Below are 86,887 nucleotides of genomic sequence, written 5' to 3'. Positions count from 1 at the left end.
CATGATTATGGACGGTTGATTCAACAAAATCAACGCGAGAAAAAGGCCTCCGGAGAGGCCCTGGCTGTCGATATGGGGATTCCCATATCGCTTGTATGGCAGTTACACCAAATCTGGCAATTTGAAGCCTGCCATGTCTTCCGCCCGGATTGGAGGCGATAGGCAGTCAGCAAACACCAGGGTGCCATCGAGCAAAATCACGAAACCCCACCCCATAAACAGGTTGGCACTACACCAGTCAGCCTTTAGGGGCACATCTGGCATCTTGTCTGGAAAGACTGGGTAATGCTCAGCCAGCCACTCCATTGCGTCGCTGCGATTGAGAGTATATTTGTCGTACATCATGCCTCCTGCTGCGGCGCTGCTGGCAGCGATTTAATCCAAGCGGCTGCCAGAAGACGACTCCACGCATCCTTAGAATCCTCAGCGCCGTAATCAATAATCGAGTCGAATTCGTCTAGAATGGCTATCGTAGGTTCAACCGGCACCGCAACCAAACCATCCGGAATCACCGGAGAGTTGCCAGCCTCATAAGCAATACGCAACCAGTGGAAAAACACCTCCGTCATCACGCATCCACATTCGACGTCAATGGTGCCTGTCTGCTGAGAAAGCCACTGCTCGAATGGCAACTTGTAAGCCGTCGTTACAGGTTCGGCACCATGAAGCATGGCGGCGCGAACTGTCTTAGCGATGCGTTCGCGTAGTTGCTGCGTGCCGTAATACTCGACGGCGATATCGCGCAACTCATTTACCAGGTCACGAATTTGATGGTCTTTCATTGCTACCGGTGCTGGGGGAGCGGCGAATAGCTCTGTACCAACAGCAGGTTTGCGAGGCACACCGTTATCTGCGTACCAACAAACCCCAACAGTCTCAACCTTCGCCACCGGCTCGGCACCTTTCTCCGCTTCGAGCGATGCCAGCGCCAGCTTCATCGCAGCAAGCGCCATAGCCGCATCTTCGTTTACTACTCCTGTCACAGCATCGCGCTCTTCTTCAAGCTCCGCGATTGTCTTCAGGAGCCATTCTTTGGTTAATTCAGCCATATCCCTAATTCCCCTTGATGCTGACTTTGACGCCAACCTTACGAATCTCATCGGCGCATCTGTTCACGATACTCCGGTGAAACTCACAAAAAATTTTCGCCGACTGCGGCCCTAATGGGTGAACATCGTGCGCACTCGGAAGTACAACCTCACGCCCCTCCAGTTCAGCGATGCGCTTCTCTGCGGCATGGTATCGTTTCATCCATTCAACACCAGATGTCGCAGCTTTATCTGCGCCTACAGATTCAGCCTCTGCCAGCTTTTCCAGCCTGAGGATTTGCCTCTCTGCGGATTCAAGGGCGTCGAGCGTCACTTCCAGGATGTCGCGCATTTGCTCGGCATTCCCGTGACTTGCTTCGTCGTAACGCTCCCATAGGCGTGAAAACTTCGATTCGTATTGCGCCTGTTTGTTGATGTTGCTCATTGGGCTGCCTCCTGGCGAAGTTTGGCGGCGAACTCGTTAGCCACCGTTGAATATGGATGCTCACCGCCACCAGCAACCTTCAGGCTGGAAGCAAACATCTCGACACCCTGCGACCGCACTTCAGCAAGGAAGGTGTCGGTAGCTGGTATTTTTGGTCGCTTGCAGCAAAGTATTTCAAATGCTGCCATCATCCCCTGCTCCGGCACATCCTCGTGGTACTCATAGAAGGCATCAAGAGCCTCCATCATCGCCGCACCGCTCGGTTGTGGGCGGTATTCCCGCAGCCCCGCATTCTCCGCAGCCAGCGCCGCGCACTTGGCTTCGAGTTCGGCGACATGGAATCGTGCATCAACATCGTTGTTTTCTGCGGATTTGAGTTTTGCATCCAGACCTTCACGGCTCGCCTGCCATGATTGCCAGAGCTGTTTAGTAAACTGGCTTTTATATTCCCCTCTAAACAAGTCAAAACGGTCTTTTTTGAATGGGAAGTTAGAATCAACCCATGCTTCAAACGCTTCTCTGCTGCTCATACCCCTACCCTCCCCCAAACCATCAAAATTCGTTTCATCGCCGGACTGTTGCGGCACTCCTGGCAGATCACGTTCGTGTCCGTCCGCTGAATTAACTTCGACTTGCCCTGCTTCATGCCCGGTATCGTGTCAGGGGCAAAGCGCATGCCGTAACTGGTCAGGCTGTACAGGCGCTGGCCGTATTTTCCTTCGCAGCTGATCAGCCCGTCTGCCAGCAGCGTGCTAATCGTCCCGGATATCTTTTTGGTGTCCATGCCGATAAACGCTGCCAGTTTGGCGTTGTTCAGGCCCGGGTTGTTGCGCAGGGCTGCCAGCACCTGCTCACGGATTGTTATGGTCATTGCCTACCCTCCGGATCCCATATTCACGAACGATTGCGAGCGAGATTACGGCTATTTCCCAACTCGATTTGTAAAGTGCTTTTCGCTTTTCATCGGTATCAACGCGCTCTATCCAGGCTGCATCCCCTTTCGAATACTGGTTGATAACGACATAGTCATCGCTGCATGCTTTCACGCTGCCCCCTTGGAACGGTAAGAATCCCAGGTGAATGACAGCGTGCACCCGCCGCCATCGCTCATGCGGTCAATAACGCGCTCACTCACGAACGCCGCCAGTTCTTCTTTGGTCTGGTTGCTGATCAGGATGGTCGGCTTCATCCGCTCGTACCGGGTGTTGATGATTTCGAACATGATCAGCTTCTCGGCTTCGCTGCCGAACTGGACGCCGACCTCGTCGATGATCAGCAGGTCCGGGGTGGTGAAGTGCGAAATCACGTCGTTCTCGCAGCGCGTCGCTGTTTTCGACCACGTTGATTTGAACTCACGGGCAATCTTCAGCGCGGTGGTGAAAATTACCGGGCTCTGGTGGTTCTCAATGACATAACGGGCGATCGCCAGGGCGAGGTGGTTTTTACCGGTTCCCGGCTTGCCGCACATCACCAGCCCTCCACCCTGCTTCAGGCGCTCGGGCCACTTTGCGGCATAAGCCTGGCAAACACGCAGCGCGCGCTCTGACTCTTTGCCAACCGGCTGGTAGTTTTCCAGCGTGCACGTAACAAAGCGCTCAGGGATTTCGAGCTGGCGAAGCAGGCGATCGATGTTCTGCTGGCGCGTGCGGTCTTCCCAGCGCTTTTTCTCGGCATACAGGAAGGTCAACTCATCGCGCAGGCAGCCCGGGCAGCGAGTCGGCGGTGACGGTAGTTTTATCAGGCTGCTGGTAAGAACGCGTTTACGCTGTTCGTACTCGCCATGCTTCTCGCACAGCACTGTTTCGCAGACGGTCTCGCAGTTAGGAAGTTGCTCTGGAGCCCTTCCGAGAACCTCCAGCATTTTTTCGATAGCGTCGATTTTTTCGAGCAGTTCCATAATCAGTCCCTCGCCCATGCAGGAATTTCAGTCTGGCCATAGTCCTTGCCAGCGAAGTTCTCAGATACGCGTGACGGAGTACGGGAAGGCTGCTTGGCGCCCTTAGGCTCAAACAATCCCTGCCAGCCGTTCGCAATGCTCTGGTTGATGATTTCTTCAGGCTGATATCCGCTGCACTTGCAACGCTCGAGCAGGTTGATGGCCTGGGTAACCGTCTGCTGAGACTTGATCGGTTTCTTCAGGTCGCGACGATAATCGACCCATGACTTCCAGACTGAAACTGACAGCCATTCAGGAAGCTCAACGCCAGCCGGATCGAACGAAGCCGGTTTGGGGGATTTAGGGGGTTTATTAATATTGTCTTTATTGTCTTTTGTATGTTTGTCTTTTGTGTTTCCACCCTGGCTGAAAATGTCATTCCCACACGGTGTAAAACTTTCCTTCCCTGACGGTTGAAATGTTTCCATCACGGCAGAAATGTTTTCAACCGCTTGTGAAACCTGGATGTCGAACATCTCTCCGCGTATCATCTGTGCCTTGAGATTTTCGTGAATTACTGGTTCCATTGCGCCAGCATGAAGGCTGAAAGGAGACACGAAGAAAACCTTAGGGTTCTTGCCGTCAAAGTAGTGTCGAACCTCTTTCAGTCTCTCTTCAGACTTTCTGGTGGTAAAGCCTATCTTTACAGGCCCGCATTCACTTTCAGCAAAAACATAAATATACCCGGCCTTGTTTTTTGTAGCCCCGTATTCACGCCTGCGCTCTGGCTTACTTATCTGCCATTCTGAAATCATCTTGTTTATGCCGACATGACGACCGGACTGTGTCAAAACTGACTTGCGGATTAGCTCGTTTTTCGCTGTTGAGCAGCGAGTGGCGGCCAGGCCGGTCATGGCAGATAACTGATCATTACTGACCCAATCCGCCTTTTTGTTGAAACCGTATGTTTTGCGCATTACTGCCATGAAGACCAGCAGCTGATGCTGAGACAATCCAGCCAGCATGACAGCCTCCAGAAGTTCATTGGCGATGCGCGTATAGCCATCATCAAGATCTGCCACGCGCGGCTCCTTAGGTGCCACGTCAGGCACAGGGAAATTGATTACTTCGGCAGTGTTTGCCATAATTGCTCCTGTGAATTGATCCAGTTAATTCCACCTGAAAGCCGTTGGTGTTCCAGCACCTCGGCTTTCGCCCTTTCTGCGTTCATGCTTCAAAATCTCCCTTCACTCCATCCCGGTTAGAAATCAGGATGGCCAGCAGCAGCGACATGTTCGGTACCAGGTTCTCCCGCCACCGGCTGACTGTGGATTTGTTGATGCCAGCCACTTCGGCTATCCGGGCGGTACCCAGATCAGCGATTTGACGCTGCACCCAACTCTCAATTCGTCGTGCCTCCGCTTTGTTGCGTGTAATTGATTTTTCCATTTGTGATAATTCCTGTGATTTATGGTTAGGGCCGCCTGTCAGGCGGCATGTGAATCTTGTTTAATTCGGTCAGGATTAGCTGCTTGACGGAGCCATTCAGCCGTAAACTGCCCCCTTGATGCGTCAGCCAAAAGCTGCGAATAGTTGGTTTTCTCTGTGTACTCAGTACGAGGCAGCGCCGCGTTCTTCACCCACTTGTGAATAGCAACATTCGATAGGCCACACAGGCGCGCAGCAGCGGTTTGACCACCTACAGCTTCGATTGCAAATTGCATTGGGTTCATAGTGTTTTCCGTTAACTATATTAACTACGGGTTAAGGTTATATCTTAACTGACAGTTATGTCAACTCTAATCGATAATTAACGAATGGTTAAAAAAGACGATTTAAAAGAAGAATTTTCTAAGAGACTTCGCGCTGCATTGCTTGATGCTGGCGTGGGTGGTCGTGGGCAGGCGGGCAGGATCAGAGAGGCTATGAAGTCCCAAGGGATTGCTGTATCTGAGCCAGGGATCTGGAAGTGGCTTAACGCATCAGCAATACCAGACCAAACCAATATCCTAGCCCTTAGCCGTTGGCTTGGGGTTAGGCCTGACTGGCTGGAATATGGAAGAAATGAGCCTGAACCTGAGATCCTTAGGGAATCATCCATCCCGCCAGAGTCTGAGTGGGGAACTGTCGACGCTTGGGACAAAAATACCCCCCTACCTGACGATGAGGTGGAAGTACCGTTTCTGAAGGATATCGAGTTTGCGTGTGGTGATGGACGAGTACACGATGAGGATCACAACGGTTTTAAATTGCGCTTTTCAAAAGCAACGCTCCGTCGAGTTGGAGCCAATAGTGATGGTTCTGGAGTGCTTTGCTTTCCCGCTTCTGGTGACAGCATGGAGCCCGTTATTCCCGACGGCGCAACGGTAGCAGTAGATACAGGCAACAAGCGGATTATTGACGGCGAACTCTACGCCATCAACCAGGGAGATCTGAAGCGCATCAAGCAACTTTATCGCAAACCAGGCGGAAAAATTCTAATCAGAAGCATTAATCGTGATTATGACGACGAAGAGGCCGATGAGGCAGATGTCGAGATAATCGGTTTTGTGTTCTGGTACTCGGTATTGCGATATCGCCGATAATTTTAGTGGCCTGATGAGGTGTTTGGGTGATGAGAGAATATCTGATAGTAGGCGTGGTTACTTTGCTCTCGGTTGTTGCGATCGTGCTTATGGTGGCCTGATGAGACTTTTGGATAGAGACGAAGCTGCGGCTGGTGTGATAGTGATCATCATTCTCAGTGATTGATGAAAATCATCATAAAGTTTGTGTTCATTCTACCGATTTTATGTATATTCATAATGTGCGCGCGATATAGAGATGTTTCCAGTCAAAGTCAATTAATACATTGCTAAATCGTGCTTATTGAGCGGAAATCGTCCAATTCGCATTGAAAAACGGTTGGAGAGATCCTATATAAGGAGTATAGTTAGTGACCCAAAACGTACTGCCAATCAATCAGCGCCTCCACGATCAGGCTGTTGATGAGTTCAATCGCCTGCATGGAACAATGATTGGCGAAATTAGCGCAATGTTGAAAACCGCTAAAGTGGCACCTCTGGTAGACCTTCGCAAGAAGGATCCAACGTTTTCAAATGTTGTCGCAGAATTGAGAATGTTCCGAGATGTGTGTTGTGCCCTTGCGCCGCACTTTCTCGTGGACAAAACTGGCGAAATCGCTGACATCGACAAGTTACTAACACTGGCTAATGACCTGGCTCAAGCCATCGACGCTGATGACCCTGACGCACTATGCGCAGCTATAGCAGCCCTTGATGTAGAGCCTTATATTTAATGAGGGGATCAAAATGACTAAAGAGTTTGACTATGCTACCGTAAGTAAGCTTTTGGCTGAAATGCGCGGATGTGTAGAGCGCGTTCAAAATCTACGCCGCGACTTTGAAGCTCGAATCAGTCATTCACAAAAAGCTGCCTGATTTTTAAATCAGATTTGTAAAGACCCGGCCACCGAGCCGGGTTTTTTATTGCCCACCCATAAAGCTATCCGCCATTCTGCCGATAACTATTCAGCCTGAAGCTGATAACAATAACTATCGCAACACTACCTGCCCGCCCGTGCGGGCTTTTTTATTGCCCTTTCCGCACTATCTCAGCTGCATCCCTGTTCACACCCTTACCTATCACGTTTCCCGTTTCCTTCCGGTACCGTTCCAGCTTGTCGATGATGTTTTGCTGGGTCATGGGTAAATCAGCCAGTGACAATTCCATCACCGCCCGCCCCATGGCGTGAACCATCATGTTCACTCTTTCTTCATCCAAATCCATCTCACCACTCCTTTTTGATGTTTTTTGCAGCATATCACGTACCGAGTAAATTCATAACCAAACTAAATTAACCAAAAAATCATAACCTTATTAACCAACACAAAAATAATTAACCATTGGTTATTGACTGAAAATAACCACTAGTTAATAATCAACCCATCGAAACGAAACATCGACAGCTGAGCGAAGTTAGCCAGCGGCGAAGTTGAGATTCGGTCAGTCGAACGGCGCGACAGTAAACCATGCGTCGGACGCCCGGCGGGCTCAGGGAGAGCGGCAATGGTGCGTATCTGGAATGTTTTGGGATTGGGTGAATGCGCAGGCTGATGCGCTACGGTGCGAAAGCGTAAAGACGGCATAGCCGACACCATGAGATTGAGTGAGAACTCAGCAAGCCGGAGATCAGCACCGGCCATCCAATCACCAAAGCATTTCGAAAGTTCCTGGCTAGCCGCTGCCACCCTTTTCGACGCGGCGCACCGTATCGGAGGAGTTATGTAACAGGTAACAGTGACGACTGAAAACCAACATTTAGCCCCGGATTATGCCGGGGCACTTCGTGGAATGTTTTGGGGTGAGTGCAGAAGCAAACCTTCTCGGCGAAGGCGCTTGGCAATGAGTACGCGACCGGAGTTAGTCGCCCGGCTGTGCTCACCACCAAAACATTTCTCCCGCATCAGCGGGTAACGACAGAGGGTAATAGTATGGATGAGAAGGCAAACAAAATACTCGTTGAGCTTCTACAGAAGGCGAGTGACGGGATTGATTCAGCGGTGGCATTCAGTCAGGCGCAGATACCAGACGTTGTGCACCAGTTGCTGGTTTGGAATGCTGTTAGTTCTGCATTGTTTCAGGTCTTTGCCATCATTTTCATCATTTTATTTGCGTGGTCATCACTAAAGGCGGCGCACAAGGTTGCTCATGGTCCGCTCGATGAATTCGGCGACGCCATGTGTGTATTTTGGATTATTGGTGGTGGAATCGCCTCACTGGTTATGTTCATTGGCTTCTGGTTTAACTTCGACTGGCTGAAAATCTGGCTGGCTCCGAAGTTATATCTCCTCGAATACGCAGCCTCACTCATCAAGTAACCCGCTCCGGCGGGTTTTTTATCGGCCATACATAGGCAGATTTTCGAGTCTGCCCATTTATGACAATCGGCGGCTATCCACCGCCCATTGAAACACTGAATAAATGCGTTGAAGTCTTGTATTAACCGTTCCGTTCGCCGCGATAAGGCCAAGAGGATTTATGACCATTAAAAATGGCGGTCCGGCATTTCCGGTCGCAGGTAGTGAGCACAATTATCCTATTGAGGGAATGACGCTGCGCGACTACTTCGCTGCAAAAGCATTGTCTGGCTGGCTGGCAAGTTATCCGGAGTCGTGCACTCACCCTATTGTTGCAGGCAATGCCGATGAAGTTGCGAAGCACTCATACATGCTTGCCGACGCAATGCTCCGCGCCCGGGAGGCCTCATGACAGTCACCCACAACAGCAAGCAGTACACCGCCAAAAAGCTCAACGATAACGAGTGGCAGCTGACGTCGGTATCGAACCCGCGTGAAAAGATGACGCTTAACCGCTGGCAGATGCACGTTTCTGGCCTACTGGCTCAGGTGGAGGGTAAAAAATGATGTCGCACTACGGCACCACCCCGCTCATTCGTCAGTGCGTCACTCCTGGCATGATGGCAATGCATGAAGGCCGCACCTATCGAGTCTCAGCAGTCATTCAAGAGCGCAAATGGGTGTACCTGCACACCGATGCAGAAATCATCCGCCTCAGTGACTGCGTGATTGACGTACTTCTGGACGGTCACGGCAACCCTCTTACCCATTAAGGACTTTGTCATGGAAACTAAATTTCTTTCTGACGGCCGTAAGGTCGTTGTCGTTGGTGCGCTGAATAATCAGGAAACGATCGTCCAGGAAGTGTTTGTCACGCAGCAGGGTGATGAAATCCCTGGTGGCGAGCGTTTTGTGGTAAAGAGCCTACATGACCAGCCAGTTGAAACATGGTCTTCTCGTGAAAAAGCAAAACAAGAAAAAGCCCTTGCTGATGCGAAGTTGAAAATTGAGAAGATCAACTCGGAAATTAGCAACCTACAGAACACATTAAGCTTCTGGAGAGAAATGGTTAAGCAGGTCAAAGCGTTCTCAGAACATATCAATGCTGCTGACCTGGACCATTTCGCAGATGTAATGACCGGGCAGGTTAAATTTGCCATTCGTCGTGATTACGGTGTGCCGTCCATAGAAAGATATGAAGATTTTATGTCTTCAATTGACAACTACTATGGGCGTAAAAACTTTGAAGGCATCAAGTGCCTATCACTTTTAGGTAGCACAAATGGAGATGTCGCTTTACGAGTAAATCGCTATTCAGATGGCAGTGGAGGAAGCGATACAGTTGAGTTCTACAAGACCATTGAAGAAGCCAGGCAGTGTGTTAAGCGCATTGCCATGGAAAAACTCAATGGTAACGGCCTGAGCATTGATGATGTCAAAAAGTGCCGCAATATGGGTATTGTTTTCAGCAGGGATGAGTTACAAAAAATCAAAGAACGTCTCTTCTCTGCATCGGAAAAGAATCTTGCCCACTACCAGGAGAACTTCGATAAGCAAGTTGCTCAGATAAATGATGGCAAGCTGGCTATAGAGAAAATGCTTAACGAAGCAATCAACTAACCATATACGCATTTTCAGATTACCCGGCAAATAACCCTTAACTAATTCAATTGCTGCCTGTCACCAGAGGGCGGCATCTGCACATCCAAATTTCAGGAGAAACCATGAGCGAAGTAACGGACTTAACTGTCATCGAAATCAAGCCGGAGCAGGCGCCAGTGCTTTACGTAGCTGGCGGCCTTGATGCTTACCTTGAGCAAATCCGCCAGGCAGTAAACGAAGTGCCGGACCTGTCCACGAAGAAAGGTCGTGACCGTGTCGCCTCTCTGGCGGCGCAGGTGTCCCGCAGCAAGACGGCAATTGAAAAGCCGGGCCGTGAGTACCTGAAGCGCCTGAAAGAGGCTGTGCGCCCGGCTGAGGCCGAAATTAAGCGTTTCGTTGATGCCTGTGACGAGCTGCGCGATGCCACCCGCCGCCCACTCACCGAATGGGAAGCCGAGCAGGAACGCATTAAGGCTGAAGAAGCCATGAACGCGCTGCACGCTGAAGCGCTGGTGATGAACGAGAGCATCGATCTACAGCGGGCTATTCAGTTCGAAGCAGACCACGAAATGGCTCTGTTGATGAACAAGGATTTCGACCGTGACCGCGAAGAGCAGCGCCGCCAGGCGGAACAGGCTCAACGTGAGCACGAAGAACGCATTAAGCGAGAAGCGGCAGAACAAGCCCGCCGCGATGCCGAAGCGAAGCACAAAGCGGAGATTGAAGCCGCAGCGCGTCGCGAAGCTGAAGAGAAAGCCCGTGCTGAGCTGGCAGAACGCCAGCGCATCGAGGCTGAACAGCGTGCGGCACGCGAGAAACAGGAAGCGGAAGCGCGTGCTCGCCGCGAAAAAGAAGAAGCCGTAGCCGCGGAGCGCCGCCGCCTGGAAGAGGCAGAAGCCGCACGTCTGGCCGAAGAACAGCGTAAAGCGGAAGAAGAAGCGCGTCGCGCCGCGGACAAAGAGCACCTCCGCACCATCAACCGTCGCGTCATCGCAGACCTGATCGCTCAGGGTATCCCCGAAGAATTCGCGCAGAAAGCAATGCTGGCTATCGCTGGCGGAAAAGTGCAGGACGCGCACATCAAATATTGAGGCAGCCATGAACGCATACCTCACTTACGACCGAATCGAAGATCGGCGTTGGGTTGAGCAGCAGCTCACCGACGAGAAAGAGAAGTGGATCGACGACCGGGCGCAGAAAATCATCGACATGATGCCAAAAGAGCCGTCCGGCCTCTTCCACTTCACTGTCCCGATTGACTCCAGTCCATACGAAGGGCTTCGCAGCGATAAAGCTGGCGAGGCCTACAACGATTTCATTTCGGCAGTTGCTTACGCCCAGGCGGAATACGACTGGGAACACCGTACCGGCTGCCCGTTTTAATTTTTGAGGGATTTAACAATGAGTACTGCACTTTCCACCATGGCCGGGAAACTGGCCGCACGCCTCGGCATGGATGCCGGTACAGACCTGATGAATACGCTGAAGAATACAGCGTTCAAAGGTGGCAACGTCACGGACGAGCAGTTTACAGCCCTGTTGATCGTCGCCAACCAGTACGGCCTGAACCCATGGACAAAAGAGATTTATGCCTTCCCAGATAAAGGAGGGATTGTCCCGGTCGTCGGCGTTGATGGATGGGCTCGCATTATCAACGAGCATCCTCAGTTTGACGGCATGGAGTTCTCTTACGACAAAGAAGAAGGCGCGTGCACCTGCAAGATTTACCGCAAGGACCGAAAGCACCCGACAATCGTTACCGAGTACATGGGCGAGTGCAAACGCAACACTCAGCCATGGCAGTCCCACCCTACCCGCATGCTTCGCCACAAGACGCTTATCCAATGCGCACGCCTGGCCTTTGGTTTCGCTGGCATCTTCGACCAGGACGAGGCAGAGCGAGTGATTGAAGGAACAACGGCAGAGGTTCATGCGGGTCATGAATCAGATAGCCGTCGCCCGGATCTGATCGCAAAAGGTGAGTCCGCCGCGCGCCTTGGAACAGTCAAGTATCAGGAGTTCTGGGTGGCGCTGAGCGCTGAAGAGAAGCAGGTTATCGGCGCAGTTGAGAAGCGACGCATGTACGACATGAGTCTCGCTGTCGACAACGCCGAACCTGTCAATGTCGCAGAGACGGAGGCTGAATGATGGAGCAACGCACCCCTGAATGGTTTGCTGCGCGCTGCGGCAAGGTCACAGCCAGTCGCCTGGCTGATGTCATGGCCAGGACTAAGTCGGGCTACTCCACCAGCCGCCAGAACTACATGGCCGAGCTGATTTGCCAACGGCTGACCGGGAAGCTGGAGGAAGGGTTTTCGAATGCCGCGATGATGCGCGGCACTGAACTTGAGCCAGTGGCGCGCGAAATGTACGCGCTGAATGAGTTCGATGCGGCAATCACTGAAATTGGACTCATCGATCACCCAACCATACCCGGATTCGCAGCCAGCCCGGACGGACTTGTCAACGACGACGGGCTTATCGAAATCAAATGCCCCAACACCTGGACCCATCTTGAAACGCTGAAAACTGGCGAGCCAAAGCGCCAGTACATGCTGCAAATGCATGCGCAGATGATGTGCACCGGGCGGAAATGGTGTGATTTCGTTAGTTTCGATGATCGCCTGCCGCCTGACCTCGCCTATTTCAAGAAGCGCATTCATTTCGATGAAGAGCTGGCGCGCGAAATCGAGTCTGAGGTTAAGAGCTTCATTGCAGATCTGGAATCTGAAATTCAGAAAATCACAGAGCGTGCAGCATGAAACGCACACCCTTCTACCGCAGGCCCGGGCGAACCGGGCAATTCTCCGGCCTCCGTGAGCGCGTTATCTGGATGATTCAGACGCGCGGCCGCCCGGTCACCGGCAGCGAAATCGCCGAGAAGTTTGGCGTAACGCTCATCGAGTTTAACCGGGTGGCCAATGGCATTACCCGCGGCTCCGGGCAGATAGCGAAGATAGTTGAATCGGAGAAATGGCTCAATGAGGACGGCATCTGTGACCGGACATTTAGCCTCGTGACGAAACCGAAGGTTGTAACGCCGCAAGGTAAATCGCGGCTGTTCACCCGACGCGCCATAGAGCAATCGCAGGAAGGCAGACGGCAGGAGTGCATTGAACGTGCCGCCCGCCGTCGCCGCCTGATTGCCGCAGGCCTCTACATCGACGAAATGGAGTCCATCCTATGACTCACGCTCACGACGACATCAGGGTTGGCACACTATGCCTTCCCTTCATTGGTAAAGGTTGGCTAATGCCATGGGGTGAAGCGGTCAGCAATCCATTAAAGGCGCAGCGGCTCGCTGAGGAATATCGGGAAAGGCAGGGGGCGGCATGAGCAAAGGTACCATTATCTGCCTGTGCGATATCACTGGCGTCATGTCTGAACCATGGGTTGAAGCCGGTTACCGTGCGGTATTGGTTGACCCGCAGCATCCAGAGACTTCGATCGACGGTCCTGTTGAGCGCATATCGTCAACCATCCTTGAGGCAATGCCGCGGCTATCTCAAATCATCCGCTCTGAGAACGTCACCATGGTCATGGGCTTTCCGCCATGCACTGAGGTTGCGGTCTCTGGTTCCCGGTGGTTCGAGGCTAAACGAGCAAAAGACCCTCACTTTCAAGCCAAGGCCGCGCTGGTCGCCGAGCAATGCAGGATGACTGGCTTGGCGGCCGGCTGCCCGTGGGCATTCGAAAACCCGGTGAGCGTGTTCAGTAGCATCTTCGGTTCGTCCGATTACACGTTCCATCCGTACCAGTTCACTGGGCTGTGCGCGAATGATAACTATACGAAGCAGACCTGCCTCTGGATGGGTAACGGCTTCAAGGCGCCCGCAGAGAATATGCACCCGATGGTGGAAGCTGCTATCGACGCCGTGAAGCTGGCCTGCGGCCGGATGGTGTCGAAGAAGAAGGCGGTCGGTTCCCTATCTGGAACATCTTTCGCAGGATTGGTAACTGACTGGTATCCGGACAACCGCATTCACGAATGCCCACCCAGTGACGAACGCGCCAACATTCGAAGCGCAACTCCTCTTGGCTTTGCGAAAGCGGTTTTTCTTTCGAACGCACCTCACCTCAAAGATAAACGGGAGGCCGCATGACGCCAGAAACTGACAACGCCAGTATCATGGCGCTAATCGCCAGGTCGCTATCGCGGCCTTTTTTATTGCTGGCGTTCACCTTCAACCGAATTAACCGACAGTTCATGGAGCATTGACCATGGCCGACATCATCGACACCGCAGCAGAGAAAGAAGAGCTTCAGCGTAACGCTGCACTCTCCGCTCACCGAGTAAACCGCAACGCCGTATCAGCTGAGCACTGTGAAGAATGCGACGAACCAATTCCCGAGCCGCGACGCGCTGCCGTTCCCGGCTGCAAGACGTGCGCAGAGTGCCAGGGTGTTATCGAATTGAGGAATAAGCAGAGGGGGATGTGATGCCAGATATCACTCGTGAGGAGGTAGAAAAACTGCTTTCTTACAATCCGGAAACTGGTGAGTTTAGATGGAAGATCAAATGGGGAAATCAGTCTGCCGGAAATTTAGCAGGAAATACTGACAGGCTTGGGTATCTCACCATCCAGGTGCACAGGAAGCTTATTAAGGCCCACCGAATCGCATTTCTTCTCATGACTGGAAGTTGGCCGAAAAGTTACATAGACCACATAAACAGAAACCCTCGAGACAACAGATTCTGCAATTTGCGCGAAGTAACCCCACTCCAAAACACCATGAATCGTTCCGTCGCATCAAACAACACATCCGGTGTCGCAGGAGTTTCTTATGAGGAGAGAAGAGGAAAGTGGCGAGCCCACATAAAGGTGAACGGAAAAATGAAAAGCCTCGGATATTTTAAGCAAAAAGAAGATGCGATAGCGGCCAGAAAAAAAGGTGAAGAAACTCACTTCGGCGAATTTTCAGCACGATAAATACAGATCGCTGCGCGCCCAGCGTGCGGCATGAGGAGAGATTATGCGCATCACTATGACGGTTAACTCAACACTGGATATTGAGAGCTCAATTGCCGCGCTGCGCAAGTTCATCAGTGAGAAGAAGCCGGGTGATGGGACGAGCGATGTGTGGGGGATCGGCATTACAGATGGCACCTACTTTTCAGTAGGCGTAAAGCCAAACGGAAATTACACCGTTAAGCAACAAGAATGAAAAGGAGTAGATCATGAAGAAAAACTCAGCGGCACGCCGGCTGCTTGGGATGAACCATTGGCGCAGCAACACTCAGCTTATGCAGTTCGTGTCGTGGCATGTTGCAGCCAAAACGGGAAAACCGGCCCCTGGATGGATTGCTGTGCGAACGCGTAGCTCTGACTTTTGCTATTTCACTGAATGACGCAACTGATAGCCAGTTATGAGCTGGCTATTGGGTGCGAATGCACTGCCACGTTATCCCCCTTTCAGCCCTCCATTGCGAGGGCATTTTTTTGCCTGGAGAACGCAGTGGAACAATACAGCATCACTCTCAATCAGGCCTGCGCAATGCTGGGCATATCCAGACCAACAGCTGCGAACTGGATCCGCACCGGCAGACTGCAGGCAACCCGCAAAGACCCATCCAAACCAAAATCCCCTTACCTCACTACCCGACAGGCCTGCATTGCGGCGCTCAAGTCACCGCTGCATACTGTCCAGGTGAGCGCGGGCGATGGCATACGAGAGGAATTAATATGTCACTCTTTCGCAGAGGTGAAACCTGGTACGCCAGCTTCACATTGCCGGACGGCAAAAGATTTAAGCAGTCTCTTGGGACAAAGGACAAAAGGCAGGCCACGGAACTCCATGACAAGCTAAAGGCCGAAGCCTGGCGGGTGAGCAAGCTCTGTGAGGTTCCTGACATGATATTTGAGGATGCCTGTGTCAGGTGGCTTGAGGAGAAGGCGCACAAGAAGTCGCTGGATGATGATAAGAGCCGGATCGGATTCTGGCTCCAGCACTTTGCCGGCATGCAACTGAAGGACATCACTGAATCGCGGATCTACGCCGCCATACAGAAGATGACCAACCGCAGGCATGAGGAAAACTGGAAGCTGATGAACGCTGCGCAAACGAAGAAAGGCAAGGAAACGCCTGACTACGTTCCGCGCCCGGCATCGGTGGCGACAAAGGCCACACACCTTTCATTTATCAAGGCGCTTCTCCGTGCGGCAGAACGTGAATGGAAGATGCTGGATAAGGCCCCTATCGTCAAGGTTCCCCAGCCAAAGAATAAGCGTATCCGTTGGCTGGAGCCGCACGAGGCTAAAAGGCTGATTGATGAATGCCCGGAGCCGCTAAAGTCTGTTGTCGAGTTTGCGCTGGCTACAGGACTTCGTCGGTCGAACATCATCAATCTGGAGTGGCAGCAGATTGACATGCAGCGCCGGGTGGCATGGATACACCCGGAGCAGAGCAAATCGAATCAGGCCATTGGCGTGGCACTGAATGATACTGCATGTCGCGTGCTGAAAAGACAAATAGGAAGTCACCACAAATGGGTGTTCGTCTATAAGGAGAGCTGCACTAAGCCGGACGGAACGAAAGCGCCAGCTGTGAGGAAAATGCGGTATGACGCCAACACCGCCTGGCGGGCAGCATTAAAGCGAGCTGGTATTGAGGATTTCAGATTTCACGATCTGAGACACACCTGGGCAAGTTGGTTAGTTCAGGCCGGAGTACCGATATCTGTACTGCAGGAAATGGGCGGGTGGGAGTCTATCGAAATGGTACGCCGGTATGCACACCTGGCACCAAATCATCTGACCGAACATGCCAAGCAAATCGACTCAATTTTTGGCGATTGTGTCCCAAATCTGTCCCATATGGAAAACAAGGAGGGTACGAATAACACGTAACTGATTGAATTTTCTGGTGCCGATAATAGGAGTCGAACCTACGACCTTCGCATTACGAATGCGCTGCTCTACCAACTGAGCTATATCGGCCCTGAGAGGCCGGTTACGAATGTAACCACGGGGCAAAAGGTTAGATCTATCCGGGTGATGCGTCAATGCCCTTTTGAATCAAACGGCTATTTTTGCATCACCCGTGATTATTTACGCACGAATCGAATCGTCGCCGAAGCCGATCCACTTATACGTGGTCAGCGCTTCCAGCCCCATCGGACCGCGCGCGTGCAGTTTCTGCGTGCTGACCGCCACCTCCGCGCCAAGGCCGAACTGGCCGCCGTCGGTGAAGCGCGTTGAGGCATTGACGTATACCGCTGAGGAATCCACTTCGTTCACGAAGCGATCGGCATTGCGCAGCGTACGCGTCAGGATAGCGTCGGAATGCTGCGTGCCATGCTCACGGATGTGCGCAATCGCGTCGTCGAGATCGGTAACGATTTTCACGTTCAGATCCAGAGACAGAAACTCATCGTCGTACTGCTCCGCTTTTACGGGCACGACTTTCGCCGGGCCATCCTGAAGCAGTGCCAGCGCGCTGGCGTCAGCATGCAGCGTTACGCCGCTCTCTGCCATCTGTTTGCTCAGGGCCGGCAGGAAGGTATTCGCGATACCCTGATGCACCAGCAGCGTTTCCACCGTGTTACAGGTGCTTGGGCGCTGGGTTTTCGCATTCACGATAATCTTCAGCGCCGGTTCAATCTCAGCGCTGTCGTCCACCACGATATGACACACGCCAATACCGCCGGTGATCACCGGGATCGTCGACTGCTCACGGCACAGCTTGTGCAGGCCCGCGCCACCGCGTGGGATCAGCATGTCGATGTACTTGTCCATGCGCAGCATTTCATTGACCAGCGCGCGGTCAGGGCTCTCTATCGCCTGCACGGCGCCCGCAGGTAAGCCACACTCTTCCAGCGCCTGCTGAATAACTTTTACCGTCGCGGCATTGGTGCGCCAGGTCTCTTTCCCACCACGCAGAATAGCGGCGTTACCGGTTTTCAGGCACAGGGAGGCGACATCCACCGTTACGTTTGGACGGGCTTCATAAATCACACCGATGACGCCGAGCGGCACGCGGCGACGCTCAAGACGTAAACCGCTGTCGAGCAGTCCACCGTCGATCACCTGCCCGACCGGGTCAGCCAGATTGCAGACCTGGCGAACATCGTCGGCGATACCTTTCAGGCGTGCCGGGGTCAGGGCCAGACGGTCGAGCATCGCTTCGCTCAACCCGTTACGACGCGCTTCCAGCAGATCCTGTTCGTTAGCGAGCAAAATCTCCTGGGACTGGGATTCCAGATAATCAGCGATTTTTTCCAGCACGCGGTTTTTCTCGCGGCTGGAAAGGAGCGCCAGTTTGTAAGAGGCGGCCTTCGCGGCGGCACCCATTTGTTCCAGCATGTTCTGGCTCCTTAACGAATAATCATGTCATCGCGATGCACGGCAACCGGGCCATATTCATAGCCCAGAATGGCGTCGATCTGCTGCGAGTGTTGACCCGCGATGCGGCGCAGGGCATCGCTGTTATAGCGGCTTACGCCGTGGGCGATGTCGCGACCTTCGAGGTTACGGATACGGATCACTTCACCACGGGAGAAGTTGCCTGTCACGCTTTTAATTCCTTTAGGAAGCAATGAACTTCCTCGTTCCAGAATCGCGGCGGTTGCCCCTTCATCAACAACAAGCTCGCCCGCAGGCGGCGCACCAAATATCCAGCGCTTACGGTTTTCCAGCGGGGATTCCTGGGCGTGGAAGCGGGTACCGACGGAGATGCCTTCCATCACGTCACCAATCACCCCAGGGCGGCTACCCGCCGCAATGATGGTGTCGATACCGGCGCGGCATGCCACGTCAGCCGCCTGCAGCTTGGTTCCCATGCCGCCCGTACCCAGGCCGGATACGCTGTCGCCGGCAATAGCGCGCAGCGCATCGTCGATACCGTGAACGTCGGTAATCAGCTCGGCTTCCGGGTTGGAGCGCGGGTCGGCGGTAAACAGCCCCTGCTGGTCGGTCAGAAGCAGTAGTTTATCCGCACCGGCCAGAATCGCCGCCAGCGCAGAGAGGTTATCGTTATCACCCACTTTGATTTCAGCGGTGGCAACGGCATCGTTTTCGTTAATAACGGGAACGATATTGTTGTCCAGCAGCGCACGCAGGGTATCGCGGGCGTTCAGGAAGCGCTCTCTGTCTTCCATATCCGCACGCGTCAGCAGCATCTGCCCGACGTGGATGCCATAAATAGAGAACAGCTGTTCCCAGAGTTGAATGAGTCGGCTTTGTCCCACGGCGGCCAGCAGCTGTTTGGAGGCGATCGTCGCGGGGAGTTCGGGGTAACCCAGGTGTTCACGCCCGGCGGCAATCGCCCCGGAGGTCACAATCACAATACGATGCCCTGCGGCATGTAACTGAGCGCACTGACGTACAAGCTCAACAATGTGGGCGCGATTTAGGCGGCGCGATCCGCCTGTTAACACACTGGTACCGAGTTTTACCACCAGCGTCTGGCTGTCACTCATGATTCTCTGCCGTTCAACGATAAGGGAAAGTAATGTCGAACGAACGTTTTAACAGGAGTCAGCCCGGTTGCCAACTGCCTTAGCACATCGCGAAACACTTTGTTGCGCGGGATCAGGAAGCGTAGCGGTGAAAATTGACACTTTTATTACCGAAATAATAAATCACAGTTTTTTAAAATTATTCTTAGTTTGTCATAAAAGTTTCATTGCAGAGCGATAAAACCCTTCCTGTTTTTTCACGGGACTTAAGCCGACGCTTATCGTCCAGCGAATTTTTTAGCGCGTTTATAAGACAGGATCGAAAATGAAAAAGAGCACTCTGGCATTAGTGGTTATGGGCGTAGCGGCTTGTGCATCAGTTCACGCCGCTGAAGTTTATAATAAGAACGGTAATAAACTGGATGTGTACGGTAAAGTAAAAGCCATGCACTACATCAGTGATGATGATTCTAAAGACGGTGACCAGACGTACGTTCGTTTCGGTTTTAAAGGCGAAACACAGATTAACGATCAGCTGACGGGCTACGGCCGTTGGGAATCCGAATTTGCGGGTAACAAAGCCGAGAGCGACTCCTCTCAGAAAACGCGTCTGGCGTTTGCCGGTCTGAAACTGAAAGACTTCGGTTCTCTGGATTACGGTCGTAACCTGGGCGCACTGTATGACGTGGAAGCCTGGACCGATATGTTCCCGGAATTCGGCGGCGACTCTTCTGCCCAGACCGATAACTTCATGACCAAGCGTGCTACCGGTCTTGCCACCTACCGCAACACCGACTTCTTCGGCGTGGTTGACGGCCTGGACATGACGCTGCAATACCAGGGTAAAAACGAAAACCGTGACGCCAAGAAACAGAACGGTGACGGTTTCGGTACTTCTCTGACCTATGACTTCGGTGGCAGCGATTTCGCGGTGAGCGGCGCATACACCAACTCTGACCGTACCAACGCTCAGAACCTGCTGACGCGTGGCGAAGGCAAAAAAGCCGAAGCTTGGGCAACCGGCCTGAAATATGACGCGAACGATATCTACCTGGCGGCAATGTACTCTGAAACCCGCAATATGACCCCAATTTCAGGTGGCTTCGCCAATAAAGCCCAGAACATCGAACTGGTTGCACAATATCAGTTTGATTTCGGTCTGCGTCCGTCCCTGGGTTATGTCCAGTCTAAAGGCAAAGATATCGAAGGTATCGGTGACGAAGATCTGGTGAAATACATCGATGTCGGCGCGACATATTATTTCAACAAAAATATGTCCGCGTTTGTTGATTATAAAATCAACCAGATTGATGACGATAATAAACTGGGTGTGAGCAGCGACGATATCGTTGCCCTGGGGATGACCTACCAGTTCTGATAATGCAGACATAAAAAAACCGGCTTGATGCCGGTTTTTTTATCGGGGTTTAATGCGGTCTGGTGCCCTCAACCCGGCCCTCTCCCACAGGGAGAGGGAGAAGAGCATCAGGCCGTCAGTTTCGCCGCTTCACTGGAAAAATCATCCGCGGGCTCAAGCTTCAGGTCCAGCGTGGCCAGCAAATCTCGCGCCTTGTCGTGGAACTCTTTGAGCGTATATTCCAGGCGATCTATCACTTCCTGATCTTTAATGGTGGTAGCCTGCCAGTTGCCGTCTTTATTAAACAGGCCAAACTGGTAGCTATAGGTAAAACGTTTCTCTTCTGCTTCCATTTCCATCCACCAGCCCCAGAATTCACGTTTTTCGGGTGCAGGCTTCACGTTGACGCATACAGCCAGGCAGTCGAAAAAAAAGCGATTCTCTTCACACTGCTCTTCTCGAATATACGGGCCAAGAGCCATGAACTTCTTAATCAATCTACTTTTCGGGTGTCCACTCGGTAACGTCATTGCGATCTCCTTTTGTGAAGCCACTGTTTTACCAAACCAGCGAAATTTAGCAATCTATTAACACAATCTCTGCGCGATCCAGCGCGTAATCTCTTTCAACGCTTTGTCGAAATTCTGATAGACCGGGCTGAACGGCACCTCAAGCAATTTGCCATCCGCAGATGACGACGTGATTAAACGCGACTCTTCTTCCGGGCTGAACGGATCGTTCTTCCAGAACCCCGAAAGCATCGGCGTCGGGCAGCGGCGGCCCAGCAGGCCCTGCGTTTTTAACGAGTAGCGATTAAGCTCAACGCGCAGCGCTTCGTCTGATGCATCATGCATACCCAGTCGGCTGGCCAGCACGTCGAGGTACATCTCCGGCACGCTGCCCTGGCGGGCGGGGTCGCTGAGCAGAGCGTGAACCACCGGGCCAAGACAGGCCACGGCTTTCAGACGAGAAGATTCAAGGTAGGCCAGACGCACCGCAACGTTCGCGCCAAAACGGAAGCCAAATGCCGCCACGCGGGTGTGGTCGACCCAGGGAATATTTTCCAGCGCTTTTAGCGCATGCTGGTGCAGCAGGCTGGAATCCTGAGTCAGTTTCCATTTGGATGAAAAACCAATAGAGGGCATATCCAGCGTCAGCATCGCGATCCCTTTTGGTGCGAAGTAACGCTCATACAGGCTGTAATAGTCGATCTGCAACGAATCCAGCCCCCCGCACATCAGCACGGTCGGGAACGGACCTTCACCTTCCGGCATATGCAGGAACCCGGTAACGGATGACCCACCCGGAATGGTAAACTCGAGCTCACGCATCTGGCCCGGCAAGCGTTGAGCCGCCTCTTCATAGGCGCGATTGGCCAGCGCCTGCGCCTGCTCGGCCAGTTCGTCGCCTTTTAAGTGAGGATAGGCGGCAATGGCGTAGAGATTGGCCGCATGCAGCCAGTGCTTGCCGCTGAGCATGGCATCCTCTTCCTGGCTGGCTTTTTGCTGCCAGAGCATCGCCTGTTTAGACCATTCGTAGATCCAGTTTCCACCGCGGTAGCCCACCACCGTATCGTAGAGTTCACTGTCGGTCCGTTCGGCTTCACTCATCACGATGCGCGCCTGTACATCGAGAATTTCACGAGGGTCAATACCGCGCCAGATCCACATCAGGCGGTTAATCATGCGGTACCAGTGGGGGACGTTTTTACCGTCTAACGCGGACTGGACGGCAGGCTGGGTACCCGGGTTAAAACGGCGCACCAGCGTTGAGGTTTCAGGGTGCTTGAAACGGGGTTTGAAGAGCGTCTCGGTGAGATTGGCCTGCGTCATTGCGTTGCCTCCATGGATACGTCATATAGAGACTATTGTAACGCGCGTCAGACTAAAAAAAACAACGCCCGGCATCACCGGGCGTTAAAATAATTGCGGTCTGGAATTAACGACCTGAGATTGGCGGTACGAACACCACGCCCATATCCCATGGCTGTTCAATCCAGGTATCCTGAGGAATATCAATCACGTAATCGTCAACCAGAGGGCGACCCGCCGGTTTCGCGAAGATAGTGACGAAATGCGCTTTCGGGTACATTTCGCGGATGGCCACCGCAGTACCACCGGTATCCACCAGGTCATCAATAACGATGAAACCTTCGCCGTCGCCTTCCGCGCGTTTCAGCACTTTCAGCTCGCGCTGGTTGTCATGGTCATAGCTGGAGATGCAAACGGTATCGACATGACGAATACCCAGCTCACGTGCCAGCAGCGCCCCCGGTACCAGGCCGCCACGGCTGACGGCAATAATGCCTTTCCACTGTTCGGAAGGCATCAGACGCGCAGCCAGTTTGCGTGCGTGGATCTGCAACATGTCCCAGGTGACGACGTATTTTTCGCTCATGTGAAGTGTCCCAGCCTGTTTATATACGGCTTAAAAAAATGAGGGTGAACCAGGTTGCGCGAGATTATAGAGATCTGACGCACTAAAAACCAGTGTTTAGCGCCCTCTGCCTGAGTTTTTACATGCTTTATGCTACCAGCCAGCAGAGAAAGTGGTATTCTCAGTTTCATCTCGCAAGCCTGACTTGTGGTGACTATTAACCTGCTAACCCTGTGACCTGCAACCCTGTTTGCAGAGCATCGACAAGGAGACTTATCGTGTCTGAACTGTCTCAACTATCTCCGCAGCCGCTGTGGGATATTTTTGCCAAAATCTGCTCCATTCCACACCCGTCCTACCATGAAGAACAGCTTGCCGAACATATTATGGGTTGGGCGAAGGAAAAAGGTCTGCACGCTGAACGCGACCAGGTTGGCAACATTCTGATCCGCAAACCTGCTACCGCAGGCATGGAAAACCGTAAACCGGTTGTGCTGCAGGCGCACCTGGACATGGTGCCACAGAAGAACAACGACACCGTTCACGACTTCACTAAAGATCCTATTCAGCCTTACATCGACGGCGACTGGGTGAAAGCGCGCGGCACCACCCTGGGTGCAGATAACGGAATCGGTATGGCCTCCGCGCTGGCAGTGCTGGCTGACGACAGCGTTCAGCACGGTCCACTGGAAGTGCTGCTGACCATGACCGAAGAAGCGGGCATGGATGGGGCGTTTGGTCTTCAGCCGAACTGGCTACAGGCGGATATTCTGATCAACACCGACTCCGAAGAAGAAGGCGAGATCTACATGGGCTGTGCGGGCGGGATTGATTTCATCTCTACCCTGCCGCTGTCACGCGAAGCGATTCCTGCCGGTTTCCAGACCTTTAAGCTGACGCTGAAAGGGCTGAAAGGCGGCCACTCCGGCGGTGATATTCACCTGGGTCTGGGCAACGCCAACAAACTGCTGGCGCGCTTCCTGGCAGGCCACGCGGCTGAGCTGGATCTGCGTCTGGTGGATTTCAACGGCGGTACGCTGCGTAACGCGATCCCGCGTGAAGCCTTCGCGACTGTCGCTGTACCGGCCGCAAAAGCGGACGAGCTGAAAAAACTCTCCAGCGTTTACCTGGATATCCTGAAAAACGAACTGTCCGCGAAAGAGAAAAACCTGACCGTGGTGCTGGAATCCGTCTCAACGGATAAAGCCGCGCTGACCGCACAGTCTCGTGACACCTTCGTTCAGTTGCTGAACGCGACGCCAAACGGCGTGATCCGCAACTCCGACGTGGCGAAAGGCGTGGTGGAAACCTCACTGAACGTGGGCGTAGTAACCATGAGCGACGACAGCGCAGAAATCATCTGCCTGATCCGTTCCCTTATCGACAGCGGTAAAGAGTATGTGGTGAGCATGCTGGAATCTCTGGGTACGCTGGCCGGTGCAAAAACCTCCGCCAAAGGCAGCTACCCGGGCTGGCAGCCGGACGCAAGCTCGCCGGTGATGGCGCTGGTGCGTGAAACTTACCAGCGTCTGTTCAACAGCACGCCGAACATTCAGGTGATCCACGCGGGTCTGGAATGTGGTCTGTTCAAAAAACCGTATCCAGACATGGACATGGTTTCTATCGGGCCAACCATTACCGGGCCGCACTCGCCGGATGAGCAGGTTCATATCGAAAGCGTGGGTCATTACTGGACCCTGCTGACTGAACTGCTGAAAGCGATTCCTGCTAAGTAATACCTTCATCCCAGCCCTCTCCCAAAGGGAGAGGGTGAACAACGTCGCACCACCGGTTTTTTTTACAGGCCCAATACCAGCTGTCGCTCTAACTGCGGATCCAGCAACGTGACGTGCAACCCCACCAGCCTGACACCGCGCCCTGCCCGCCGCTCATCCCAGGCCTTTTTCGCCGTCGCAATGAGATCGTCTTTATTCAGACGCGGCCAGACGTGTTCCTGCGTAGTCTGCTGAAAGTCATTGAATTTCAGCTTGATGCCCTGTCGTGCAATAAGCAGGTCCGGCTTCACCTTGATTAAGCGACGTTCCAGCTCCGGGTAGAGCTGTTCTGTGATAATAAACTCGCATTCGGACCAGTCATGAATATCTTCACTGAGGGTTCGCTCAACGCCGACGGATTTCCGTAACCGTTCGCTGTTCACATCGCGATCGTCAATCCCCTGGCTGCGCTCCCACAGCACGCGGCCAAACTTCCCAAAGCGTTTGAGCAGCATGGCCAGGTCGCTGCGCTGCACATCTTCGCAGGTGCGTAATCCCATACTTTCCAGCTTTGCGGCAGAGACTTTTCCCACCCCGGGAATTTTGCCAAGCGGCAGCGTTTTTAAAAACGCAGGCACCTCTTCCGGGGTAATAACGTACTGGCCGTTGGGCTTATTTAAATCGGAGGCAATTTTGGCGAGGAATTTTACGGGGGCCACGCCCGCCGATGCTGTCAGATTGAGCTCGTTGAAAATTGTCTGACGGATCTCCTGCGCCATCAGCGTGGCGGAGCCGTGACAGTGCACGCTGTCGGTAACATCCAGATAGGCCTCGTCCAGCGACAGCGGCTCTATCAGGGAGGTATAACGGGAGAAGATTTCACGGATATGGTTTGAGGCTTCTTTGTATGCCTCAAACCGACCGGGTAAAAGCGTGAGATGAGGGCAGAGCTTCAGCGCCATCGCCGTCGGCATGGCGCTGCGCACGCCATATTTGCGCGCAGGATAGTTAGCGGTGCTGATGACCCCCCGCTGAACGCGGCTGCCGCCTATCGCAATGGGGATATCCCGCAGCGCCGGGTTGTCACGCATCTCCACTGCGGCAAAAAAGCAGTCCATATCAACATGGATTATTTTGCGCATAGTAAGCCCTCACTCATCACTGGATAAGTATACAGTAAATAAATGAGGGTTGAGAAGTGGATATAAGAACGCCGGGTGGCGGCTTCGCCTTACCCGACCTACCAGACTAAATAATGCGCTGCTGTTCGCGGGCCATCCGTTTTTTACGCGCATCGCACGGTTCCGGGCAGTCGCACACCTTTTCCATCCCAATGGAAGTAATGCCGCCGCAGCTGCCCTGAAGGCTTTTCCGCTTAACGATCCAGCCTAACGCCATGCCGAAAATGACTAGCACGAAAACCACGAAGGTAGCCAGAAAGGTCAGCATCATCAGCCTCCAAAGTCATCGAGCAGGATGTTCTCATCTTCCACACCGAGATCTTTCAGCATCTTAATCACGGCAGCATTCATCATCGGCGGCCCACACATATAGAACTCGCAGTCTTCCGGTGCCGGATGCTGTTTAAGGTAGTTTTCATACAGCACGTTATGGATGAACCCGGTATAGCCCGTCCAGTTATCTTCCGGCTGTGGATCGGAGAGCGCCACATGGAAGGTAAAGTTCGGATTTTCACGCGCCAGCTGTTCAAACTCATCGTCATAGAACATTTCGCGCAGGGAGCGCGCACCGTACCAGAAGCTGATCTTACGCTGGCTGCCCAGTCGTTTGAGCTGGTCAAAGATGTGCGAGCGCATCGGGGCCATACCGGCACCGCCGCCGATAAACACCATTTCCGCGTCGGTATCTTTGGCAAAAAACTCTCCGAACGGGCCGGAGATCGTTACCTTATCGCCCGGCTTCAGGGACCAGATGTACGACGACATGACGCCCGGCGGGGCATCCGGCACGTTCGGCGGTGGCGTGGCAATACGCACGTTGAGCATGATAATGCCCTTCTCTTCCGGGTAGTTGGCCATTGAGTAGGCACGCAGCGTCGGCTCTTTCACCTCCGACACAAAGCGGAAAAGATTAAATTTGTCCCAGTCGGCGCGATACGCCTGCGGAACGTCAAAGTCCGCATACGCCACGGTGTGCGCCGGACATTCAATCTGAATGTATCCCCCGGCGCGGAACGGGACATCTTCCCCTTCCGGCACCCGCAGCTTCAGCTCTTTAATAAAGGTGGCTTTGTTATCATTAGAGATAACCTCGCACTCCCATTTTTTGACGCCGAAAATTTCCTCCGGCAGCTCAATCTTCATGTTCTGACGCACCGCGACCTGGCAGGCCAGACGGCAGCCCTCTTTTGCCTCACGTTTGGTGATATGCGCCAGCTCGGTTGGCAGGATATCGCCGCCGCCCTCTTTTACCGTCACGCGGCACTGCCCGCAGGAGCCGCCGCCGCCGCACGCTGAGGAGACAAAAATGCCGTTACCCGAGAGCGTATTGAGCAGCTTATCCCCCGCCGGGGTGCGGATCTGATTCTGCGGCTCGTCGTTAATATCAATCACTACGTCGCCGGAATTCACCAGCTTCGCACGCGCCGCCAGAATAAGCCCTGACAGCACCAGTACAATCAGCGTGAACATCACCACGCCAAGTATTATTTCCATCTGTTAGCCCTTATAGCTGCACACCGGAGAAGGACATAAAGCCCAGCGCCATCAGCCCGGTGGTGATAAAGGTGATCCCTAAGCCACGCAGCCCTGCAGGCACGTTGGCATATTTCATTTTTTCGCGGATCCCCGCCATGGTGACAATCGCCAGCATCCAGCCGATGCCGGAACCGAAGCCGTACACCACGGACTCACTGAAGTTGTAATCACGCTGAACCATAAACGAAACGCCGCCGAAGATGGCGCAGTTCACCGCGATCAGCGGCAGGAAGATCCCCAGCGCGTTGTAGAGTGACGGGAAGTACTTATCGAGGATCATCTCCAGGATTTGCACCAGCGCGGCAATCACACCAATAAAGGTGATGAAGTTCAGGAAGCTGAGATCAACGCCCTCTACCAGCGCGCCGTCCCGCAGCACGAAGTTATACACCAGGTTGTTGATCGGCACCGATAAGCCGAGCACCACGGTGACCGCCACGCCCAGCCCAAATGCCGTCGACACTTTTTTGGACACCGCAAGGAACGTACACATGCCGAGGAAAAACGCGAGCGCCATGTTTTCAACAAACACCGCCCGCACAAACAAACTCAGGTAATGAGCCATCGTCGGTTACTCCTTTTCCTGCTGTTCTGGTCTCAACGTACGAATCAGCCAGATCAACAAACCGATAATGAAAAATGCGCTAGGGGCCAGCAGGAACAGGCCGTTTGGCAGATACCAGCCGCCGTTTTGCACCGTCTCCAGCACCGTGATGCCAAATAATTTACCGCTGCCAATAAGCTCACGCAGGAACCCCACGGTCAGCAGGATCACACCATAGCCGAGGCCGTTGCCGATACCGTCCATAAAGCTCGCCAGCGGCGGCATTTTCATGGCGTAGGCTTCCGCACGCCCCATCACGATACAGTTGGTGATGATAAGCCCGACAAACACCGAGAGCTGTTTCGAGGTTTCATAGGCGAAGGCGCGCAGCAGCTGATCGACCACGATCACCAGCGAGGCGATGATTGCCATCTGCACGATGATCCTCACGCTGTTGGGAATGTGGTGGCGGATCATGGAGATAAACATGCTGGAAAACGCGGTTACCAGCGTTACCGCCAGCGTCATCACCACCGCCGTTTCCAGCTTGGTCGTTACTGCCAGGGCTGAACAGACGCCCAGCACCTGCAGCGTTATCGGGTTATTGGCGAGCAGTGGGCCAATGAGAACCTTTTTGACTTCTTTCAGTTCACCGGTATCAGCCATTGTTCAGCGCTCCTTCACGTACGTTTTTCAGGAAAGGCCCAAAGCCCAACTCGCCCATCCAGAAATCAAAACTGTGCTGCACGCCTTTTGAGGTGAGCGTGGCGCCGGACAGCCCGTCTACCGCGTAGTCGTCACCGGGACGTGCCGCCCCTTTCATCACTTTCAGCGCGGGCAGCCCGTTGTCATCAAGCACTTTCTTGCCGATAAACTGTGCCCGCCAGTTCGGGTTTTCCACTTCGCCACCCAGACCCGGCGTTTCCCCCTGGTCGTAGTACGTGATGCCTTTTACGGTGCGACCATCCGTATCCAGGGCCACAAAGGCATACATCATTGACCACAGGCCGTTACCGTAGACAGGAAGCACCACTTCCTGAACGCGTTTTTGGGCATCACGAACGAGATAAATTTCAGCAAGATTGCTGCGACGCTTAATGCCAGCCGGATCCTGTGACGCGTCCAGCGTCAGGCTCATCTGCGGATCTTTCAGCGCCAGCGCCTGGTTATACTTCGCCGGGTCTTTATCCAGCAGTTGTCCGGTTTTTAAATCCACCAGACGCGGCGAGATACGCTCCGCAAAGACCGCCGAGACGTCGTCTGCACTCATCCCTTCCTGCATCAGCCCGGCAACGGCCAGGATATTGCGCTGTTTATCCAGCGCACGTTGCGCCTGCTGCAGGGATTTTAACCCCACGGCAGAGCCGGCCACGACAATCGAACAGACCAGACAGAGCACCAGCACCACCAGCAGCGTTTTGCTGATGCTGTCGTTATTTTTAACCTCAGCCACGCGCTTTCCTCCGCTTAATGTTGGCCCGCACCACCAGGTAATCGAAGAGTGGCGCAAACAGATTGGCAAACAGAATGGCCAGCATCATCCCTTCCGGGTACGCCGGGTTAACCACGCGGATCAAGACACACATCGCGCCAATGAGTACGCCATAGCTCCATTTACCTTTGTCCGTAAACGAGGCAGAGACAGGATCGGTTGCCATAAACATCATGCCGAACGCGAAGCCACCCAGTACCAGATGCCAGTACCAGGGCATGGAGAACATCGGGTTGGTGGTCGAACCGATAACATTGAACATCGTGGCGGTCAGCGCCATGCCGATCATCACGCCAGCCACAATTCGCCAGGAGGCCACGCGTCCAAACAGGATGATCGCCCCGCCAATCAAAATCATCAGCGTGGAGACTTCCCCGATGGAGCCCGGTATGTTGCCAATAAAGGCGTCAAACCAGGTGACAGGCTGGCCTGTGGCGTTGTTGACCAGCGTTTCGCCGCCGTGTGCCGCCCACTGTGAAAGCGGCGTCGCGCCGGAAAAACCGTCGGCCGCTGTCCATACCAGGTCACCCGAAATTTGGGCCGGATACGCAAAGAACAGAAACGCTCGCCCCGCCAGTGCCGGGTTGAGGAAGTTACGCCCGGTGCCGCCGAAGATCTCTTTGGCAATCACCACGCCGAAACTGATGCCCAGCGCCGCCTGCCAGAGTGGTAAGGTGGGTGGGACAATCAGGGCAAACAGAATGGAGGTCACGAAGAAGCCTTCGTTGATCTCATGTTTACGAATAATGGCGAACAGCACTTCCCAGAAGCCGCCCACGATAAAGACCGTGAGGTAAATCGGCAGGAAGAACACCGCCCCCAGCGTCATCATGCTCACCCAGCCTGCGTCTGGCGCAAAGCTCACACCCAACGACTGGGCCAGACGGTAGTGCCAGTCTGACTGGAGCACCTGCGCCAGCTGCTGTGCATCATACATATGGTGCAGCGCCGGAATGGTCTGCAGACCGACGTTGTACATCCCCCAGAACATCGCCGGGAAAACCGCAAACCAGACCAGGATCATCATCCGCTTAAGGTCGATGGCGTCACGAACGTGCGCCGCCCCTTTCGTCACCAGCCCCGGCGTATAGAAAATGGTCGCCGTTGCTTCATACAGCGGGTAGTACTTTTTGAGCTTCCCTTCGGTAAAGTGCGGCTCAATTTTTTCAAAGAGGTGTTTTAAGCCCATCGGTTATCCTTCCTGCTCAATGCGGGTTAACACCTCGCGCAATACGGGTCCATATTCGTATTTTCCCGGACAGACATAGGTACAGAGCGCCAGATCTTCTTCGTCAAGCTCAAGACAGCCCAGCGCCTGCGCGCTGTCGGTATCGCCAGCGAGCAGATCGCGCAGCAGCATGGTTGGCAGAATATCCAGCGGCATGACGCGCTCGTAGTTGCCAATCGGGACCATGGCGCGCTCGCCACCGTGCGTAGTGGTCGAGAAGTTAAACAGCCTGTTACGCAGGAAGTGACCTAACGTGGTACGGGTAACGGAATATTTTTCCGCACCGGGCAGTACCCAGCCGAACAGCTCTTTGTCTCGACCTTCCTGCACAATGCTCACCTGCAAATGGAAACGTCCCAGATACGCGTGCGCATCAACAGCATGGCGGCCGCTGAGCACCGAACCGGAAATCAGGCGGTTTTCGCCCTCTTTGATTTCACCCACCAGCAGTTCATTGATGTCTGCGCCCAGCAGGGTTTTCACCAGACGAGGATGCTTAGCCTGCGGCCCGCCAATCGCAATGACGCGTTCCGCACTCAGTTCACCGGTGGTGAAGAGCTTACCGATGGCAATAACATCCTGATAGTTAAGATGCCAGACCTGTTTTGTCAGGCTTACCGGCTCAAGGAAGTGGATGTGCGTCCCGACCAGCCCCGCCGGATGCGGACCCGCAAACGTATTAAACGTAACCTGCCCCTGCGGATGGCCGCCGAGCTTACCGCCGCCGGCCTGGCAAACGTGGACTTTCCCCGACGTCAGGCGGGTTAAAAGGGTCAGTCCGGCATCAAAGGCTGTACGCTGCGCCAGAATAACCGGTTGTGGATCCACGCTGAGCGGGTTGGTGTCCATTGCCGTCACGAAAATCGCGGCCGGCTCCGTACCCGGAACAGGGGATTTGCTGAAAGGACGCGTACGAAGCGCGGTCCATAAACCGGACGCCAGAAGCTGAGCCTGAACAACGTCGCGGCTTAGCGAGGCGAGATCTGCGGTGTCGTAATGGGCGAATTCACACTGCTCATCGCCTTCAATGCGGATAACCACCGACTGCAGAACGCGCCGTTCGCCACGGTTGATCGCCACTACGGTACCGCTCGCGGGTGCGGTGAACATCACGCCGGGATTTTTTTTGTCCTCAAAGAGTGCCTGGCCTTTGATAACGCGATCGCCTTCCTCTACCCGCATTGAAGGACGCATTCCCAGGTAGTCGTCGCCCACAATGGCGACATGACGGACACTTGCGCCTGTCGAAACGTGCTGCTCTGGCACGCCTGCAATCGGCAGATCAAGTCCTTTTTTGATTTTAAACATGTGGTTAGCAGGTTTCCATGAACAACAATCCAGTGGGCGCGAAGTGTAACATTTTCCCCTTCTCGCGGGCAGGTAATCCGCCGTTACGCGCGCCAAATTGCGAGCTAATACGCAAAGTTCCTGGAGTCAACGCGATTTCGATGGTTTATAAAGTAAAACAAATTTGTAAACTCACCGCCCGGCTCTTGCGAAAATCTCTGGCGGTGCTAATGTGAGCGCTCCTAACAGAATAATCTGATTTCGGGTCTCTTTTGCCGTCCTGGCAAGTTGGTCATGGTTTTATCAAGGAACTAGTAGTATGCGTAAAATCGCATTGTTCATTGCGATGCTTCTGATTCCGTGCATGTCGTTTGCCGGGCTGCTCAGCAGTAACAGCTCAACGACGCCGATCAGCAAAGAATATAAACAGCAGTTAATGGGATCGCCGGTTTATATTCAGATCTTCAAGGAAGAACGCACTCTCGATCTGTTTGTAAAAATGGGTGAGACATATCAGCTGCTTGATAGCTACAAAATATGTAACTACTCCGGTGGATTAGGGCCAAAACAGCGTCAGGGCGATTTCAAAAGTCCGGAAGGGTTTTACAACGTTCAGCGTAGCCAGCTCAAACCGGACAGCCGCTTCTATAAAGCCATCAACATCGGTTTCCCGAATGCCTTTGACCGTGCGCACGGTTATGAAGGTAAATACCTGATGATCCACGGTGCCTGCGTCTCTATCGGCTGCTACGCGATGACCGATTCCGGCATTGATGAGATTTTCCAGTTTGTCACCGGGGCGCTGGTCTTTGGTCAGCCTAACGTTCAGGTCAGCATCTATCCGTTCCGCATGACCGATGCCAACATGGCGCGTCACAAGTACTCTTACTACGCGGATTTCTGGAAACAGCTGAAACCAGGCTATGACTACTTCGAGCAGACGCACAAGCCGCCTGTTGTCTCGGTGGTGGATGGCCGTTACGTGGTCAGCAAGCCGCTGAGCCACGAAGTTGTCCATCCACAGCTGGCGTCAAATTACACGGTCCCCGAGACAAAATAGTACCCACTCGCCTGGCATAATCTTTTGCCAGGTTTCGTTGCCCGTCAGCGGCTGCGTTGCAATGACAGTGACCACATCGTTCGGTGTGGTCTCTTTCTGAAAGTCTATCTCCACATCCTGATCGAGTAGCGTTGCAACGCCAAACGGCGCACGACGGGTGATCCAGAACAGGTTCGTCGAGCAGAACGCCATCACATAGCGCCCGTCAGAGAGCAGCATATTAAACACGCCTTTTTCGCGCAGCTCAGTGGCCAGCGTCGCGATGTATTTAAATACCGCCGCCATGTTTCCCGGGGTTCGCGGATAGCGCTCCGTCAGCTTATGCAGCAGCCAGCAAAAGGCTTTTTCGCTGTCGGTTTCGCCTACCGGGCGGAAATTGCCCGTCTCCAGCGACTTATAGCCCGTGAGTTGCCCATTGTGCGCGTAGGTCCAGTTACGGCCCCACAGTTCACGGGTAAACGGATGCGTATTTTCCAGCGCCACTTCGCCGCGGTTTGCCTGGCGAATATGGGCAATCACCGAGCGCGACTTGATGGGATAGTCCTGCACCAGTTTGGCAATCGGTGAGTTAAAGCTGGGCTGTGGATCTTTGAACGTGCGACACCCTTTGCCTTCGTAGAAGGTAATGCCCCAGCCGTCTTTATGCGGCCCGGTTCCTCCACCGCGCTGCACCAGCCCGGTGAAACTAAAGCAGATATCGGTTGGCACATTGGCGCTCATCCCGAGCAGTTCGCACATACGTCACCTCCACAACAGCGGGGGCAAGGATGCCCCCAGCGAAGTCTTACTTAACCATCTCTTTTTCGATCAGTTGAATCAGGATATGGATCACTTTGATGTGAATTTCCTGAATACGATCAGCATAACCGAAGTGCGGCACACGGATTTCGATATCCGCCGTACCGGCCATCTTACCGCCATCTTTACCGGTCAGGGTGATGACTTTCATCCCTTTTTCACGTGCGGCAGCGATCGCTTTGATCACGTTTGCAGAGTTGCCCGAGGTAGAGATCCCCAGCAGCACGTCACCTTCACGACCCACCGCTTCAACGTAGCGGGAGAAGACGTAGTCGTAACCAAAGTCATTGCTCACGCAGGAGATATGGCTCACGTCGGAAATCGCGATCGCCGGGTAGCCCGGACGGTTTTCACGATAGCGTCCGGTCAGCTCTTCTGCAAAGTGCATGGCATCGCAGTGGGAACCGCCGTTACCGCAGGAAAGCACTTTGCCACCGGCTTTGAAACTGTCGGCCAGCAGGACCGCCGCGCGCTGAATAGCGTGAATATTGGCATCATCTTTCAGAAAGTTAGCCAGCGTTTCCGCCGCTTCGTTCAGTTCGTTACGAATAAGATCCTGGTACATGAGGATAATCCTTCAGTATTGATGAAATAACACAGTGGAGTGTACCGGATAGCGGGAAAAGCGAGAAGCTAAAGCCATACGAATCCCCTGGCGTTTTGCTTTTTCGTGCCGGCGAAAACGCGAACAATGTGAACCAGGTTGTAATTATTTTGTAAACACATTGCTAAAGGAAATAACATCAACTACAACCATATCATCACAAGTGGTCAGACCTCCTACAAGCAAGGGAGCTTTTCTTTATGATGATTTTGAGCATTCTCGCAACTGTTGTTCTGCTCGGTGTGTTGTTCTATCACCGCGTCAGTTTATTTCTGAGCAGCCTGATCCTTCTGGCCTGGACCGCTGCGCTTGGCGTCGCCGGTCTGTGGACTATCTGGCTTTTGGTCCCGCTGGCCATCATTCTCCTGCCGTTTAACCTTGCCCCGATGCGTAAATCCATGATCTCCGCGCCGGTGTTCAAAGGTTTCCGCAAGGTGATGCCGCCGATGTCGCGTACGGAAAAAGAGGCGATTGATGCCGGTACGACCTGGTGGGAAGGCGATCTGTTCCAGGGCAACCCGGACTGGAAAAAGCTCCATAACTACCCGCAGCCGCGTCTGACCGCTGAAGAGCAGGCCTTTATTGATGGCCCGGTAGAAGAAGCGTGCCGTATGGCGAACGACTTTGCCATTACCCATGAAATGGCCGATCTGCCGCCCGAGCTGTGGGCGTATCTGAAAGAGCATCGCTTCTTCGCGATGATCATTAAGAAAGAGTACGGCGGTCTGGAATTCTCCGCCTACGCTCAGGCGCGTGTACTGCAAAAGCTGGCGGGCGTTTCCGGGATCCTGGCGATTACCGTGGGCGTGCCTAACTCCTTAGGCCCGGGCGAACTGCTGCAGCATTACGGTACCGAAGAGCAGAAAGATTACTACCTGCCGCGTCTGGCGCGTGGTCAGGAAATCCCCTGCTTCGCGCTGACCAGCCCGGAAGCAGGCTCCGATGCGGGCGCGATCCCGGATACCGGCGTGGTCTGCATGGGCGAATGGCAGGGCGAGCAGGTGCTGGGTATGCGCCTGACCTGGAACAAGCGTTATATCACGCTGGCGCCTATCGCCACCGTGCTGGGTCTGGCCTTTAAGCTCTCTGACCCGGAAAGACTGCTGGGCGGCGAAGAAGATCTGGGCATTACCTGTGCGCTGATCCCTACCTCGACGCCAGGCGTTGAAATTGGTCGTCGTCACTTCCCGCTGAACGTGCCGTTCCAGAACGGCCCAACCCGCGGTCAGGATATCTTTGTGCCGATTGACTACATCATCGGTGGCCCGAAAATGGCCGGTCAGGGCTGGCGTATGCTGGTGGAATGTCTGTCGGTGGGTCGCGGTATTACCCTGCCGTCGAACTCAACTGGTGGTCTGAAGTCTGTGGCGATGGGAATTGGCGCGTACGCCCATATCCGCCGTCAGTTCAAAATCTCCATCGGCAAGATGGAAGGTATCGAAGAGCCGCTGGCGCGTATCGCGGGCAACGCTTACGTGATGGACGCCGCCGCGTCGCTGATTACCTACGGCATCATGCTGGGCGAAAAACCGGCCGTGCTGTCCGCCATTGTGAAGTACCACTGTACCCACCGCGCGCAGCAGTCGATCATTGACGCGATGGATATCGCAGGCGGTAAAGGCATTATGCTCGGCGAAGGCAACTTCCTGGCGCGCGGCTATCAGGGCGCACCGATTGCCATCACCGTCGAAGGGGCAAACATTCTGACCCGCAGCATGATGATCTTCGGTCAGGGGGCGATTCGCTGCCATCCTTATGTCCTGGAAGAGATGGCCGCTGCGCAAAATAACGACGTGGATGCCTTCGATAAACTGTTGTTCAAACATATCGGTCACGTGGGCAGCAACAAGGTGCGCAGCTTCTGGCTGGGCCTGACGCGCGGTCTTACCAGCGCGACGCCAACCGGCGATGCGACAAAACGTTATTACCAGCATCTTAACCGTCTGAGTGCCAACCTGGCGCTGCTGTCCGACGTCTCTATGGCCGTACTTGGCGGCAGCCTGAAGCGTCGCGAACGTATCTCTGCCCGTCTGGGGGATGTGTTGAGCCAGATTTTCCTGGCCTCTGCGGTGCTGAAACGCTACGACGATGAAGGCCGTCAGGAAGCGGATCTGCCGCTGGTGCACTGGGGCGTTCAGGATGCGATGTATCAGGCAGAACAGGCGATTGACGATCTGCTGGCAAACTTCCCGAACCGCTTTGTCGCCGGTGCCCTGCGCGTGGTGATCTTCCCGACCGGTCGTCATCATCTGGCGCCATCGGACAAGCTGGACCATAAAGTGGCGAAGATCCTGCAGGTACCGAGCGCAACCCGCTCCCGTATCGGCCGTGGTCAGTATCTGGCCCCAACGCCGCATAACCCGGTGGGTCTGCTGGAAGAGGCGCTGCTGGACGTGATGGCCGCCGACCCGATTCACCAGAAAATCTGTAAACAGCTGAGCAAAAACCTGCCGTTTACCCGTCTGGACGAACTGGCGAAACAGGCGCTGGCCGGTGGCATTATCAGTAAAGATGAAGCAGCCCTGCTGGTGAAAGCCGAAGAGAGCCGTCTGCGCAGCATTAACGTGGATGATTTCGAACCGGACGAGCTGGCGACGCAGCCGGTAAAGCTGCCGGAGAAGCACCGTAAACCTGAAGCGGCATAACCCGTTTCGCCTGCACAAACCCCGCCGCGCGCGGGGTTTTTTATTGCCACATTTTCTCTTTATGTCGTGCTACAGTGTCAAAAAGCGGTCGTTTGAGGAGTCTGAATTGTGCCTGGTCTGAAGATTTCTATTTTGCAGCAACCTTTAGTGTGGATGGATGGCCCCGCCAACCTGCGCCATTTTGATCGTCAACTGGAAGACATTACCGGGCGTGATGTAATTGTCCTGCCGGAGATGTTCACCACTGGCTTCGCCATGGAAGCGGCAAAACAGTCAATGCCGCAGGAGGAGGTGGTCGCCTGGATGCATACCAAAGCGCAGCAGACGAACGCGCTGATTGCCGGCAGCGCCGCCCTGCAAACCGAACGCGGGCCGGTGAACCGCTTCCTGCTGGTTGAGCCGGAAGGGAAAGTGCATTTTTACGATAAACGTCACCTGTTCCGCATGGCGGATGAGCATCATCACTATGAAGCGGGTAACGCGCGCGTGGTATTCGAATGGCGCGGCTGGCGTATTTTGCCGCTGGTCTGCTATGACCTGCGCTTCCCTGTGTGGTCACGCAACCGCAACGATTACGACCTGGCGCTGTATGTCGCCAACTGGCCTGCGCCGCGCTCCCTGCACTGGCAGTCGCTGCTGGTGGCGCGCGCGATTGAGAACCAGGCCTATGTGGTGGGCTGTAACCGCGTAGGAACTGACGGCAACGGGCATCACTATCGCGGCGACAGCCGGGTGGTGAATCCGCAGGGCGAGATTATCGCCACCGCCGAGCCGCATCAGGCGACGCGGATTGATGCCGAGCTGTCATTGACGGCATTGCAGGAGTATCGCGAGAAGTTCCCGGCATGGCAGGATGCGGATCCGTTTAGTATTGGGTGACATTTTCCCCTCACCCCGCCCCTCTCCCAAAGGGAGAGGGAGGATAAAACATTAACTCACCAACGCCTGCCCGTCTTTGCGGCTCTCCGTCGCGGCCACGTAGTGCCCTTCCGGCATCCGGTAAATCACCTGGGCACCACCGAAGTTGTAATCCTGAAGCGGATCCTCCACCACGATGTGGTGCCCGCGCTCGCGCAGCGCCGCGATAGTATTGCGATCGAACGTCGATTCGACGATCACCTCCCTGCCCTGTACCACGCGCCAGCGCGGGGAATCGATGGCCGCCTGCGGGTTTTGCCCGTGCAGCATAATGCGCAGCGCCATCTGCATATGACCCTGCGCCTGCATCGGCCCGCCCATCACGCCGAAGGACATCAGCGGCTTACCGTTACCGTCCATCGCAAAGCCCGGAATGATGGTGTGGAACGGACGTTTGCTGCCCGCCAGCGCGTTCGGGTGCTCAGGATCCAATACAAATCCGCAGCCGCGGTTTTGCAGGCTGATCCCGGTATCCGGCACCACAATCCCGGACCCAAAGCCCATATAGTTGGACTGAATAAACGAGACCATCATCCCGCTGGCGTCCGCGGTGCTGATGTAGACCGTGCCGCTCTGCGTCGGGGAACCGTAGACAAAATCAGACGCGCTGTCGTGGTTGATCAGCGCCGCCCGCGACTTCAGATAAGCGTCGCTCAGCAACTCTTTTGCCGCGAACGCCATATGATCTTCATCCGCCACGTAGCGGTCGAGGTCCGCCAGCGCCAGCTTCATCGCCTCAATGGACAGGTGCAGGGATTGCACGGAATCCGGATGGTGCTTCTCAATACCACACTGCTCAAGAATGCCCAGCGCAATCAGCGTGGCAATTCCCTGGCCGTTCGGCGGCAGCTCCTGCACCGAGCCGCCCGCGAAGTCGCGCGACAGCAGCTCTACCCAGTCGACGCGATGGTTAGCCAGATCCTCCGCCGTCAGGTGCGCGCCATGTTCTTTGGCAAAGGCGGCAATTTTCTGCGCCAGCTCGCCACGGTAAAACGCCTCGCCGTTGGTTCTCGCAATCAGCTCCAGCGAGTTCGCCTGCGCCGGGTTACGGAAAATCTCCCCCACGCGCGGGGCGCGGCCTTCCGGCGCGAAGCAGGCGCTGAAGCCCGGCTGATCTTTCAGCTTGAGATAGCCGCGCTGCCAGAGATGCCCAATCAGCGGCGAGACGGGGAAACCGTTACGTGCGTAGTCAACCGCAGGCTGCGCCAGGGTGGTCAGCGGCAGCGTGCCGAAGCGTTCCGCCAGCGCGACCCAGCCGGATACCGCCCCCGGTACGGTCACCGCGTCCCAGCCGATTTCCGGCACCGCGGTTTTTCCGGCAAACAGATCCGCATGCCAGCTCGCCGGTGAACGACCCGACGCGTTCAGTCCGTGCAATTTTTCACCGTCCCAGACAATGGCGAAGGCATCGCTGCCAATCCCGTTGCCGGTCGGCTCGACCACCGTCAGGGCCATCGCGGTGGCAATGGCCGCATCAACGGCATTCCCGCCCAGTTGCAGCATCTTCATCCCCGCCTGCGCCGCCAGCGGCTGAGACGTTGCCACCGCGTTATGGCCCATCATCGGTGGGCGGCGTGAAAGGTAACCGGACGTAAAATCAAGCGCTTTGGTCATCATGACTCCTTAGTCATGGCGCGGATCGAGCGCATCGCGCAGCCCGTCGCCGAGTAAATTAAAGCCCTGCACGGCGAGGAAAATCGCCACGCCGGGGAAAATGGACATCCACGGCGCCTGCTCAAGAAACCCTTTCGCGGTGTTGAGCATCGAGCCCCAGGACGGATTGGGCGGCTGCTGCCCCAGCCCTAAAAACGACAGGCTGGCTTCGGCAATAATCGCCGAGGCAATAGCCAGCGTGGCCTGGACCAGGATCGGCGACATCACGTTGGGCAGGACGTACTTGATGATGATCCAGCGATCCGGCAGGCCAATCGCCCGCGCGCCGTCGATGTACTCTTCGTTGCGAATGGCGATCACCTGGCCGCGCGTCAGGCGGGCGAAGATCGGCATGGCGGAAAGGCCGATGGCGATCATCGCGTTGGTGAGGCTCGGGCCTAAAAACGCCCCGAGCGCGATCGCCATGATTAGGAACGGGCAGGCCAGCAGCGCCTCGATAACGCGTGAGATCACCCCATCCCACATCTTCTGGAAGTAACCTGCCACCAGCCCCAGCGGCACGCCGATGACAACTGCGATAACCACCGACATACAGCCCGCCATCAGCGAGGTGCGCGCCCCCCAGATAATGCGGGATAAGATGTCGCGCCCCAGCTCGTCGGTGCCGAACCAGTACATCGCCGACGGCGCTTTGCGCACCGCCAGGAAGTTTGCCTTGACCGGATCGAACGGGGCTACCCATGGTGCCAGCAGCGCCACCAGCACAAAGAAACCCACTATCACTGCGCCAGCCACTGCGCTCTTGTTCGCGAGGAATTTCTTCAGCACCCGGCTCTGCGCGCGCGGCAGCGCAGGCGCAACGGTTTGTGTCGTCAGTTCCGCCATCGTTAACCTCGCATTTTCGGGTTGATAAGGACGTAGAGCACGTCGGCCAGCAGGTTCAGCAGCAGGAAGCCGATCGCCACGATCAACACCACGCCCTGCACCACCGCGTAGTCACGGTTAAACACCGAGTCGACGATCATCTTGCCGAAGCCCGGAATGGTGAAGACCTGCTCGGTCAGTACCGCACCGCCCAGCAGCTCGCCGAACAGCAGCGTAGTGAGCGTGATCACCGGCACCAGCGCGTTGCGAAACGCGTGCTTTAAGATCACCGCTTTCGGCAATAGCCCTTTTGCCCGCGCGGTGCGGATGTAATCCGCTTTCAGGACCGCAATCATCGACGCGCGCGTATGGCGCATCAGCGTCGCCGCCAGACCGGTTCCGAGCACGGCTGCCGGCAGCAGCAGCGTTCGCAGGTTCTGGATCGGATCTTCACTGAACGGCACGTAGCCGGACGCGGGCAGCCACTGCAGGTTCACCGAAAAGACCAGAATCAGCAGGATCCCCAGCCAGAAGTGCGGTATTGAGATCCCGGAGATCGCCACAAAGTTCGCTCCGTGATCGACCCAGCTGTTTTTGTACACTGCGGCGAGGATCCCCATGCTGATGCCGAACACCAGCGCAACAATCATCGCCAGCAGCGACAGCTCCAGCGTGACCGGCAGCTTGCTGGCAATTAACTGCGTCACCGGTTCGTGGGTGCGCAAGGAGACACCCAGATCCCCCTGCAGCGCGCGCGTCAGCCAGTGGAAATACTGCACCGGGATCGGGGCATCGAGATTCAGCTCCGCACGCAGCTGGGCGATGACCGCCGGATCGCGCTCCTCCCCGGCCATGGCGATCAGCGGGTCGCCGGGCAGCAGTTTTTGCAGCCCGAAGACCATCATGCTCACCAGCAACAGCGTCGGGATGGCCAGCAGCAGACGTTTGCAAATCAGTTCCAGCATGGGCTCTCCTCAGGACAGTTATTTCGCCAGCGTTAAGCCAGCCAGACGCACGATGCCGTCCGGGTAAGGTTTAAAGCCCTGCACTTTCTTGTTCAGGCCAAAAATGCGCGGCTCGAAGTAGAGCCAGGCAATCGGCATGTCGGTTTGCAATTGCTTCACTACCTTGTCGTACAGCGGCTGACGAACGGCTTTGTCGTTGCTGAGACGCGCCTGGGTCAGCCACTCATCGACCTGGGCGTTGCTGTAGCGACCGTCGTTCAGGGTGCCTTTGCTGTGAATAAACCCATAGATGCTGCCGTCCGGATCCGGGCGACCCGACCAGCCGGAGAAGCTCAGCTGATAATCACCGCTCTGCTGGCGATCCAGCAGCGTGGCGAATTCGGTCATCTGCAGGTTCAGGTTAAAGCCCGCCTCAGCGACCATCGCCTGCAGCACCTGACCGACCTGCTGCGAGGTTGGGTTGTTCGGCACCAGCAGGTTAACGGTCAGCGGCGTAGTGACGCCTGCCGCTTTCAGCAGCGCTTTGGCTTTGTCGACATCGCGCGGTGGCACCGGCAGGTTGACGTGATACGGGCTCACCGTCGAAAACGGCTGGTTGGCTGGCGTATACAGCCCTTCAAAGACCACCTGGTTTAGCGCATCGCGGTCGATGGCCTGAGAAAACGCCTCACGCACGCGGGCGTCCCTGAACGGATCGTTCGCCGGTACCTTGCCGTTATTGATGTTGAAGGTAATGCCCTGATAGCCCAGACCGGTCACTTTTGCCAGCGCCAGCTTGCTGTCGGCTTCGACGGTTTTGACGTCGCTGGCGGCAATCCCTTCGGTCAGGTCGAGATCGCCCGCACGCAGGTTCGCCAGGCGCACGGAGGCATCCGGGATCGGCAGATAGATAATTTTGTCGAAGTGGTAGGCGTCTTTGTTCCAGTAATTGTCGAAACGCGTCAGAACGATGCGGTCCTGGGACACGCGGCTGTCGAATTTATACGGGCCGGAACAGACGGGATGGGCGGCAAAATCCGGCTTTTTCGCCGCGTCTGGGGCCATCATCGCACCCGCGCGGTCGGTGAGCTGCATCAGCAGCGCGGCGTCCGGCGTTTTCAGGTGCAGGGCAATCTGCATCGGGCCTGTGACCTCAACGGACTCCACGGAGGAAATCTCGCTTTTACGCAGGGAGCCTTTTAAGGTCAGGGCGCGGTCGAGGTTGTATTTTGCGGCGGCCGCATCGAATTTCTCACCGTCATGGAAGGTGACGCCCTCGCGCAAATTCAGGGTCAGGGTTTTGCCGTCGTCGCTCCAGGCCCAGTCTTTCGCCAGACCAGGTACGACCTTCAGATTTTCATCCACGTCCACCAGCCTGTCACACAGGGAGGCAAACACGAAGCGGCCATAGTAGGTGCGCGCCAGATGCGGGTCGAGCATGTCCGGGTCAGCCCCCAGCCCCACACGCAGCACACTTTCAGAATGGGCGGGCAGCGCCGCGCCAAGCAACATAACACTTCCCAGTACGGTCAAAAGAGAATTACGCATTGTCATTATCATGAGTTCCTTGAAGGAAGGGAGGAGTGAGTGGCCGCGTGTTCAAACAGCGCGCGGCGGCGCAGAAAAGCAGCGGATGGCGGTGCAATCTGGATAACACTGCGATCGCGATTAATCTCCTGCCAGCGATGACAGGCCACCTGACGTCCACCGTCCAGGAGCTGGTTAATGGGTTCAACCTGGCGGCATTCGTCAGTGACGTAAGGGCAACGCGTATGGAAGCGACAGCCGGTCGGCGGGTTGGCCGGGTTCGGCAAATCTCCCTGCAACAGCGGGGCGTCACGTTCCGCGCCGGGCTGCATCTGCGGCGCCGAGGCGATCAGCGCCTGGGTATAAGGGTGCAGCGGCGCGTCAAAAATCTCATCGACGGTGGCAAGCTCGACAATTTGCCCGAGGTACATGACCGCCACGCGATCGCTCATATGGCGGATAACCGCCAGACCGTGGGCGACGATCACCATCGTCAGCCCCAGCTGGTGCTTCAGGCTTTCCAGCAAATTCACCACCTGGGCCTGCACGGATACATCCAGCGCGGAGACAGGTTCATCACCCAGCAGCAGTTTGGGTCCCGACGCCAGCGCGCGCGCAATGCCAATGCGCTGACGCTGCCCGCCTGAAAACTCGTGCGGATAACGCCCGGCCCAGGCGGCTGGCAGGCCAACGGTCTTCAGCAGTTCAGCTACGCGGTACTGGCGGTCCGCTTTTTTCATGTTCTGGTGCAGCCACAGCGGCTCGCCAACGATCTGCTCCACCGTCATGCGCGGGTTGAGCGAGGCAAAGGGATCCTGAAAGATAATTTGCAGCTCGCGCCGGAGCTGGTTGAGGCGCGCGCCCGAGGCATGCGTGATCTCCTCCCCCTGGTAAAACACGCGCCCTTCGCTGGCGGCCAGCAGACGCAGCAGCAGACGACCGAGGGTGGATTTCCCGGACCCCGACTCCCCGACAATCGCCAGCGTTTCGCCCGGCATCACGGCCAGCGACACGCGGTCGACCGCCGTCACAAACCGGGCCGGGGTAAAGAGTTTTTTAGGGCCGGGGAACAGCTTGCTGAGATCGCAGGCTTCAAGGATCGGCGTGGTCATGCGGTCTCTCCCAGGGCAATGTGGTGTTCAAGCGGTACGCGGAAGCAAGCGACCTGATGGCCGCCCCCCTGCGCAGTGAGCGGTGGTTTTTCAGCATGGCAGCGCGCCTGCGCAAACGGACAACGGGTGGCAAAACGGCAGCCCTTCGGCATGAATTCCGCCAGCGGCACCGATCCGGGAATGGTGGAAAGCGGGCCCTTACGTGCGCCCAGAGAGGGAATCGACCCCATCAGGCCGATGGTGTACGGGTGCTGCGGGTCGGCAAAGATGGCCTCCACGCTTCCCTGCTCCACCACCTGCCCGGCATACATCACCGCCACCTGCTGGGCGACCTCTGCCACCACGCCTAAATCGTGAGTGATCATCAGCACCGCCGTGCCGGTCTCTTCTTTGAGGGTGTTCAGCAAGGCGAGAATTTGCGCCTGGATCGTTACGTCGAGGGCGGTGGTCGGTTCATCGGCAATCAGCAGTTTCGGGTGGTTAATCAGCGCCATCGCAATCATCACGCGCTGGCGCATGCCACCGGAAAGCTGGTGGGGGTACGCCTTCAGCCTCATCTCTGCGGCCGGGATCTGCACCTTCTCAAGGATCTGCAGCGCGACCTTCATCGCCTCTGTTCGCGAGACGCTCTGATGGCGCATGACCGCTTCGCTCAGCTGATCCCCCAGCGTAAATGCCGGATTAAGCGAGGTCATTGGCTCCTGGAAAATCATCGCCAGCTCGCTGCCGCGCAGGTCGGCATATTCCCTCGGTGAAAGCTTGCGCAGATCGTGACGGCGAAAATGCATCTCCCCGCTGACGATCCGGGCGCTGGCGGGCAACAGGCCCATCAGCGCTAATGAGGTGATACTTTTCCCGCAGCCTGACTCCCCCACCAGCGCCAGGGTTTCGCCCGCTTTAACCGTCAGTGAAATATCTTCCAGCACGCTCACCGGCGAGCCGGCGAACCTGACATTCAGATTGCGTACGCGCAGAACAGGCGTGGGATCGTTAAATGGGATCGTCGTCATAGCGTGAAGTCGTCCTCAAGGTGGATCGCATGGATCAGGGCGGTTTGCAGGCTGAGCAGGTGTTCGCGCATGGCGGCCGCGGCCTCATTTGGCTGGCGATGGATAATCGCAGACATGATCTTGTGATGGTGGTCGTTATAACTGTCGACGCGTTCGGGGGTGCGGGCTAATTCACGCAGGTGCTGCCAGCCCGGTTCACGTCTGACGGCATCAATGGCATCAAACAGGCCGAGCATCAGGCGGTTACCCGCGGCCTCCGCAATGGCGCGGTGAAAGGCGCTGTCCCACAGTTCGTTAAGATCGCGGTCATCCGGGCTGACCTTATCAATGCGTTCCAGCATGCGCTGCATCAGCGCGAGGTTTTCCCTGGTGGCACGCAGTGCCGCAAGCCGGGCTAAGCCGGGTTCGAGCTGCAGGCGAGCTTCCATCACTTCGAGAAGGTTGGTTTGCTGAACCAATCCCTGAAGGGCCAGCGGTTCGACAGGGGCAGAAGGACCGATAAAGGTGCCTTTGCCCTGCTTACGCCAGATGCGCCCCTCTTCTTCCAGCACATCCAGCGCACGACGCACTTCACGGCGTCCTACGCCGAGCGTCTCCGACAGCTCACGTTCCGTGGGCAGCGGAGTGCCTGGTGTTGACTCATGCTGGTTGATTAGCCCACGCAGTTGCTCAAGCGCGGTGCTGGAATTTGCCAGAAACCGTGACGGTTTTTCCATATTGGTTCGCTCGCTTTCATCATTGTTTTATTTTTATTAACGATAAGCTATTGATATGACGTGCTACTTACCGTGCTAATGATTAAGCAATAAACGAACCAATTGTGCATTGGTTCAAATACTTTACGTGATAAAAAGAGCAACCTGCTCATTATTAAAGAGATCTCAGGCACATCAGACACGCGTGGGGCGTTATGCCAGAGCGCATTTTGCACGCCACATGCACAATAAAAGTGCAAATAATGCACCAAAAACGATCAATTGTTAAATTAATGCACCAGTGTTGTTTAAACTTTGTTAACCTGAGATTATGTTACCGGCTATTTGCTCAGGGAACCCGGCGAATAACATTCAGGATAATGACGGCGAAACGATCGGATATTATCCAATAACATGTCATAAAAATAAGAAAATGACTTTCCCGGCAAGCGCTTTTTGCTATTTCATGCGTCAACCTTGATTACTTTAGTTAATAAACTAAAGTCATTTTTCACCCATATTTATCGATTTCCACCCTGCTATTCTGATAATTAAAAAAGGCCATTAAAAGTTAACTAAAATACAACAATTACAACATTTTAAAACACAGTAAACAAATCTCACTCTCATTTAAGAAATTCACTAAGTTGTTGTTTTTAAGTGGTTTAAACCTTAATAAGAACTCAACATCCTCACTTCAGACTATTTAATTAAGAATAATGCCTGGTGCATCATATGATTATTCCTAAAGAACGACGGCGTCGGTAAGACCCTCTTCAATGTTATTATCGTAAGACATCATTGCGTGTGAGGTATAATATGTACAGTGCCACTAACAACCCAATTTATTTATCTCATACTGACGGACAACCGGTTTGTCATACTCCAGCCATGCATTGTTATGGCTGTGAAAAGAAATGCCGCTTTAATACCCTGGAACGTGGCCAAAGCCATGACTGTAACGGACTGGAATATGCTATCTGGCCTGATAATAATACTTTTTTAGTTGAGGGTATCCGCCACCATTTTGGTGAGATAAGTGACAAATACGTTTCGCAGCCGGTGGTGATCATCGACTTCAGCCACAAAAACATTAATTATTTTTTATCCGATAACTGGTTAGATCAGTTCAAAAACATGAGACTAATTCTGGTCACCGATAAAAAGATGACGGCAATTGCGCATTACTGGTTCTATAACGACACGTTAGAAACCACCATCAGTTCCGTTATCTTTTATGACGATACCGCAGAAGAAGTCGCGGCGAAACTGAAAAAAACATTCCTGGCGAAAACGATTAAGCCGACAGGCAACAGACCCAAACTGAGTCAGAATGAATACAACCTGTTTTCATTCCTCTTTAATGGCTGGTCACCAAAGAAAATCGCCTACAGGAACGGCACCAGTGTTAAAAACACCTATGCCATGAAGAACAGGATTGAACGCAAACTGGGCGTGTCTATCACGCGTCTTGCAAGCTAGCGTAAACACCGTGAATACGCTCTGTCGATAATTCCTGGACGAACAGAGCGTAATCTTACTGTGACGCGTATTTTTCCGTAATGCAAGAATAATCTGATTATTGATATATTACTTAATATTTACATATATTATATGGACGCGTAGCGTTTTATCACATGGATATAATTACTATTAAACCTATTAATCACGACAACAACACTATGCGCTGTTATGGGTGTATTCATAAATGCGCCTATGCTTCCATTCGTACCGCAAAGCATGATGAATGCTGCGGAACAGAATTTTATATCTGGCCTGAAAATAACGCATTTCTGATAGAAGGAGTTTTACAGTATTTCACTGAAATTAATACAAAAATAATTTCGCAACCCATTGTCGTGATAGACTTCAATTACAAAAACATCAATTACTTCTTATCAAACAATTGGTTAGCTCAGTTCAAAAACACGCGTTTAATTCTGATCGCTGATAAAAAAATGGCGGCTATTGCGCACTACTGGTTCTACAACGACACGACAGATACGATCATCAGCACGGTCATTTTTCATGATGATATGTCCGAAGACATTAAAATGAAGGTCAGCCAGTCATTTATGGGTAAAATTATACGTCCGTCAGAAAAACGAGCCAAACTGAGTGCGAATGAATATGCATTATTTGCTGAATTGTATAAAGGGCAATTACCTAAAAAGATCGCCATGAAAAATGCCACGAATGTCAAAAACATTTACGCGATGAAAATAAGGATAGAAACAAAGCTGGGCGTCCCCATTTCACGGCTCGCCAGTTAACCCATCACGCGTATAAAAAAGAATGGTGAAACAGCAGCATAACAAATTGTACGTAGAGTATTCTTAAAGGGATAGTTACTTTTCTTTATTGTGTATCAGAGGGGTAACCCCCTACACTAAGCTATTACCAGAGCTTGTATTTTCAGCATAATCCATCCGCGTCACCCGCTGTATTTACGGATGCCCCCGGTCTTTTTTAAATACACTATTCTTTACTTTTTAAATCTAAGTGAGGAACGCAACTACAGGTCTGAATTCTAAAATGAACACACATTTCTCCACGGTAAAAATTAATTCAGAGCACGCTCTTAATGATATTGACGCCCCTGAAAAAGATTCTCTTCTGTGGGGTGTTGAATGGCTTTGTAGACATCATGCTAAGTATGCCAGCAAAGAGGTGCTGTACGCTGGCCTGCCAAAAAGCGACAAGCTCGAGCCTGAAATGGCGCTGCGTATGCTTGAGCAGATGGGCATATCCGCAGGGTGGGTAAAGCGCGATCTAAATTCCCTTTCCTCCTGGCTGTTCCCTTTGCTTATTGCCCGCAAGGACGGGACATACTGCATGCTTACCGCGCGCAATGGAAAGCGCGGGCAATACACTTACCAGATAGTCGTGCCTGAAAACGAAGGGACGCTGGTGCTTGATGAGGCGGAACTCCACGCGGGTTATGGCGGTTACGCCCTTGTCACGACGCCAAAACCTACGCTTGATGCACGCGCCGAAGACCAGCTGTTACCGAAAGCCCAGGATGAAGGTCACTGGCTCTATTCGACGCTGTGGCGCTACCGGCATTATTTCTACAGCGCGGCGCTGGCGGCATTGCTGGCAAATATTCTTACGCTTGCCGGCACCTTCTTCACCATGAACGTGTATGACCGCGTGATCCCCACCCAGGCATACGTCACCCTCTGGTCGCTGGCCATTGGCGTGGTCATTGCGATTATCTTTGAATTTGCCAGCCGGCAGATCCGCGCATATTTGATCGACATCGCCGGTAAAAAAGCCGATCTGATCCTCGGAGCAAAGCTGTTTCGCCAGGTGATGTCGATGCGCATGGAGTACAAGCCGCAATCCTCGGGAACCTTCGCAAACCAGTTGCGCGACTTTGAGGCCGTGCGCGACTTTATTACCTCTGCGACCCTCGCCACGCTGTCTGATCTGCCGTTCTGTCTGCTGTTCATGTTCATCATCTACATGATTGGCGGCCCACTGGCCGTTGTACCGCTGGTCGCGATGCCGCTCATTTTGATTGTCAGCGTCATTATCCAGTGGCCGCTGGGTCGCTATATGGAAGAAAACGTCCGGGAAATTTCGCTTAAGCAGGGTCTGCTTATTGAGAGCATCGAAGGGCTTGAGGCGTTAAAAGCCGCCCAGGGTGAAGGGGTCATGCAAAAGCGCTGGGATGACTTCAGCGCACTGGCGGCAGCGTCCTCCATGAAAACCCGCTATCTCTCAATGCTAACCACCAACTTTGTCTCGTTTGTGCAGCAAATTACCACCGTCTGCATCGTGGTGCTTGGCGTCTATTTAATCCACGCCGGGGAACTGACGATGGGGGCCATGATTGGGGTGGTGATCTTGTCCAGCCGTTCTCTTGCGCCCCTGGCTTCTGTGGTCGGGCTGGCGTTGCGTTATCAGCACGCCAAAACCGCGCTGAAATCCCTGAACCAGCTGATGGAAACGCCGACCGAGCGCGACGCGCTCATCAATTATCTGCCGACCCCCAATTTCACCGGCAGCCTGCGTCTGAAAAAGGTGGGGTTCACCTACCCGGTACCGGGAATGATGGTGGCGCCACGCATTCTGGACAACATCAATATCAACATCGAAGCCGGGGAGCAGGTGGCCATTCTGGGCAAAATCGGCAGCGGTAAGTCTACCCTGCTGCGCGTCATGGCTCGCCTGTACCAGCAGAGCAGCGGACAGCTTTTCATTGATGGTGTGGATGCAACCCAGGTAGATCCCGCGGACTGGCGCGCCGCGGTGGGCTACGTCGGGCAGGACTGCCGTCTGTTTTACGGCACCCTGCGCCATAACATCGTCATAGGTAACCCGGGCGTGAGCACGGAAGAATTTCTGCGGGTGGTGCGTCTGACCGGGCTTGATCACGTGGCGGCCCGACATCCGTTGGGTTTTGACATGCCTATCGGCGAAATGGGCAATTGCCTTTCCGGTGGCCAAAAACAGCTTGTCGCCCTCGCCCGTTGCCTGTTGCTGCGGCCAAAGATTTTGCTGATGGATGAACCTACCAGCTCCATGGATGCGATGACGGAAACCCTGTTCCTTCGCCGGTTAAAAGAGGCGACGCAGGGACAAACGCTGGTCATTGTGACCCACCGCATGTCGGTGCTGAGCCTGGTGGAGCGTCTGATCGTCATGGAAGACGGGCATGTCGTTAAAGACGGACCAAAAGATCAGGTGATGGCCAGCCTGAATGAGAATGTACTGAAGAAAAAACAAGCAATGCATTCAGTCGAAGAGAAGCAACAGAAACAAGGTGTGAATGGATGATGAACGAGGACGCTACGCAGAAGAGAGCCGGCACCGGGCTGGCATTACCCGCCACACAGCCAACGGGGAAAGTGAAAGCAGACGATCTGAAATTCATGCACGACCTGCAGGGAGCTCTGATCGCGCAGAAAACCCCTTTCAGCATGATCATGCTCTACACCATCACGCTGGTGGTGGTGGTGGCGCTGGTGTGGGCGCATTTCGCCCGGGTTGAGGAGATTACCCGTGGCGACGGGAAAGTGATCCCCGCCAGCCGTGAGCAGCTGATTCAGAGCCTGGAAGGCGGCATTCTCGAAGAGCTGAATGTGCAGGAAGGCGACATTGTCGAGAAAGGACAGGTTCTGCTGAAAATTGACCCGACTCGCGCCGGGGCCAGCTATGGCGAATCCTTGTCGAAAGTGCAGGGGCTGAAAGGCAGCATCGCCCGCCTCAGGGCGGAAGCCTACGACACGCCACTGACCTTCCCGCCGGATATCGCCGGGATTGAGTCTATCGTGCGTGATGAGACCCAGGCCTATAACGCACGCCTGAAAACCCTGAATGAGAGCGTAGAGGCCTTAAAACGGAGCCTGTCGCTGGCACAAAACGAGGTCAGTTTATCAGAGCCGCTGGCGCGCAGAGGGCTGATGTCGGATGTCGAAATCCTGCGCCTTAAGCGCCAGGCAAACGAATTTAGCCTGCAGATCGCCGAGCGGACTAACCGCTTTCGTTCCGATGCCAACAGCGAGCTGAACCGTCTGGAATCTGAACTGGCGCAGGCGGAAGAGATTCTGCGCGGGCGCCAGGACGTGATGAACCGTACCACCGTGGTGGCTCCCGTGCGCGGTACCGTTAACAACATCCGGGTGACCACGCGCGGCGGCGTCATTCAACAGGGGGCGGAGATCATGACCATCATTCCGCTGGAAGATAACCTGCTGGTTGAAGCCAAAATCAAACCCTCTGATGTGGCCTTTATCCATCCCGGTCTGCCCGCCACGGTGAAAATTACCGCCTACGACTATGCCATCTATGGCGGATTAAACGGTGTCGTCGAACACCTCAGTTCAGACACGTTGATCGATGAAGAGAAAGCCCGCCAGGGGCGTGGGGATTCCACCTATTACCGGGTGTTCGTCCGCACCGACCGGGCCGCATTACAGGTAAAAGACAAGTCGTTCCCGATCATACCGGGAATGGTGGCAAACGTAGAAATCAGAACGGGGGAGAAGACCATTTTGTCTTACATCCTCAAACCGATACTGAAAGCGCGCGAAGCCTTCAGGGAGAGATAATTTTATGGTTAAGGCACGTAAAGAGCGTCGTTGGGCAAGGGTTGCAACCGCAGTTGCCCTCTGCTTGCCCTGCTCTTCTTTTGTCATTCCGCTCCACGCGGCTGACATTGCGCAGGCTAAAAGCAGCCTGGCGTCATTGCCGCCAATGCGCACGCAGTCACAGCTCAACCGGGAACCGCAGCCTGTGCCGAGGACAACGTCGCAGGGTACGACATCGCAGACATCATTGCCCGCTATGCGTACCCAGTCACAATACGCCAGCACGCAAAAAGCGGTACCGGCGTCATCCACTGCTCGCCCTGCGCGTTACGCTTCTGCAACGCCAGACCGAGAGTTTGCCCCCGCCTCGCCAACGCCAGCGGCAAGCCGGGCAGCGCTGAAGAAAAACGCAGACTTCTTCCCGCCCGTCACCGAGTACTACAAACCGGACCCGGCGTACGCCGGGGTGCGTCAGGAGGGAGATGCGCGGCACGCCATCAGCGGCAGGTCGCAGAGCTACCTTGCCGGCAGTCAGGATTCGCTTGTCTTTCTGCGGAGCATGGTGGCCAGAGCGCTGGCGTATAGCCCTGAATTGCGGGCGGCCTCTGCTGAGGTGCTGGCGTCTGACTACATGGTCGATCAGGTAAAAGGTCAACGCATGCCACAGGTACGTCTGGGCGTGACCTCGCCGCTGTCGACCGTGGGCGGCGATCGTCAGTCGTCCTCCAACAATAGCCATATCAGCGACTCCAGCGGCACGGTCTCCGTCAATACACCGATTATTGACTGGGGAAGGATCAGCAACCAGGTGGACAACTCTCTGGAAACGGCAAAAGCAGCCCGTTATTCAAAAGAGTATTCCCGCGAACAGCTGGCCTATAACACCGTGTCTGAACTGATGAATATGGGGCGCTACCAGCGCAGTAAGGTTGTGGCGAAACAGTATGTCGGCCGCATGAAAGAGCTGGTCACCATGCTGTCGCAAATTACTCAGGCGGATCGCGGAAGAGAGAGTGAACTGGTACAGGCAAAAGCAAAACTGATGTCGGCCCAGGCGAGTCTCGATAACATTGAGCATCAGCTGAGCGCCAGCAAAATCAAACTGGTGCGCCTGCTGGGGATCGAGCCTGAATTACCGGAAGGCATAAGCTGGCACGACACGGTCATTCCGGCCTCAGTGGCCCTCTCCGCGCTGGATAAAAATCCGATGATGCTGAACCTGCAGTCCAAAGTACGGGCGGCAGAGTATGAGGCAGAAAGCATTAAATCCTCGGCTCTGCCACAGGTGAACTGGGTGATCTCCAAAAGCACTGCCAAAGACAGCAACGGTAACGAGGCCGGGTGGTATACCGGTTTAAACGTCGAGTGGGAAGCGTTTAGCGGCGGCTCTCAGCGTGCCGCCGAGATGTCGGCGCGCGCGAAAGCCAATATGGCGCAGCAGCAATATGAAGTGAGTTACAAAGATCTGGAGTATCAGATCAACTATCAGATCCAGGTCCGTGACTCCTCCTTCCTGCGCGCCGATGATTACGATCGTCTGTCAGGTGAAACGGATCGGGTTCGCCGCATGTTCTACGAACAGTGGTACCACCTTGGCAAACGCACTTTGCTCGACGTGCTGACGGCAGAAAACGATCATTTCAATAATCAGCTTTCTGCCATTAACAACCGCTACGACGGCTATATTTCCAACATTAACGTCATTGCCAGCGCTTCCATGCTGCTGTCATGGATGAAAATGAGCTAAGCGAAACGGGCGTAGTAAAAAGCCAGACCGTCAGTAATGACGGTCTGGCTTTTTTTATCCCGGCAATAAGGTCATTACCAGAGGGAGTTCTCTCTGCTGATCTCCGCCCAGCGCAGATACATATCGCTCGACATCATAAAGTCGGTATGCCATTTCCACCAGGTATGCAGCGTGTAGTACACCAGACACGGCAGATAACAGAGCAGGAAATAGACCTCAAACCAGACCTGCCATCCCGAAAGCGTAAGCAGCACACCGATAACAGCCGACCAGAGACATTCAACCCCCACCAGCATCGCCAGCCTTAACCACAGGGGTTTCTCAGACAGCGTCCGCCACGGGATTGACGGGGAGAAATAGAGGTCAATCTCGTTAAGGAACAGATGGCCAAGAAAAACATAGCGTCGGGTAAAGCGTAAGAACAGCAGGTTGATTGCCAGCACCACCACGCAGAGCACCACCATGGTAATGATGGCGGTTAAGGTGAAGTAGCGTCCATAGAGGTCAAACTGCTCGCTGTTACGTAACGGGCTTATCGTCAGGAGATTCAACACCACGCTCATGATGACAGCGACGGCCACATACTGTGAAAGCCGTGTGTACTTGACTTTGTCTCTGGCTGATTCAATGACCTGCAACGTATAGATATAGCGCAGTGCGGCAAACATTCCCCAGATAAGCAGCGGCGCAACGAGGGCCAGAATCAGCAACACAATCCCCGGCTGAGCCAGCGCAAGGAGGAGCGCGATGATACCTGCAAACATCAGGGTAGCGATGACCAACACAACCAACGGTTCAAAAATGAACGCCTTTATCTTCGGGCTTTTTTTGCCGATAAAAAACGATAAATCAATATTCTTGATGGCACATTTATAGGCCCAGAAGGCCTTAAGATCGGCAATAAAGCTGTACAGGATCAGCGCGAAAATACCGCTCGCTACCCAGGCATCTTGCCGGGAAAAAGAGAAACCGGCATTTTTCCAGTAAAAAGCCAGCAGGATAAACGTCACGATATAGATAAAAAGAACGTTCCTTTTATCCTGAAAACGGATGAAGGTTAAATAATCAGGAATCATAGCTCGGCCATCACATCTCTAAAGCTTTTCTGCAGTGCAGGACACGTTCGGAAGAGAAACCGGCAAAATCATTCAGCATCTGTCCCAGATATGGCTTGTTGCTCATCTCCAGGAACAGCGGTTGTTCTGGATGATGGATGAACCTGGCCATGGAATCAGCCCATTTCACCGTATGCGTCAGATGCAGGGAGAGGTTTTCTTTGATGATGTCCGGTGCCGTTTCTATTCTGGCTGTCACGTTCATCAGCACGTCATAAGCCGGCGAGGTGAAGGGCTGTCCCGCCAGGAAATCCCGCATCAGCGGCACGCCCTCAGCCATTAAACGGGTATGCCAGGCTCCGCTGACGCCGAGCTTGATAGGCTCATAGCCCTCGTCCGCCAGCACTCTGGCAAAATCACTCAGCGCAGACGGCGTCCCGCCAATCACCTGCTGACGCGGTGTGTTGTCGCAGCTGATATCCAGCGCGATCCCGCTGCGGGTGATGATGTCACTCAGGGTGGCAAAATTGGCCCCCTTCAGCGCCAGCATCGCGCCTTTATGTTTTTTACTCACCGCATCCATGGTGCTGGCACGAAAATGCAGCGTCCGGAACAGGGTCTCAAGCGAAATTGCGCCTGCCGCGTACAGCGCACTGTATTCGCCAACGCTATGGCCGCAGGCGCCCACGACGCGGAGCGCCGGGAAGCGCTCGCGGCAGAGGCTGTACAGCGATACGTTGATCGCCGTAACGGCCAGCTGTTGTGCCGTGGTCTGGATCAGCCTGTTCATCGGCCCTTTGAGGCAGAGTCGGCGCAGATCGAGACCCGACACATCGCTGGCACAATCCCAGATCTGTTTCGTCGTTGCATTCAGATCCCACAGATCGCTGCCCATACCAATCACCGGGTTTCCCTGGCCGGAAAACAGCAGCACCACAGGCTGCGATGGATTATCACGCGTCATAGTCATTTCCTTATAAGTAATACTTAAAGCCAACATAGCCACCGGCGACATCACCGAAGAAGGCAAACTCAGAATTTGCGCTACCCAGCGCGGAATAGACGCCGGTATACGCTTCCAGCTGGTCATCGATAAAGGTCAGCGGTGCGCTGATGTGGAGTCCCGCCATGGTGCTTTTATCCATCAGGTTAAGGATAAAATAGGGTTGCAATGCAATCTGATGGGTGAACTGCACGCTGGACCAGGCGTTAAGATAGTGTTTCCCCTGCAGCATGCCTTTATTGCCCGTATTGCTTATCTCGGAAGCCATCAGGTACTTATAGGAATCAAATGCCCTGTCGAGCGGCGCATAGCCTGTCGGAGTATTTAAGAAGGTCATCAGCTCACGCTGTTTGCGCCATTCCGAGCGTGAATACCCTTCGCTCTGGTAATAATATTCCAGGCCGAAAACATTAAAGGTATCAGAGGTATATTGCCCGCCAACGGCCAGCTCTACGCCATTTTTGTCCCCGGCGTCATACAGCGACGAAGGAAAGGCATAATTCTGAACTTCGGCACTTTTCTCCTCAGAGAGATGACGCCAGCGCTGCTCCCGGTGCCAGGCCATCTCGGCGTTCAGGGTAAGCTGTGGGGTGTAGTGATAGCTGTCAGAAACAGCAATCGACTGCGACTCACCCAGCAGGATGCGCATTCCCGGCGTATGGTGACGGAAGGCATGTGAGGTATAGCTCAACAGCCAGGCCTCGCTGCTGTTGCCACGCTGGTTCGCGGACCAGTTGCCGGAGGTCAGGTAGTCTTTACCGATCGTCGCCAGCTTCGGAATCACGGTCAGCGAGAGCGACTCGTCCCGGTTATCCATTGACAGCGTCGCGGCCCAGGACGAGGACTGATACGCCGTGCGAAGCGCGGGATCGTAAAGCCGCGTCGGTTTGAACCCGGCGTAGTAATGCGGGGTCAGATCGGACGGTGAACGCAGGAAAAAGAGCCCTGGCTTCGCCTGAAGTTTTCCCGCTTCAAGCTGCACGCTGTCTGACACGGCGTAAACCAGTCTCAGACGTTCAATCAGCAGTTGAGAGCGGCTGTCGTCTTCTTCAAATGCCCCCAGCTTACGCGGGGAGTACCAGGTCAGCCCGTAGAGGGATAAGTCCAGTTCCAGCGCATTATCAACAACGGCGCACCGGCTGGTGAGATTCACACCGGCGTCATTGTAGATATTGTGTCTGGTATACGGGTTTCGGCCAGCAATTCGCCAGTCTGAGATTTGCTTTTTGACCAGCGACACCTGCTCATACAGCGTGACCGTGCTGTTTTTAGCCACGTCGGAGCCGGACAGGCAGTCCGCCAGTACGCTCACCGGCAGAGCGGAGAGTGCCAGGGTTAACCCCATGAGTGTGCGTTTCAATTGACACCTCGCTGAATAGACTCGCGAGTAAAGTGGGATTCCGGCAAGGATTCCAGGCGAACATCGCTGTACTCCATCACGGAATAGCTTTTACCGTGACGGGCCTCCTGGACGATAATTTTCATCGGACGCATCTTCCCTAATACCATTTGAAAATCCTGATACAACACGTCTTTAATCAATTGATTATCCAGAGAGTAATACGACGCTTTAAAAGGACGGTTCTCCCCCTCTTTTTCGACGTAATAGATAACTTTTGGCCAGGTGACATCATCCGTTTTGCGCACTAACGCCAGCTTATAGCACTGTGTTTCGCCGCACGGCTCTTCACCCAGCAGGGTGGCGTGGTAGGCATACTCAAAATTGGTCACAATGACGTCGCCATTGGAAATTTGTCCCACCAGACGCTGCTGGCGCGAAACGGGAACCGGGCGACGAAGTTCCGGGGTGTAGAACCAAAGATCGTACCAGTCAGAGAGCAGCACTTTGCCCTTGTCGCGCGGGGGATAAATAAACCGTGCCAGCGAACGGGCGTCGGCTTTCATTTCCCCTTCGGGTTTCATAAAGCGCATGGAAATATCCAGCACCTGCTTATTGTCAGGTTGAGACGCTCCCGACTTATATTCATAAATGGTCAGGGTGTAGCGAAAAGGTTTATTCGGGGAACGCACCTCATCGGCACGGCGAATAATCTCTGAGGCTTTGTTATCCACCGGGGCGGAAAACGCCCCTGCGGAAAACAGGCCCAGACAAAAGAGCAGTTTTATGATGACAACGCGTTTCATATCGCTTCCTTACGAAAATTTAAAAGCATCTGAAATATTCAGCCGTGACGCACGTAATGCGGGTAGCACAGAGGCACCGGTGGCGGCCAGGATCGGTAATACCAGGGTTATCCAGGTAAGCGCGACGCTGTCGGTTTTAATAAATGCCGTATAGCCCAGCGTTTGTCCCGGTGACGGCGGCATCGCAATACCGTAAAGATTGATGGCGGAGGCAATGGCATAACCTGTCGCCAGACTGCCAACGGCGCCGATAATGCCAATAAAAATCCCCTCCAGTAAAAACAGCCTTGTAACGTGCAGCGGTTTCAGGCCAATCGCCCTGAGGGTGGTGATTTCCCGGGTACGTTCAATAATGTTCATGGTCATCGAATTGCCGATCATAAAGATCACGATCAACCCGACGATGAGCTTAATGAAGAAATAGATCCCGGATAATAAGCCTTCCACTTGCTGATAAAAGATCGACGTCTCTTTCCAGTCTTTTACCATCAGCGGTAAATGATGCTTCGTAATAAACTGGCGCAGTTTGGCGCTGAACAGGGCGGTATCTTCGTCCTTCAGCAGTATTAACACCTTGCTGACGCTGTTGGTCCCCATGATGCGCTGCGCGGTATCAAGCGGGATTTTCATTGCCACATCATCGTAATCCTTAATACCGGACTCAAAGATGCCGCGAAGCTTCATCGATAACGCGCCCTGCCCGCCCTCGGTATTCACCACCAGCACATCCAGCCAGTCGTCATAGCGGGCATTAAGCGTTTTCGCCAGCCCACTGCCCAGCGTGATTTCGTCCGTACGCACCCGGGACAGGTCGCTGCCGGAAATTAATTTATCAAACGATCCCAGCTTTAAGGCAGGCAGAGGCTCCACACCCAGTGCGGAAAAATAACTGGACGTTTCGCTTTCATACTGCGAAATCACCCCGGTAAATTCCAGCTGACCGGATAGCGTCGAAATATGCGGTGCGAGATCGCGATCGTTGAGAATCGCTTTTTTCAGGGCTGCATAATCTGCAATCAGGCTTTTATTCTTATTCGACGTCTGGAAATAATTTTCATTATAAATTTGCACATGCCCAATATTGGTTCGAATCGTTTGCTCTTTCAAAATCCAGAAAGAGTAATCGATAAACCCGCCATACAGAAAAATAGACACACCACCGAGCATAATCGCGGCAATGGTGGAATACGATCGTCTCTTGTGGCGAAAGAGGTTTAAAAAAGCAAACTTCACGTCCCGCGAGCGGAATAATACGCACCAGAGGACAAAAATCAGAATGAGGACAACAACACTATTCGCTAACACCATAACCCCGGACATTTAGTTCCCTTTCACCAGCGGTAACAAGACCTCTGTCACTTCGTTGATATCCCACTCTGGCGCATCGCCAGAAGCCAGCGGTAATGCTGAATTGGCGTTACGCAATTCAATGTGTGCCAGTAGCGCTTCTGCCTCAGCGGTACGTTTACAGCTCAGCAGCGCGCGATAGCGCATTTCGTCAATGTGCTTCATCAACCCGGCATTAAATACCTCAGGGCTTTTCGCCATCAGCTCCGTATCTTTTAACGTCACCACACAGCGTCCAATATCCGCTGGCAGGTAAGCGTCGACACGGGCGCGCATGTAGCGCACCAGCAGATTGCCCTCATTAAGATCTACCGCTTCATCAAGGTAGAAAAAGCCCGTTTTGCCGTATTCAGACGCCCGGATCAGGTCATTCGTTTTGAGGGAATGCCCTGCCTGGCGCAGCATGCCGTAGGCATAAAAAACCAGCGACAGCGCGTTATCATTGGCCTTGTATTCGGTAAACAACGCACGGGTGATATCGGCAAGCTTTTCCGCCTGCGCCGGGAAGCCATTTTTTATCACCTGCTCAGCCACGGGGGCCGCTGCGGCTTTAACGCTCCCGGCATAGGCCATGCAGATCAGCAGCCAGCAGAGAATGAAAAAATTACGATTGTGAATCATGAACTAACACTCCGTCCTTAATTTCAACGACACGCCGCGCGCGCTCTTTCAGCTGGCTTGAGTGCGTCGAAATAATGAAAGTGGTACGCGTCTCCCGGTTGATTTTCAGCAGCAGATCCAGGATGGCTTCACCGGTCACCAGATCGAGGTTCCCGGTCGGCTCATCGGCAATCACCACCTGAGGGTCATGCGCCAGCGCACGGGCGATAGCCACGCGCTGCTGCTGTCCACCCGAAAGCTGGCCCGGCTTACGATCGGTATATCCCATCAGCCCGACGCTCTCGATAAAATACAGCGCTCGCTCTTTCGCCTCTTTTTTGCTGGTATGACCGTTTAATACCAGCGGAAAAAAAACGTTATCAAAGACGCTCAATACGGGTATCAAGTTAAAAAACTGAAATATGAATCCCAGATGCTTGCCGCGAATCTCCGATAATTGTTCTTCCGGTAAATTATTGAGTAACTTTCTCAGAAACATCACCGAGCCAAAGCTGGGCTTATCAATACCCGACAGGATATTTAACAGCGTACTTTTGCCGCTGCCGGAAGGGCCGCACAGGGCCAAGAATTCGCCTTTCTCTATTTCAAGGTTAATATTTTTCAGGGCATCGACTTTGCCTTCGCCCGAGCCATAACTCTTATAGATATTGTTCAGCGATAGCATTGGGAGTTCTTTAATTATTCCGCTCATGGGTTGCCGTTATTCCTTGCACGAGTCAATGTCGAAATAGCTGTAACCGAACTGCCTGTCAGGAACGATAGTTCTCAATTTTCCTGCGAAATGCGGCGCCTGCTGGATATACGCAAAGCTTAATGCCGGCGTCAGGCAGCCACTGGCACCATAGGTGTCGACCAGATCTAACGTCTTTACCGGCGAAACGGTTGAGCGAGACAGCATCTCTTTCCGCAGACCAGCAAACGCCACGCGATCCGCAGCGTCCGTGTTCTCAAGGGTATCTGCCAGCACGTATTGCCCGCCGTTTACCCTGATCGCACTTTCTTGCTGACTAAAAATGAAACATCCCGCACGCTCGACGGTTAAATTGACATCCTGGGCTTTACCCTTGTGCTTCTCTCTCCACTTGAGCGCAATATCTTCGTCCGAAAAGACCAGCACCGGGATCGCCCGGTAGGCGGCGCAGATCACCACGTAATCAAACACATCCCAGCTCAGGTAATCCTTTGCCAGACTCATGGCCTGAATGAAAGATTGCCTCTCCCCCCGGAGTTTGCAGGTGGGTGAATTCACAGAAAATTTCTTCACCAGGTTTTTGGGCAGCGTATCAATCATTGAGATGTGTAATGCGCTGGAGATATTTTCAAACGGCCCGGATTCGCCCCAGGAATCGACATAAATAAATGCCGTCCGCTGCTTTAACAGCCTCATCCGCTCTTTCGCCGGCAGCGCCATGAGGGCGTTATCTGCCGCTTGCTCCATCGCTTCAAGGTATTTTTGATACTGAGGATTACGGATCATCTCACCGGGATATAACTCCGGCTGCGTACCAAAACGTTTTAAGCCCCAGCCGTTGGCATGGGTTGATTTAAGCGCTTTATTAAATAAATGCGCCTCCCAGGCGTTTAACCAGCTGGGCTGATAGAAATAAAATTTATCTTCCGGCTCAATGAGCGAAAATGAGGATAAATACATGTTACTCTCCATGTTCGTTCAACAGCCTGGATGAATATCAGACATCACGGCGCCAATAATTGAGCCATCGACACCTACCCCGACTTTAAGCAGATGATTTTTTTGATGTCCAATAACGCCCTGGTCAATCAGGACATGCTGAGCAACGGCATCAATAATGGTGTCGTTGCCAACGGGTGAAATAAGCTCTCGCTGGGTTAGCGAATGATGCCCAATAATTAAATCGACAATCCCTGAACCGGTGGCGGTATAGCCAATCTGGCCTTTATAGGCCAGTACCGGGATGGTATTCCCCTCAGTAAACATCTCTATCGCTTTGGCTTCCGCTTTATCGCTGACGGATGAACCATTACCGTGGGGGATAATCGCGCATAATGCCTCCGGGTCGAGTTCGGCTTTTTTCATCGTGGCCTGCATCACTTTTAATATATTGGTGCTAAGCCAGGAACTGTCGTTGCTTCTGCCCGCGCTGATTTGGGTATAGGTTGTTTGTAGCCGCACCCCTCCCTTTGCTTTTCTGGCACGACGGTGACGGCAATTTTCCAGCAGAATCGCACTATAACCTTCAGCGAAAAGCACCCCCTGACTGTTTTCACCAAAGGGCTGAACAAGATGGCTATCCAGCATCGACTGGGTATCCAGAAACCAGATATCCTGGGTTTTTATTTTCGAGCAGTTCACGACTAACACAATATCCACGCCGCCATGCTCAATAGCCTGGCACCCTAAATGCACCGCCGTCAGGGCTGAATTACTGGTGCAATTCATATTGGGGGGTAAATACTGCAGGTTATATTTACGCGCAAGATGTCCGGCAATACGATCCTGCGACATATTATCGACATGCAACTGCATCAATGACTTTGAAAGATAAATATCCTCAACGTCATTTTTGTTGTAGAAACTTTTATAGGCCATACCATCGACCCGCGGGCCAATACCGGTTAAATAAACCCGGGCATTGCACCCGGCCAGCCATTGTGCATCCAGGTTTGCCTGGCCGAGTGCATCGTCAATCAGACGATAAAGCAGATCTAATGCGCTATCATCCGTATGATCCAGCGTGGCAATATGTTTATTGCCATCGAACCCACATTTAATTGCCTCGTCGTCGGATTTAAACCAGGGTTTTCTTTCAACGCGTTTGCCCAGCTTCAGATTATGAATTAACTGAAGACTGTCTTCGGCAAACGGCAGACAGGTACTGAACCCCGAAATGATAGCGGCATTATCCACAATATTATCCTTTAATCACAAACGCGTAGTAGTTGCCGCCTTCCGTCGCGCCCACCAGCAATACGTGCTTCAGGGCAAGTTTCAACGGTTCACGAACGAAGTTAATTCGCTTATCGAAGAACTCAACGGTATGAGGAATAGCGGGAACCGCCTGCTTCTTAATACAGTCAATGATGACGGCCAGGTTAAGCAGTCCGGCAGCAGATGCCACAAAGCCAAAGCAGGCGTTGTAGTTAACAACCGGCACGTCCGGCTTTGTCCGGGCGAAGATTTCGCAAATCGCATCAATTTCAATGCGTGAGCTGTCATCGCTACCGTTGCTGGTACCGCAGACCAGATCGATCTCCTGCGCCGTTACACCGGCATCCGCCAGCGCACGGGCGATGGCCAGCGCCATGGAGGAGGATTTCTCGTCCCGCTGAGAGGCGTCAAAATAGCTGTTGCTACAGGCTTTACCGTAACCGGCCACTTCCGCCAGCACTTCTGCACCCCGCGCGGCGGCACGCTGCGGATCCTCCAGCAGCAACATGCAGGCACCTTCGCCAGGAATGTAGCCCTTCGGATCGTTACCGTAGACCTGATATTCTCCGGCATCGGAGGTCATATGCAGCTTCTGAGTAACAGCATCCATATAGAGGGACATGGACGGGAAATACTCATCCGCACCGCCCACCAGCACCTGCGGCTGCAGATCCTGACGCACGATTTCGTAGCCGTAGGTGAGTGCGCCTAATGCTGCGTTCTCACCGGTCGCCAGCGTAGTGGTGTAGCCCTTGATGCCTTCCGAAATGCCGCAGAACGTTGGGATGGAGTTCATCAACGATCCCGGGAATTCGGAGGTTCTGACTTTGCGTGGGTCCGGCTTAAGGCTCTGCAGATATTTGTAGGTTGTCTCCTGCGGCCCGCTGGACATCCCCATGACCATGCCAAGCGCGTCGCCATCACGCTTGATTTTACGCTTCGCCTGCTCCAGCGCTTCGGACAGGGCAATCAGCGCGAATGTCCCGCCACGCGTGGCCTTACGAGGGTCAAAGCGGCGCAGATGTTTACGCGGCTCGAGCCCGGTAACCTGGAAGGTTTTAAAGTGTTCATTGGCTTCCGGCAGCGTTTCGGCCAGCGCGCTGAAATCTTCCCCAAACAACGCTTCGAACTGACGGGTGGTTTCAAGCACCTCCAGCAGTTCTTTCGCCTCTTCCAGCGTGTCTTCCGGGAAGGTGACGCCGCCCAGCTCAACGGTATGGTGTTGTTGCCATACGTTGTCGAGGATCTCGTTAACGGTGTGGCCAATCGCGGAAACGGCACCCAGACCGGTGATCGCCACACGCTTTTCGTCGTAGGCAGTAACCGGGATCGAACAAGGCTCCATGCTGATAATCATGCTGCAGTTGTTACCGCCGAAGGCATAATTGTTCTTCATGAAGAGGTTGATTTTCTGGTCACGGAAGTCGTTTGGCACGTAATCCAGATCGCAGTTTGGACGCGCGTTCGTGAAGTTCAGCGTCGGCAGAACGCGGTTATCCGGCAGCGTGACCAGGCAGGCGATTAGTTCGACGATGCCCGCCGCACCGATGTTATGACCAAAGTAAGACTTGGTTGAGCTCACCAGCAGTTTTTCATTGTTGGCGAACACCTTTTTCATCGCCAGCGTTTCGATACGATCGTTGGCTTCTGTTCCGGTACCGTGGGCGTTGACGTATTCGATCTGATCCGGGGTGACGCCGGCATTTTCCATCGCCTTATGCATGACCTGCACCGCGCCGCTGGCGCGTGGATCCGGTCCGGTTTCATGGAACGCATCGCAGGAGGTGGCATAAGAGAGGATTTCACCGTAAATGGTGGCGCCGCGTGCGACCGCATGTTCGTACTCTTCAAGTACGATCGCCCCGGCCCCTTCACCGATGGACATCCCCGAGTTGCCGGAGAACGGCGTGCAGGCCTCCGGATGCATCACGTTCAGGGCATAAAAGCCCGCGAAGGTTGGCAGGTAGATCGGTTCCGTCCCGACGGCCAACATGGTTTTACTTTTGCCGTTCTGGATATAGTCAAACGCCATACCGACCGCGTTAGGGCTCGCCGTACAGGCGGTCGCGACCAGCTCAACGCCGCCCTGTAAGCCGAGCAGCGTGGAGACGCTGGAACAGCAGGAAGAGAAACCACCAGAGAACAACGCTTTACGCAGGGAGAAGTCTTCCATGCGTTGCTCAAACAGCGGCAGAAACGCCTCTGTCCCGGCAGACGAGACACCGACAATTAAACCGGTCTCTTTAAGTTGCGCCTTATTCTCAGCCAGCCCCGCCTGTTTCAGCGCATCTTTCCCCACCTTCCAGGCCCAGAGTGCGGCATTATCCAGGGAGGCGATAACGTCATCCGGTAATTCCGAATAATCAATGTCATGTAAGACTTCGGCGGCCCTGGCATTTTCAAACCATTTTGAAAACCGCACGCTGTCCGTGACGCCATTTTTTTTATTCAGTAATGCGTTTCTGAAATCCTGCAGGTTTTCAGCCAGCGAAGAGAGAATACCGATCCCGGTAATGACAACACGTTTTCTGTTTGTCTTCATAAATATATGTACCGCCATGTACAGGCAATAAACCGCGAAAAGGATCCGTGGTGTTAATATCCCCACGGATTCTCTTCTCGCCGTTTTAATTAATAATTACAGTGCGCTTTTCGCTTTAGAGGCATCAACAAAACTGTGTTCAGTAGGATTAACCAGCATGCTCAGGTTATAAATAAATGGCATACCTTTGGTTTTCGCGGTCACCGTTTCCGAACGCGTTTGAATCGCAAAGCCGCTAATATCAGACCATGCATATTCATTGTCCATCAGCGCCAGCGCAATAAAGCACTGCAGGGCGGGAGAATAGATGGCCTTAGCCACGTTCCCGACCACCTGACCATCAACCAGTACGTTATCGCCTGATTCAATGCCCGAACAGGCACCCTCGGTAATCATGCCGATAACCTTGCGTGCGCCTTCGCGGTGAGACAGTTCTTCGGCCGCGTCTTTACCCACAAAGCCTTCTTTGTCGTACTGCACGGCCCATTGCAGCTGCAGCTCTACCGGATTGAGGTTGTACTCCGCCCACAGCGCGTCGTCCCAGCCTGGGTTTTCGATACGCACAATTTTCTGGTAGTCCAGCCCGCCGGTCTGCAGCTGGTATTTGCCGCCGTGCTCCAGCAGCTGCTGCCACTGATCCAGCAGCTGTTCCTGCTGGCCAACGACCATATAGGCGAATTCACCGTGTTTACCGCAGCGGAATACCATCAGCTCATCGTCGGTATTCATGTACTCATAGTAGGGCAGACCAATCACGTCGAAGCCGTGGATCTCGGACATCAGCTCCCAGGAGTAAGGCCCTTCTACCATGATCGCCCCCCAGTTCTGCTCGCGCATATCAGCAATTTCAGGCGCTTCCTGGATATCCAGCTCGTCGGCTTTTTCCAGAAGGGCGTTCAGGCCAGCGATAATTTCCGCCGCCGGAATGTTCTCGGACATGATGTAATAGCCCTCGGATGAGCAGAGCACATACACATCGCCGCGCACAGTACCGTCTTCATTCAATACCAGCGAGTAGATCCCCTGCTCATCGCGGATAATCGAGACATCGGCCGAGACAAAATAGTTCACCAGTGCCCAGGCATCATCACCCATCACGCTGACAATCGACATGTGGGAATAGTCCACCAGCAGCGCATTTTCACGCACCGCTTTATATTCCACCATGGGATCGTGATAGGCAGAAGGAACGTTGGCATTGTTGTAAATGCCCATTTTCGCTTTGTTTTTTAAATGAAAATCATAAAGAGATTTCATAACGTAATCCTGTTATTCGCAATGATAAATTAAGCTTTTTTCTTCTGGATGATAAATGTCGCCAGATTATTGATACTTCTCATATAAGAAGGATCGTCGCTTTCGCTCACTTTGATATCGAAAACTTTATCCAGCATGACCACAATTTCCGTCGCATCAACGGAGTCCAGTTTTAAACCATTACCAAACAGGGCAGTATCATCATCAATTTGAGACTCATCACGTTGGATATTCAAACGCTGAATAATCTCAGTTTTAATTGTCATCAGCACGTCCTTGCGCTGGTCAATTTCATTTTTCATTGTAGACATGGTTATAACTCTCTCAGGGGTTTACTTTGTTTCGCGGAAATTAATAATGGTGCCATGGCTAATTAACCGCTTACCGACGTTTGCCGTCACGGAATAGTGCTTAAAGCCATGGGCATCAGAAAATGCCAGCTTGCTGGTCACTTCAATCGAATCGCCTGGGTAGGCAATATCTTTAAATTTCAAATTCTGGGCCGCCAGGACACCGCGAACCTGTGCGCGGCGCGTGCGAATAATTGCCAGCATCTCGTCACGCTGAATGAGCGCATGAATGTCGCGTAACGATTTCAGCTCACCACCGAACGTCTCATTGTAGATATCGCAAATATCGGTGAGGAACGACAGATACTCGCTGGCCTGACCAAAAATCTCAGAAATAATGACCCCGGGCATGATCGGATCGTCCGGGAAATGCCCCAGCAGATAAGGTTCGTTATAGGTGATGTGTTTGGTCACCTTCACGTAGCCATTTTCGCCATATTTGAAGTCATCAATTCTGTCGACCATCAGCAGCGGCTGGCGCCAGCCGCCCATTTCCAGAAAAATCTTCGAGGGGATAACATATTTAGACATAACTCACCGCATCACCAGACCGCCATCGATAACGATGGTTTGACCCACAATGTAGCTGGACGCTGTCGAGCCCAGATAAACGATGGTGTTGGCCACTTCATCACACTGGCCGAGACGGCGCAGAGGAATGGAGGCGGTGACGCCACGCACGACGGTACGGGATACCTTCTTCACCATTTTGGATTCAATCATTCCCGGCGCGATAGCATTTACGCGCACGCCATACGGCGCCAGTTCAGCCGCCAGGGTACGGGTGAATCCGAGGATGGCCCCTTTAGACGCGCTGTAGTTTGCCTGCCCGACGCTGGGGATAATGGCCGCAATGGAGGCCACGTTGATGATGGCCGGGCTTTCTGCGGAGCGCAGCAGCATTAAGGCTTCTTTCGTCAGGCGGAAAATGCTGAACAGGTTGGTGTCCACCACCTGGCTGAAATCATCAAAACTCATTGAGGCAAACAGGCTGTCTTTCACAATCCCGGCGTTGTTAACCAGCACATCCAGCTTGCCCGCGTCCTCGGTCAGGCGTGAGCAGAGCGCAGTGACGCTCAGTGGATCGGCGAGATCGCACTGAATCAGCGTGAGTTTGCCCCCGGCCGGGTGGGTTTCTTTCAGTTCGGTTAACTGCGTGGCATTCGATTTATACAGCGCATAAACGTCGCAGTCCTGGTCAAGAAACTTAGCGCAGATCGCCAGGCCAATATCACCACTGGCGCCGGTGACCAGAACCGTCTTTTCCTTAAGATCGTTATATTGATACATAATATTCACTGATAGTTAGGTTAATAAAGTATGACAACAGCCGTCGCATAACTCTGACAATGCGAAATACTCAACGATGAATTCGCAATTTTTTTCTCGACCAGCAACGCTTTTACGCGTCCGTTAAAAATAAAACTGGGGCATCCATAATCATCATGGCTGATTTCGATGTCCTGAAATGTAATACCGTCCCGGAAGCCACACCCCAACGCTTTTACGAGCGCCTCTTTCGCCGCCCAAAACCCCGACGCACGTTCATAATTGGGATCGGCCAGATCAATTTTTTTGATTTCTTGTTCGGTATAGACCCGCTGTAAAAAATCTGCCTGCCAGTGGGTTATTGCCCGACGTATTCGTGAAACCTCGACGATATCCGTACCGATACGCATTTTTTCGCCAGTCCTTTTTTATAACTGATAAGTCAGATTCAGATTAAAATTAAGCTTATCGACATCCATGCTGCCGGGGTATTTCAGCGGTACTGACAATGACGAGTCATAGCCCAGACTTTTTATGCTTCCCTGAATACCCACTGTCCCACCGATAATAAATTCCTCACCCCAGGTTTGGTCCCGCCGCATTTGCCCGCCATCTACGCCGATATAGTAGCTGGCGTTGATATCTCGCACCGGGTGATAGAGTGTATTTTGCAGGTAGTAACCGCTGTTTCCCGTCAGGCCAACGCTATTTTCAAACCCACGAACGCTCCAGCGATCCCCTATCGTTATTTGATCCTGGAGGGTCAACTCACGCGGCGCGTATTGCGCAAAAAAAAAGGCGCTATATACGTTATTGCTAAACTGTCGGGTATAGCGACTTTCAACATTAACCCGCTGACTGACGGGGCTGACATCGCCATAGACCATATCCGGCGTTTTTTCGGCGCCGAACCCGGTGACAAAACGCTGCCAGGATATGGTGGAATCCCAGTTTGCATTCACCAGCTGCTGCGTGTAATTCACACCAAACTTGACGTTATCCATGTCACGCTTCTGCAAGACAAGCTCTTCGCCATTAATGGTATAACCGGATTTTCGCCGAATCAGCTCGGCACTCCCCGTCACCTTCCGGCTTTTATCCCGGTAGACCGTACGCGACGCCTTGACGCTGCCGTACTCACTCTTTCCGGCGTAATCCACCGAGGTGTAATAGAGCGGTATCGCCTGCCGCGAACGACTGCCGCTGTAGAACAGTGAGTAGTTCCAGTAGCCTACCGGCAGGGCATAGTAACCACTTACACTCTGGTACTGCCCCGTCGTGCTCTTCGTTCCTGCCAGATAAAACAGGTCACTAAAGCGGGCGGTGTTGTATAAATATCCCACCACTGAGGCCAGGTATTCTCCTGTCGCTTTATCGCCCCAGTTGTTATAGCTCGCCCGCACGCTCCACTGCTTTTCCCGGTTGGTGGTGATGCGAATCGTGCTATACCCGTGCTTCGTACCCGGTTCAATATTGATCTTCACATCCACGCCGGGTTCTTGCTGCAGGTTTTCCAGGCCCTGCTCGATATCGCGAATATTCAAAATGTCTTCTTTCGCAAACGGCAGCATCCATGGATTAATATCATTATGCTCGACAATAATTTTTTCTATTTTCCCGGCATTCACATCAAGCTTCAGCGTGCCGGAGGAAATATCCTGCGAAGGAATAGTGATACGGGTCGTGATGTAACCGGCATCAATATAAAAATCTTGCAACGCGGTGGCAATTTTCACCACACCGATGCTGCCAACGCAGCGTCCGAGGATCTCTTTTTTAACCGCTTTTTCGGTTTTACGTTTCAAAAAATCATTATCAAGAACAAGCGCCTTTAGGGTAAAACAGTTTTCCTCCTCCGGTAGCTTATCCAGTCTGAATACTTTACGTTCGGTGCTGGAGAATACATCCTGCCGATACACCTTTTGTTCTTTGAAAGCATTCAGATCTGCATTTTGCTGCTGTTTAATCAGAGTAGAAATGTCGTCAACCGCAAACAATTGAAAAGACATCACCAGCAATAACAGTAAAAATTTAAATCGCAGTTCCATTCACTTTCTCAGAAAAAAAGGCAGCAGGGTCTCGTTCTGACTTTGCGCTATCAGGCGATAGCTGCTGCCTTTTGTTACACCTTATCGATTACATACCAACAATGGTGCCGGTATTGGTTACTTTATTGGTAATCAGTTCCATACCGTATAAGCCACCGAATACGGCATCCTGACCGCTGTTTGTCACGTTATTCGCCGCGACACCAGCAACGCCATAAGACAGCATATTGAGGTAGTTATAGATATTCCCTGCCGTTTTCACAGACAGCGTATAATCGCTCACAATATTACCGCGGTTGGAAATGTCGGCACCGGCATTCAACGCGATATTCTGAGCAAGAATATTGCTGTTGCTGTTATTGGTAATGTGACGCTGAGTATCCATTTTCAGATTAGTACCCGCGACGATGTCTTTGAAGTTCTCAACACCGTTCAGGGCATTAATTGTCAGCGCGTTATCTGCAGAAAGCGCATTGCGGTTATACAAAGTACCTTTCAGCACGTTGACGTTCACATCGCCTTTACCGCTGATCCAGCCGTAGTTGGTGACGCTGTTATCCACAGTCAGATTAAGATTCTTATCTGACGCGATAACGCCGGTCGCGGTGTTGTTAGCCATGCTGCCATCGCTGTAGTTGCTCAGCGAACCCGCTGTCACGTCCAGGTTGCCCGCACTCCAGAGGGTCGCGTAGTTGTTGTAGAACGTGCCTGCCGCTTTGACGATCGCATCGGCGCCGCTCACCAGCATCGCACGGGTGTTATCCAGCGTCCCTTTCGACAGCACGCTCAGTGCACCGTTATCCGCGATGATGCTGCTGTTGTTGTTGTAGACGTTCTGCCCGGAAACAGACACACCTTCTCGGCCAATCATGCCGCCAACATCGCCCGTCACACCAAAGGTTTCGCCGTGATAACGAACAAAGTTGTTACCGTCACGGTTTTCAACATTTCCGGCCGCATTCACGGACAGCTTTTTGTTCGCCACGATCATTGCGGTGTTGTTATACACCGTTGATTTCGTCTCAACAGCGACATTCTCACCCGCAATCAACCCGTTGTTGTTATCCACGATGTTGGCTGAAAGTTTGATATCACCGGCCTGAGAAAGCAGTGAACCACGGTTGTTGTCGAAATACCCCATCAGCGCCAGGTCGATATTGCCGTAGGCAGCCGTCCGACCGTAGTCGTTATTCAGTCGGTTTGCCTTAAGAACGATATCGCTACCGGACTCGATTTTTCCGTAGTAGTTATCAACGGTTCCACCCGCGGTAATCGTCACATCGCCGGCCTCAGCGATGAGCTTACCGCGACTGTTATTCACATTGCCTGTCGCCGTCAGCGTCAAATTGCCGTCGGCTTTGATCGTGGAGGCGTTGTTATCAATGTTATTGGCACTGAAGGAGGCATCGCCATAGCTGACCATATTCAGGTCGTTATAGAGATTACCTTTAGTGGTAATCACCATACCGTTGTCAGCGACGATGTTACCGCGGTTGTTGACATCATAGACTGCCGAGATCGTGACGCTATCGCCCACCATGTTGCCGTCGGAGTTGTTCGTCACGCCACGCTGGGTATTCACCACCAGAGCGCCACCCGCAGCGATGTTTTTCTGGTTTTCAACACCCGACTGAGCAGAAACCGTCAGCGATTTCTCAGCGGAGAGCGTATTACGGTTGGTCAGGGAGCCGTTCAGAATGTTCAGGATGGCATCACCCAGGCTGCTGATCCAGCCATAGTTGGTCACGCTGCTCGCCACATTCATCGTCAGATCGCTGTCAGCCGCAATCACCCCCGTCGCATTGTTGTCTTCGAGCGCGCCGTTGCTGTAGTTGCTCAGGCTGTTGGCCTCGATCGCCAGATCGCCCATGCTGTAGGTGGTGGAATAGTTGTTATTAAACGAACCACCCGCCTTGATAGACGCATCTCCACCGCTCACCAGTAACGCGCGAGAGTTATCGATGTTACCTTTTGCCTGTACTTTCAGCGGGCCATTTTCAGAAATGATACGGCTTTGGTTGTTGTAAATCGTGTTCCCGGACAGCGAGACGCCTTCTTTACCAACCATGCCGCCATTCTGCTGAGGCATGCCGAAGTAGGTACCAAATGCAGAGCCGAAATCCGTACCGTAACGGTTTTCGATGTTATCGCCTGCAGTAACGCTCAATACCTTACTGGCAACGATGAACGCGGTATTGTTATTAACCCCGGCATTGGCATTAATGGTGACGTTTTGTCCCATAATGAAGCCACCGCGGTTGTTCAGGGCATTTGATGCCAGGGCAACATCACCTTCTTCAGAACTGAATACGCCAATGTAGTTGGTGATATTTCCACCCACTTGCGCGCTCACGCCGGTACGGCCCGCTACACCGCCGTTGTCGTTACGCATGGAGGCGGCTTTAGCAATCACTTTGCTGTTGGAGTTCAGCTTGCCGGAGTAGTTATCAATCGTGCCGGCACTTTCGAGGGAGATATCGCCATTCGACGCCATCTGCCCACCGTTATTATTGATGCTGTTCGCGGCAATCTGCACGCCCTTCTCAGCAATAATGCCTAACGAGTCATCGCTGGCCGTATCGGCGGTTTTGGTCGCGCCGTTATTAACCGTACCTTTCGCGGCAATCTTGGTGAAACCACCCGCAGAACGGATCATGCCTCGGTTGTTATCGACGTTACCGCCGCTCACAACGTTCACATCACCGAGGGCGTCAACTAAACCGCTGTTGTTGTTAACAGCAGCAGATTCAAGGCCAACATAACCGCCCTTGATCTGGCCGTTGCTGTTATTCAGGGTGCCGGTTTTTAACGCCACGATCCCGGCTTCAATACCGACAGTCTTCCCTTTACCGTAGTTGGTTAAGGTGTTGTTGTTGGTATCAACAGCCAGCATGCCCGCTGCGGCCATTTTACCGTTGGTGTTATCAATGGCGCCGCTATTGACGTAGAGGTCGCCCATCGTCGAAATGTTGCCAGAGCGGCTGTTGACGAGGGTATTTTTGTTGGTGTCCAGCGCAATGGTACCGACGGACGTAATATCCCCGGTGGTGTTGTTCAGTGCGCCATTGGTTTTAATATTGATCTGACCAGAGGACTCAATGCGCGCGTTGTTATTCAGCAGTTGACCGTTAGCGTCAATATTTACGCCGTTAACGCCACCCGCAATAATGCCCTGGTTACGCACGCCCACACCGCTTTCGGTGCTGACGAGGGTGATCTTGTTAGCATACATCCCGCCCAGGGCAGCCACGTCAATGCTGTTGGCATTACGAATGCCAGCCGCAGTAACAGAACCGGTGACCTGACCTGCCGCGTTGACGTAGTTATTACCCGCCACAACGTTCAGCTCACCCGCGCTCACTTTGTCAGTGACCACCACATTACGGGACAGAATTTCTGTCGGGCTGGCGTTATTCAGTTTACCCAGCGTAATGGTGCCGCCATTGACAGAATAACCGGCTAACTGATCGTTCTGAATATCCGGCGTACCGGTTGTCAGGGTCAGTTTACCGGTGTTAATGGAGCCGCCACCATTAACGGTAATCCCGTTCGGGTTGGCAATGATTAAATCAGCTTTATCGCCCGCCACTTCCATCATACCGTTAATAGCAGAGGCATTTTTAGAGGTGACTTCGTTCAGGATGACTTTCGCCGACCCGGAGGTCAGATTGCTGTTCCCCTGCACCTTACCCGCCAGCACGGTGTTGGATTCAGTCGTGCTGTTATTGAAGATAAGCCCATTCTTATCAACGTTTAACTTGTCATACACATTATGAGAAAGCCCCTTATCGTTGGCTTTATTAATGTTAATGACGGGCACATTTCCGGCCGAATACACCACGCCGTTCTTGATGTTAATCTCTGCTGTGTGCGCAACAAATGGCAGAGCGAGCAGAACAGAAGCAGCAACGGGATGCCACTTCAGCTCCAGCTGAAAGACTTTATTTTTTTTACTATTCATTTAATCGACTCTTTATTACGGAATTATTACATTTTTCAAAATATAACATCACCACTCTAAATAATTACTTCATATCCGTTGATTGCTTTTGGTCCCTCCTGTCACTCCCTGATGGTTCATTAATTTAGATTTTTAAGAGCATTCCTTGACATTAATTCTGGCATTTTTATTCTGAACTGGCATTCAGACTGCACCACATAACGGGAACTTTTAATTAGGAACTCGTCATCAGGCCTTCGGAATTTTATACATTCCAGACCTGTCAATACGTATTCATTAAAGAACAGAGATGAATTATTCCTGGTATGAGTAATCGCCATAGCTATAAGAGGCTGAAGCCCGCTTCTCAACACCGTTGAATATCACACCCTGGATGGCGATACCGTTTTGATCAAATCGACGCAGTCCCGCTTCAACCTCCTGGATCGAGTTCTGTTCGAATCTGACGACCATCAGAGACGTTGAGGCGAAACGGCCAATGATCGCGGCATCCGTGACGCTCAGAATCGGTGGCGTATCCAGAATAATGACATCGTACTGGGCTGAACAGGCGTCAATCAGCGTCCGGAATTGCGGCGTCATAAACAGCTCGGCAGGGTTGTTGACCATTCTTCCACGGCCAATAAAATCAACGCCCTGGTACTCTGTCTCTTCTATTACCCGGGCCACCTCCGCATCCGAAGATAAATAATCCGCAAGCCCGGCATGGCCGTCCGTTTGCGAGAAGATACTGTGCAAATAGCCCCTTCGCAGATCGCAGTCAATCACCAACACCCGGGTGCCGGCCTGCGCCATCAGCACCGCGAGGTTGGAACTGATGAAGGATTTACCCACCCCCGGTGAGGTACCTGAAATCATTAATATTTTATTCTCCGCCTTCAGCATGGCGAAATGAAGGCTGGTCCGTAGCCCTCTTATCGCCTCAACCGCCAGCGAGGTGGGCGAAGATTTGGCTAACAGCTCGTCAGACTGGTAGGTTGTAATGGCACGGCAGCGTCTGCTCTTCGTCCGTTCAGGCGCCAGCGGAACGACGGCATGAACAGGAATACCCCGTTTTTCCAGCTCCGCGGGCTGTTTGATCCCTTTGATTAACATGTTGCGTATCAGAATCACGCCAGAGGCGAACAGGAAGCCCGTCAGCGCCGACAGGATGACAATCAACAACTTTTTCGGTTTAACCGGCTTATGCTGGGTGACAGCATTGTCAATAATACGAACATTACCCAGCGTACTGGCCTTATTGATATTGAGCTCATGCTGCTTGTTCAACAACAGCATATAGATATCATTTCCCATCTGCACATCACGGGTCATGCTCAAAATTTCCTGCTGCGTTCGCGGCATGGTGCTGATACGTTGATTAAGCTTCTCTTTTTCTTCCTGCAGGACGGCTCGTTTTTCTGACAGTGCTTTATAAGCCGGATGCGAACGCTTATATAGCTTTGAAATCTCGGCCTCTTTAAAGGTTAATTCATTCAGTTGGGTATCGATGGACACCACATTGTCGAGGATGAATTTAGCCTCCAGCGATAAATCCACCGACTCATTATTTTTTCTGAAATCATTGAGTTTATTTTCGGCCGTCACCAGATTGTTTTTAATTTGCAGCAATTGTTCATTCACGAAGGCCAGACTCTTGCTGGCCTCTTCTGACTTACGTGCAACATCCTGGGCAAGATAATTGTGGCTGATCGTTTCAAGAATTTTGCTGATCATCACCGGATCGGAACCGGTCATGCTGAGATGAAGCATCCCATTGCCACCGGATTTTCCATCCACCACCAGGTTGTTTTTGATCTCATCAATCACCGAATATTCATTGTGTTTACGTAAAATGAAGACGGTATTCTGCGTCAGTTCGGCATGTTCAATCATAAAATCAATGCCGTGCGCGTGAAGCGGGACGCCGACTTTACCCTGCAACACGGTCTCGCCGACCTGCAGGGTGTAATCACCCGCCACCGTGATAGTCAGGATCATCGCTTCGTTCAGGAACGCCTCGGGCACGGCCAGGGTTGAAATCTCAATCTTTCCCGTCGGTTTGCCAAACAGGCGCAGGAGCAGCGCATTCGCAAACGGATAGCGTTTCTCAGTCACGGAGATATCCAGCGCCAGATCGCGCACGGTTTTGCCAATCACCATCCGCGATTTAATTAACGAAATCTCTGATTCTGAAGCGACGCCGGAGCCTTCAGGCAGCATTGTGGATAACTTATTTAAAAGCCCCGTAGAAGCATTTTTCTCAACCTGAATTAATGCATCACTTTTATAGACGGGCGCTAAACTGTAAGCGATAACAATGCCGAACGCGATAAACAGTAATGTTGTCACCGCTATCCAGACCTTACTGTAATATAACACTTTAAGGATTTGGAAAAGGTCAACATCCTCCTCCCGCGGAACATTATCGGTTTGCGATTTGCTAATGTGTTTGTCAAACATGCTCTAATCAGCCTTGATTATTTAACCTGCTGGAAAACCCTGACCCATTCTTCAGCAGCGGAAAAAAGTTGTTGAAAAATAACACCTGAAATATCTCGTCCCCGACGATAAGGATCAGCGATCTCCAGTTGCTGGAGCCAGTAGCCGAATAAAAATGTCTTTCCCCGGGATTCCATTGCCAGGCGGGTGACGGCTTCAATATGATTTTGCTCCATGGCCAGAATCAAATCATATTCGCGACACATCAACGGCGTGAGTTGTTTTGCACAATGGCCCTCTAATGAAAGGCCATACTCGCGGGCCGTCTCTGCCATTACAGGATCGGCCGCCTCACCTGTTAACGCAGCAATTCCGGCTGAATCCACCTTCATATCGGGCAAGCGTGAACGCAAAAGGCGTTCCCCCACCGGGGAACGACAGATATTGCCTGTGCAGACGACAAGAATGGACTGGTATCTTCCATTCATATTAATTACTCCAGTTCCTGATGAAGCGCGTCGTTTCCGTCAGGCTGTAGACACCACTAATGGTGGGCATTAATTGATTAATGACTCTGTTCCAGCGAGAAACAGGCGCAGTCGTCACATACACAATATCGTACGGCTTGAGCCTGAATTCTGTTCCAAGCACCAGCGCCGTCGCATCCCGGGCATCAAGCTGATAAATATTTGCCTGCTTTCCTTTTGCCGCATCCGGTTTGTTTTCCGAGCGGATCACAAAGATACCGCTGGCATCACTGGTTAATTGATTCATTCCCTCCGCATTGCCCAACGCTTCCGTCAGGGTCATGCCAGAACGATCCATCTTCAGGGTGGTTTGCTTCACGACATCCCCCATGACAAAGACCTTTAATTCATCATTGCGAGGGATATACAGAATATCGCCGGCATAGAGCAGCTTATTCTGCTGCAGATCGCCGTATTGCATTAACGCCTGCAGGGAGATAATTGATTTTTTACCGCCCTGGGTTAAAACCGCGTTGCCCCAGTCCGCATTTTCAGTCAGCCCACCCGCCAGATTAACCGCATCAATAATGGTCAGTGGAACGTTGGTGATGGGCTGCTGCCCGGACTGATTAACTTCGCCTGAAACATACACCTTTTGAGAACGGAATGCGGCAATCCCCACATCAACCTGTGGGGACTCAATGTATTTCGCCAGGTGTTCAGCGATCAGCTCCCTGACTTCGGTGACCGTTTTATCCTTAACATGGATTTTCCCGATGTAGGGGTAAAATATCGTGCCGTCTGAATGCACCCAGTTCCCCGTATCGCTGGCGCTACGGTACTGGCCGGACGGGGTGGTGAGCTCAGGGTGTTCCCACACCGTAACCATGATGATATCTCCGACACCAATGCGGTATTCATACGCTTCAAGCCGTTTATTCAGCTCCGCATTGGCGTGAGCGACCACCACGTTCTCCCGTAATTTTTCAATCAGCGCCGGGGTTACAGGATAAACGTTAACCTTTACATCATTGAGGTTCTCGGGATCGGGTGTTTCGACCACCGTTTTCCCGGCGGTATCAATATGACTGCCAGGCGTGATCTGACACCCCGCCAGTAAAAATAGCGTGGTGAAAATAAACAGAACTGAAAATTTTCTCATACTTTTCTTTATGCCATTTCAGGGAAATGACATTTCCTTATAATTAATCAACCACCCGTGGTGTTGCAGAGAGAATGAAGAGTGGAACCCGCAATTGATTAAATGATAAACCTTAAAAGTATGCCTGTCCTGCAGACGTAGAGTAATCCTACCCACAGACGTCTCTTTCTTACCATTAATATAAAGCAAGACCAAAATGGCGGATACGTAAACAATTCCCATTTATGTGGGGAGTATTCTCAAATAATAAGCCGGCGACATCGTGTAAAATGAAAATATATACATACCGTATCATAAGCTCGATAGCATGCAAATCTTAGGCTAAAAAGAGACGTGCTGAATAAATTAACCAAAGGGATAACCATGGATACGTCGCGAGTCATACTATCAAGATGTCATTTCAGCAATATCGGATTGCGTCACTTGCTTTCCGGCATGTTCAAAAAAGAAGAGATTATCTCTTTTTATAATCAACATCATTTATATGACTGGGCAAAAGGTATCAAAAAAGATAATTTTTTTAACTTATACCTGGTACTTCCTGACTCCATTTATAGCAACATTGTCTATTTTCAGTGGCTTATCTCACTCCAGCGAAAAACAAATCTCCGCGCGCCTGAAGAAATCATCATCGCCTACCACTCAGACTTTTTCCCGGAGCTTTTCGCCTGCATTTGCTCGCACTATAAACATCGCCTGGTGAACATCAATAATCTGACCAACGATGAGATTGTCAAAAAAATGCATACCCAGCGCCATCCCAGTAAAAGTGGGGTGGTCAAAAGATACATCGAGCTAACGCATATGGAGTTCTGTGTGTTAAAGCTGATGATCTCGGGCTATACCATTGATGACATCAGTACCTTATATAACATCAAACCGAAAACCACGTACACCTACAGCAATAACATTATGAAACAGCTGGGGTTTAACTCGTTAAAGAAAATTTACTCCTGCGGTGAAATCATTAGATCATCGATTGAGCATGAAATAATAAGAGAAAAGAAAAAATACTACAGCCTTGCCCGCATCCAGATGTACGAACCGCAGACTGCTTAATACCTCATACCCTGTTACACCTCTCGCTGTGTCTTCAAAACCCGTTGCAATTCTCCAAAAAAAATACGGAAAGCATTTCTGCAATCCGTATTTTTTGTTTCTACGCGAACTTAGTGGCTTTTCACTAAAATTTCTACGCGGCGACTGTTGACGTTACATCCTGCCGCCTGTTGGCTGGCCGAAGTCCCGCAGCCTTCGGCACTTTGCGCGACCCCCATGCCCGTGGTGTTATTGATCAGCTCCGGTTTAATGCCTTTGGCAATCAGTAACGAACGAACGGTATCGGCACGTGCTTCAGACAAACGCTGGTTAGCCTCACGGCTGCCAATCGCGTCGGTATACCCCACAATCTGGATCTCCCGAACGTTATTTGCTTTTCTGGCGAATTTCACCACCTCGTCAAGCTTATTGCGCGACTCCGCAAAAATTCCCGCCGCATTACTGGCCGCAAAGCGGAACAGAATTTGCTCCTGAATAAGCACCACGCCGGTGTTATTCACGTAATCACACGCTTTTACCTGTGACGCACGGTTAATGATTTTGCTCTGCTTATGCATGTTGCTCAACAGAGATTCAGCCCGTGAACGCTCTTCCAGTGCCGCCGTATTTCCTGTCGTGCCTGGATTAACCTGAATAAAATAGGTTTGCGCACTCTCGGTGCTGAGCTGCTGCAGGGGGTTTTGTTTGCCCTGATAAGTGGGATGATCGTTGAACCAGGACTCCACCGCATGCGCGCCTGGCGCGGCGCACAGGACGGTAAATTGCCCTGGCAACAGCACCGACTGCAGCTCGCGATCGACATAAATTGTCGCGGGTACGCTCCCCTCAGGGTAATAAACCACAATCTGCGCCAGTTCAGGGGTAACATCAGCTACAGGACGATATGGCTGAGGCGCCGCCTTTTTAGATACCGGCTTTGTCTCTGCCGGTATATCGATGACATGCTTCACTCTTTCCGCTGACAATGCAGCGCTGGATATGAATACGCTGAGCGCGGCAGTAATCGCACACGCCAGGTTTATTTTTTTAAACTTATTAAGGGTTACTTTCATTTATCCAATTCCCGATTAACCCAGTGATTGACTGTGTAACAACGATATAGAGATGTGCGCAGAAAGCCCGCCATCCGAAGATGGCGGGTATTGACTGGGTTACATCATGATTTGGTTATTCTGCAGCAGCGTCACCAAATCCGTTTGCACGTCGGCCAGCGTGACAACTTGGGTAAATCCATGTTGTCCGCCCTGACCGTCACGGTCGATACTGATCACGGTGTCATTACCCACAACCTCAACCTTGACGTAGTCAAGTACGCCGCGGGAGGAGTAATCCAGCTCCAGTTTTCCTTCGTCTTCGAAGAAGGAGACTGAACCTTTGTAGTCAAGCAGTTCGCTCATATCGAGCAGATCTGCATCACTGTCTTTCACCAGATTACCCACCTTGAAGCCGTGGATCGTGTCGTGACCGTTGCCACCGGTGCTGTCGTTGGTCATACCTGCCAGCACTTTGTACATCAACGTATCGTTGCCGCCGTTGACCAGATAGAAGGCGTCGTTACCCCCACGTCCTTCAAACACGTTATTCGCGGAGTTATCCGTAAACGTGTCCTGCTGGCTGGAGCCTACAAGACCCTCAATGCTGAGGAGCTTATCGGTACCATTACCGGTTGCAGTACCTGTCCACAGGTTCGCGTTGATGGCCGTTGTTGAATGGCTATAGTCAACGACGTCCATGCCGGCTTTTTCACTCCAGACTGGCTTACCGCTCACAATCTGGTTCCAGCCACCGCCACCGTTGTAGGTGTCGTTGCCTGCCGAACCGAAGAAGGTGTCGTTATAGCCGGTACCGATGATCCCGCTGTTGCCGGTGGTATTGTTCGCGGCAGTGCCGCTTTCCGCCGTCAGCACGTAGGAGTCATGGGCTTTACCTGTTGTCAGGCCACCCCAGTTCTCATTCACCGTACCGTTGGTATAACCACCGATGCTGCCCGTTGCGCCAACGTGATCCGCTTTACCGTCGGTAATGCGCAGCATCTGCACGGAGTAAACTTCGTTCGGATCCAGTCCGAAGAAGCTCACCAGCCCCATGCTGTTGCTGGAACCGGAGGATTGCGGGTTAATCAGCTGGGTTGCCACAAGCTCGCCCGCGGAGTTATAGAGCTTCACGGTGTTGCTGTAGAAGGTATTGATGCCGTTACCGTCAACAATACGGATCTGCAGGCTCGTGCCGTCCGCCGCGATGTTGGTGTTTTTCACCAGCAACGTGCGTGCCGCGTCGTCTCTTGCCACAACATCGGCATCTGCCCCAGAACGGTACAGTACCAGGTCCATCGAACCGTCCCAGTCGTAGTCAAGCGCCACGGCACCGGTCAGGTTGTTAAACGTCGTGCTCCCCGTCAGGCTGACTTTATTGGTACCCCAGTTGTTACTACCGGTATTGGTATACAGCATCGGCGAGCCAGTCACGCCAGAGCGTGGCACTTCGATGATGTCCATCTTACCGTCGTGGTTCCAGTCCACTGCCAGCGACGTGCCGCCGTCAACATTATCGCCAAACCACAGTGCCTGGCTGTCAGTTGCATTGAGCTTGCCGGTACCATCGTTGAGATAGATGCGGCTCTCATCGCTGTTACTACCGCCCTTCGATCCTCGACTCAGGAACAGATCCAGCCAACCATCGTTGTTGTAATCTGCATAGGTCATGGAGATTGACAAGTTACCGTAGTCTTCATGGCCATCGTCACGGAACACGTTCGTGTAGTAGCCAACTTCACCGAAGTTAGTCTTCGACGTTCCGGTTGTCTGGTTATACAAAATACCCAGACCACGTGAGTTGTTACCGACGAGGTTGCCAGCGCCGTTGTAGTCGATATGTGCCGTAATATCTACGGTACCGTTGTTATCGATATCCACAGCGCCCACCTCGTGCAGCACACTCAGTGACGCTGGCAATGCCCCGCCAGGATGTCCGTCAGAGAAGCCGGCATTATCCTCGTAACTCAGCGTGCCCTGCGTATTCTTGATGAACGAGATGGAGTCCGCTTCTGAGTCACCCAGCACAAAGTCCAGATAACCATCACCTTCACGGTCATAGGAAATCACGCCGCCGAGGTGGTTCAGGGTGCCCTGATCCAGCGCCTTCGCAGAGTAACTACCGTCAGCGTTCTGCAGCCAGTAGGCGGTACGACCCGCGTTACTGTAGCTACTGATCTGAGACATTACGTCGGCATAGCCATCGCGGTTGATGTCCGCAAAGGCTGCGGAGTTAACATAACGGCTGTAGGACGTGCTATCTACGTTGTAACCCGCACCGTTGTCAGTTGACGGCTGTGCAAGGTACGTTGAATCGTAGTCTTCACGCGTGACGGAGTCATAGACACGTCCGGCGTTCGCGGTTGTCGTACCGGAAGTGCCACGGGCACTCTGGAAGAATGACCACAAACCATCCTGACTGATCGTCACCGCAGCGGCGTTCAGACCACGGCTATCTGCATCGGTCGTTCCCCCCCAGGTTTGTTCAATCAGCGTACTGCCGCCACCTTCGGTGACACCTGTACTGGTGCTGGCGCTCATGCTTGAGCGGTTACCCGCTTCATCCCAGACCACAAAGGCCAGGTTATGGGCACCCGCAGGCAGCGTCGTGTTCAACGTCCAGGAGCCGTCCGTGTTCGCTTTCGCGAAGCCAATGACCTGATCCAGACCTTCCTGATAGGTCCCGTTGTTGTTCACATCACTCACCAGCGAGACAATCGCCCCCGCTTCAACACGGCCGTACTGACCGCTGGAGAAGGTGAACGAATCTCCTGTGGTGGTGTGCTGCGGCACATTCGGCGCACCGGTAATACCGTCCGGAGAATCCAGATCGATAACCACGTTGTAGCTGTCCGCAAACTTCGTGTTCGTGCCCGGGTTGCCTGCAACGTCAATCACCTGCAGCTTGAAGTTATGCGTGACGCTGGCCATCGCTTCCGGCAGTTCATAGCTCCAGCTCTGGCCGTTAAGGGCCAGCGTTTTCCAGGTTTTACCGTTATCCAGCGAAATCTGCAGATGCTCACCCGCCTGCAACGCAGCACTCAGGTTACCGCTGATGGTCACCGTACGGTCACGGGTGATCATGTCGCCGTTAGTCGCCGTTGCGGCATGGCTGAAGTGATCCCCGGTCGTCAGACCATGGCTGGTATCGGTGGTGACTTTGGTGGTCGTCGTCAGACCATTCATGTCACTGCCGCCCGATGCCACCTGCAGCGCCTGAGAATCGGTGCTGCCAACGTTACCGGCGTTATCCACCACGCGAGCCTGGATGGTATAAGCCCCATCGTTCAGCGGCGTGTTCTGCATATCCACAGTCCAGGATGTGCCGGTTACCGTTGAGGCACGCGTCCAGGTTGCCCCGTTGTCGAGGCTAATCTCAACCCATTCGTCAGCCTGCAGGGCTTTAGTCAGCTGACCGTTAATCAACAGCGTGTTATCGCTGGTGACGAAGTCAGTATCTGATGCCCCCCGGTCTTCTGAAATAGAGCTGATATTGATAACCGCGTCAGAGACGGTGGTATCGACAACAATCGTCCAGGTGTTGCTCGGCGTACTGATGTTGCCAGCCGCATCTGTAGAGGTTGCCACCAGATTCCAGGTGCCTTCAGCCAGCTTGTTCGCATCGCTGATTTGCAGCGTCCATTGACCCGTCGTGCTATCGGCAACAGCGGTACCCAGCAGAATGCGCGTTGTCGCATCCACCTGATGGTACACATTCACCGTGCTTCCCTTCTCCGCCGTACCGGTAATTTCCGGCGTGGTGTCGTTGGTTGGCTTGCCGTGGGCAACGGAACCCTGAACCGGGTTAACGTCATCCAGCACATTCGTAATAACCGGTGCGACAGGCGCAACCGTATCCACCACCAGATCGAAGTCAATCGGCGTGAGTGGGTTATTGGACGGATCGGTCCCGGTAATACGCAGCGTATGCGCGCCATCACTCAGGCTACTCAGCGGCGTGAATTCCCAGTTACCGTTGGCATCCGCTTTCACCGTGCCAAGCTGAACGCCACCGACGTCGGTGATGATAATGGTGCTGCCTGCCGTCGCCTTACCGACCAGCTGTACCTGGCTGTCGTTGGTAACGTCACCCTCGCGAAGCACGCGTGAACCACCCGCTTCCTGGACGTCATCCACCACCTGCAGCAGTTGCAGATAGCTTGCGCCCGTGGAGACGTTGACAGTGATATCATCCACGATCGCGCTGCTGTTACCCGCCGGATCCGTTACCTGGGTCGCGAACTGGTGTTCACCATCCGCTAACGGCGTGGTTGGCGTGTACTGCCAGCTACCATCAGTGTTCGTCACAACAACCGAACCAATCGCCTGGCCGTTATCGTAAATCGTGACCGTACTGCCCTGCTCCGCTTTACCGGTGAAGGTCGGCTTGTTGTCGTCGGTGGTCATACCGTCGGTTAACTGACCTTTCCAGGCACCTTGATCGTCAGCCACCTGCAAACCGGAGACCGGATTTGGCGCTGTTGAATCAATGGTGAGGGTGAACGAACCACTGCGATCGCTCTCCTGACCTGCGCTGTTGGTATTGGTCACCGTAAAGGTGTAATTACCGTCAGCCAGCGCTGGTGATGGCGTAAAGCTCCAGGTGCCATCGCTGTTCAGCGTCGTCTTACCGACAACCTCAGTACCGTTGTAGATGGTGATCGTATCGCCTGCAGCACCGTCCGCCGTTCCTTTCAGGGTCGGCGTGTCGTCTTTGGTCAACGCATTGTTGGCCAGGTTGATAACGGTGGTGCCGGTATCGTCCAGAACGTTAACGATCGCTGGCGCATCCGGCGTGTCGGACATAATGACGTCATAGCTGTCAGCCGGTTTCGCCACGTTGCCAACACGATCGGTTTCCGTCACGGTCAGTTTGTTGATGGAGTCGCCATACAGAGACTCAGATGGCGTCAGTTCCCATTTACCATTCCTATCAACTGTGGTGGTACCCAATATCTTCGTGTTGCCGTCTTTATCCGTGGTGTAGACGGTAATGACGTTGCCCGCTTCCGCACCCGAGCCACGAATCACCGGACGTGAATCGTCCAGAACGCCGCCATCCGCAACAATCCCCTGAACGTTACCCACGTTATCCGTTACGGAATCGATGGTCACTTTGCTCGCATCCGGCGCGGTGTAGTCGGTGGTCAGAATGAAGTCCGCAGACTTGTCACTGACGTTGCCGGCTTCATCCGTGGCCGTCACGTAGAAGGTGTTTTTGCCTTCCGGTAACTTGCTGCCCGGCTTGAAGTTCCACGCGCCGCTGCTGTTCGCAGTGACTGAACCCAGTAGGGTGCCGTCAAGGGTGTAAATATTGACGGTGCTGCCCGCTTCAGCCGTACCGTGCAGGATTGGCTGCGGATCGTCAGTGACATCGTTGTTGCTCAGATCGTCCTTGATCGTCCCCACCTGATCTTCCGCGTAATCGATACTCGGACGGTTCGGTGCTTTACTGTCAATTTCGAAGCTGAAGGTGCTGGAGGTATCCTCTTTACCCGTCAGATCTTTCGCGGTTGCCGTAATGTTGTGTACGCCATCGCCCAGATCGCTGGTAGGCGTAAATACCCAGTTGCCACTGGCATCGGCCTTGACGCTGCCCAACACCACGTTGCCATCCATGATGGTGACAGTGCTGCCTGCTTTCGCCTTACCGCTGAATTCCGGACGCGCGTCGTCAGTGACGTCGTTCGCCTTCAGTTCGCCGGTGACCGTGCCTTTATCATCCATGACGCGAACGATGGTGACCGGAACGCTGGAGGTATCAAGCGTGACGGTAACACCGGCATTTTCAGCTCCCAGGTTGCCTGCTGAATCTTCAGCACGCGCGGTGAAGGTATATTCCCCATCCGCCAGTGAACCGGTGGTGTAAGACCAGTTACCGTTCGCATCTGCTACCGTCGTACCGTTTTCCTGGCCGTTCACATAGATGTGAACCACGCTGCCTGGCTCTGCTTTGCCGCTGATGGTCGGTGTCGCATCGTCAGTAGTATCGCCATTGGACAACGTACCGGTCTTCGGACCTTCGTTATCGCTCACGATAAAGCCAGTGACCTCACCCGGTGCGCTGGTATCCACCGTGATCGGGAAGCCGCCAGTCTGTGGGCTTACCTGACCAATGTCGTTAATGGCCTCCGCGACAAACGTATGAACGCCGTCCGCCAGTTTCGGCGTATTGAAGGTCCATTTGCCCTGGGCATCAGCCTTGGTTTCACCCAACAGGGTGGTGCCGTTCGGGCCGCCATAAATGCGAACCGTGACACCGGCTTCAGCCGTACCCGTCAACAACAGGGTGTCGTCGTTGGTTGTCGCATCCTTTTGTAATGGGCCGGTATGCGGCGCAACATCATCTTCCACACTGCTCAGGGTCGGTGGCAGCGGCTGACCGCCGGCATCGATCTGAATAATGTATTCCGGTGATGCCGCCGTGGTGTTACCCACGCTGTCGGTCTCTTTCACCGTCAGGTTGTAGGTCCCGTCAGGCAGGGCTTTCGTGACCTGAAGTTCCCAGGTACCGTCAGCCTGTACTTTAGCGGTGCCAATCACCCTGTCGCCGTTATAGACGGTGATGGTGTTGCCCGGCTCTGCGCCCGTTCCCTTGATCAGCGGCGTGTTATCGTCCGTCTTACCACCTGAGGCAATCGTCCCGGTTACGGAACCAAAATCATCCACCACATCGGTAATGCTCACTTTGCTGGCATCCGGCGCGGTGAAGTCCAGGTTAAGGACGAAATCGTCCGACGCT

86 protein-coding genes and 1 tRNA gene are annotated in these 86,887 nt (G+C 53.4%); 31 read left to right on the top strand and 56 right to left on the bottom strand.

The features are described 5' to 3' along the window. Window positions 1-102: 102 nt before the first annotated feature. The 9 genes from C5687_RS09265 to C5687_RS09210 form a co-directional block, all read right to left on the bottom strand. Window positions 103-345, bottom strand: a complete 243-nt coding sequence (locus tag C5687_RS09265; RefSeq protein ID WP_146086275.1) for a hypothetical protein — start codon at window positions 343-345, stop codon at window positions 103-105. After that, the gene (locus C5687_RS25040; protein WP_238380462.1) at window positions 342-1,049 is read right to left on the bottom strand and encodes a hypothetical protein; all 708 of its coding nucleotides are present in this window, start codon (window positions 1,047-1,049) and stop codon (window positions 342-344) included. Before C5687_RS25040 ends, C5687_RS09265 begins: the two co-directional genes overlap by 4 nt. A 4-nt stretch (window positions 1,050-1,053) precedes the next feature. Continuing rightward, window positions 1,054-1,473, bottom strand: a complete 420-nt coding sequence (locus C5687_RS25035) for a hypothetical protein (RefSeq protein WP_104556788.1) — start codon at window positions 1,471-1,473, stop codon at window positions 1,054-1,056. Then, a complete protein-coding gene (locus tag C5687_RS24880) occupies window positions 1,470-2,003 on the bottom strand; it encodes a phiTE_015 family protein (protein ID WP_202911291.1) in 534 nt (177 codons plus the stop codon). The genes C5687_RS25035 and C5687_RS24880 overlap by 4 nt, the downstream gene beginning before the upstream one ends. Further along, complete coding sequence (locus C5687_RS09240) at window positions 2,000-2,344, bottom strand: winged helix-turn-helix transcriptional regulator (RefSeq protein WP_104556787.1); 345 nt, start codon at window positions 2,342-2,344, stop codon at window positions 2,000-2,002. Before C5687_RS09240 ends, C5687_RS24880 begins: the two co-directional genes overlap by 4 nt. A gap of 171 nt (window positions 2,345-2,515) precedes the next feature. Next, window positions 2,516-3,370, bottom strand: coding sequence for an ATP-binding protein (locus tag C5687_RS09230; RefSeq protein ID WP_238380461.1), 855 nt, complete (start codon window positions 3,368-3,370; stop codon window positions 2,516-2,518). 2 nt (window positions 3,371-3,372) lie between these two features. Next, window positions 3,373-4,494, bottom strand: a complete 1,122-nt coding sequence (locus tag C5687_RS24740; RefSeq protein WP_158252220.1) for a replication protein — start codon at window positions 4,492-4,494, stop codon at window positions 3,373-3,375. A gap of 82 nt (window positions 4,495-4,576) precedes the next feature. Continuing rightward, on the bottom strand, window positions 4,577-4,798 hold the full coding sequence (locus C5687_RS09215) for a CII family transcriptional regulator (RefSeq protein ID WP_104556785.1): 222 nt from the start codon (window positions 4,796-4,798) through the stop codon (window positions 4,577-4,579). A 38-nt stretch (window positions 4,799-4,836) separates the two neighbouring features. After that, complete coding sequence (locus C5687_RS09210; RefSeq protein WP_045354765.1) at window positions 4,837-5,082, bottom strand: helix-turn-helix domain-containing protein; 246 nt, start codon at window positions 5,080-5,082, stop codon at window positions 4,837-4,839. A gap of 84 nt (window positions 5,083-5,166) precedes the next feature. Between C5687_RS09210 and C5687_RS09205 the strand changes: the two genes are divergently transcribed. From C5687_RS09205 to C5687_RS25225, 3 genes are all read left to right on the top strand, one after another. Further along, window positions 5,167-5,934, top strand: coding sequence for a S24 family peptidase (locus tag C5687_RS09205; RefSeq protein WP_104556784.1), 768 nt, complete (start codon window positions 5,167-5,169; stop codon window positions 5,932-5,934). Window positions 5,935-6,284: 350 nt separating this feature from the next. Continuing rightward, the gene (locus C5687_RS09200) at window positions 6,285-6,647 is read left to right on the top strand and encodes a hypothetical protein (protein WP_023294194.1); all 363 of its coding nucleotides are present in this window, start codon (window positions 6,285-6,287) and stop codon (window positions 6,645-6,647) included. 13 nt (window positions 6,648-6,660) lie between these two features. Next, window positions 6,661-6,789 (top strand): hypothetical protein, encoded by a 129-nt coding sequence (locus C5687_RS25225; RefSeq protein WP_255309986.1) that lies wholly within the window; start codon window positions 6,661-6,663, stop codon window positions 6,787-6,789. A 151-nt stretch (window positions 6,790-6,940) separates the two neighbouring features. Here C5687_RS25225 and C5687_RS09195 read toward each other — a convergent pair whose 3' ends face one another. Further along, window positions 6,941-7,138 (bottom strand): hypothetical protein, encoded by a 198-nt coding sequence (locus C5687_RS09195; protein ID WP_023294195.1) that lies wholly within the window; start codon window positions 7,136-7,138, stop codon window positions 6,941-6,943. Between the two features lie 140 nt (window positions 7,139-7,278). Beyond that, window positions 7,279-7,497: a hypothetical protein gene (locus C5687_RS09190; RefSeq protein ID WP_146086274.1), complete on the bottom strand. Its 219-nt coding sequence runs from the start codon at window positions 7,495-7,497 to the stop codon at window positions 7,279-7,281. 345 nt (window positions 7,498-7,842) lie between these two features. On the opposite strand from C5687_RS09190, the gene C5687_RS09185 reads away from it, so the two are divergent. The 17 genes from C5687_RS09185 (at window position 7,843) to C5687_RS09110 (ending at window position 16,658) form a co-directional block, all read left to right on the top strand. Beyond that, on the top strand, window positions 7,843-8,229 hold the full coding sequence (locus C5687_RS09185) for a hypothetical protein (RefSeq protein WP_045286992.1): 387 nt from the start codon (window positions 7,843-7,845) through the stop codon (window positions 8,227-8,229). A gap of 160 nt (window positions 8,230-8,389) precedes the next feature. After that, entirely contained in the window at window positions 8,390-8,620 is a 231-nt protein-coding gene (locus tag C5687_RS09180; RefSeq protein ID WP_104556782.1) for a hypothetical protein, read from the top strand. Continuing rightward, window positions 8,617-8,775, top strand: coding sequence for a hypothetical protein (locus C5687_RS24875; RefSeq protein ID WP_202911290.1), 159 nt, complete (start codon window positions 8,617-8,619; stop codon window positions 8,773-8,775). Before C5687_RS09180 ends, C5687_RS24875 begins: the two co-directional genes overlap by 4 nt. Further along, the gene (locus C5687_RS09175) at window positions 8,772-8,981 is read left to right on the top strand and encodes a cell division protein FtsZ (RefSeq protein WP_072050129.1); all 210 of its coding nucleotides are present in this window, start codon (window positions 8,772-8,774) and stop codon (window positions 8,979-8,981) included. Before C5687_RS24875 ends, C5687_RS09175 begins: the two co-directional genes overlap by 4 nt. A 10-nt stretch (window positions 8,982-8,991) precedes the next feature. Beyond that, window positions 8,992-9,828, top strand: a complete 837-nt coding sequence (locus C5687_RS09170; protein ID WP_087855352.1) for a zf-TFIIB domain-containing protein — start codon at window positions 8,992-8,994, stop codon at window positions 9,826-9,828. A 104-nt stretch (window positions 9,829-9,932) separates the two neighbouring features. Continuing rightward, window positions 9,933-10,901 (top strand): hypothetical protein, encoded by a 969-nt coding sequence (locus C5687_RS09165; protein WP_104556781.1) that lies wholly within the window; start codon window positions 9,933-9,935, stop codon window positions 10,899-10,901. Between the two features lie 7 nt (window positions 10,902-10,908). Next, complete coding sequence (gene gamL, locus C5687_RS09160; RefSeq protein ID WP_047727210.1) at window positions 10,909-11,193, top strand: host nuclease inhibitor GamL; 285 nt, start codon at window positions 10,909-10,911, stop codon at window positions 11,191-11,193. 18 nt (window positions 11,194-11,211) lie between these two features. Continuing rightward, complete coding sequence (gene bet / locus C5687_RS09155) at window positions 11,212-11,958, top strand: phage recombination protein Bet (RefSeq protein ID WP_044856898.1); 747 nt, start codon at window positions 11,212-11,214, stop codon at window positions 11,956-11,958. Beyond that, the gene (locus C5687_RS09150; protein WP_049122792.1) at window positions 11,955-12,572 is read left to right on the top strand and encodes a lambda exonuclease family protein; all 618 of its coding nucleotides are present in this window, start codon (window positions 11,955-11,957) and stop codon (window positions 12,570-12,572) included. The genes bet and C5687_RS09150 overlap by 4 nt, the downstream gene beginning before the upstream one ends. After that, on the top strand, window positions 12,569-12,997 hold the full coding sequence (locus C5687_RS09145) for a regulator (protein WP_104556780.1): 429 nt from the start codon (window positions 12,569-12,571) through the stop codon (window positions 12,995-12,997). Before C5687_RS09150 ends, C5687_RS09145 begins: the two co-directional genes overlap by 4 nt. Continuing rightward, a complete protein-coding gene (locus tag C5687_RS09140; protein ID WP_104556779.1) occupies window positions 12,994-13,146 on the top strand; it encodes a DUF1317 family protein in 153 nt (50 codons plus the stop codon). Before C5687_RS09145 ends, C5687_RS09140 begins: the two co-directional genes overlap by 4 nt. Continuing rightward, entirely contained in the window at window positions 13,143-13,913 is a 771-nt protein-coding gene (locus tag C5687_RS09135) for a dcm methylase (protein ID WP_104556778.1), read from the top strand. Before C5687_RS09140 ends, C5687_RS09135 begins: the two co-directional genes overlap by 4 nt. Window positions 13,914-14,031: 118 nt before the next feature. Next, window positions 14,032-14,250 carry a TraR/DksA family transcriptional regulator gene (locus C5687_RS09130; protein ID WP_104556777.1) on the top strand — a complete coding sequence of 73 codons (219 nt, stop codon included), beginning with the start codon at window positions 14,032-14,034 and terminating at the stop codon, window positions 14,248-14,250. Beyond that, complete coding sequence (locus C5687_RS09125) at window positions 14,250-14,741, top strand: HNH endonuclease (RefSeq protein ID WP_047355337.1); 492 nt, start codon at window positions 14,250-14,252, stop codon at window positions 14,739-14,741. Before C5687_RS09130 ends, C5687_RS09125 begins: the two co-directional genes overlap by 1 nt. Before the next feature lie 43 nt (window positions 14,742-14,784). Then, window positions 14,785-14,976: a hypothetical protein gene (locus C5687_RS09120; RefSeq protein WP_104556776.1), complete on the top strand. Its 192-nt coding sequence runs from the start codon at window positions 14,785-14,787 to the stop codon at window positions 14,974-14,976. A gap of 291 nt (window positions 14,977-15,267) precedes the next feature. Then, complete coding sequence (locus tag C5687_RS09115; protein WP_072205308.1) at window positions 15,268-15,618, top strand: helix-turn-helix domain-containing protein; 351 nt, start codon at window positions 15,268-15,270, stop codon at window positions 15,616-15,618. Then, window positions 15,540-16,658, top strand: a complete 1,119-nt coding sequence (locus tag C5687_RS09110) for a tyrosine-type recombinase/integrase (protein ID WP_238380464.1) — start codon at window positions 15,540-15,542, stop codon at window positions 16,656-16,658. The genes C5687_RS09115 and C5687_RS09110 overlap by 79 nt, the downstream gene beginning before the upstream one ends. 14 nt (window positions 16,659-16,672) lie before the next feature. Here the strand turns inward: C5687_RS09110 and C5687_RS09105 are convergent. The 3 genes from C5687_RS09105 to proB form a co-directional block, all read right to left on the bottom strand. After that, window positions 16,673-16,748: transfer RNA gene (locus C5687_RS09105), tRNA-Thr, on the bottom strand. 111 nt (window positions 16,749-16,859) lie between these two features. Continuing rightward, window positions 16,860-18,113, bottom strand: coding sequence for a glutamate-5-semialdehyde dehydrogenase (gene proA, locus C5687_RS09100; protein ID WP_104556774.1), 1,254 nt, complete (start codon window positions 18,111-18,113; stop codon window positions 16,860-16,862). An 11-nt stretch (window positions 18,114-18,124) separates the two neighbouring features. Further along, entirely contained in the window at window positions 18,125-19,228 is a 1,104-nt protein-coding gene (gene proB, locus C5687_RS09095) for a glutamate 5-kinase (protein ID WP_025760272.1), read from the bottom strand. Window positions 19,229-19,532: 304 nt separating this feature from the next. Between proB and phoE the strand changes: the two genes are divergently transcribed. Beyond that, entirely contained in the window at window positions 19,533-20,585 is a 1,053-nt protein-coding gene (gene phoE / locus C5687_RS09090; protein ID WP_094919472.1) for a phosphoporin PhoE, read from the top strand. Between the two features lie 107 nt (window positions 20,586-20,692). Here the strand turns inward: phoE and crl are convergent, their stop codons facing one another. The 3 genes from crl to gpt form a co-directional block, all read right to left on the bottom strand. Next, window positions 20,693-21,094 (bottom strand): sigma factor-binding protein Crl, encoded by a 402-nt coding sequence (crl, locus tag C5687_RS09085; RefSeq protein WP_095441189.1) that lies wholly within the window; start codon window positions 21,092-21,094, stop codon window positions 20,693-20,695. A 57-nt stretch (window positions 21,095-21,151) separates the two neighbouring features. Continuing rightward, window positions 21,152-22,396: an esterase FrsA gene (gene frsA / locus C5687_RS09080; protein ID WP_025760275.1), complete on the bottom strand. Its 1,245-nt coding sequence runs from the start codon at window positions 22,394-22,396 to the stop codon at window positions 21,152-21,154. Between the two features lie 106 nt (window positions 22,397-22,502). Beyond that, window positions 22,503-22,961 (bottom strand): xanthine phosphoribosyltransferase, encoded by a 459-nt coding sequence (gene gpt / locus C5687_RS09075; protein ID WP_003863205.1) that lies wholly within the window; start codon window positions 22,959-22,961, stop codon window positions 22,503-22,505. Window positions 22,962-23,218: 257 nt separating this feature from the next. Between gpt and pepD the strand changes: the two genes are divergently transcribed. Next, complete coding sequence (gene pepD / locus C5687_RS09070; protein ID WP_045285113.1) at window positions 23,219-24,676, top strand: cytosol nonspecific dipeptidase; 1,458 nt, start codon at window positions 23,219-23,221, stop codon at window positions 24,674-24,676. A gap of 62 nt (window positions 24,677-24,738) precedes the next feature. Here the strand turns inward: pepD and dinB are convergent, their stop codons facing one another. The 8 genes from dinB to C5687_RS09030 all read right to left on the bottom strand — a co-directional run bounded on the left by dinB (window position 24,739) and on the right by C5687_RS09030 (window position 31,944). After that, window positions 24,739-25,797: a DNA polymerase IV gene (gene dinB, locus C5687_RS09065; RefSeq protein WP_025760189.1), complete on the bottom strand. Its 1,059-nt coding sequence runs from the start codon at window positions 25,795-25,797 to the stop codon at window positions 24,739-24,741. Between the two features lie 106 nt (window positions 25,798-25,903). After that, on the bottom strand, window positions 25,904-26,107 hold the full coding sequence (gene nqrM / locus C5687_RS09060) for a (Na+)-NQR maturation NqrM (protein WP_025760188.1): 204 nt from the start codon (window positions 26,105-26,107) through the stop codon (window positions 25,904-25,906). Further along, window positions 26,107-27,330 carry an NADH:ubiquinone reductase (Na(+)-transporting) subunit F gene (gene nqrF, locus C5687_RS09055; protein WP_025760187.1) on the bottom strand — a complete coding sequence of 408 codons (1,224 nt, stop codon included), beginning with the start codon at window positions 27,328-27,330 and terminating at the stop codon, window positions 26,107-26,109. Before nqrF ends, nqrM begins: the two co-directional genes overlap by 1 nt. A 10-nt stretch (window positions 27,331-27,340) precedes the next feature. Continuing rightward, window positions 27,341-27,937 (bottom strand): NADH:ubiquinone reductase (Na(+)-transporting) subunit E, encoded by a 597-nt coding sequence (nqrE, locus tag C5687_RS09050; protein ID WP_023334613.1) that lies wholly within the window; start codon window positions 27,935-27,937, stop codon window positions 27,341-27,343. 6 nt (window positions 27,938-27,943) lie between these two features. Then, window positions 27,944-28,582, bottom strand: coding sequence for an NADH:ubiquinone reductase (Na(+)-transporting) subunit D (locus C5687_RS09045; RefSeq protein ID WP_025760186.1), 639 nt, complete (start codon window positions 28,580-28,582; stop codon window positions 27,944-27,946). Continuing rightward, window positions 28,575-29,369: a Na(+)-translocating NADH-quinone reductase subunit C gene (locus C5687_RS09040; protein ID WP_104556773.1), complete on the bottom strand. Its 795-nt coding sequence runs from the start codon at window positions 29,367-29,369 to the stop codon at window positions 28,575-28,577. The genes C5687_RS09045 and C5687_RS09040 overlap by 8 nt, the downstream gene beginning before the upstream one ends. After that, a complete protein-coding gene (locus C5687_RS09035; protein WP_059385923.1) occupies window positions 29,362-30,597 on the bottom strand; it encodes an NADH:ubiquinone reductase (Na(+)-transporting) subunit B in 1,236 nt (411 codons plus the stop codon). The genes C5687_RS09040 and C5687_RS09035 overlap by 8 nt, the downstream gene beginning before the upstream one ends. A gap of 3 nt (window positions 30,598-30,600) precedes the next feature. Then, window positions 30,601-31,944 (bottom strand): Na(+)-translocating NADH-quinone reductase subunit A, encoded by a 1,344-nt coding sequence (locus C5687_RS09030; RefSeq protein WP_104556772.1) that lies wholly within the window; start codon window positions 31,942-31,944, stop codon window positions 30,601-30,603. Between the two features lie 298 nt (window positions 31,945-32,242). Here C5687_RS09030 and dpaA point away from each other — a divergent pair, with 298 nt between their 5' ends. Then, window positions 32,243-32,983, top strand: a complete 741-nt coding sequence (gene dpaA / locus C5687_RS09025; RefSeq protein WP_025760182.1) for a peptidoglycan meso-diaminopimelic acid protein amidase — start codon at window positions 32,243-32,245, stop codon at window positions 32,981-32,983. Here the strand turns inward: dpaA and C5687_RS09020 are convergent. Both C5687_RS09020 and lpcA read right to left on the bottom strand, forming a co-directional pair. Then, a complete protein-coding gene (locus C5687_RS09020) occupies window positions 32,954-33,721 on the bottom strand; it encodes a class II glutamine amidotransferase (protein ID WP_008500262.1) in 768 nt (255 codons plus the stop codon). The genes dpaA and C5687_RS09020 overlap by 30 nt on opposite strands. Window positions 33,722-33,767: 46 nt before the next feature. After that, window positions 33,768-34,346 (bottom strand): D-sedoheptulose 7-phosphate isomerase, encoded by a 579-nt coding sequence (gene lpcA, locus C5687_RS09015; protein ID WP_025760181.1) that lies wholly within the window; start codon window positions 34,344-34,346, stop codon window positions 33,768-33,770. A gap of 239 nt (window positions 34,347-34,585) precedes the next feature. On the opposite strand from lpcA, the gene fadE reads away from it, so the two are divergent. Next, entirely contained in the window at window positions 34,586-37,030 is a 2,445-nt protein-coding gene (fadE, locus tag C5687_RS09010) for an acyl-CoA dehydrogenase FadE (protein ID WP_095452301.1), read from the top strand. A gap of 108 nt (window positions 37,031-37,138) precedes the next feature. Further along, window positions 37,139-37,909 (top strand): amidohydrolase, encoded by a 771-nt coding sequence (locus tag C5687_RS09005; RefSeq protein ID WP_104556771.1) that lies wholly within the window; start codon window positions 37,139-37,141, stop codon window positions 37,907-37,909. Window positions 37,910-37,960: 51 nt separating this feature from the next. Here C5687_RS09005 and C5687_RS09000 read toward each other — a convergent pair whose 3' ends face one another. From C5687_RS09000 to C5687_RS08970, 7 genes are read right to left on the bottom strand one after another with little or no spacing between them, the layout of a single operon-like run. Next, window positions 37,961-39,562 (bottom strand): gamma-glutamyltransferase family protein, encoded by a 1,602-nt coding sequence (locus C5687_RS09000; RefSeq protein ID WP_104556770.1) that lies wholly within the window; start codon window positions 39,560-39,562, stop codon window positions 37,961-37,963. 9 nt (window positions 39,563-39,571) lie between these two features. Further along, window positions 39,572-40,447 (bottom strand): ABC transporter permease, encoded by an 876-nt coding sequence (locus tag C5687_RS08995; protein ID WP_095450628.1) that lies wholly within the window; start codon window positions 40,445-40,447, stop codon window positions 39,572-39,574. 2 nt (window positions 40,448-40,449) lie between these two features. After that, window positions 40,450-41,391, bottom strand: a complete 942-nt coding sequence (locus C5687_RS08990) for an ABC transporter permease (RefSeq protein WP_045285101.1) — start codon at window positions 41,389-41,391, stop codon at window positions 40,450-40,452. Between the two features lie 18 nt (window positions 41,392-41,409). Beyond that, the gene (locus C5687_RS08985; RefSeq protein WP_025759014.1) at window positions 41,410-42,924 is read right to left on the bottom strand and encodes an ABC transporter substrate-binding protein; all 1,515 of its coding nucleotides are present in this window, start codon (window positions 42,922-42,924) and stop codon (window positions 41,410-41,412) included. 2 nt (window positions 42,925-42,926) lie between these two features. Continuing rightward, window positions 42,927-44,009: an ABC transporter ATP-binding protein gene (locus C5687_RS08980; protein ID WP_094919479.1), complete on the bottom strand. Its 1,083-nt coding sequence runs from the start codon at window positions 44,007-44,009 to the stop codon at window positions 42,927-42,929. After that, window positions 44,006-45,019, bottom strand: a complete 1,014-nt coding sequence (locus C5687_RS08975) for an ABC transporter ATP-binding protein (RefSeq protein WP_047957817.1) — start codon at window positions 45,017-45,019, stop codon at window positions 44,006-44,008. Before C5687_RS08975 ends, C5687_RS08980 begins: the two co-directional genes overlap by 4 nt. After that, window positions 45,016-45,735, bottom strand: coding sequence for a FadR/GntR family transcriptional regulator (locus tag C5687_RS08970; RefSeq protein WP_059385929.1), 720 nt, complete (start codon window positions 45,733-45,735; stop codon window positions 45,016-45,018). The genes C5687_RS08975 and C5687_RS08970 overlap by 4 nt, the downstream gene beginning before the upstream one ends. Before the next feature lie 798 nt (window positions 45,736-46,533). Here C5687_RS08970 and C5687_RS08965 point away from each other — a divergent pair. From C5687_RS08965 to C5687_RS08945, 5 genes are all read left to right on the top strand, one after another. Beyond that, complete coding sequence (locus tag C5687_RS08965; RefSeq protein WP_080337373.1) at window positions 46,534-47,196, top strand: helix-turn-helix transcriptional regulator; 663 nt, start codon at window positions 46,534-46,536, stop codon at window positions 47,194-47,196. Between the two features lie 155 nt (window positions 47,197-47,351). After that, window positions 47,352-47,987: a hypothetical protein gene (locus tag C5687_RS08960; RefSeq protein WP_095441197.1), complete on the top strand. Its 636-nt coding sequence runs from the start codon at window positions 47,352-47,354 to the stop codon at window positions 47,985-47,987. Between the two features lie 262 nt (window positions 47,988-48,249). Continuing rightward, window positions 48,250-50,499 carry a type I secretion system permease/ATPase gene (locus C5687_RS08955; RefSeq protein WP_095452307.1) on the top strand — a complete coding sequence of 750 codons (2,250 nt, stop codon included), beginning with the start codon at window positions 48,250-48,252 and terminating at the stop codon, window positions 50,497-50,499. After that, window positions 50,496-51,773 carry an HlyD family type I secretion periplasmic adaptor subunit gene (locus C5687_RS08950; protein ID WP_373467666.1) on the top strand — a complete coding sequence of 426 codons (1,278 nt, stop codon included), beginning with the start codon at window positions 50,496-50,498 and terminating at the stop codon, window positions 51,771-51,773. Before C5687_RS08955 ends, C5687_RS08950 begins: the two co-directional genes overlap by 4 nt. Before the next feature lie 4 nt (window positions 51,774-51,777). Then, the gene (locus C5687_RS08945; protein ID WP_059385932.1) at window positions 51,778-53,499 is read left to right on the top strand and encodes a TolC family protein; all 1,722 of its coding nucleotides are present in this window, start codon (window positions 51,778-51,780) and stop codon (window positions 53,497-53,499) included. 74 nt (window positions 53,500-53,573) lie between these two features. On the opposite strand, the gene C5687_RS08940 is transcribed toward C5687_RS08945, so the two are convergent. From C5687_RS08940 to C5687_RS08845, 20 genes are all read right to left on the bottom strand, one after another. Then, window positions 53,574-54,575: a hypothetical protein gene (locus C5687_RS08940; protein ID WP_104556769.1), complete on the bottom strand. Its 1,002-nt coding sequence runs from the start codon at window positions 54,573-54,575 to the stop codon at window positions 53,574-53,576. Between the two features lie 10 nt (window positions 54,576-54,585). Then, window positions 54,586-55,518, bottom strand: coding sequence for an ACP S-malonyltransferase (locus C5687_RS08935; protein ID WP_104556768.1), 933 nt, complete (start codon window positions 55,516-55,518; stop codon window positions 54,586-54,588). A gap of 10 nt (window positions 55,519-55,528) precedes the next feature. After that, window positions 55,529-56,917 (bottom strand): hypothetical protein, encoded by a 1,389-nt coding sequence (locus tag C5687_RS08930; RefSeq protein WP_104556767.1) that lies wholly within the window; start codon window positions 56,915-56,917, stop codon window positions 55,529-55,531. After that, on the bottom strand, window positions 56,914-57,702 hold the full coding sequence (locus C5687_RS08925; RefSeq protein ID WP_104556766.1) for an outer membrane lipoprotein-sorting protein: 789 nt from the start codon (window positions 57,700-57,702) through the stop codon (window positions 56,914-56,916). The genes C5687_RS08930 and C5687_RS08925 overlap by 4 nt, the downstream gene beginning before the upstream one ends. Window positions 57,703-57,711: 9 nt before the next feature. Continuing rightward, on the bottom strand, window positions 57,712-59,022 hold the full coding sequence (locus C5687_RS08920; RefSeq protein ID WP_094919489.1) for an ABC transporter permease: 1,311 nt from the start codon (window positions 59,020-59,022) through the stop codon (window positions 57,712-57,714). Further along, a complete protein-coding gene (locus C5687_RS08915; RefSeq protein ID WP_104556765.1) occupies window positions 59,023-59,670 on the bottom strand; it encodes a hypothetical protein in 648 nt (215 codons plus the stop codon). Then, window positions 59,654-60,361, bottom strand: a complete 708-nt coding sequence (locus tag C5687_RS08910; protein WP_025759033.1) for an ABC transporter ATP-binding protein — start codon at window positions 60,359-60,361, stop codon at window positions 59,654-59,656. The genes C5687_RS08915 and C5687_RS08910 overlap by 17 nt, the downstream gene beginning before the upstream one ends. Before the next feature lie 9 nt (window positions 60,362-60,370). Then, the gene (locus C5687_RS08905; RefSeq protein WP_104556764.1) at window positions 60,371-61,321 is read right to left on the bottom strand and encodes an ATP-binding protein; all 951 of its coding nucleotides are present in this window, start codon (window positions 61,319-61,321) and stop codon (window positions 60,371-60,373) included. Between the two features lie 18 nt (window positions 61,322-61,339). After that, on the bottom strand, window positions 61,340-62,557 hold the full coding sequence (locus C5687_RS08900; RefSeq protein ID WP_104556763.1) for a beta-ketoacyl synthase: 1,218 nt from the start codon (window positions 62,555-62,557) through the stop codon (window positions 61,340-61,342). A 4-nt stretch (window positions 62,558-62,561) separates the two neighbouring features. Further along, window positions 62,562-65,120, bottom strand: a complete 2,559-nt coding sequence (locus C5687_RS08895) for a beta-ketoacyl-[acyl-carrier-protein] synthase family protein (protein ID WP_104556790.1) — start codon at window positions 65,118-65,120, stop codon at window positions 62,562-62,564. A gap of 96 nt (window positions 65,121-65,216) precedes the next feature. Beyond that, window positions 65,217-66,377, bottom strand: a complete 1,161-nt coding sequence (locus C5687_RS08890; protein WP_059385940.1) for an aminomethyl transferase family protein — start codon at window positions 66,375-66,377, stop codon at window positions 65,217-65,219. Window positions 66,378-66,406: 29 nt separating this feature from the next. Next, complete coding sequence (locus C5687_RS08885) at window positions 66,407-66,688, bottom strand: acyl carrier protein (RefSeq protein WP_013095701.1); 282 nt, start codon at window positions 66,686-66,688, stop codon at window positions 66,407-66,409. A 21-nt stretch (window positions 66,689-66,709) separates the two neighbouring features. Beyond that, a complete protein-coding gene (locus tag C5687_RS08880; protein ID WP_025759038.1) occupies window positions 66,710-67,258 on the bottom strand; it encodes a hotdog family protein in 549 nt (182 codons plus the stop codon). Window positions 67,259-67,261: 3 nt separating this feature from the next. Next, a complete protein-coding gene (locus tag C5687_RS08875; RefSeq protein ID WP_104556762.1) occupies window positions 67,262-68,017 on the bottom strand; it encodes an SDR family oxidoreductase in 756 nt (251 codons plus the stop codon). Between the two features lie 20 nt (window positions 68,018-68,037). Continuing rightward, window positions 68,038-68,406 (bottom strand): holo-ACP synthase, encoded by a 369-nt coding sequence (gene acpS, locus C5687_RS08870; RefSeq protein ID WP_025759042.1) that lies wholly within the window; start codon window positions 68,404-68,406, stop codon window positions 68,038-68,040. 18 nt (window positions 68,407-68,424) lie between these two features. Next, window positions 68,425-70,005, bottom strand: a complete 1,581-nt coding sequence (locus C5687_RS08865; RefSeq protein ID WP_238380463.1) for a ShlB/FhaC/HecB family hemolysin secretion/activation protein — start codon at window positions 70,003-70,005, stop codon at window positions 68,425-68,427. 127 nt (window positions 70,006-70,132) lie between these two features. Then, window positions 70,133-74,005 carry a beta strand repeat-containing protein gene (locus C5687_RS08860; protein ID WP_082137886.1) on the bottom strand — a complete coding sequence of 1,291 codons (3,873 nt, stop codon included), beginning with the start codon at window positions 74,003-74,005 and terminating at the stop codon, window positions 70,133-70,135. Window positions 74,006-74,299: 294 nt separating this feature from the next. After that, window positions 74,300-76,447, bottom strand: a complete 2,148-nt coding sequence (locus C5687_RS08855; protein WP_104556760.1) for a polysaccharide biosynthesis tyrosine autokinase — start codon at window positions 76,445-76,447, stop codon at window positions 74,300-74,302. A 17-nt stretch (window positions 76,448-76,464) separates the two neighbouring features. After that, on the bottom strand, window positions 76,465-76,914 hold the full coding sequence (locus C5687_RS08850) for an arsenate reductase/protein-tyrosine-phosphatase family protein (protein ID WP_047957800.1): 450 nt from the start codon (window positions 76,912-76,914) through the stop codon (window positions 76,465-76,467). 1 nt (window position 76,915) lies between these two features. Then, complete coding sequence (locus C5687_RS08845; RefSeq protein ID WP_047957799.1) at window positions 76,916-78,055, bottom strand: polysaccharide export protein; 1,140 nt, start codon at window positions 78,053-78,055, stop codon at window positions 76,916-76,918. A 363-nt stretch (window positions 78,056-78,418) separates the two neighbouring features. Here C5687_RS08845 and C5687_RS08840 point away from each other — a divergent pair, with 363 nt between their 5' ends. Beyond that, complete coding sequence (locus C5687_RS08840; protein ID WP_104556759.1) at window positions 78,419-79,114, top strand: helix-turn-helix transcriptional regulator; 696 nt, start codon at window positions 78,419-78,421, stop codon at window positions 79,112-79,114. A 110-nt stretch (window positions 79,115-79,224) separates the two neighbouring features. Here C5687_RS08840 and C5687_RS08835 read toward each other — a convergent pair whose 3' ends face one another. Beyond that, entirely contained in the window at window positions 79,225-80,064 is an 840-nt protein-coding gene (locus C5687_RS08835) for an OmpA family protein (protein ID WP_274378542.1), read from the bottom strand. A gap of 201 nt (window positions 80,065-80,265) precedes the next feature. Next, window positions 80,266-86,832, bottom strand: a complete 6,567-nt coding sequence (locus C5687_RS08830; protein ID WP_238380459.1) for an Ig-like domain-containing protein — start codon at window positions 86,830-86,832, stop codon at window positions 80,266-80,268. Window positions 86,833-86,887 lie beyond the last annotated feature (55 nt).

Origin of the sequence: Enterobacter sichuanensis (assembly GCF_002939185.1) — a bacterium.
Classification (GTDB): domain Bacteria; phylum Pseudomonadota; class Gammaproteobacteria; order Enterobacterales; family Enterobacteriaceae; genus Enterobacter; species Enterobacter sichuanensis.
This window is presented reverse-complemented; position numbering and strand designations above follow the sequence as displayed.

Bases quoted from the DNA above. Each gene is read 5' to 3' on its own strand.
- C5687_RS09265 (WP_146086275.1), bottom strand. From the start codon at position 345: ATGATGTACGACAAATATACTCTCAATCGCAGCGACGCAATGGAGTGG.
- C5687_RS25040 (WP_238380462.1), bottom strand. From the start codon at position 1,049: ATGGCTGAATTAACCAAAGAATGGCTCCTGAAGACAATCGCGGAGCTT.
- C5687_RS25035 (WP_104556788.1), bottom strand. From the start codon at position 1,473: ATGAGCAACATCAACAAACAGGCGCAATACGAATCGAAGTTTTCACGC.
- C5687_RS24880 (WP_202911291.1), bottom strand. From the start codon at position 2,003: ATGAGCAGCAGAGAAGCGTTTGAAGCATGGGTTGATTCTAACTTCCCA.
- C5687_RS09240 (WP_104556787.1), bottom strand. From the start codon at position 2,344: ATGACCATAACAATCCGTGAGCAGGTGCTGGCAGCCCTGCGCAACAAC.
- C5687_RS09230 (WP_238380461.1), bottom strand. From the start codon at position 3,370: ATGGAACTGCTCGAAAAAATCGACGCTATCGAAAAAATGCTGGAGGTT.
- C5687_RS24740 (WP_158252220.1), bottom strand. From the start codon at position 4,494: ATGGCAAACACTGCCGAAGTAATCAATTTCCCTGTGCCTGACGTGGCA.
- C5687_RS09215 (WP_104556785.1), bottom strand. From the start codon at position 4,798: ATGGAAAAATCAATTACACGCAACAAAGCGGAGGCACGACGAATTGAG.
- C5687_RS09210 (WP_045354765.1), bottom strand. From the start codon at position 5,082: ATGAACCCAATGCAATTTGCAATCGAAGCTGTAGGTGGTCAAACCGCT.
- C5687_RS09205 (WP_104556784.1), top strand. From the start codon at position 5,167: ATGGTTAAAAAAGACGATTTAAAAGAAGAATTTTCTAAGAGACTTCGC.
- C5687_RS25225 (WP_255309986.1), top strand. From the start codon at position 6,661: ATGACTAAAGAGTTTGACTATGCTACCGTAAGTAAGCTTTTGGCTGAA.
- C5687_RS09195 (WP_023294195.1), bottom strand. From the start codon at position 7,138: ATGGATTTGGATGAAGAAAGAGTGAACATGATGGTTCACGCCATGGGG.
- C5687_RS09190 (WP_146086274.1), bottom strand. From the start codon at position 7,497: ATGCCGTCTTTACGCTTTCGCACCGTAGCGCATCAGCCTGCGCATTCA.
- C5687_RS09185 (WP_045286992.1), top strand. From the start codon at position 7,843: ATGGATGAGAAGGCAAACAAAATACTCGTTGAGCTTCTACAGAAGGCG.
- C5687_RS09180 (WP_104556782.1), top strand. From the start codon at position 8,390: ATGACCATTAAAAATGGCGGTCCGGCATTTCCGGTCGCAGGTAGTGAG.
- C5687_RS24875 (WP_202911290.1), top strand. From the start codon at position 8,617: ATGACAGTCACCCACAACAGCAAGCAGTACACCGCCAAAAAGCTCAAC.
- C5687_RS09175 (WP_072050129.1), top strand. From the start codon at position 8,772: ATGATGTCGCACTACGGCACCACCCCGCTCATTCGTCAGTGCGTCACT.
- C5687_RS09170 (WP_087855352.1), top strand. From the start codon at position 8,992: ATGGAAACTAAATTTCTTTCTGACGGCCGTAAGGTCGTTGTCGTTGGT.
- C5687_RS09165 (WP_104556781.1), top strand. From the start codon at position 9,933: ATGAGCGAAGTAACGGACTTAACTGTCATCGAAATCAAGCCGGAGCAG.
- gamL (WP_047727210.1), top strand. From the start codon at position 10,909: ATGAACGCATACCTCACTTACGACCGAATCGAAGATCGGCGTTGGGTT.
- bet (WP_044856898.1), top strand. From the start codon at position 11,212: ATGAGTACTGCACTTTCCACCATGGCCGGGAAACTGGCCGCACGCCTC.
- C5687_RS09150 (WP_049122792.1), top strand. From the start codon at position 11,955: ATGATGGAGCAACGCACCCCTGAATGGTTTGCTGCGCGCTGCGGCAAG.
- C5687_RS09145 (WP_104556780.1), top strand. From the start codon at position 12,569: ATGAAACGCACACCCTTCTACCGCAGGCCCGGGCGAACCGGGCAATTC.
- C5687_RS09140 (WP_104556779.1), top strand. From the start codon at position 12,994: ATGACTCACGCTCACGACGACATCAGGGTTGGCACACTATGCCTTCCC.
- C5687_RS09135 (WP_104556778.1), top strand. From the start codon at position 13,143: ATGAGCAAAGGTACCATTATCTGCCTGTGCGATATCACTGGCGTCATG.
- C5687_RS09130 (WP_104556777.1), top strand. From the start codon at position 14,032: ATGGCCGACATCATCGACACCGCAGCAGAGAAAGAAGAGCTTCAGCGT.
- C5687_RS09125 (WP_047355337.1), top strand. From the start codon at position 14,250: ATGCCAGATATCACTCGTGAGGAGGTAGAAAAACTGCTTTCTTACAAT.
- C5687_RS09120 (WP_104556776.1), top strand. From the start codon at position 14,785: ATGCGCATCACTATGACGGTTAACTCAACACTGGATATTGAGAGCTCA.
- proA (WP_104556774.1), bottom strand. From the start codon at position 18,113: ATGCTGGAACAAATGGGTGCCGCCGCGAAGGCCGCCTCTTACAAACTG.
- proB (WP_025760272.1), bottom strand. From the start codon at position 19,228: ATGAGTGACAGCCAGACGCTGGTGGTAAAACTCGGTACCAGTGTGTTA.
- phoE (WP_094919472.1), top strand. From the start codon at position 19,533: ATGAAAAAGAGCACTCTGGCATTAGTGGTTATGGGCGTAGCGGCTTGT.
- crl (WP_095441189.1), bottom strand. From the start codon at position 21,094: ATGACGTTACCGAGTGGACACCCGAAAAGTAGATTGATTAAGAAGTTC.
- frsA (WP_025760275.1), bottom strand. From the start codon at position 22,396: ATGACGCAGGCCAATCTCACCGAGACGCTCTTCAAACCCCGTTTCAAG.
- gpt (WP_003863205.1), bottom strand. From the start codon at position 22,961: ATGAGCGAAAAATACGTCGTCACCTGGGACATGTTGCAGATCCACGCA.
- dinB (WP_025760189.1), bottom strand. From the start codon at position 25,797: ATGCGCAAAATAATCCATGTTGATATGGACTGCTTTTTTGCCGCAGTG.
- nqrM (WP_025760188.1), bottom strand. From the start codon at position 26,107: ATGATGCTGACCTTTCTGGCTACCTTCGTGGTTTTCGTGCTAGTCATT.
- nqrF (WP_025760187.1), bottom strand. From the start codon at position 27,330: ATGGAAATAATACTTGGCGTGGTGATGTTCACGCTGATTGTACTGGTG.
- nqrE (WP_023334613.1), bottom strand. From the start codon at position 27,937: ATGGCTCATTACCTGAGTTTGTTTGTGCGGGCGGTGTTTGTTGAAAAC.
- C5687_RS09045 (WP_025760186.1), bottom strand. From the start codon at position 28,582: ATGGCTGATACCGGTGAACTGAAAGAAGTCAAAAAGGTTCTCATTGGC.
- C5687_RS09035 (WP_059385923.1), bottom strand. From the start codon at position 30,597: ATGGGCTTAAAACACCTCTTTGAAAAAATTGAGCCGCACTTTACCGAA.
- C5687_RS09030 (WP_104556772.1), bottom strand. From the start codon at position 31,944: ATGTTTAAAATCAAAAAAGGACTTGATCTGCCGATTGCAGGCGTGCCA.
- dpaA (WP_025760182.1), top strand. From the start codon at position 32,243: ATGCGTAAAATCGCATTGTTCATTGCGATGCTTCTGATTCCGTGCATG.
- C5687_RS09020 (WP_008500262.1), bottom strand. From the start codon at position 33,721: ATGTGCGAACTGCTCGGGATGAGCGCCAATGTGCCAACCGATATCTGC.
- lpcA (WP_025760181.1), bottom strand. From the start codon at position 34,346: ATGTACCAGGATCTTATTCGTAACGAACTGAACGAAGCGGCGGAAACG.
- fadE (WP_095452301.1), top strand. From the start codon at position 34,586: ATGATGATTTTGAGCATTCTCGCAACTGTTGTTCTGCTCGGTGTGTTG.
- C5687_RS09000 (WP_104556770.1), bottom strand. From the start codon at position 39,562: ATGACCAAAGCGCTTGATTTTACGTCCGGTTACCTTTCACGCCGCCCA.
- C5687_RS08995 (WP_095450628.1), bottom strand. From the start codon at position 40,447: ATGGCGGAACTGACGACACAAACCGTTGCGCCTGCGCTGCCGCGCGCG.
- C5687_RS08990 (WP_045285101.1), bottom strand. From the start codon at position 41,391: ATGCTGGAACTGATTTGCAAACGTCTGCTGCTGGCCATCCCGACGCTG.
- C5687_RS08985 (WP_025759014.1), bottom strand. From the start codon at position 42,924: ATGACAATGCGTAATTCTCTTTTGACCGTACTGGGAAGTGTTATGTTG.
- C5687_RS08980 (WP_094919479.1), bottom strand. From the start codon at position 44,009: ATGACCACGCCGATCCTTGAAGCCTGCGATCTCAGCAAGCTGTTCCCC.
- C5687_RS08975 (WP_047957817.1), bottom strand. From the start codon at position 45,019: ATGACGACGATCCCATTTAACGATCCCACGCCTGTTCTGCGCGTACGC.
- C5687_RS08970 (WP_059385929.1), bottom strand. From the start codon at position 45,735: ATGGAAAAACCGTCACGGTTTCTGGCAAATTCCAGCACCGCGCTTGAG.
- C5687_RS08965 (WP_080337373.1), top strand. From the start codon at position 46,534: ATGTACAGTGCCACTAACAACCCAATTTATTTATCTCATACTGACGGA.
- C5687_RS08960 (WP_095441197.1), top strand. From the start codon at position 47,352: ATGGATATAATTACTATTAAACCTATTAATCACGACAACAACACTATG.
- C5687_RS08955 (WP_095452307.1), top strand. From the start codon at position 48,250: ATGAACACACATTTCTCCACGGTAAAAATTAATTCAGAGCACGCTCTT.
- C5687_RS08950 (WP_373467666.1), top strand. From the start codon at position 50,496: ATGATGAACGAGGACGCTACGCAGAAGAGAGCCGGCACCGGGCTGGCA.
- C5687_RS08945 (WP_059385932.1), top strand. From the start codon at position 51,778: ATGGTTAAGGCACGTAAAGAGCGTCGTTGGGCAAGGGTTGCAACCGCA.
- C5687_RS08940 (WP_104556769.1), bottom strand. From the start codon at position 54,575: ATGATTCCTGATTATTTAACCTTCATCCGTTTTCAGGATAAAAGGAAC.
- C5687_RS08935 (WP_104556768.1), bottom strand. From the start codon at position 55,518: ATGACGCGTGATAATCCATCGCAGCCTGTGGTGCTGCTGTTTTCCGGC.
- C5687_RS08925 (WP_104556766.1), bottom strand. From the start codon at position 57,702: ATGAAACGCGTTGTCATCATAAAACTGCTCTTTTGTCTGGGCCTGTTT.
- C5687_RS08920 (WP_094919489.1), bottom strand. From the start codon at position 59,022: ATGTCCGGGGTTATGGTGTTAGCGAATAGTGTTGTTGTCCTCATTCTG.
- C5687_RS08915 (WP_104556765.1), bottom strand. From the start codon at position 59,670: ATGATTCACAATCGTAATTTTTTCATTCTCTGCTGGCTGCTGATCTGC.
- C5687_RS08910 (WP_025759033.1), bottom strand. From the start codon at position 60,361: ATGAGCGGAATAATTAAAGAACTCCCAATGCTATCGCTGAACAATATC.
- C5687_RS08905 (WP_104556764.1), bottom strand. From the start codon at position 61,321: ATGTATTTATCCTCATTTTCGCTCATTGAGCCGGAAGATAAATTTTAT.
- C5687_RS08895 (WP_104556790.1), bottom strand. From the start codon at position 65,120: ATGAAGACAAACAGAAAACGTGTTGTCATTACCGGGATCGGTATTCTC.
- C5687_RS08890 (WP_059385940.1), bottom strand. From the start codon at position 66,377: ATGAAATCTCTTTATGATTTTCATTTAAAAAACAAAGCGAAAATGGGC.
- C5687_RS08885 (WP_013095701.1), bottom strand. From the start codon at position 66,688: ATGTCTACAATGAAAAATGAAATTGACCAGCGCAAGGACGTGCTGATG.
- C5687_RS08880 (WP_025759038.1), bottom strand. From the start codon at position 67,258: ATGTCTAAATATGTTATCCCCTCGAAGATTTTTCTGGAAATGGGCGGC.
- C5687_RS08875 (WP_104556762.1), bottom strand. From the start codon at position 68,017: ATGTATCAATATAACGATCTTAAGGAAAAGACGGTTCTGGTCACCGGC.
- acpS (WP_025759042.1), bottom strand. From the start codon at position 68,406: ATGCGTATCGGTACGGATATCGTCGAGGTTTCACGAATACGTCGGGCA.
- C5687_RS08865 (WP_238380463.1), bottom strand. From the start codon at position 70,005: ATGTCTTTTCAATTGTTTGCGGTTGACGACATTTCTACTCTGATTAAA.
- C5687_RS08860 (WP_082137886.1), bottom strand. From the start codon at position 74,005: ATGAATAGTAAAAAAAATAAAGTCTTTCAGCTGGAGCTGAAGTGGCAT.
- C5687_RS08855 (WP_104556760.1), bottom strand. From the start codon at position 76,447: ATGTTTGACAAACACATTAGCAAATCGCAAACCGATAATGTTCCGCGG.
- C5687_RS08850 (WP_047957800.1), bottom strand. From the start codon at position 76,914: ATGAATGGAAGATACCAGTCCATTCTTGTCGTCTGCACAGGCAATATC.
- C5687_RS08845 (WP_047957799.1), bottom strand. From the start codon at position 78,055: ATGAGAAAATTTTCAGTTCTGTTTATTTTCACCACGCTATTTTTACTG.
- C5687_RS08840 (WP_104556759.1), top strand. From the start codon at position 78,419: ATGGATACGTCGCGAGTCATACTATCAAGATGTCATTTCAGCAATATC.